Source organism: Mesorhizobium sp. P2_E7 (genome assembly GCF_056403855.1).
On record NZ_JBFUER010000001.1, the window covers coordinates 1,507,281 to 1,619,624 of the forward strand.

A 112,344-nucleotide genomic window follows, 5' to 3' on the forward strand; every position below is an offset into this window, starting at 1 on the left:
AGGCAGCCATGCCAAAAATCACTCGTCCGCAACCTTGATCGTCGGTGTCGACCTCTCGAACTGCGGCAGCCCATCGTCGATCGTGTAGTAATCGCCCTTATCGCCGACGAAGATGTGGCATTCGCCCTCGAGCCTTGTCGGGGCATCGAACGATCCGGCGAGAACCGAGACATACGCGTCCTGGCCAGGCTTCCAGAACAGCACCGAGCCACATGTCTTGCAAAAGCCGCGCCTGGCGAAAGAAGACGCTTCGTACCAGGTGATGTTCTCAGTCCCCGTTATGGTGATGTCGCCATCGGCGACGTTGGTTGCGGCATAAAAATGCCCGCTTTGCTTGCGGCACTGCGAGCAGTGGCAATAGATCACGCCGCGCAACGGCCCTTGCGTCTGGAAACGCACCGCCCCGCACAGGCAAGACCCCCTGCTGATATCACTCATCCCTGCCCTCCACTGCCATCGTTCACGGCTTCGACGCTACCAGAGAGGATTTCAGTTTTGCGAAAGCCGGGCACCAGCAAATGCGACATGAGATGGGCGTGTTCGCGCTTCTCCCACTGCAGCCTGAAGTAGAATTGTCGCGTTCCCTAGCGGCACATTAAGGAAACTTTAGCGCCGGCGCATTTATGGTCGTTGCCAAGCGAAGGTCGCGATTGGGGACGCGTCCTTCGTAAGATGGATCCGAAATACGGCTGGTTCTCCCCCGGTCGGCAACATCTCGCACGCGCAAGTCTGCGATGGTTCCCAGGGGTAGTGAACAGAACATGCAGCCGGCAGCAGCCCAGACCGACCGAAACAGCGACATTGCAACAGCCGTTGTGACGACCATGCGCCAGCTCGGCGTGCTTGGCCTGCCGCGCAATTACGAAATCTTCTATGAAGCGCTGAAGGGCACCAATCGCGAACTCGGCCTTGCCGTCGTCGCGCTCGGCAATCGGCCGACACAGGACGATCTCGATCGCATCGGTCGAGCCTTCTTTGCCCAGCATCATGGTCCCGGCATTGTCGAGCAGGCGCGCGACGTGCTGGCCAGGGAACTCGAGGAAATCGCCTTGCTGCTGCGCAGCGAACGCAGCCATATCGAGAAATACGGCAAGATCCTCGACGAGACGTCGAGCGGGCTGGCCAATCGCAGCCTGCTTTCACAGGATCTCTTGCAGAAGGTCGCCAGCGCCATGGCGATCGCCACCAATTCGACCCTCGACCATGGCAAGCAGGTTGCCACCACGCTCAGCGACAAGACGGCGGAACTGGAAAGCGTCAAGTCGAAACTCGAAGAGTACAAGCGGCTCGCCGACACCGATCCCTTGACCCATATCTGGAACCGGCGCGCCTTCGACAAGGAAATCACCAGGATCTATACCTCCAACAAGGGCATCCTGTTCAACGCATTGATCCTTGCCGACATCGACCATTTCAAGGATGTCAACGACCGCTACGGCCATCCGGTTGGTGACAAGATCATCCAGATCGTCGCCGAGATCTTCCAGACCAGCATCCGCGAAGACATGTTCGTTGCCCGCACCGGCGGCGAGGAATTCGCATTGATCATCGAGGGCGCCAGCGAGGATACCACTTACGAGATCGCCGAACGCATCCGCGTGCTGATCGAACAGACGCCGTTCACCAGCAGCCACACCGGCATCAATTACGGCACGGTGACCGTTTCCATGGGCATCTGCATGGCCTCAGAGGCCGAAAGCCCGGAGGATCTCTACACCAAGGCGGACCGGGCGCTCTACCGCTCCAAGGTCGGCGGGCGCAACCGCGTCACCCGGCATTCGACGATGGCCGGCCGAGCCGGCAAGAACTGGCTGCTCTACAAGAAAGACTGACGCTTCGGTGCCCAGCCAATTCGCGGGCACAGGCAAATTTATCGAATATCGTCTCTTTCCATATGAATTTTCGTGGACTATATTTTCCATGGAAAGAGAGAGGCCATGTCGACGACACAACCCAAAATAGCCGCCAAGACGGCCGAAAACGCGGTTCTGACCAAGGCAACACTGCGCGCGGCCGAGCTCCTGGATATTACCTCCAGGATGCTGGCGTCGATCATCGGCGTCTCGGAAGCCACGGTTTCGCGCATGCGCAGGCAGGAATTCCTGCTGGAGCGCGGCACCAAGCCGTTCGAGCTTGCGGTGCTGTTCGTGCGGCTGTTCCGTTCGCTCGACGCCATTGTCGGCGGTGACGAGACGATAGCCCGGGCATGGCTGAAGAACGCCAACACGGCGTTCGATGGCAGCCCGCTTGAAAAGATCCTCACCATCACCGGGCTTGTCGATGTCATTGCCTATCTGGACTCCCGACGCGCTCTCGTCTGAGCGGCTCGACGGCAAATACTGGCGCATGGTCGAGGCGCAGCACCGGGTCTCGACGCTGAAGGTTGTCGACACGCTGGACGAACAGGCCCTGCTCGAGGATCTGATCGAGGAGACCAAGCCGCAGATCCCCCTTGAATGCCGGCATCTCCACTACCTCCTCGCGACGCCCTTCCGCTACGGCTCGGTCTATCCCTACGGCTCGCGCTTCCGCCGCGCCGGCCGCACCCTTGGCGTCTATTACGCGGCGGAGACGATCATGACCGCAGTCGCTGAAATGGCCTTCTACCGCTTGCTGTTCTTCGCCGATTCGCCCGACACGCCGTGGCCGCACGACGCCGCCGAATACACCGCCTTCGCCGCTGCGATCCACACCGACAAAGCCGTCGACCTGACGCGGCCGCCGCTCGATCGCGATGAGGCTCAGTGGACGCATCCGACCGATTATGCCGCCTGTCAGGCGATTGCCGACGTCGCGCGCGAAGCCGGGATGGAGGCGATCCGCTACCGTTCGGCGCGCGATCCGAAGGGCACCAATGTAGCGCTGCTGACATGCCGTGGGTTTGCCAAGGCCAAGCCGCTGGAGCCGCACACCTGGCGCATCCGGCTCGGCTCATTCGGCGTCCAGGCGATCTGCGAATTTCCGGAAAGGCGAATCGAGTTCTCCAGAACCGCTTTCGCCAATGATCCCCGGCTGAATGGACTGCGCTGGGAACGGGGCGCTAAACCGCCTCCCCGCTAAGCGAGGATGTTCACGGCACGCGCCGCCACCAGCGCGATCGTCAGCAGCGAGATCATCGCCTCCGCCATCATCAGCAGCTTGGCACGCTGGCTGAGCGGCAAGGTGTCGGTCGGCGAGAACGCCGTCGCATTGGTGAAAGCCAGGAACACATAGTCGATGAAGCCCGGCAGCCAGCCATGGGTTTCGCGGTCGGGCAGCGTCATTTGCGGAAACAGGAAGTCGGCCTGCGCGCGCTTGACCAGACCGCAGGTCGGCGGTCCGCCCCGGTCGGTGCTCCAAAACCACAGAGCGAAGACGATGACATTGGTGACCCAGATGTTCAGCGCATCGACAAGCAGCGTCGTTCCGGCGCCCGCATGGCCTTCGAGCAGCGCCTTGACCAGCAGGACCAGTGCCCCGCAGTTCATGATGCTGATGACGCAGGTCGTGACCAGCGCCGTCCGGCGGATGTAAACGCGAAACCGGCCGATCGCATACCAATGCTCGTGGTCGACGGCCTTCTGCGTCGCCATCTGTGTCCAGGCGGTCGCGATCGACAGCGGCACAAGCAGCGTCGCCTCGATCACGGGCGCCAGCCAACGCGGCCCGAACGACAGGTCGTTGATGACCAGAAGCTGCAGGCAGATGATGACGAGGACCGCGGCGCGCGCCAACCAGAAGTCAAGCGCGCGGTGATGAATGATGGCGTGCTCGTGGCGCATGGTGCTGGCGACCGGATGCAGAGGGCTCGGAGCTTCCGCGTTCCGCCTCAATCTTGGTCTTGCAATGGTCGCGCGCGGACACATTTTCGTCAGTTCGGATGTGATGACAACCCGTCATGCATCGTCACAAAACGAAAAAAGCGCCGGATTTCTCCGGCGCTTCGACCAAGTCAGCCAGCAATCGGGTTCAGCCGTTCACGGCCTGCTTGTGCTGAACCGGATGGCTCTTCTTGAGCAAATCGGAGACCAGGAAAGCCAGCTCGATGGCCTGATCAGCATTGAGGCGCGGGTCGCAATGGGTGTGGTAGCGGTCCTGCAATTCCTCGGCGGTGATGGCGCGGGCGCCGCCGGTGCATTCGGTGACGTTCTTGCCGGTCATCTCGACATGGATGCCGCCGGGATGAGTGCCCTCAGCGCGATGCACCTCGAAGAAGGTCTGTACTTCCTTGAGGATGCGGTCGAACGGCCGCGTCTTGTAGCCGGCCGCCTCGATGGTGTTGCCGTGCATCGGGTCGGATGACCACACGACGCTGCGGCCTTCCTTCTGCACAGCGCGCACCAGCTTCGGCAGATAGTCGGCGACCTTGTCGGAGCCGAAGCGGGCGATCAGCGTCAGCCGGCCCGGCTCATTCTCCGGATTGAGCAGGTCGATCAATTCCAGCAAGCCGTCTGGCGTCAGCGACGGACCGCATTTGAGGCCGAGCGGGTTCTTGATGCCGCGGCAATATTCGACATGCGCATGGTCGGGCTGGCGGGTGCGGTCGCCGATCCAGATCATGTGGCCCGACGTGGCGTACCAGTCGCCAGAGGTCGAATCGACACGGGTCAGCGCCTCTTCATAGCCGAGCAGCAGCGCCTCGTGGCTGGTGTAGAAATCGGTCTCGCGCAGCGCGTAGTTGGTCTCCGAGGTGATGCCGACGGCCTTCATGAAGTCCATAGTCTCTGTGATGCGGTTGGCAAGCGACTCGTATTTTTCACCCTGCGGGCTGTCGGAGACGAAGCCGAGCATCCAGCGATGCACATTCTCCAGGCTGGCGTAGCCGCCCTGAGCGAAGGCGCGCAACAGGTTGAGCGTCGCCGCCGACTGGCGGTAGGCCATCTCCTGGCGAGCCGGGTCGGGAATGCGCGACTTGGCGTCGAACTCGATGCCATTGATGATGTCACCGCGATAGCTCGGCAGCGTCACCTCGCCCTTGGTCTCGTTGTCGGACGAGCGCGGCTTGGCGAACTGGCCGGCGACGCGGCCGACCTTCACCACCGGCTGCGCGCCGGCAAAGGTAAGCACCACCGACATTTGCAGGAAAACGCGGAAGAAGTCGCGGATATTGTCCGCGCCATGCTCGGCGAAACTCTCGGCGCAATCGCCACCCTGGAGCAGGAAGGCCTCGCCGTTTGCCACGGCCGCGAGCTGCTTCTTCAGCTTGCGTGCTTCGCCGGCAAAAACCAGCGGCGGAAAGGTGGCGAGCTGGGCTTCCGTGTTCTTCAGCGCGGCAAGGTCCGGATAGGCAGGGACCTGCTTGATCGGCTTTGCTCTCCAAGAATTCGGCGACCATTTCGTCATCGCTGCACCCAAACGCTCTTTCCAGCGGGGCTTTGCCCGCCATTCCCGCCCCATATGGGGTTCGCGGCTCCATACACGAAGCCGATTTCCTATTCTAGACCGGAATTCAAGCGCTGGCGAATGGTGGGGAACGCTATGCCGCGACCCCACGCTGGCATCTTACGCTCCCGACGACTGTACAATATCACTGGCCCTTGGACCGATCTTCACCGAGCTCACCTTCGCCGATCCTTGTTCGCCGCGCATAATTCGCCATGGAGCCCCTATGACCGTATCAGCCTATCTTGACCGCGTGCGCCGCGACCAGGGCCTGTTGACGATCGAAGATGTGGTCGGCCTGTCCGAGCGCGCCAACGTGATCTACGACCCCTACTCCACGCTGATTTCCGCTCGGGCCGTCATCGGCCACGGCAACGTCTTCTTTCCCGGCGTCTATCTGTTCTGCACCAACGGTGGCGCGCTGGAGATCGGCGATGCCAACAGTTTTCACGCCGACACGCTGTTCGAAGCATCGTCTGGCGTAGTCCGCGTTGGCTCACGCAACCAGTTTGGCGAAGGTGGCTTTACCGCCAAGGCCAACAGGCCGGGAGCCTTGATCGAAATCGGCGATGAAGGCCGCTACCTCAATGGCGCAGCGGTGTTCGGCGAGACGATGCTCGGTTCGGGCAGCCAGCTTCTCGGCGCAATCACCGTCGACAGCTGCCGGCTGGAGCCGGGCGGCAGTTTTCGCGAGCCAGACCCCGACCGCCGGGCCGGATTGCTGAAAGGCGCCGGCGCCGCTCGCGGCATCACGGTTCCTGCCGGGCAAGTCATCGTTGGCGCTGGTACTTTCTCGGCATCCGACCTGCAGCCGCAGTCAAACTTCCATCCGAAAGCCTAGGCGGCCTTCTCCACCAGCCGCGCCAACTGGGTCATGACGACAGCCGAACCTGCCAGCCGCTTCTCAGCCGTCGGCCAGTCGCGGGCAAAGACAACGCTGTGGTCCGGCCGGATCTTGGCCAGCGAACCTTGCTCACCGATGAACTTGACCAGCCCGACCGGGTTGGAGAATTCGCGCTTGCGGAAGTGGATGACGACACCCTTTGGCCCGGCATCGAGCTTCTCGACATTGGCCTTACGGCAGAGCGCCTTGATGAAGACGATCTTGAGCAGATGTTTTACTTCCTCCGGCAGCGGCCCGAAACGGTCGATCAGTTCGGCGCCGAAGGCGTCGATTTCATCGGTATTTTCGAGGTCGCCCAAGCGGCGATAAAGCGCCAGCCTGAGCTGCAGATCCGGCACATAGCTTTCCGGGATCATGACAGCCGTGCCGACGGCGATCTGCGGCGACCAGCCGCCGTCCTGGACCTCGCCGGAATCCTTCACTTCGGCGACAGCCTCTTCCAGCATCTGCTGGTAGAGTTCGAAGCCGACCTCCTTGATATGGCCGGATTGCTCTTCGCCCAGCAGATTGCCGGCGCCCCTGATGTCGAGGTCGTGGCTGGCGAGCTGGAAGCCGGCGCCGAGCGTGTCCAGCGACTGCAGCACCTTCAGCCGGCGCTCGGCAGTGTCGGTGAGCTTGCGGTTGGCCGGCAACGTGAACAGCGCGTATGCCCGCACCTTGGAGCGGCCGACTCGGCCGCGCAGCTGATAAAGCTGCGACAGGCCGAACATGTCGGCGCGATGGATGATCAGCGTGTTGGCGGTCGGGATGTCGAGCCCGGATTCGACGATCGTGGTCGACAAAAGCACGTCGTACTGGCCGTCGTAGAAGGCGTTCATGATGTCGTCGAGCTCGCCGGGCGGCATCTGGCCATGGGCCACCGCGACTTTCAGCTCCGGCACGGATTCCTTCAGGAAATCATGGATTTCGGCGAGATCGCTGATGCGCGGCACGACATAGAAGGAATGGCCGCCGCGATAGCGCTCGCGCAGCAGCGTTTCGCGGATCACCAACGGATCGAAGGGCGAGATGAAGGTGCGCACTGCCATGCGGTCGACCGGCGGCGTGGCGATCAGCGACAGTTCGCGCACGCCGGTCAAGGCAAGCTGCAAGGTGCGCGGGATCGGCGTCGCCGACAACGTCAGCACATGGACGTCGGTCTTGAGGTCCTTCAGCCGCTCCTTGTGCTTGACGCCAAAGTGCTGCTCCTCGTCGATGATCAAGAGGCCGAGATTCTTGAACGAGATCGCGGATCCCAGCAGCGCATGGGTGCCGATGACGATGTCGACCTGGCCCTCGGCGATGCCTTTCTTGGTTTCCGCCAGTTCCTTGGCGCCGACCAGACGTGAGGCTTGGGCGACGCGGATCGGCAGGCCGGAGAAGCGCTGCGAAAACGTCTTGAAATGCTGGCGCGACAACAGCGTTGTCGGCACCACGACCGCAACCTGGAAGCCCTCCATGGCCGCGATGAAAGCGGCGCGCAGCGCCACTTCCGTCTTGCCGAAGCCGACATCGCCGCAGATCAGTCGGTCCATCGGCTTGCCGGCGCCGAGATCGTCCATGACGGAATCGATCGCGCCCTGCTGGTCGTCGGTCTCCTCATAGGGGAAGCGCGCGGAGAACTCGCCATAGAGCCCTTCCGCCGGCACCATGGTGGGGGCGGAACGCATTTGACGTTCGGCGGCGATACGGATCAGCTGCCCCGCCATGTCGAGCAGGCGTTTCTTCAGCCGTGCCTTGCGCGACTGCCAGGCACCGCCGCCGAGCTTGTCCAGCGACGCTTCGGCCGAATCCGAACCGTAGCGCGACAGAAGCTCGATGTTTTCCACCGGCAGGAACAGCCGGTCGTCGCCGGCATAGTGGATTTCCAGGCAGTCATGCGGCGCGCCGACCGCCTCGATGGTGCGCAGGCCGATGAAGCGGCCAATGCCGTGGTCGGAATGGACGACGATGTCGCCGGCCGAAAGCGACGACGCCTCGGCGATGAAGTCGGACGCGCGCTTCTTGCGTTTTGAGCGCCGGATCAGCCGGTCGCCCAAAATGTCCTGTTCGGCGACGACGACTAGCTGTTCGGTCTCGAAGCCGGATTCCAGCGGCAGCACGGCAAGCGCTGCCTGCCCCGGCTCGAGCTTTTCCGCCTCGGAGAGCGTCGCCACCGGCACGAGATTGCCGAGATGATGTTCGGCGAGAATCTGGCCGAGCCGGTCGAGCGAGCCTTCAGTCCAGCCGGCGACGATGACGCGGCGGCGCGCCGCGCGCTCGCTGGCAATATGCTTCACCACGACATCGAAGACGTTGGCGTTAGGGTCGGCGCGTTCCTCGGCAAAGCTGCGGCCATGGCGCGAGCCGCCATGAAAGACTTTTTTGGCGCCGACGTCCGGCGCATCGAAAGCGGTGAAGTCGATGGCTTCGCGCGGCCCGAGCGAAGCCACGAGGTTTTCCGGCGAGAGGTAGAGCAGGTCCGGCGCCACCGGCTTGTAGGGCACGGCGTCCTTCAAGGCGGCGTCAGCTTGTTTGCGGCGCGCTTCATAGTGGTCGAGGATCAGCGTGTGGCGCTCGGCCAGCGCCTCATGCGCCAGATGGTCGAAGATGACAGGCGCATCCGGCAGATAGTCGAACACCGTCTCCAGCCGCTCGTAGAACAGCGGCAGCCAATGTTCCATGCCGGCGAAGCGCCGGCCTTCGCTCACCGCCGCGTAAAGCCCGTCATCGCGCTGCGGCGCGCCAAAGGCCTCGATGTAGGAGCGGCGAAAGCGGCTGATGGTTTCCGGGGTCAGCGCCACTTCGCTCATCGCCTGCAGCGCCATCGACTTGCGCTGGCCGGTGGTGCGCTGCGTGGCGGCATCGAAGACGCGGATCGATTCCAGCGTGTCGCCGAAGAAATCGAGCCGCAGCGCCTCCGTCCAGCCGGGCGCGTAAAGGTCGAGGATGCCGCCGCGCACCGCGAATTCGCCGACGCCGCGCACCGTCGGCACCCGTTCGAAGCCGGAAATCTCCAGCCGCGACACCAGCGCATTCATGTCGATCTGGTTGCCGGGCCTGGCGTGGAACGTCTGCGCTTCGACCAGATCAGCCGGAGGAATGCGCTGCAGCAGTGCATTGGCGGTCGTCAGGATGACGGCGCGATGCGGCTTTTTGGCCAGCGCTATCATTGCGGTGAGCGCATCGAGCCGCTTGGCTGCGGCATCCGAGCCCGGCGAGACGCGGTCGTAGGGCAGACAATCCCAGGCCGGCAATTCCAGCACCGGCAGGCCGGGCGAGGCAAAGGTCAGTGCCTCGGTGATCGCCGGCAGGCGCTGGCCGTCGCGCCCCACGAACAGCACCGGCTTGTCCGGCGCGATCTCATGGATCGCCTGCACCAGCGCAAAGGCTTCGTAGCCGTCGGCGACGCCGTCGACGATGAACTGGCCGGCGCGGCCTTTCGGCAGACCGATTTTTGGGATGAGACTCATGGTTGCACGGTCTTGGTTGTCGCAATTCCGGAGGGAAACCGCTTCGCACTTTTCCTGGAATTGCTTGTGTTCAGAATGTCATGGTCCGGCGCGATGCCAGGATCTTTTGCAGGACGGCACAGTCGATATCCCCGGGAACCGGGCGTTCGCCGGTGACCATGGGCAGGAATTCGGTGTCGGGAATGTCGAGGAGCCTTTCATATTGGTCGATTTCGTCGCCGGTCAAGGCGCCGATCTCGTTGTCGGCAAAGGTGCCGAGGATCAGGTCCATCTCGCGCATACCGCGATGCCAGGAGCGGAACAACAGCTTGCGACGCCTGATATCCAGCCCCTCGCTTGATCGTTTCGTCCCGGTCATCGTGCCGCATCCTCGCTTGGTGCGGCGCATATAGCGTGGATAGAGGGCGGTGTCAGCCTTGCAACAACCGAGTGAGCGTCTAAACATCCCGGGTGTGAAGAACACTCCTGACAACGTTGGTGCTAGCACCCCACTCTGGCCTGCCGGCCATCTCCCCCTCAAGGGGGGAGATTGGACATCATTTCGGCTTTCGCCAATCTCCAACGCTGCAAGATTGGCGGTGCGGCCAAGACTGCTAATCTCCCCCCTTGAGGGGGAGATGTCCGGCAGGACAGAGGGGGGTAGGACTGGGCGTCCACATCGCGCGGTCTCTTGCGAATGAGACCTTCCCTCCTCGATCCCCTATTCGTCCCCATCACTTCGCTTGCCGGCGTCGGGCCGAAGGTTGGCGCGCTGATCGAGAAGGTGGTGGCAGCCGATCTCGGCGATCGGCCCGCTCGTGCCGGCGACCTGTTGTTCGTGCTGCCGCACACCGTCATCGACCGCCGCAACCGTCCCGGCATCGCGCTGGCACCAGCCGGCGCCATCGTCACGCTCGACGTGCGCATCGACCGCCACCAGCCGCCGCCGCGCGGCAACCGGTCGGTGCCCTACCGCGTCTATGCCCATGACGACACCGGCGAGATCGGGCTGACCTTCTTTCACGCCCATACCGCCTACCTCGAAAAGGCGATGCCGGTGGGCGAACATGTCATCGTGTCCGGCCGCATGGAGTGGTTCAATGGCCGCCCGACCATGGTCCACCCTGACCATATCGCGCTGGTCAGCGAGGCGGAGACCCTGCCGCTGGTTGAGCCGGTCTATCCGCTCACCGCCGGCCTGTCAGGCAAGGTGCTGCGCCGCGCCATCGGCCAGGCACTCGGCCGCTTGCCGGAACTGCCGGAATGGCAGGACGCTGCCTTTATGCGCAAGCAGACGTTCCCCGCATTCGCCGATGCGCTCGCCCGCATCCACTATCCCGCGGACCCGATCGACGTCGCCATCGAAGGATCGGCATGGCGACGCCTTGCCTATGACGAGCTTTTGGCCGGCCAGGTGTCGCTCGCCCTGGTACGGGCAAAAGTGCGCCGCCTGTCGGGCCGACCGCTGATCGGCGACGGCCGAATCGTCGAGAAGTTGCGCGCGGCCCTGCCCTACAAGCTCACCCCTTCACAGGAATTCGCACTCGCCGAAATCAACGCCGATCTCGCCGACCCCGAACGCATGCTGCGCCTGCTGCAGGGCGATGTCGGCTCCGGCAAGACGGTGGTGGCGCTGCTTGCCATGGCGCGCGCCGTCGAGGCCGGCGGACAGGCAGCGCTGATGGCGCCGACCGAAATCCTGGCGCGCCAGCATCTGGCAACGATCACGCCGCTGGCCGAACAGGCCGGCCTGCGTGTCGCCATCCTGACCGGCCGGGAGAAGGGCCGCGAGCGCACCGAAACGCTGGCAGGTCTTGCCAGCGGCGACATCGACATCGTCGTCGGCACCCATGCGCTGTTTCAGGAAACGGTGACCTATCACGACCTCGTCTTTGCCGTCGTCGACGAGCAACACCGCTTCGGTGTCCACCAGCGGCTTGCCATCACCGCCAAGGGCGACGCGCCCGACATGCTGGTGATGACGGCGACTCCGATCCCGCGCACTCTGGTGCTGACCGCTTTCGGCGACATGGACGTCTCCAAGCTGACGGAAAAACCGGTCGGCCGCCAGCCGATCCGTACCGTCACTTTGCCGCTGGAGCGGCTGGACGAACTGGTCGGCCGCATGCTCGACGCCGTCGCCGACGGCCAGAAGATCTACTGGATCTGCCCGCTGGTCGAGGAATCCGAAGAGATCAAGCTGATGTCGGCCGAGGACCGATTTGCCTCGCTGCAACCTTTGTTCGGCGACCGCATCGGCCTCGTCCATGGCCGCATGAAGGGCGCCGAAAAGGACGAGGCGATGCGCGCCTTCAAGGTCGGCGAGACCCGCATCCTGATCGCCACCACGGTGATCGAAGTCGGCGTCGACGTGCCGGATGCCACGATCATGGTCATCGAGCACGCCGAGCGTTTTGGTCTGGCGCAACTACACCAGTTGCGCGGCCGCGTCGGGCGCGGCGACAAGCCCTCCTCTTGCGTATTGCTCTACAAGGACCCGCTCGGCGAGACGGCCAAACGCCGGCTGTCGGTGATGCGCGAGACCGAGGACGGTTTCCTGATCGCCGAGGAGGATCTGAAACTGCGCGGCGAAGGCGAGTTGTTGGGCACCCGCCAATCCGGCACGCCGGGCTTCCAGGTGGCGCGCATCGAGGCGCATGCCGACCTTCTGGAAGCTGCTCGCGACGATGCGCGGTTGATCCTGTCGCGCGACCCGGAACTGCAGTCGGAGCGTGGCGACGCGCTGCGCCTGTTGCTCTATTTGTTCGGCCGCGACGAGGCTGTCCGGCTTTTGCGCGCCGGCTGAGCCAGGACGCCAAGCGGCGGATTGGCGAGATCTCCTTCGATCGGCTCACCGTTCACCGTCACCATTTTCGGCTTGACCTCGGGCGCTACCAGCCCGGCCGAAACGATCAGCCTGGCGCCGTCCTCGATCGTCATGTCGAGCAACACGATATCGGATTTCAGCACATACATCAGGAAACCGGTGGTCGGATTCGGCGTGCACGGCATGAACACCGCGATCATCGGATCGCCCTCCTGGTCGAGCTTCCGGTTGATCTCGGTTTCCTTCTCGCTGGCGACGAAGACCAGCGACCAGACGCCCTTGCGCGGATATTCGACCAGCCCGACCTGGCGGAACATGTCGCCCTTGTTCGACAGCACCGTCTGGAAAATCTGCTTCAGCGAACCGTAGATGCCGCGCACCAGCGGCATGCGGCCAAGCAGCCGCTCGCCGAAATTGACGATAGCGCGGCCGACAATGTTGGCGGTCATGAAGCCGATCAGCGTGATCAGGATGAGCGCCACGATCAGGCCGAAACCGGGAACCGGAAACGGCAGGTAGGTGTCGGGGCTGTAGCGCGCCGGAATGTAGGGTTTTACCCATGAATCGACCCAGCCGATAAACGACCAGGCGATATAGGCAGTGATCGCCAGCGGCGCGCAGACAATGAAGCCTGTGAGGAAATAATTCCTCAGCCGGGTCATGCCGGAAGTTCTGGGAGCATCGGACATGGTTCACCGGGGCGCGGGTTGCAGCGCAACATTAGTGAACCGCAAGGCGCTTTGGAACTGCGAAGTTTTTAAAGACCGCCAATGAGCGGCGCCCTACTCCACCGTCACCGATTTCGCCAGATTGCGCGGCTGGTCGACGTCGGTGCCCATGAACACGGCGGCGTAATAGGCCAGCATCTGTATCGGCAGTGCGTAGATGATCGGCGAGATGATCTCCGGCACGTCGGGCAGGATGATCGTCTCCATCGTCTTGACGCTCACCTGGGCCGCGCCCTTGGCATCGGTGATCAGGATGATCTTGCCGCCGCGCGCCGCCACTTCCTGCATGTTCGACACGGTCTTTTCGAAGATGCGGTCATGCGGCGCAATGACGATAACCGGCATGTTCTCGTCGATCAGCGCGATCGGACCGTGCTTCAGCTCGCCCGCGGCGTAACCCTCCGCATGGATGTACGAGATTTCCTTGAGTTTCAGCGCGCCTTCCATGGCCAGCGGGAAATTGGTATCGCGGCCGAGATAGAGCACGTCCTTGTAGCGCGAGATTTCGCGCGCGATGCGCTCGATCTGCTCTTCGAGCTTCAGCACCTGGTTGGCGTAGCGCGGCGCCTCCGAAAGCGCACGCACCAGCGTCTTTTCCTCATCCTTCGAGATCGTGCCGCGCGCCACGCCGGCGCGCACCGCAAGCGAAGCCAGCACCGAAAGCTGGCAGGTGAAAGCCTTGGTCGAGGCAACGCCGATCTCCGGGCCGGCGAGCGTCGGCAGGACGACATCGGATTCGCGCGCCATGGTCGATTCGCGCACATTGACGATGGCGCCGATCTTCATCCCGGCCTTGCGGCAATACCGCAGCGACGCCAGCGTGTCGGCGGTTTCGCCCGACTGCGAGATGAAGAAGGCGGCGTCCTTGTCCGACAGCGGCATTTCGCGGTATCGGAATTCCGAGGCAACATCGATGTCGACCGGCAGCCGCGCATAGCGCTCGAACCAGTATTTGCTGATCAGCCCGGCGAGATAGGCGGTGCCGCAGGCCGAGATCGCCAGCCGGCCGATCTTGGCGAAGTCGAAGGGCAGGTCCAGCGGCTTTGACACGCCGGAGACGAAATCGACATAATGCGCCAGCGTGTGCGAGATCACTTCGGGCTGCTCATGGATTTCCTTTTCCATGAAGTGGCGGCGGTTGCCCTTGTCGACCATAAAGCTGGTCGACAGCGATTGCTGGCGCTTGCGGTCGACTTTTTTGCCATCGATGTCGAAAATGGTGACGCCGCCGCGGCGCACCACCGCCCAGTCGCCGTCTTCGAGATAGGTGATGGAATTGGTGAACGGGGCGAGCGCGATGGCGTCGGAGCCCAAAAACATCTCGCCTTCGCCATGACCGACGGCGAGCGGCGGGCCATTGCGGGCGCCGACGATAAGGTCTTCGTCACCGGTGAACATGATCGCCAGCGCAAAGGCGCCTTCGAGCCGCTTCAGCGCCTGGTGCGCCGCCTCGACCGGCCTCAGGCCTTTGGCGAGTTCGCGCGCCACCAGATGCGCGACGACCTCGGTGTCGGTCTGCGACGAGAAGGCGTAGCCGTCGCGGATCAGCTCGTCGCGCAGTTCGGCGAAATTCTCGATGATGCCGTTGTGGACGATGGCAACGCCGTCGGAAAAATGCGGATGCGCGTTGGTCTCGTTGGGCACGCCATGCGTTGCCCAGCGCGTGTGGCCGATGCCGATGGTGCCGTCGAGCGGCTCGTCCTTCAGCCGGCGTTCGAGGTTGATCAGCTTGCCTTCGGCGCGGCGGCGGCCGAGACGGCCATGCTCGACGGTGGCGACGCCGGCCGAGTCATAGCCGCGATACTCCAGCCGCTTCAGCGCATCGACAATGAGCGGCGCGACCTGTTGCTGGCCGACAATTCCGACGATACCGCACATGCGCCTGCCCCCGATTCCCGATGGAAAACCAGCGCTATCTAGGGATTGCCGGCCCGCCGCGAAAGTCACTTTGCGTTTCGTCCGATGTAACGGACGCTTCTCAACCCGATGCACCATGACAGGCCGCTCTTGCAATCCGGTTACTGCAATTGCTCGATTTTTCAGCCGTCTGGTTCTCGTTTTCGCAATATCTGGCTAAGGTCCGGCCATGATGAGCCAAGCCACCGTCACACTCTGGCGTCCTGTCGGACCGAAGGAACTGGAACTGATCGAGGCGTCGGGGATGCGCAAATTCCCGCCGCGCCTGCCCGATCAGCCGATTTTCTATCCGGTTCTAACCGAGGCCTACGCGACGCAGATCGCCCGCGACTGGAACGTGCCGGCGAGCGGCTCGGGTTTCGTCACCCGCTTCGACGTGCGGAAAAGCTTCCTCGACCGTTACAAGGTCGAACATGCCGGCAGCAGGGCGCATCTTGAATACTGGATTCCGGCTGAAGACCTCGCCGATTTCAACAAGGCGATCGTCGGCATGATCGAGGTGACGGCCAGCTTTGGCGAGGCTGCTATCGACTAATCGCCAGGGTCCTAATGGTCAGCGGACTTCTTCTTCGCCGCCGCAGCCGAAGCGAACCGCTCGCGCAGCTCTTTGCCTTTGCCAGGAATGGTCTTCTGGCGGGCGCGGCCGAAGGCCAGCGCCTCGTCGGGCACGCTTTCGGTGATCACGCTGCCCGAGGCGATATAGCCGCCCTTGCCGATGGTGACCGGCGCCACCAGCGACGAGTTCGAGCCGATGAAAGCGCCCTCGCCAATGTCGGTGAAGAACTTTGAGTAGCCGTCATAGTTGCAAGTGATGGTGCCGGCACCGATATTGGCGCCCGCACCCACACGGGCATCGCCGATATAGGTCAGGTGGTTGACCTTCGCGCCTTCCTCGACAACCGCCTGCTTGACCTCGCAGAAATTGCCGACCTTGGCCTTCTGCCTAAGATCGGCACCTGGCCGCAGCCGCGCAAACGGCCCGACATCGCAGTTGGAGGCAATGGTGGCGCCTTCGATGTGGCTGAAAGCGTGAATCTTGGCGGCAGTGGCGATTTTCACGCCCGGTCCGAACCAGACATTGGGTTCGATGGTCGTATCGGCGCCAATCTCGGTGTCGTGCGAGAAATACACGGTTTCCGGCGCAATCAGCGTGACGCCCGACAGCATGGCCTCGCGCCGCTTGCGCGTCTGCCAGATCGCTTCCGCCTCCGCGAGTTCAGCCCGGTTGTTGATGCCGAGCGCGCTCTCGAAGCTGGCTTCGGTGGCGACGACATCGAGGCCTTGCGCACTGGCGATCTCGACAATGTCGGTCAGATAATACTCGCCCTTGGCATTCTTGTTGCCGACTGCATCGAGCAGCTTCAGCGCATGAGCGCCGGCCACCGCCATCATGCCGGCATTGCAGAAACCGATCTTTTTCTCCTCGGCGCTGCAGTCCTTCTCCTCGCGAATGGCGGTGAGCTTGCCGCCCTTTTCGATCAGCCGACCGTAGCCGGTCGGGTTGGGCGGACGAAACCCGACAACCACGACGGCAGCCCCGTCGGCCAGCTTTTGCCGCGCATTGGTCAGCGCTTCGGCATCGATCAGCGGCGTGTCGCCGAACATCACGAGAACATCGTCATAACCCTTTGATATTGCTTCGCGCGCGGCCAGCACGGCATGCGCTGTGCCAAGCCGTTTCTCCTGCACGAAAGTCTCGGCCTTCGGCGCGAATTTCGCCGCCGCCTTGCGCATTTCGTCGGCGCCATGGCCGATAACCAGCGCCTGGCTGCCGGCACCGGCGGCTTCCGCCGCCTTCACCACATGCGCAACCATTGGCAGCCCGGCAATCTGGTGCAGCACCTTGGGCAGCGCGCTCTTCATGCGCGTGCCTTCGCCGGCGGCGAGGATGACGGACAGGCAGGATCTCTGGCTCATGGAAGGACAACCGTATGGAAAGGGATCAGGATTCGCAGAGTGGTAGCATCTGGCGCCATGCTGCACCAATGCGGTTAAATTCCGGTGAGATGGATGGAGGACGAGCAACTGACTTTTAATCAGTAGGTCATGGGCTCGCATCCATTGCGCTCATCATCCCGACACCGGCCGTATCAAGATACCGGCACTCGACAAGCTCTTGTGACGGCGAGAGCGGCTAGTGCCGGACACAGTCTCCATAGTACGGCGGCGCGGGGCTTGCCTCGCTGCGTGGTGAGACCCGCTTGTAGATCAGGCGCAATACCAGACCGATGTACCCGACCTGTAGGATAATCAGGGCGGGCAAAGTCCAGCCGAACGCACTCCAGATGGAACCGGTCACTAGGTAAGCCCAGATCGCCACGCCGAGCGCGTCGCAAACATGCCCACCAGAAATTGCGGAAAGTACATAGCCTGCTCAGCACCCAACGTTCTGGCGAAGTAGAAGGCTTTCACACCAGCCCTAATGGCTCGCCGCATTAATTTGAATCAAATCCGACTGAAAATCTTTCCTTTTCATTCAGGCGTGCGAAACATAAGGACGCGCATAACATCGATTGCCCGTTCTGGTAGGTTCCGGCCCCCGTCCATTGTGCTGTAGGGGGCACCGAGGCGGCATCAGCCGCCTCGGTCGACGCGGGCTTGGAGCACATCCCAACAATGCTGCCCCCGCAGTCTGCGTCGACCACCACAGTGCAAGCGTCGTGCCGGCAAAATCCGACCTATTACGAGGCACACCCGGCCTCAGGCGTTTCATACGGGCGCGTTTCGTTTTGGCCGTTGTCCCACCGTGGGAAAGTGCCCGCGCGTCCTGCGCCAACCCTTCGAGGCGATGCATCATCATCCTCGCAACCGAATGCCAGAGGAGGAACCTGGTTCAGGCCGCAAATGCGCTCGATGCGGTTCTAGAGGCGCGACCACGCGCCAACCTCGTACCTGCCGACTACAACGCTTTGATTTGCAACGACTTCGAACACGAAGATTGGCTCGGCATCAGACAAAAATCACCCAAGCCGTCCCAGCACCGGGAAATTCTCCAGCAGCCAGTAGGACACCGTCTGCACGCCGCCGGTGAGGAAGAACACTCCGGCGACGACCAGCAGCGCGCCGATCGCCTTTTCGACGCGGCCGAGATGGACGCGGAATTTGCCGAGGAAGCGCATGAAGGCGCCGGAAAACAATGCGGCGATCAGGAACGGTATGCCGAGGCCGAGCGAATAGGCGGCGAGCAGCAGTGCGCCCTCGCCCACCGTCTCGCGGCCGCCGGCCAGCGTCAGGATCGGCCCGAGCACCGGGCCGATGCACGGCGTCCAGCCGAAGGCGAAGGCCAGTCCCATGACATAGGCGGCGACCATGCTGGCCGGCTTGCCCTGCGACTGGAAGCGCGCCTCGCGCGACAGCAGCGGGATGCGCAGGATGCCGAGGAAATTCAGCCCCATCAGGATGATCAGCACACCGGCGGCCATCGCCAGCTGCTCCTGCCAGACACGCAGCCAATGACCAATGGTCGAGGCGCCGGCGCCGAGCGCCACGAACACCGTGGAGAAGCCGAGCACGAAGGCGAGCGAGGAATAGATGAGCGCGCCGCGCGCGCCGGCCTTCGCGGTGACGCCGGCATCGTCACCGCGAAAATCGTCGACCGACACGCCGGCCATGTAGCAGAGATAGGGTGGCACCAGCGGCAGCACGCAAGGCGACAGGAACGAAATCGCCCCTGCTCCGACCGCGCTGACATAGCCGATGTCCAATGCCATCCCGAAACTCCAGATTCGCTGGCGCCGATATAGCGACGCAAAACCATGTACGCCAATCACCATCGTGTGGCATTTGGCTACAGGTACGGCCCCGCTGGAGGAATTGTTACCGGCAGATCGTCAGATGACCAGGCCAGGGAAGAAACGCCCCTCGCCAAGCGTTCACAGAGCGAAGCCGCGATTTCTGCGCGCTTCTTCGGATAGCCCAGGGAGATTTCCATGAAAACGATCACTGTTGGCCTGGCCGCGCTTTTGCTCAGCACCGCCGCATCCTTTGCCGCCGAAGCGTGGAAGGAAGCCGAAGTCAACGGCACCAAGATCTATACCGACGCCAATGGCATGACGCTCTACACCTATGACAAGGACGAGAAGGGCAAGACCAATTGCTACGACAAATGCGCCACCAACTGGCCGCCGCTGAAGGCCGAAGCCGGCGCCAAGGCCGATGACGAATGGACCATCGTCGACCGCACCGACGGCACCAAGATGTGGGCCTATGACGGCAAGCCGGTCTACACCTTCATCAAGGACAAGAAGGCTGGTGACGTCACCGGTGACGGCGTCGGCGAGGTCTGGCACATCGTCAAGGCCGACTGATCTTTCGAGCAGCTACTCCGCCCGATCGGCGGGACCCAGCTGGCTGCCGGCTCGAAGCGACCCGGCGGCCAGTTTTCGTTTTTGCGGCGCCTTGCAAGAACGGACCGGCGCGCAATCCCGAGTCGTTTGCGCAAGACTTGGCGCCCAAACCGCATGTCCTCGAATTCTGTGATTTTCTCCATACACTCTAAGAGTGTATTGCTGCGGACGTGTCGGCAATTTGGCCGCCTCCCCTTGACCGGATGCAAAAGCGCGGCCATGTGAGCGGCAAATAGAACGAGATTTCGTCGCGCGCAGCGGAATCCTTCTGCCGCACCACAGCTGATATGAGAACTCATGGACGTCGTCGTCGTCGAATCGCCGGCCAAGGCAAAGACAATCAACAAATACCTCGGCAAGAACTATAAGGTTCTGGCCTCGTTCGGCCACGTCCGCGATCTGCCGGCCAAGGATGGCTCGGTGCGTCCGGACGAGGATTTCGCCATGTCCTGGGCGGTCGACACCGCATCGGGCAAGCGCCTCGCCGACATCGCCAAGGCGGTCAAGGACGCCGACGGCCTGATCCTCGCCACCGACCCGGATCGCGAGGGCGAAGCCATTTCCTGGCATGTGCTGGAAGTGCTGAAGCAGAAGCGCGCGCTGAAAGACAAGCCGGTCAGCCGCGTCGTCTTCAACGCCATCACCAAATCGTCGGTGCTGGAAGCGATGGCCAATCCGCGCCAGATCGACGGGCCGCTGGTCGATGCCTATCTCGCCCGCCGGGCGCTCGACTATCTCGTCGGCTTCACGCTGTCGCCCGTGTTGTGGCGCAAATTGCCCGGCGCCCGTTCGGCCGGCCGTGTCCAGTCGGTGGCGCTGCGCCTGGTCTGCGACCGCGAATCCGAAATCGAACGCTTCATCCGCGAGGAATACTGGCAGATCGCCGCCCTCCTCGGCACACCGCGCAACGAGACGTTCGAAGCGCGGCTGACCGCCTTCGAGCGCAAGAAGCTGCAAAAGCTCGATATCGCCAACAAGGCGCAGGCCGACGACATCAAGGGCATGCTCGAAGGTGCGACCTTCAAGGCGCTGTCGGTGGAAGCGAAGCCAACCCGGCGCAATCCCGGCCCGCCCTTCACCACCTCGACGCTGCAGCAGGCGGCATCCTCCGGCCTCGGCTTTTCGGCCACGCGCACCATGCAGGTGGCGCAGCGCCTCTATGAAGGCATGGAGATCGGCGGCGAGACCACCGGCCTGATTACCTACATGCGAACCGACGGCGTGCAGATGGCGCCGGAGGCGATCGATGCCGCACGTGACGCCATCGCCAAGGAATTCGGCGCAAGATATCTGCCGGAAAGGCCGCGTCAGTACACGACCAAGGCCAAGAACGCCCAGGAAGCGCACGAAGCGATCCGCCCGACCGATTTCATGCGCACGCCGGCATCGGTCAGGCAGTATCTCGATTCTGACCAGCTGCGGCTTTACGAGCTGATCTGGAAGCGCGCCATCGCCAGCCAGATGCAGTCGGCCGAAATCGAACGCACCACGGTCGAGATCGAGGCGGTCAACGGCGCCCGCACGGCGGAACTTCGCGCCGTCGGTTCGGTCGTGCGCTTCGACGGCTTCATCGCCGCCTACACCGACCAGAAGGACGATGACGCGGAAGACGAGGAAAACCGCCGTCTGCCCGAGATCCGCGCCGGCGAGCAGCTGGCCCGCCAGGCCATCAACGCCACCCAGCACACCACAGAGCCGCCGCCGCGCTATTCCGAGGCGACGCTGATCAAGAAGCTGGAAGAGCTCGGCATCGGCCGTCCTTCGACCTACACCGCGATCCTGAAGACGCTGGAAGACCGCGACTACGTCACCATCGACAAGCGCCGGCTGGTGCCGCAGGCCAAGGGCCGGCTGCTGTCGGCGTTCCTCGAAAGCTTCTTCGAGCGCTATGTCGAATATGATTTCACGGCCTCGCTTGAGGAAAAGCTCGACGAGATCTCCGACGGCAAGCTCGCCTGGAAAGACGTGCTGCGCGACTTCTGGAAGGATTTTTCCGGCGCCGTCGCCGACATCAAGGAATTGCGCGTCACCGACGTGCTCGACGCGCTGAACGAGGAACTGGCGCCGCTGGTGTTTCCCGCGCGTGAAGACGGCTCCAACCCGCGCATCTGCCCGAAATGCGGCACCGGCAATCTGTCGCTGAAGCTTGGCAAGTTCGGCGCCTTTGTCGGCTGCTCGAACTATCCGGAATGCTCCTTCACCCGCCAGCTCGGCGACGCCGCCAACCCGAATGGCGAGAATGGCGGCGGCGAGGACGGCACCAAGGTGCTGGGCAAGGACCCTTACACGGCAGAGGAAATCACGCTGCGCTCAGGCCGCTTCGGCCCCTACATCCAGCGCGGCGACGGCAAGGAAGCCAAGCGCTCCAGCCTACCCAAGGGCTGGACACCCGACTCGATCGACCATGAGAAGGCGCTGGCTCTGCTGTCGCTGCCGCGCGATGTCGGCAAGCATCCCGAGAGCGGCAAGATGATCTCGGCCGGGCTCGGCCGCTATGGTCCGTTCGTGCTGCATGACGGCACCTATGCCAATGTCGAGAGCATCGAGGACGTGTTCTCGATCGGCCTCAACCGCGCTGTCTCGGTGATCGCCGAGAAGCAGCTGAAGGGTAAGGGCGGCCGCAATGGCGGCACCGCCGCAGCGCTCAAGGAGCTCGGTGACCATCCCGATGGCGGCGGCAAGATCGTCGTGCGCGACGGCAAATACGGCCCCTACGTCAACTACGGCAAGGTCAATGCGACCCTGCCCAAGGGCAAGGATCCGCAGTCGGTGACCGTCGAGGACGCGCTGGCGCTGATCGCCGAGAAGGAAGCCAAGGGCGGTGGCGGCAAGAAGCCATTCCGCAAGGCGGCAGCGGCCAAGGCGCCTGCAGCCAAGAAAACCACAGCCAAGAAGTCGGCGACCAAGAAGCCGGCGGCGAAGAAAAAGGGATAGCAGCGTGGCGCGCAGGATCACCGGTAGAAGCCACGGCGATCCGCGCACCGCCGACACCAGGGCCAAGGTCAAGGATGACTACCGGCCCTCGCGTGACGAAATCCTGCGCTACATCGCCGAAAATCCCGACCGCGCGGGAAAGCGCGACATCGCCAAGGCGTTCGCGCTGCGCGGCGACGACCGCATCTGGTTGAAGGACATTCTGCGCGACCTGCAGGACGAAGGCGTGCTGACCAAGGAGCGCAAGCGGCTGGCCCGTGTCGGCGCCTTGCCGCATGTCGCCGTCCTCGACATTTTCGGCCGCGACGGCGATGGCATTTTGCTGGCGCATCCGGCAGAGGCCGTCGGCACAGGCGAACCGCCCGTCGTGTCGATCCGCGTCTCGCGCGGCGGCAATGGCCCGCAGCCGGGCATTGGCGACCGCGTGCTGGCCAAGACCTTCCCGACCGATGAACCGACCGGACCCGCCTATACGGGTCGCGTGATGAAGATTTTCGAGAAGCGGACCGATGCCGTGCTCGGCGTCTTCCGCATCCTCAAGGACGGCACTTTCCGCATCGAGCCGGTCGAACGGCGCCAGCCCGAGCTGATCGTCGACAAGGAATTCCAGAACGGCGCCAAAAACGGCGACCTGGTCGAGGTCGAGCCGGCGCGGGCCTCCCGCTACGGCCTGCCGCGCGCCAAAGTGCTGGCGGTGCTGGGCTCGCTGACCGGCGAAAAGGCGATCTCGATGATCGCCATCCACGCGCACGACATTCCGCACATCTTCCCGGCCGACGTCATCGCCGAATCCGAAGCCGTCAAGCCGGCGACCATGGATCACCGCGAGGACTGGCGCGACCTGCCGCTGGTCACCATCGATCCGGCCGACGCCAAGGACCATGACGACGCCGTCTTCGCCACGCCCGATCTCGACGAGAAGAACCCCGGCGGCGTGATCGCCACGGTGGCGATTGCCGATGTCGCGGCCTATGTCCGCTATGGCACCGCACTCGACCGCGAGGCGCTGAAGCGCGGCAATTCGGTCTATTTCCCCGACCGCGTCGTACCGATGCTGCCCGAACGCATCTCCAACGATCTCTGTTCGCTGCGCGAAGGCCAGGATCGGCCGGCGCTGGCCGTGCGCATGACCTTCTCGGCCGATGGTCGCAAGCTCCGCCACACCTTCCACCGGGTCATGATGAAGTCGGCGGCCAAGCTCGCCTACCCGCAGGCTCAGGCCGCCATAGACGGCGTGACCGACGACAAGACCGGACCGATCCTCGACAAGGTGCTGAAGCCGCTGTGGGATGCCTACGCCATCCTCAAGCGCGGCCGCGACGGCCGCCAGCCGCTGGAACTCGATCTGCCGGAGCGCAAGATCCTGCTCAAGCCGGACGGCACGGTCGATCGCGTCATCGTTCCGGAACGGCTCGATGCCCACAAGCTGATCGAAGAATTCATGATCCAGGCCAATGTCGCCGCAGCGGAGACGCTCGAGGCGAAGAAGCAGGCGCTGGTCTACCGCGTCCATGATGCGCCGTCGCTGGCCAAGCAGGAATCGCTGCGCGAGTTCCTGCAGTCGCTCGGCCTGTCGCTAGCGCGCGGTGCGCAGATGCGGCCCGCCCAGTTCAACGGCATTCTCGATCGCGTGCGCGGCGCCGACAATGAGGCGCTGGTCAACGAAGTGGTGCTTCGTTCGCAGAGTCAGGCAGAATACTCGCCCAAGAACATCGGCCATTTCGGCCTCAACCTGAAGCGCTACGCGCATTTCACCTCGCCAATCCGCCGCTACGCCGATCTGATCGTGCATCGCGGACTGATTGCCGCACTCGGGCTTGGCCCAGGCGGGTTGACGCAGGATGAGGAGGCGCGGCTGGAAGACGTGGCGGTGCTGATCTCCGGCACCGAGCGCCGCGCCATGGCGGCGGAGCGCGACACGGTCGACCGGCTGATTGCCGCCTATCTCGCCGAGCGCATCGATGACCGGTTTGACGCGCGCATCTCCGGCGTCACCAAATCAGGACTATTTGTCCAATTGCCGCAGTTTGGCGCGGATGGTTTCATTCCGGTGTCAAGTCTGAACGGCGATTACTATATATACGACGAAACCGCGCGATCACTGTTCGGAGAGCGCACAGGCAAGGGTTATCAGCTTGCCGACCGCGTCGAGGTTCGCCTGATCGAGGTGGCGCCGATGGCCGGCGCGATGCGTTTCGAAATGCTGACCGACCCGAAGCCCCTGCCCGGCTCCAAGAGGTCGTTTCACAAGGCAAAAGGCCGCGCCCGCGCGTCGCAATCGCGCCCGGGGTCGCGCGGCAGGAGACGATAATGGCAGGCGAACTGGGTATCCCGGAACAGGTTTTCGGCGGCGAACATCATTCGGGCCGGGTCGCCCGCCCGCTGTGGACGGCGATGAAGCGCGGTGCGCTTGGCCGCTGCCCGCATTGCGGCGAAGGCAAACTGTTTACCGGCTTCACCAAGAGCGTCGACAAATGCAGCGTCTGCGGCGAGGAGCTTTACCACCATCGCGCCGACGACCTGCCGGCCTATCTCGTCATCGTCATTGTCGGCCACATCGTGCTCGGCGCCTTCATGGCTGTCGAGGCGACCTCGGTCCTCTCCATGTGGCAGCACATCGCCATCTGGGTGCCGCTGACCATCGTGCTGTCGGTCGCGTTGCTGCAACCGGTTAAGGGCGCCGTCATCGGACTGCAATGGGCGCTCTATATGCACGGCTTCGGCGGCGAAAAGGACGGGACCGAGTCACGTCCCGGAACCTGACCCGGATCGGGCAATGCCGCCTGGCGCAACATGCCGACCGTGAAAGGCCACTTTCGTTTGCCAGAAGTTTCCGCTAGGTCCTGCGTCATGGAAGGTATGACCAAGGCGGAAGTCAGCAGGATGGACCGTGGCGCGGCCGCCCATAGCGGCCAGCCCATACGTCCTCGCGATGCCGCCACCTTGATCCTGCTCGACCGCAAGGGCGACGAGATTCTGGTGCTGATGGGCCGGCGTCATGCCGGCCACGCTTTCATGCCCGGCAAATTCGTCTTCCCCGGCGGCCGCACCGATCCGGCCGACAGCCGCATCGCCGTCGCCACCCCGCTTTATCCTGAGGAAGAAACCAAACTCACCGCCAGTGTCGGCCGCATCAGCCCGTCGCGGGCCCGCGCCATAGCGCTCTCGGCCATCCGCGAGACCTATGAGGAAGCCGGCCTGCTCATCGGCAAGAAAGGCGCCTTCGCAACCGACAAGCGCGACTGGCAGGGCTTTGTCGAGCATGGCGTGCAACCTTCGCTGGCGCCGCTTCGCTTCATCGCCCGCGCCATTACCCCGCCCAATCGGGTGCGTCGTTTCGACACCCGCTTCTTCAGCGCCTGGCGCAGCGATGTCGCCGTCGAGCTGCCGGGCGGCGGTCCGACCAATGAGCTGGAAGAACTGGTCTGGTTGCCGTTGGCCAAGGCCAGAGAGGCCGATATTCCCGACATCACCCGGACGGTCCTGCAGGACCTGGAAAAGCGGCTTGCCGACGATCCGCGCCTGCGACCCGGCGGGGCCGTTCCGTTCTATCGGCTTGTCCGCAACCGCTTCGTTCGCGAAGTTCTTTAGCCCCGAAATTTTCTAGCATCGAGTATTCAGGCATCCCATGACGGTCGATACCCAAGAAGAGGGCGACGAACGCGTACACTGGCTACCGATGGTGGCTGCGATCTCGTCCATCAGCGTCGTCGGCATCGCCATCGGCCTCGGCATGCCGCTGCTCAGCGTCATTCTGGAGACACGCGGCCATTCGGCTTCGATGATCGGCCTCAACACCGCGGTCGCCGGCCTCGCCTCGATCGCCGGCGCCCCGCTGGCCACCCCGCTGGCGATGCGCTTCGGCGTCGCCTGGACCATGATCGCCATGATTATCGCCGGTGCGCTGGCCTTTGTCGGTTTCCATTTCGCGCCGGATTTCTGGATGTGGTTCCCGCTGCGCATCGTGCTGCACATTGCGCTCACGGTGCTGTTCATCCTGTCCGAGTTCTGGATCAGCACATCGGCGCCGCCGCGCCGGCGTGGCCTGGTGCTCGGCATCTACGCCACCGTGCTGTCGCTCGGTTTTGCCGCCGGGCCGTGGATCTTCGCCCATATCGGCAGCACCGGGTTCAGGCCGTTCGGCGTCATCATCGTCCTGGTGGCGCTGGCCGCGATACCGGTGCTGGCGGCGCGCAACGAAAGCCCGACCATTGTGGTCGACGGCGAGACAAGCCACTTCCTGCGCTACATCTGGCTTGTGCCGACCGCGACCGCCGCAGTCCTGGTGTTCGGCGCCGTCGAAACCGGCGGCTTTGCGCTATTCCCGGTCTATGGCAGTCGCATCGGCTATTCCGAAGCGGATGCGGCCCTGCTGCTCACCATGATCGGCCTCGGCAACGTGCTCCTGCAGATCCCGATCGGCATGATCAGCGACCGGGTCAGCGACCGCCGCTATCTGCTTTTGGCCTGCGCCACCGTTGGGCTTGCCGGCACCATCTTCATGCCGTTCTTCGCCCAGAATTGGCACCTGATGGCGGCCCTTCTGTTCGTCTGGGGCGGTGTCGTCGCCGCCATGTACACGATCGGCCTTGCCCATCTCGGCTCCCAGCTTTCCGGCCATGAGCTGGCGTCGGCCAACGCCGCCTTCGTGCTGTGCTACGGCGTCGGCATGGTGTTGGGACCACAGGCGATCGGCATCGGCATGGATGCTTTCGGCCCCTCCGGCTTCGGCTGGTCGCTCGGCCTGTTCTTCGGCGCCTACATAGCCCTGGTCAGCGTCAGGCTGATCCGCAAGCTCCTGTTGTAGCCGCGGCGGCAAGCGCCTTTCCACACCGCAAAGACACGGCTGCTGACAGAACCGTGTCAGCAGGCCTCAGCTAAAAGGGTGTCCCAAAACACCCGAGTTTGAGGATACGGCGATGATCGACAGCGGCTTTGAAACCACATCTCTGCGCATGACGCTTCTGCTGCTTGTCAGCTTCCAGGCCCCGGCAGCCGATGTCGATCGCATCATGGACGCCGTGGTCGCGATCGCCCCGCTCGCCATGGGCAAATACGATCGCAACGCCTATCAAACGGCGCACGGCATCGAACGCTACCGGCCGCTTGAAGGTGCCGCCGCCGGCGCCGAAACCGAATTGCGCCGCCGCCCCGGCACGGTCGAGGTCTCGTTCGAACTGCCCGATGACCAGGTGCTCGCCGCCCGCGTCGTCGAGGCTATTTTCCAGGCACATTCCTACCAGGAGCCGGTGATCCGCATCCAGCCGATCCTTGCCAGCCGCTCCAAGGGCCTGGACGACCGCGCCAATCCGAATCGCTGGTGGAACACAACCGGCGACTGGAAGAAAGCGGCGGCGCCGATAGCGCAAAGCGCGTGATTTCAAGCCAAAGGGCGGCTTGACTGAGTCACAGCGAGCGCGCCGGGCTTGACTTTCCGGGCACGTTCTTTATGTGTCGCGCCAAGTTTCCCGCGTCCGGGTGTTTTCCCCCGCTCCAGCGGCCAAAACCCCACGAACATAACGGACTGATACAATGGCCAAAGCCGCAAACATCAAGATCAAGCTTCTGTCGACCGCCGACACCGGTTTCTTCTACGTGACCAGCAAGAACAGCCGTACCAAGACGGACAAGCTGTCCTTCCGCAAGTACGACCCGGTCGCCAAGAAGCATGTCGAGTTCAAGGAAACCAAGATCAAGTAATCTGGTTTTCTACACGCCTTTAAAACGCCGTCCTTCGGGGCGGCGTTTTTGTTTTGCAGGCTCCGAACAGCCAGAATCCTCCGCAGCCTGATGCGGAGGGTTCAAGCGATTTTTGGCAAAAAGGGGGCCGGTCGGCGTATGGCAGCGGTACGAGGAGGCCACTATGTGCCAGCGCCGGCCGGCCGACCCCACGGACCCAGGAGATGCGGCGGACCTGAGCATCATGGGGTATTCGTCGGAGCGATGCGGCTGTCTACCCTCGTGCCCGCATCGCCTTTGATCTTGCAGTGCACATTTGCGCAACAATGGTTGAAAATCAATAGTTTCTTAACCAAGCCTCCCGAATCGCTTGGATTAAGGTAAATTCCTAACCCTGTTCGATTGACTGCATAATCGGTGGTCTAGCCTACGCCGCCTTGGCGACGACGCGGTTGCGGCCTCCGCTTTTGGCCTCGTAGAGCGCCACGTCGGCGCGCTTCATCAGCGCCGCGACAGTGTCCGCGCCATTCAGCACCGACGACACGCCGACGCTGACCGTGACTTCGATCGTCTTGCCTTCTTGACCGATGGCAAACGGCAGTTGGGCGATTTCGGCGCGAATGCGCTCCGCAACCTTTTCCGCCACCGCTGCGTCCGTGTCCGGCATCACCACCACGAATTCCTCGCCGCCGAAGCGGCAGGCAAGGTCGATACCCCTGACATTTTTGCGTAGCCGCCGGGCGAATTCACGCAGCACGTCGTCGCCGCCGTCATGGCCATGCGCGTCATTGATGGTCTTGAAGCGGTCGAGATCGGTGATCATCACCGACAAGGGCCGCCTCCGCGCCACGGCACGGTCGAACAGCGTCTGCAGATGACTGTCGAGGTAGCGGCGGTTGTGCAGCCCGGTCAGCCCGTCGGTCACCGCCATCTCGATGGTCTGGGTGACGCTGGCCCGGAGCTGGTCGTTGTAACGCTTGCGGCGCACCTGCGTGCGCAGCCGCGCCATCAGTTCCTGCTGATCGATCGGCCGCATCAGATAGTCGTTGATGCCGAGTTCGAGGCCGCGGATGATGCGACCCTCCTCGCCTTCTTCGGCAAGCAGGATGATCGGCAGGAAGCGGGTGCGATCGAGCGAGCGCAATTGCGAACAGAGCCGCAGCGGATCGAAATCGGCAAAACTGGTCGAGATCAGCACGCACTCATACGGCGCCTCGGCAGCCTGGAAGAAACCGGACTGCGGATCGGTGGCAATATCGAGTTCGGCGCTGCTCCGCAGCATTTTCTGGATACGCTCGAAGGAGGATTTGCGCTCGTCGATCAACAGCACCTTCGGCGTCGCGTACTCGGACGTGAAGCTGCGGCTCAACAGCGCCTCAATGCCGATGTTGCGGGTGGTCGAGGCGCGCAGGCGCAACTCGTCGGTCAGCGACTTCAGCCTGACCAGGCTCTTGACCCGCGTCATCAGCTGCAAATCATTGACCGGCTTGGTCAGGAAATCGTCGGCGCCGGCCTGAAGGCCGCGCACCCGGTCGGCAACCTGGTCGAGCGCGGTGATCATGACCACGGGGATGTGTGACGTCGCCGGATCGCTCTTCAGCCGCCTGCAGACTTCGAACCCGTCCATGTCGGGCATCATCACGTCGAGCAGCACGACGTCGACCTTGCCGTTTTCGCAGGTCTCGATCGCGTCCGGCCCGTTGGACGCCGTCAGCACCTCGAAATATTCGGCCAGCAGCCGAACCTCCAACAGCCGGACATTGGCAGGGATGTCGTCGACGACGAGGATCCGCGCAGTCATTTCACAAGGCTCCGGCTCGAACGGGTATGCACATCAGGCATCGCCCAGATAGGATTTGATGGTTTCGATGAAACGCGGCACCGAGATCGGCTTGGAGATGTATGCCTCGCAGCCCCCTTGGCGAATGCGTTCCTCGTCGCCCTTCATGGCGAAGGCGGTGACGGCAATCACCGGAATGGAATGGAGGTCGTCGTCCTCCTTCAGCCATTTCGTCACTTCCAGGCCTGATACTTCCGGCAGCTGGATATCCATCAGGATCAGGTCCGGCCGGTGCTGGCGCGCCAGATCGAGCGCCTCGAGGCCGTTGCGCGTGCGCACCGTCTCGTAACCGCTGGCTTCGATGAGGTCCCGAAAGAGCTTCATATTCAGCTCATTGTCCTCGACGATCATCACCTTCTTAGGCATCGATTTCCCGTCCCGGCCGGCTTCTGCCCGAAGCCTGCCGTCATGCGTCCTTGTGGGAGCACACCAAACCCTCCTTCACTGTACGGCAATATGATTGACGAAACGGAAACCCGCAGCTGTAAAAGCCACTCGGATTCCACCTCGAAAACCACATTGGATTGGGGCGGTGGCTTGCCGCAAGCGACGCTAGCGATTACTGCGGAAAAGAGACTCATCTCCGCAAACCAGAAGGTAATGATGGCAAACGCAGCGTCAATGCGCGAGGAGGCGGAAACCATTGCCGTGAAGGCACTGGGCTTCGTCGCCGCCGACCCCGAACTCCTGCCGCGCTTCCTAGCCATCACCGGCATCGAGGCATCCGCCATCAGACGCGCCGCAGCCGAACCGGGATTCCTTGCCGGCGTCCTGCAGTTCATCCTGGCCCACGAGCCGACCTTGCTGCGCTTTGCCGAGGAAACCGGCACCCCGCCGGCCTCAGTCGGCAAAGCGTTGCGCGCGCTGCCGCTGGGCGGCGACGACCATGAGCATTCGATATGAGCGACGATCCCGAGACAGCACGCCAGATCGCCGAACTTGCAGCCGACGACCGGCCTCTGCTGATCCTCGACGTCGACGATGTCGTCCTCGAATTCATCCGGCCGTTTCCGCATTTCCTGAAATCGCGCGGCTTTGGGCTGACGCTGGCCTCCTTCCGCCTCACCGGCAACATCGCCGAAACGGCGAGCGGCCGGCTGATCGAACAGCCGGAGGTGACGGCACTGCTAGGCGATTTCTTCGACACGCAGGCCGACTGGCAGAGCGTCACCGACGGCGCCGAACAGGCGCTTGCCAGTCTCGGCGACCGCGCCGAAATCGTCCTTTTGACCGGCAATGCCGCACCGCCATCGCGCGGCGCGCCGCGCCCATCTCGATGCCCTCGGGCTGCCCTATCCGCTGTTGACCACCGAAATGGCCAAGGGACCGGCGGTAGCGAAATTGCGCGGCAGCAAGGGCCGGCCAGTGGCCTTTGTCGACGACCAGCCGTCGAACCTCATCTCAGCGCGCAATTCCGTCGCCGATGCGCACCTGTTCCATCTGATGGCCGACAATTCGCTGCGCGCCTTCCTGCCGCCGGTGCCGGACGACATCGTCTCGGTCGAAGACTGGCGCGACGCCGCGCCGAAGATCGCAAGCGCGCTCGGGCTTTGAGTAAACGCTCCTGAGTACCCTCAGGGCTTCGTTGCTGTCCCAGGGATGGCACCCGGATCGGCGTTGTCTTCCACGACCGGATCGGGCCCCTTCAGCATGGCGCCGTTGACCGACACCGAGCCGTCGTGCCTGGCGTTGATCATCCATTCGATACGGCCGTCCGGCAGCGTCTTGGCAAATCCCTTGATGGCCAGCGCCCCGGTGAAAGCCTGCGACGCCTGCGGGTCCGTCTTCGCCGCCTCCTGCAAGGCCGCGACGATCTTGTCGTAGCCGGTTACGTCGATGGTCACGTTGGCATCGGGCTTCTCACCACCGGGAAACGTCATGTCGCCCTCCAGCGCGATTTCCGCACCGCCACCCTTGACCGTGCTGTGGCCAATGACGACCTTGGGGCCGTTCGCCAGGAAATCTTTCTTAAGGCCCTCCCCGAATTCCTCCGACAGCGGTGGGTTCTGGTTGAGGTCGAATGCTTCGATCGCCTTCTTGGCCATTGTGTCGAGATCGATATTGGCGCCGCCGAAATTGAGATCGACGTCGGTCGGCAAAAGCGCGACACCCCATGCCGGAACAAGGTATTGCGGTATCGACAGCCCCGATGCCTTGATCCCGTAGCTGATCGTCCCGCTGCGGGCGACGCCGTCCATACCGAAAGCAACAGCCACATTGGCCGCGCCGAAACTGCCGACCGGGCTGCCGACGCCGAAATCCTTGAAACTGTAAGCCCCATCGATCCGCTCCCACACCGGCAGCGCGGCCAGGAGGCGCGATTTGAGTTCGGCCTGGTTGGCCTTCAGCTTCGTCTCGTCCTCGTTGTCTACGGCGAAGGCCAACAGGTCCAGAATGGGCTTCGTCCGCAGACCCGTGCCTTTTGCGTCTACCGATAATTCCGGCGACTTGACCGTCAGCGAGATTTGCTGCCCGCCGTTTGGGTTGTCCATCGTGATCGACTCGGCAAAGTCGGTGATCTTTTGAGCCATGTTGAAATCGACACCGCCATTTGCGCCTTTGGTACCGCTCATTGTGGCGGTTCCAGCACCAGAACTCATCTCCGTGCGCTGCCTGGCGTCCTGAGACGTCATCGTCATGCCTTCCAGTGACGACGTGGCGCTGCTGAAAGTCGCCAGTTCAGTATCGTAGACACCGACGAACTTCCCGCCCTTGATAGACATCTTCATGCTTTGCAGGCCCTGGGGGCCGTTGAATTCCATCGACCCTTCCGGCGCCAGATTGCCTGAGACATCCCACGCGCCATCACTGCGTGGTTTGGCCAACAGCGCATAAGGGGTGAGATCGAGCTTCAGACCATCCTGTTTTGCCAGGAGTTCCACGAGCGGCTTGAAATCGAATGCGAGCTTGTATGCGTCGCCTTCGACCGAGATTTTCAAAAATCCGATCTCGAACGGCTTCTTGCTGAAATAGTGCGCCAGATTGTCGGTGAGCCGCTTGGCGCCCTGGCTGTCGACCGTCTGGCCAAACGCCGGCGCACTGCATGCAAGAAGCAAAACAAATGGCAAAACGCGCTTCATATCGATCCTCCACTCTATTGCGGCCGTCAAAGCCGTTTCTGCCACTGGTAGGGAAATACCATCACAGCCGCAAGACAAGACCTTGCTGCATTGCCGGCTACAGCACCAGCCGCATCAGCGGCCGGCCGGCCTTGCGTTCGACAAGCCGCTCGAAGCCCGCTTTCTCGAACACGCGCGAGGAGCCGACGAACAGCCCGATCGAACGCGAATCGCGCGACACATCGATCGGACAGGCCTCGACCAGCCGTGCTCTGTTCTGGCGGGCAAAGGCGATACCACCCTCGACCAGGCGATGGCTGATGCCCCTGCCGCGCGCACTGGCGCGAATGAAGAAGCAGGAGATCGCCCAGACGCTCGCGTCGGCGGCGTCTGCCGGATCGACCGGCGCCGAGCCCCTACCCCGATTGTTCCATTCGGGCACGTCTGCGCGCGGACCGATCTGCATCCAGCCCACCGCCACGCCGTCCTCGAACGCCAAAAGCCCTGGCGGCGGCCCGGCCTCTATGCGCGCCTTGATAAGATCCTTGTTGCGCTGCTTGTCGCTGGCGCGCCGCGTCGCCGGCGCCAGCCGGAAATAGGTGCACCAGCAACCGTAGCAGGCGCCCTGCTTGCCGAAGAGGTCCTCGAAATCCGCCCATAGGTCGGGCGCCAGCGGCGCTATGGTCGTGCTCATGAGTTCTCTCCCGGCTAACCGCTTGTGGCGGCTTCCGTCCTGACGTACCATTGCATTTGTTCTCTTTATGTTCGCAGCGATGGCGACCCCTGTCAACAATCCCGATCACGGTTTTTGCCGCGACTGCCTGACCTTTCAGCGCAGCGATGTCAGACGCTGCGAGCACTGCGGCAGCCCCCGGCTCGCCCGTCATCCCGAGCTTTACCGGCTGCATCTGGCCCATATCGACTGCGACGCTTTCTATGCGGCGATCGAAAAGCGCGACAATCCGGCGCTGAAGGACAAGCCGCTGATCATCGGCGGCGGCAAGCGCGGCGTCGTCTCCACCGCCTGCTACATCGCCCGCATCAAGGGCGTGCGCTCGGCAATGCCGATGTTCAAGGCGCTCGAAGCCTGTCCGGAGGCGGTCGTCATCCCGCCCAACATGGAAAAATATGTCCGCGTCGGCCGCGAGGTGCGCGCGCTGATGCAGGCGCTGACGCCGCTGGTCGAACCGCTCTCCATCGACGAGGCATTTTTGGATCTTGCCGGAACCGAGCGCCTGCACGGCATGCCGCCGGCCGTGGTGCTGGCGCGCTTTGCACTGACCGTCGAAAAGGAGATTGGCATCACCGTTTCCGCCGGCCTCTCCTACTGCAAGTTCCTGGCCAAGGTTGCCTCCGATTTCCGCAAGCCGCGTGGCTTTTCGGTGATCGGCGAGGCCGAGGCGCTGGGTTTCCTGGCCGAGCAGCCGGTGACGCTGATCTGGGGTGTCGGCAAGGCTTTTGCCGCAACGCTCGAACGCGACGGCATCCGCACCATCGCCCAGCTGCAGCGCATGGAGCGCGCCGATCTGATGCGCCGCTATGGCGTGATGGGCACCCGGCTCTACCATCTGTCGCGCGGCCAGGATGACCGCCGTGTCGACCCCGACCAGGATGCAAAAAGCGTCTCGGCCGAAACCACTTTCGACACCGACATTGCCGAAATGGCCGAGCTGGTTCCGGTGCTGCGGGGACTGTCGGAAAAGGTTTCGGCCAGGCTGAAGAAGTCAGGCATTGCCGGGCGCACCGTGGTGCTCAAGCTGAAGACGCAGGATTTCAAGCTGCGCACCCGCAACCGCCAGCTCGGCGACCCGACAAGGCTGGCCGACCGGATTTTCCAAACCGGGCTCGACCTGCTGCGCAAGGAAGCGGACGGCACGAAATACCGGCTGCTCGGCATCGGCGTCAGCGATCTCTCAGACGACGAGAAGGCCGATCCGCCCGATCTCGTCGACGTCGGCTCTCGCAAGCGCGCCATGGCCGAAAGCGCCATCGACACGCTGCGCGACAAGTTCGGCAAGAAGGCGGTGGAAACCGGCTACACCTTCGGCAAAGGCCGCAACGCCAACCCGCCCGAGCCGATCGAAGAGTAATACGGCTTAAATGCGCCGCAGATCGATGCGGCTCGTCACCACGCTCTTGCCCGTTTTCGGATCGACGTCGGTAACGGTCAGGCGCATTCCGTCGCCGCTGGTTTTCTCGACCGTCAGGCGCGCCTTGCGATCGCCATTGACCTCCTTCGCCCAGCTGATGCCGAGATTGATCGCATTGCCAGAGCGGCTGCCGGCGAGCCGTGCAGGCCCGGTGCGCGATCCGACATAGACGCCGGTGTATTTCGCCCCGCTGGCCTTCAGATCCGCGCTGATGGCACGCGTCACCACGACAAGACCGCGGCAGTTGCCGTCAAGCGACAATGAGGTCGACGTCGCATCGGAATTGAAGGTGCAGGAGACGTTTACCGTCGGTGCGTCGGTGGTGACCTTGACTGTCCCCTTGCCGGCGAAATTCCCGTCCAGGGAACTCAGAAAACTGGCCTCGTCGGCATGGGCTGCGCCGCTTGCAGTCATCAGGCAACCGGCTAGCAGAAATCGCGCCAATGATTTCATCGTAACCTCTCCCCCGTTGATATCCAAAGACAGTACGTCCAGGAATTTGGCAGACACCGGGAGTCAACGCCTGCCGCGGCGTCGGGTTCCTTCCAGCATGGAACTGTTCTGCACCGCGGCTGGCCCCGTCGATGCATCGCCCAGCACGGCACGAGTGGAGGTTTCAGGTGCGGTTGAGATCGATCCTGCTTGTCACCACCGTCTTGCCGGTCTTGGGATCGACGTCGGTCACAGTCAGGCGCATGGCGTCGGCGCCGATCTTTTCCACGATCATCTGGGCGTCGCGATCGCCGTTGACGATCTTTGCCCAGCGGATGTCGAGGTTGATGGCATCGCCGGTGCGGCTGTCGCTGAGCGCCGCCGGTCCGCTTTTCGAGCCGACATAGGTGCCGCTGTAGGTCGCTCCGCTGATCGTCAGGTCGGCGCGGATTTCGCGTGTCATGATCATCATGGCGCGGCAGGTGCCGTCCAGCGAGAGCGAGGTGTCAGTCGTATCCGACGTGAAGGTGCAGGAAATGTTCATGACAGGCGAATTCGTCCTGATCCTGACAGTTCCTTTGCCGGCAAATTTTCCCTGCAGCGAGCGCAGGAAGCTCGCTTCGTCGGCATGTGCCGTCGTCGCCGATAACAGGCAGGCGGCAATCAGCAAGCCGACGACTGATTTCATACAGAATCCCCCTCTCGCGATCACCAGGCGGCAACTCCCCCAAGGGATGGCCGAAAGTGTGGACTCGAAACGAGCGCCCGCCGGCAGGTTCCGCCTTAGACGTGACCGTTTTTTTACAGCCGTTTTCTACACCGCCCCGCTGGCCCAGTCGAATGCCTCGACTAACGGTTGCGGCGCGGCCGCCGTCTTGCGACATAGCGCGGATGGCCCCTGCACCCTCGATCCCCAAGGCCGCCTTCTGGATGGCGCTGTCGATCACGTCATTCCTGGCGATGTCGGTCGCCGGCCGCGCCACGACCGCGGAGCTCAACGTCTTCCAGGTGCTCGAACTGCGCTCGGTGATCGGCTTTTTCATCCTGTTGCCGCTGGTGATGATGAGCGGCGGCTTCGCCGCGATGCGCACCGAGCGCCCGCTGGCCCATATCGCCCGCAACGTCATCCACTATACCGGCCAGGCGGCATGGCTCTATGCGCTGACACTGATCCCGCTTGCGGTGCTGATCTCGATCGAATTCACCACGCCGATCTGGACGGCCATCCTTGCCGTAAGCTTCCTTGGCGAAAAACTGTCACGGCCGAGGCTAGCGGCAATCGTGCTCGGCCTGATCGGCGTGGTGGTCATCGTGCGCCCTGGCGTCGGCTCCATGGATCCGGGCCATCTCGTGGTTCTCGGCGCCGCGGTCTGCTTCGGTATTTCGCTGGTGCTGGTGAAATCGCTGACGCGCACGGACAGTGTCGTGCGCATCATCTTCTGGATGCTGGTCATCCAGTCGGCGGTCGGCCTCGTGCCGGCGCTCTATGAATGGCGCAACCCCTCGCTGGCGCTCTGGCCATGGATTGTCGTCATCGCCTTCACCGGCATGTCGTCGCATTTCTGCCTGGCCCGCGCGCTGGTCTATGCCGACGCCACCATCATCTCGCCAATGGATTTCCTGCGCGTGCCGCTGTCGGCGCTCGTCGGCTGGCTGCTCTACAGCGAGCAGATTGACATTTTTACCGCCGGGGGCGCCCTGCTGATCCTGATGGGCAACCTGCTCAACCTGCAACGCAAGGCGCCAAAGCCGGCCGAAGTGGCGGCGTCGTAGCGGCCGGTCAATTCCCCTCATCAGGTATGTTGAGCAGATGTCCGCAGGCCTTACAGTGCACGGCATCCGGTTCGTGCCGCTGCAACCCGCATTGCGGACAGGGAAAGAACACTTTTGTCGGGCGGAAAAGCGCCTGCGCCAGCCTGACGAACAGCGATATGCCGATGATCATGGTGGCGATCGCCGTCAGCTTGCCCGCAACGCCCGGCAGCACGATGTCGCCGAAGCCGGTCGTGGTCACCGTGGCGACGGTGAAATAGAGCGCGTCGACATAGTTTTCGAAACCGGCCCCGCTGCGAAAGAAGAAGGTGTAGACGAAGCCGGTAATGATGAAGAGGAAGGTCAAGAGGTTGATCACCGCCTGGCTCGCCTCGCGCCATGGCTTCAGGCCACGCATCTCGAAATGCCGCCACAGCGAGCCGCTGCGCGACAGCGACCACAGTCGCAGGATGCGCAGGAACGCCAGGTTTGCCAGCGCCGTCGGCATCAGCAGCGTCAACAGGATGAAGGCATCAATCCAGAATGTCGGCTGTTTCATCAGCCGCAGCATGTCGGTGCAGGCGAGCAGCCGGGCAATCAGATCGGCTGCGACCAGCACCGCCACGGAGTAATCGAGCCACAGGAAGGACGGCTTGTCCTGGAGCACGGGCGTGGCGATGAAGAAAGCGATGATGGCGAGGTCGATGGTTACGGCCGCCAGTTGGAACCGGAAAGCCGCAGGCGTATGCCCATGATAAAGCTTGCGCAGCCTGTCGCGCAGCCGCGCCACGGCCGAGTTTTGCTGCAATCCGTCCTTGTCCGCTTTCATCTCCAGTGCGTAGCGTCCGCGGCCGAGGACGTCCAGTAGGCGTTGGCTGGCCGGTGAACGTCGTCAGCCTTCCACGACGTTGCCGTCAGGCCCGACAAGGCGCCATGCCGAGGCGGTATCATAGACGAACCGCTCCTCGGCGATCCGGTCGCCGCGCCAGCGCTGCAGGGCCACCTCTTCCAGCCGCCGCACGGTGCCAGCCTTGTCGATCCTGTCGAAGGTCCAGCGGATCGCGACATGGTCGCCATCGACCAGGAATGCCTGAACCGGATGCGTGTGCATCCTCTGGATCCGGTCCAGTGCCGCCTGCTCATGCGCCATCAGCGTTTCCTTGCCCCGCCGCGGGACGCCGAGATTCTCCTGCATGGTCGCATCGTCATGGTAGAAATCGGCGATCGCCTTGACGTGGCTGCCTTCGACCACCTCCTTGAGGAAGGCTTCAACGCGTTCGCGGCTGGGCATGAGTGTGCATTCCTTTGAAGTTCGTGCTCAACGCATGTGGTTCAAAGGAGCTTCACTTCAACCATGCCCGCCACGCTGGCCCTACAGGCCGCGATGTCAGGCCCAGAACAGCGTCACGTCGCGATGCGTTGGCCGACGTCGATGCGATTGCCATCGGGATCCTCGAAGACGAAGGCGCGCAGGCCATAGTCATGATCGCGAAGACCTTTGACGATCCGCAGGCCGTGGGTCTTGCAGGCATCGTGCATGGCATCGACGTCGCCAACCATCATATGCGCGACGTTGAAATGCACGGCGCGGTGATCCTTCTGCAGGGTCAGATGCAACTCGGCATCGTCGCGCTCCAGGATCATGAAGCCGACCGGATTGCCATTCTCGAATGTCTTGGAAAAGCCGAGCACGCCGCAATAGAAGGCGGTGGCCCGTTGCATGTCAGTGACAGGCAACATGGCGGCTATACGGCCGAAACGGATGGCTTTGGCGTCGTTCATCGTAAACCTCGAAGATTGAAACCCGCTCCGCTCGATGGACGGTGCCACCTCAGCGGTTCGGCTTCTGGTTATCGGTTCGATGAGACGGTGCCCACGGGTCGACGCTATAGACTATACCCTTGGCGGTAAACTGGCTTTGCCGAAAATGGCTACACCAACTCCACTTCCACCACACCCGGCACCGCGCGCATCGCAGAGGCCACCTGCGGCGAGATGCGGTAGCGGTTGGGCAATTCGATCTCGACCTCGCCCTGCCCGGCCTCCTTGATCAGCACGAAGCTGACCTGGCCTTCGCCCTTCACGGCCAACTGGCCGGCCAGCATGCCGATGGGGGCCGCATCGCGCACGAAAATGCGCAGCGCCTTCTGGATGCGGCTCGCCTCATCCTCCAGCGACTGCACCGTCTGGATGCGCAGATTGACGCCCTCCGGCCTGTCTTCGGCCGAAACGGTGATCACCACCGAGCGGCCAGGCTCGAGCAGGTCGCGATATTGCGCCAGCCCCTCGGAAAACAGCACGGCTTCATACTGGCCCGACGTGTCGGAAAAGGCGATGACGCCCATCTTGTTGCCAGTGCGGGTCTTGCGCTCCTGCTTGGTTGTGACGGTGCCGGCCAGCCGCCCGGCGGCAGCTCCGCGTTTGACAGCAGCCGAGAACTCGCCCCAGTTCTGCACCCGCATCTTCTGCAGTGCGGCCTTGTATTCATCAAGCGGATGCGCCGAGAGATAGAAGCCGACCACCTGGAATTCGCGGTGCAGCCGGTCGGCGGCAAGCCACGGATCGGTCTGCGGCAGGTTGAGCGCCTGCTGCTGCGCACCCAGCGACGCGCCGAAAATGTCGGCCTGGCCGGAGACGGCGTTCTGCTGCGCCAGCGAGGCCAGCCCCATCATCCGCTCGACACCGGCCATCATCTGGGCGCGGTCGTGACCGAAGCAGTCGAGCGCGCCGGCCATGATCAGGCTTTCGAAGACGCGCTTGCCAACGATCTTCGGGTCGACCCGTTCGCAGAAATCGGCGAGGTTCTTGAACGGCTTTTCACCGCGCATCGCGACAATGTGTTCGACCGCCGCGTCGCCAACGCCCTTCAGCGCGGCAAGAGAATAGTAGATGCGGTTCTCACCGACCTCGAAATTGCGGAAGCTGGTCATCACCGACGGTGCCACCACCTCGATGCCGAGGCGCAGCGCATCCTGACGGAAATCGGCGAGCTTGTCGGTGTTGCCCATGTCGAGCGTCATCGACGCCGCCAGGAATTCGACGGGATAATGCGCCTTGAGATAGGCCGTCTGGTAGGAAACCACGGCGTAAGCCGCGGCGTGCGACTTGTTGAAGCCGTAGTCGGCAAACTTGGCCAAAAGGTCGAAGATGAAGTCGGCCTGCGGCTTGCCGACACCGCGCTCGACAGCACCAGAGACGAAGCGCTCGCGCTGCTTGTCCATCTCGGCGCGGATCTTCTTGCCCATGGCGCGGCGCAGCAGGTCGGCTTCGCCGAGCGAATAGCCCGACAGCTCCTGCGCGATCTGCATGACCTGTTCCTGGTAGACGATGACGCCTTGCGTCTCCTTCACCAGATGGTCGATCTTGGGATGGATCGACGCCATCTCCTCCTCGCCATGCTTTCTGGCGTTGTAGGTCGGGATGTTCTCCATCGGACCGGGGCGGTAGAGCGCCACCAGCGCGATGATGTCCTCGATGCAGTCGGGCCGCATGCCGATCAGCGCCTTGCGCATGCCGGCACTTTCCACCTGGAACACGCCGACCACTTCGCCGCGCGACAGCATGGCGTAGGTGTCGGGATCGTCGAGCGGGATCGTCGCCAGGTCGATCTCGATGCTGCGGCGTCGGATCAGCTTGACCGCCGTCTCCAACACCGTCAGCGTCTTCAGGCCCAGGAAGTCGAACTTCACCAGCCCGGCCTGCTCGACATATTTCATGTTGAACTGGGTGACCGGCATGTCGGAGCGCGGATCGCGGTACATCGGAACCAGTTCCGACAAAGGCCGGTCGCCGATGACGATGCCGGCGGCGTGCGTCGAAGCATGGCGGTAGAGCCCTTCCAGCTTCTGCGCCATATCGAGCAGCGTCTGCACGATCGGCTCTTTCTCCGCCTCCTCGGCAAAGCGCGGCTCGTTGGCAATGGCGTCCGCAAGCTTCACCGGATTGGCCGGGTTTTGCGGCACCATCTTGGACAGCTTGTCGACCTGGCCGTACGGCATCTGCAGCACACGGCCGACGTCGCGCAGCACGGCGCGCGCCTGCAGCGTACCGAAGGTGATGATCTGTCCCACCTGGTCGCGGCCGTATTTCTGCTGGACGTAGCGGATCACCTCTTCGCGCCGGTCCTGGCAGAAGTCGATGTCGAAGTCGGGCATCGACACGCGGTCGGGATTGAGGAAGCGCTCGAACAGCAAGGAGAAGCGTAGCGGGTCGATGTCGGTGATGGTGGTGGAATAGGCAACCAGCGATCCGGCGCCTGAACCGCGGCCCGGCCCGACCGGAATGCCTTGCGCCTTCGCCCATTTGATGAAGTCGGCGACGATCAGGAAGTAGCCGGGGAATTTCATCTTCTCGATGATGGAAAGCTCGAAATCGAGCCGCTCGCGATACTGCTCGACCGTATAGCCGGCAGTGGGCCCATGCGCCGCCAGCCGCGCCTCCAGCCCCTCTTGGGCCTGGCGGCGCAGTTCGTCGGCCTCGGCCTTCAGCGCCACCTCATTGTCGGCGACATCGCCGCCGGTAAAGCGCGGCAGGATCGGGTTGCGGTTCTTGGGATAGTAGGAGCAGCGCAGCGCGATCTCGACGGTGTTGTCGATCGCTTCCGGCAAATCGGCGAACAGCCGTGCCATGTCGGCCTGGCTGCGCAGGAAATTATCCGATGTCAGCCGGCGGCGGTTGTCGGCGGCGACGACCGAACCCTCGGCAATCGCGATCAGCGCGTCATGCGCGTCATAGTCGTCACGGGCGGAAAAGAACGCCTCATTGGTGGCGACCAGCGGCAAATCATGGACATAGGCAAGATCGACTGTCGATTTCTCGATGGCGCGGTCATAGCCGGAGACACGGTCCAGTTCGACATAGAGCCGGTCGCCAAACAGCGCCTTGAGCGCCAGAAGTCTCGCTTCGGCGAGGTCGCGGCGATCTTCCTTCAGCGCCCGGCCGATCGGGCCGCGCGGGCCGCCGCTGAGGCAGATCAGGCCATCGCTATGGCCCTCCAACATCGTGGTCGTCAGATGAACCGCCTCGCCCGGCGGCGTCTCCAGATAGACCTGGCTGACCAGTCTGACCAGATTGGCGTAGCCGGCCTCGGTGGCGGCGATCAGCACCACGGCATGAATATCCGGCCCACTGCGGCGCCGGTCGCGCTGCGCGTCACTGGTCTCGCCGGAAAAAGCGAGATCGATCTGGCAGCCGATGATCGGCTGGATACCCTCCTTCACCGCTTTCTGGGCAAATTCCAGCGCGCCGAACAGATTGTTGGTGTCGGTAATGGCAATGGCCGGGCATTCGTCCTTGACGGCATGACCGACAACGGCGGCGACCTGCAAGGCGCCTTCGAGCAGCGAGTACGCGGAATGCACGCGCAGATGGATGAACGGCCGCGCCGGCCTTTCGGGCCGGCTTGCCCTTTCAATGGCTTCCTTTTTCAACGGATCGCGTGTCGTTGTTGCGTCTGCCACCCGGTCAGGCCCTGCTGGTGTTTGAGAATCTCGGTTTGAGGCTAATCTAGTCGTCCGCCGCACCGACTGCCAGCGAAACGACCCTCCGTCCCCCAAAACTACGATGCTCCACGGCGGCTACCCGTACGCGCCTCGCCAGTGTCTTGCCGGGAAATCCACGCGATCAAGCAGGAACGTATGTCAACCTGATTACGTCCTCATCAACGCGATCGGTGGACACAAGACGCAGCGGTGGCCTCGGCCCGGCGAAGAATGGTTTGCCGTGGCCAAGCACGACGGGGTGGAGGTAGAGCCGGTATTCATCTATCAGACCTAGGTCGGTGAGGCTTCGCGCGAGATCCGGCCCGGAAACGGTAATCTCTCCAGGCAGTTGAGCCTTCAACCCGCGTACCACTTTCTCTAGGTCGCCCTCGACCAAGGTGGCGTTGGGACCGACCGATCTCAGCGAACGCGATACGACCCATTTTGGTTGGCGCCGCCACGCCGCCGCGAAATCGCGTTGCGCCGTGCCCCATTCTGGACGGTCTTCATCCCAGTACCGCATCGTCTCATACATGCGCCGCCCATACACACTGCCGGAGAGGTCGCGTACGTGCCGGATCCAGTGATCGAACAGCGCGGGGCCCGTCTTCATCTCATCATGATCGTGATCGACATAGCCATCCAGGGACTGGTTCATTCCAAAGACGAGCTTCGCCATGTCCAAATCTCCACGTCGAATTCTCAGGCGAACTCCATGATCACTGCATCGACCGCGAGGCTGTCGCCCGGCTTGGCGTTGAGCTTCGACACGACTAGATCACGATCGGCGCGCAGCACGTTTTCCATCTTCATTGCCTCGACCACGGCCAGCGTTTCGCCCGCCTTGACCTCCTGCCCTTCGGCAACCGCAATCGACACGACCAGGCCAGGCATCGGGCAAAGCAGCATCTTGGACGTGTCCGGCGCCACCTTCTCCGGCATCAGCCGTTCCAGCTCCGCCGTGCGCGGCAACATGGCGCGAGCGTTCACCGACATGCCTTTCCAGGCGATGCGCAGGCCGTTCGGCAGCGGCCGGATCTGCGCTGTGACTTTCCGGCCACCGACCGTGCCGCTCCAGATCAGATCGCCCGGCCGCCAGTCGGACGTCACCGTCAGCGCCTTGCCGCCATCGACCGACAGGTCGATTTCCATCGGAATGGAGATCATGCCTTCCATGATCGAAGCCTGGAGGTAATCCTCACCGATCTTCACCACCCAGTCGCGCTTGAGCGCGCCCGAATGCGGCGCCAGCCGCCCACCCAGCCGGTCGAGCCGGTCGCGGCGCAGAAGCTCGACGGCCGTGGCGATCGCCGCCAGCACCGCCCTTTCTTCGGCGTCGGGTACAATCGGCGCGAAGCCGTCCGGATATTCCTCGGCAATGAAGCCCGTCGATATCCGCCCTTCGCGCCAGCGCGGATGCTGCATCAGCGCTGCCAGAAACGGAATGTTGTGCTCGATGCCGTCGACGACGAAACTGTCGAGCGCCTCCGACATGGCATCGATCGCCTCGATACGAGTCGGCGCCCAGGTGCAGAGTTTGGCCACCATCGGGTCATAGAACATCGAAATCTCGGAGCCTTCGGTGACGCCGGTATCGTTGCGGATGACTATGACGCCAAAAGTACCCTCCTCAGGCGGCCGGTAGCGCGTCAACCGGCCGATCGACGGCAGGAAGTTGCGATAGGGATCCTCGGCATAGAGCCGGCTTTCCACCGCCCAACCGTTCAGCTTGACGTCGCTTTGCTTCAAAGCCAGCTTTTCGCCGGCCGCGACGCGGATCATCTGCTCGACCAGATCGATGCCGGTGATGAGTTCCGTCACCGGATGCTCGACCTGCAATCGTGTATTCATTTCAAGGAAATAGAAGTTCTTTTCAGCATCGACGATGAACTCGACGGTGCCGGCGCTCTGATAGTCGACGGCCTTGGCCAGTGCCACGGCCTGCTCGCCCATCGCCTTCCTGGTTTTGGCATCGAGGAACGGCGACGGCGCTTCTTCCGCGACCTTCTGGTTGCGGCGTTGGATCGAGCATTCGCGCTCGCCGAGATAGAGCGCGGTGCCATGCGCGTCGGCCAGCACCTGGATCTCGATATGGCGCGGATCGACGACGAACTTCTCGATGAAGACGCGGTCGTCGCCGAACGAGCTTTTCGCCTCCGAGCGCGCCCGATCAAAACCGTCGCGCACCTCCGACTGGCTCCAGGCGATGCGCATGCCCTTGCCCCCGCCGCCGGCCGAAGCCTTGATCATCACGGGGTAGCCGATCTCGCCGGCGATCTTTTCGGCATGGTCGGCATTTTCGATGACGCCGAGCCAGCCGGGCACTGTGGAAACCTTCGCGGCATTGGCGAACTTCTTCGACTCGATCTTGTCGCCCATCGCCTTGATCGCTTTGGGTTTTGGGCCAATGAAGACGATGCCTTCCGCTTCCAGTGCCTCGCAGAAGGCGGCTCGCTCCGACAGAAAGCCGTAGCCGGGATGGACGGCCTGCGCCCCAGTCTCCTTGCAGGCGGCGATGATCTTTTTCGGCAGGAGATAGCTTTGCGCGGCGGGCGACGGTCCGATATGCACGGCTTCGTCGGCCATTTCGACATGCACGGCGTCGCGATCGGCGTCGGAATAGACCGCGACGGTGGCAATCCCCATCTTGCGCGCCGTCTTGATCACACGGCAAGCGATCTCGCCGCGATTGGCGATCAGGATTTTCGTGAACATCAAAGGCGTTCCCTCGGGTCTTTCTCCCTTCTTATGGGCTTCGGCACGTGGGCTCAAGCATTGCTCGACGGACGGCAGCGTCCAGCTTGCAAAGGAGCGGATAAGCCTGCCGATACGATCCTGCGGGAGCCGAATGGCGTGGCGGCCGAAAATTGAACGAATGATTTTGCGCTATCACATGATTTTGCGTCATCGTTCGTCGTCAAAGCGGGTTGAAACAGCATGAAAATGCTGAAACCTTGGAGCCAAAATCGCATGGGAGGAATTGTCTGATGAAAACGCGCGCCGCTGTCGCTGTTGCCGCCGGAAAGCCGCTGGAGATCATGGAGGTCGAGCTCGACGGACCGCGCGAGGGCGAAGTGCTGGTCGAGATCAAGGCGACCGGCATTTGCCACACCGACGAGTTCACTTTGTCGGGCGCCGATCCCGAAGGCCTGTTCCCGGCGATCCTCGGCCATGAGGGCGCTGGCGTCGTCGTCGATGTCGGCAAGGGCGTCACCTCGGTCAAGAAAGGCGACCACGTCATTCCGCTCTACACGCCCGAATGCCGGCAGTGCCCGTCCTGCCTGTCGCGCAAGACCAACCTCTGCACCGCCATCCGCGCTACGCAGGGCCAGGGACTGATGCCGGATGGCTCGTCGCGCTTCTCGATCGGCAAGGACAAGATCTTTCACTATATGGGCTGCTCGACCTTCTCCAACTTCACCGTGCTGCCCGAGATCGCGGTCGCCAAGGTCAATCCCGACGCCCCCTTCGACAAGATCTGCTACATCGGCTGCGGCGTCACCACCGGCATCGGCGCAGTCATCAACACGGCCAAAGTCGAGCAAGGTGCGACCGCCGTCGTCTTCGGCCTCGGCGGCATCGGCCTCAATGTCATCCAGGGCCTGAAGCTCGCCGGCGCCGACATGATCATCGGTGTTGATCTCAACAACGACAAGAAGGAATGGGGTGAGCGCTTCGGCATGACGCATTTCGTCAATCCCAAGGAGATCGACGGCGACATCGTCCCGCATCTGGTCAACATGACCAAGCGCGGCGCCGACCAGATCGGCGGCGCCGATTACACATTCGACTGCACCGGCAACACCAAGGTGATGCGCCAGGCGCTGGAAGCCTCGCATCGCGGCTGGGGCAAGTCGGTCATCATCGGTGTCGCCGGCGCCGGCCAGGAGATTTCGACCCGGCCATTCCAGCTCGTCACCGGCCGCACCTGGATGGGTACCGCCTTCGGCGGCGCGCGCGGCCGCACCGACGTGCCGAAAATCGTCGACTGGTACATGGACGGCAAGATCCAGATCGACCCGATGATCACTCATCTGCTGAAGCTGGAAGACATCAACAAGGGCTTTGACCTCATGCATGAGGGCAAGTCGATCCGAAGCGTCGTCGTTTACTGAGGAGAAAGCCGCCGACCGAAGGGCCAGCGACTGAAGTTGCACGGGTTCAACAAGGGAGGAAGAAAATGCCGGAAAAACTGCATCCGAAAATCGACAATGGGCTGCCCAAGGAAAGCGCGAGCTTTGCCGGCGGCACGCTGGTCTGCGCCTGCACCAGCAAGCCGGTGAAGGTGAAGGTCAAGGGCCAGATCGCCCACAACCATGCCTGCGGCTGCACCAAATGCTGGAAGCCCGAAGGCGCGGTGTTCTCGGTCGTGGCCGTCGCCGGTACCGGCGACGTCACCGTCACCGAGAACGGCGACAAGCTGAAAGTGGTCGATCCCTCTGCCCTCATCCAGCGCCATGCCTGCACCGGCTGCGGCGTCCACATGCACGGCCCGGTCGAGCGCGACCATCCGTTCAAGGGCCTGTCCTTCATCCATCCCGAGCGTTTTGAGGAAGATGGCTGGTCACCGCCAGGCTTCACGGCTTTCGTCTCGTCGATCATCGAATCCGGTGTCGATCCGAAGCGCATGGACGGCATTCGCTCCCAGTTGAAGTCGATCGGACTCGAACCCTATGACTGCCTCAATCCCGGCCTGATGGACTACATCGCCACCTGGACGGCGAAGAAGTCGGGCGCGTTGCCGGCCTGACGAGCCAAGATTTCTGGCATGGGGCCGGGTAACACGCCGGCCCCATGTTCGTTTGGAGAGACAATGCCCGCACCCGCCATTTATGTCGACGCCGATGCCTGCCCGGTGAAAGCCGAGGTCGAAAAGGTCGCCGAGCGCCACGGCGTCGTCGTCACTTACGTCTCCAATGGCGGGCTTCGTCCCTCCCGCGACCCGATGATCCGCAACGTCGTCGTTTCGAAGGGTGCCGACGCCGCTGACGACTGGATCGTCGACAACGCGAAATCCAACGACATCGTGATCACCGCCGACATTCCGCTTGCCGCTCGCGCGGTGGCGCTCGGCGCCCATGTGCTTGGGCCGACCGGTCGCCCGCTCACGCCCGAAACCATCGGCATGGCGGTGGCCATGCGCGACTTGAAGCAGCATTTGCGCGAGACAGGCGAGAGCAAGGGCTACAATGCCAGCTTTGCACCGCAGGACCGCTCGCGCTTCCTGGGCGAACTCGACCGTATCTTGCGGCGCGCGCTGAAATCCGTCACACCGGAATAGAAACGGCACCCGAGGCCGGCCCATGGCAACAGACATCCCCATCACGAACCCGCTGCACCGGCACAAGCAATTCCTGGTGTCGGCTTGCGTCGGTCTGCCGGCATTGGTTATCGCCCTGATCGCGGGCTTGCCGCTTGCCTATTCCGTCTCGGTCGCTGCCGACGCCTTCTTCGTCGTCTTCATCGCACTCGTCCTCGCCAAGATGCCGCTGCTGTCCGGTCGCTATCTCAGCAAGAATGCGCGCGAGGTCGACCTGCCGGTGCTGGGCATCTTTGCCATCACGCTCGGTGTCGTCAGCATCGCCATCGTCCTTTTGTTCCTGCTGATCAACCACAAGAACCGCGACCCGATCGAGCTGGGTATCGCGATGCTGTCTGTCCCGCTTGGCTGGTTCACCATCCATGCCATGGCCGCGCTTCACTACGCCCACGTCTACTGGATGGACGGCGACGCAATCGATACCGAAACCAAGAAGAAAATGCCGGTCGGCGGCCTCGAGTTTCCCGGCAGCAAACGGCCTGAGGGCTGGGATTTCCTTTATTTCGCGACGGTGATCGGGATGACCGCGCAGACTGCCGACACGGCGATCACGACCTCACACATGCGCCGCGTCGTGCTTGTCCATTCGATCCTGTCGTTCTTCTTCAACACGGTCATCGTCGCTGCCGTCGTCAATCTCGCGGTCAGCCTTGGCAATCCGACCCCACCGTAACAGCGTGCCCGTAATAAAAACGTGATCGCATGAAACATCGCTTTCGATAGCGACGTATTGGGAGGAGAACGACAAGCGCGAGATCGCGCAGCCAGGAGACCAGGAACCATGGAATCCGTTGCCATGAGTCAGCCCAGCATCGGGGCTGATGCCACTACGCCGAAGGTTACGACACTGATCTACCGGCAGTCGCGCTGGACGCGGCTGACGCATTGGTTGTGGGCCATCTCGCTGTTCTTCATGCTGTTGTCCGGCCTGCAGATCTTTAACGCCCGCCCGCAGCTCTACATCGGCAAGCAATCCGGCTTCGGATACAACAACACCGTCTTTGCCATCGGCGCCGAAAACACCGCGACCGGCCCACGCGGCTATACCGAACTCTTCGGCCATCGCTTCGACACCACCGGCGTGCTCGGCTGGTCGGGGCCGGCCGGGCAGCAGAGCTCGCGCGCCTTCCCCTCCTGGGCGACGATCCCGTCCTACTACGACCTCGGCACCGCTCGCGTCGTGCATTTCTTCTTCGCCTGGATATTGACCACCACTTTGGTCGTCTGGCTGGTCGCCAGCCTCATCAACGGCCATTTGCGCCGCGATCTGGCGCCGCGCCTGGATGATCTCAAGCGCCTGCCGCAGGACATTATCGACCACGCCAAACTCAGGTTTCACCACACCCGCGAATACAACACGTTGCAGAAAATGGCTTATGGCGGCGTGCTGTTCGTGCTGTTGCCGCTGATGATCATCACCGGTCTTGCCATGTCGCCAAGCATGAACTCGGTGCTACCCTGGCTCAACGAAGTGCTCGGCGGCAGGCAGACGGCGCGCACCATCCATTTTACGGTGATGGTGCTGCTGGTCGGGTTTTTCATCATCCACATGCTGATGATCCTCGCCGCCGGCCCGATCAACGAACTGCGCTCGATCATCACCGGCTGGTACCGCACCGATCCTCCAACGCATGGCGACACCGAGAGGAGTGCGTAAGATGGCCAAGTTCCAGATCAGCCGCCGCAAATTCCTGACCGGCGCCAGCCTAGGCGTTTCCGGCATCATGCTGTCGGGTTGCGATGCCTTCGACAGCCAGCTCGGCATGGGCGACGGCCTGCGCAGTTTCCTCGAAAACGCCAATGGCCTGACCTATCGCGCTCAGCGCCTGCTTGCCGGCCGCGACGCGCTGGCGCCGGAATTTTCCGAGGCCGACATCCGCCAGCCGCAACGGCCGAATGGCGTCACCGCTCCCGACGACGACACCTACAAAGGCCTGCTTGCCAACAATTTCGCCGACTGGCGGCTGGAGGTGACGGGTCTGGTCGAAAAGCCGCTGTCGCTCAGCCGCGAGCAGCTGCAGAACATGCCGAGCCGCACTCAGATCACCCGTCACGACTGCGTCGAGGGCTGGAGCTGCATCGCCAAATGGACCGGCACACCGCTGTCGCTGGTGCTCGACCAGGCGGTGGTCAAGCCGCAGGCGCGCTACGTCATGTTCCACTGCCTCGACACGATCGACCGCAGCCTCTCCGGCGAGATCAAATATTACGGCACCATCGACCTGATCGATGCCCGCCATCCGCAGACGATCCTGGCCTACGGCGTCAACGGCAAGCCGCTACCGGTCGAAAACGGCGCGCCGCTGCGCGTGCGCGTCGAACGCCAGCTCGGCTACAAGATGCCGAAATACCTCTACAAGATCGAGCTCGTCGACAGCTTTGCCAATGTCGGTGGCGGCCGCGGTGGCTACTGGGAAGACAATGGCTACGATTGGTATGGCGGCATCTGAACGTCACACCGAAAATGCCGGTCGGCCCGCGGAGGACCACGAGCCGACCGGTTACGCCCTGGCCCTGGCCCCGCTCAATAGCCGGCGTAAATCCACTGGCAGTTGTTGTAGGAATCACAGCTGTAGTACCAGTAGCCGTCGCTGCGGGCCGTTTCGCCTGACGTGGCCATGCTTGCAACGGCGTCCGCCTTCTTTGCGTCGGCGCCCAGTTCTTTGGCCATCGCCGCCATCTTGCCGGCGTCGATGAATGTCGGCTTGCCGTCCGTCATCTTGGCGCCCTGCTCGGCCACCGGTCCCGCCTCGGCCAGCATCCTGGCCGCAACCAGCATCGCCTCGCCGTCCTTGTCGGCCTTGGCGATGTTGGCCAACGCGACCGCCGTCTCGACTTTGGTGCGCGCGTCGGCCTGTTTTTCCGGCGTGATCCCGCCGGCGAAAGCCGTCGAGCCAAGGCCGACGGCACATGCAAGAGCAAGCATGTTACGAAGCATTTTCATGTGGTGTTCTCCCCAAGAGTGGACGTCCCCACTCAACGGTAGAGCAGATTCATCGCCGAAGAACCCTGTCGAAACTGACAGGGTGTTGTCCGGCTTGCCAAAAACGAGCGGCGACGCTGGTCGGTCAGGCCACCTTGTCGAGCAGTGGCTTGAGCGCCGGATGGATCTCCGGCGAGGCGTGCTTGATCAGCGTCAGCAGCGCGCGTTCATTGTCGTGCAGCGGGCGGTCGGTGCCAATGCGTTCGGCCAGCCATTTCGCCTCGTCGGCGTCGATCGTTTCGGCGCGACGGGCGAGCGCTTCGGCGGCGCGATTCTTCGATTCCCACTCGGCCTCGATATCACCGGGCGAGCGATAGGCTTCCATGATGCCGGCGAGCCCGCCTGACAGCATTCGGCTGAAAAAGCTGCCGATTTCGGGTTCGGCCTTTTCGAAGAAGCTGTCACGGCGCAAGGCAGCCTCGCGCGTCGGCGCTTCGTAGCCGGCCGAACACATGACGAAATTGGCGATCGCCTTGACGAACAGTTCGTTCCAGGACGGATCATTGTCGCCCGCCGCAGTCTGCTCGTTGATCCTGAACAGCACCTCGGCCTCGGTGCGGGTAACGGCGATGTTGCCGTCGCCGCCATAGGCATAAAGGATGCGGCGCAACAGGTCGACTTCGGCCTTGGCGATCAGTCCGGGAACCAGCGCACCACCGAGCATCAGCGGTCCCTTGCCGTCGACAACCGCGTTGGCGACCTGTTCCAGCGCATAGGCGGACAGCCGACCGGGCGATGATCTCGCCTTTTCCAGCACATGCACCAGGAGCTCCAGCTCGGTGAGACCGTCGACCATGCCGTCGCGCGAGATCGTCTGGATCAGCCAGTCGGCATTGTCCTGCGAGATATACCCGGCCGGTTTCTCCTGGTGGACGATGTAATCGGTGACTGCTTCGACGAAGAAGGGCGGCCATTCCTGGCATTTGTCCGTTGCCGTCGCGTCGAGCGCGAACAACGCCTCGGCCTCGCCACGGGTCACCACGCCATCGGCGAACACCTCGCGGCGCAGCATGACGACGTCTTGCGCCGTGATGCGATCCTTCGCACTCAGCCCCGCCACCGGCGCGCTCCCGATCCGTTCGCCCATTTGTCAGTCCCCATCCGCCGCGCCCAAACGCAATTGCCGGCCAAACTATCAGCAGTGTCTTGAAAAACCGGCAAACGGCGTGGTTAGCGAAGGCTTGCTAACCCCAGAGCGCTGTAAGGTGTATCGAGATTCAGGTCGGGCCGAGACGAAAATGATTGGTCTCCGGGAACCGGAGCGGAGCGTACTCAAGTACGTGAGCACCGGAAGCGCAGGAGGCCAGCGTTTGCAGGCCGGCATCACCTGAATATCGATACACCTTTGATGTCGCAGGCAGGTGACAAGGAGTCGCCGACAAGCTATGGATGGCGCGTCGAGGGCTCAGGGTCTGAGTCCTACCTGTTTGCGGGAGAGAGCAGCGTGAGCTGCCGCCGAAGGGGAAATCGCCCGAAATCTCTCAGGCAAAAGAACCGTAGACGGGAAAGACACTCTGGAAAGTCGGGGCTTGCCCCCCGCGCCGAAGGTGTAAGCGTCGCCGACAGAGTTCCGGTTGCGCGAGTCTCTCAGGCTTCAGACAGAGGGGCACGGACTGGTCGCCAGCAGCGGCCGATTGCGTGCGACTCTGGAGATGACATGACGGGCGACGACACCAAACACCTACCCCTCGAGGATTTGCACACCACCGCCGGCGCGCGCTTCGGCGCCTTTGCCGGCTGGTCGATGCCGCTGACCTATCCGGCCGGCGTGATGAAGGAGCACCTTCACACCCGCGAACATGCCGGCCTGTTCGACATTTCGCATATGAAGCTGTTCGAAGTCAGCGGACCCGGCACTGTGTCCCTGCTCGACCGCGCCTGCCCGGTCGATGCCGGCGCGCTCGACATCTCCCAGTCCAAATACACCTTTTTCCTCAACGAAGCCGGCGGCATCATCGACGACCTGATCGTCACCCGGCTCGGCGACAGCAGGTTCATGGTCGTCGCCAATGCCGGCAATGCTGTCGAGGACGAGAAGCATCTGCGCGCGCTGGCGGCCGATTTCGATGTGAAGGTCGATGCGCTCGACCGCGTCTTCCTGGCGATCCAGGGGCCGGAAGCCTGGGCCGCCCTGTCCCGCGCCGGCATCGAGACCGGCTCGCTTCTGTTCATGCACGGCATCGAGCCGAAGCAGAACTGGTTCATGAGCCGCTCCGGCTATACCGGCGAGGACGGCTTCGAGATCGGCCTGCCGGAAGCGGATGCGCGGGCTCTGGCTGCGAAATTGCTCGAAGACGAGCGCGTGCTGTGGGTCGGCCTTGCCGCCCGCGACTCGCTGCGGCTGGAGGCTGGGCTCTGCCTGCATGGCCAGGACATTACGCCGGAAATCGATCCGGCCAGTGCCGGCCTGATGTGGGCGATTCCCAAGGGTCTACGTGCCAGCGGATCCTTCATCGGCGCTGACGCGCTACGGGCAATCCTGGAGCGTGGCCCGGTGCAAAAGCGCGTCGGCCTGAAGCCGGAGGGCCGCCAGCCGGTGCGCGCCGGCGCTGCCCTGTTCGACGCCGATGGCAATCCGGCCGGCCATGTCACCTCCGGTGGCTTCGGCCCCTCGGCCGGGCATCCCGTCGCCATGGGCTATGCCTCGGCGTCCCTGGCCAAGCCGGGCACGAAACTCTTCGCCGACGTTCGCGGGACAAAAATCCCGATCGATATCAACCCCTTACCCTTCACTCCTCATCGCTACCGCAAAGGATAAATCCCGATGGCAAAAACCTATTTCACCGCAGATCACGAATGGCTGAGCGTCGAGGGCGGCATCGCCACCGTCGGGATCACCGACTATGCGCAGGAACAGCTTGGCGACCTCGTCTTCGTCGAACTTCCGCAAATCGGCACGAAGCTGAGCAAGGGCGATACCGCCGTGGTCGTCGAATCCGTCAAGGCGGCCTCCGACGTCTATGCGCCGGTCGACGGCGAGATCACCGACGCCAATGCCGCGCTGTCCTCGGACCCGTCGCTGGTCAATTCGGCGGCCACCGGCAACGGCTGGCTGTGGAAGATGAAGCTCGCCGACGAAGGTCAACTCGCCGGCCTCATGGATGAGGCCGCCTACAAAGCCCATATCGGCTGATAACAGGACCTGAAAACGATGAGCGCAGCACTTACCCCCTTCTCGGCCCGCCATATCGGTCCGGGCGTTAATGATGTCAGAGCCATGCTTGCCGTGATCGGCGTTCCCTCCGTCGAGACGCTGATCAGCCAGGCCGTGCCACAGTCGATCCGCCTCGACCTGCCGCTGACCCTTCCCGCACCGGCGAGCGAAGCCGAAGCGTTGGCCGAATTGTCGGCGACTATGGCGAAAAACACAGTGCTGAAGAGCTTCATCGGCGCCGGCTATCACGGTGTCCACGTGCCGCCGGTCATCCAGCGCAATCTGTTCGAGAACCCGGCCTGGTATACCGCCTACACGCCCTACCAAGCCGAGATCAGCCAGGGCCGGCTGGAAATGCTGTTCAATTTCCAGACCCTGGTCACCGAACTGACCGGCCTGCCGGTGGCATCGGCCTCGCTGCTCGACGAAGCGACGGCAGTGGCTGAAGCCGTCGGCATCGCGCTGCGCCATCATCGCGACAAGCGCACCAAGGTGGCGCTGGCCGGCACGCCGCACCCGCAGACGCTGGACGTCGTGCGCACCCGCGCCGAGCCGCTCGGCATCGAGATCGACGGCGAGACCATCGACGACAACACCGCTGCTCTGCTCGTCTCCTGGCCCGACACGTTTGGCGTCTATGGCGACCACAAGGCGGCGATCGACAAAGCCCGTGCCACCGGCGCGGTCGTCGTCTTCATCGCCGATCCGCTCGCGCTCACGCTGACCGATGCACCGGCCAGGCTGGGCGCCGACATCGCCGTCGGCCCGATGCAGCGCTTTGGCGTGCCGATGGGCTTTGGCGGCCCGCACGCGGCCTATTGCGCCGTCTCCGACAAATTGACCCGGCTGATGCCCGGCCGCCTCGTCGGCCAGTCCACCGACAGCAAGGGCCGCCCGGGCTATCGTCTCGCCCTGCAGACGCGCGAGCAGCATATCCGCCGCGACAAGGCGACCTCCAACATCTGCACCGCGCAGGCGCTGCTTGCCAACATGGCGACGGCCTACGCGATCTGGCATGGCCCCACCGGCCTGCAGGCTATTGCTGCGCGCATCCATGAGCTCGCCAACCGCCTCGCAGTGGGCCTGAAGGCATCAGGCGTTTCGGTGCTCGGCTCAAGCCGCTTCGACACGGTGACGGCCGAGGTGAAGGGCAAGGCAGCTTCGATCGACGCTGCCGCTGAAAAGGATGGCCGGTTGCTGCGTGTCATCGATGCCGACCGCATCAGCATCGCCTTCGACGAGACCTCGACCGAAGCCGATCTTGAAGCGATCGCCGCCCTGTTCGGCGCCAAGCCAGGCACTGCCGAGACAGGAGCGATGCCTGGCAAGCCGCGCGGCAAGGAGTTTTTGACCCAGCCGGTCTTCCGCGAGAACCACTCCGAGACCGACATGATGCGCTTGCTGCGCCGGCTGGCCGACAAGGATCTGGCGCTCGACCGCACCATGATCCCGCTGGGCTCCTGCACCATGAAGCTCAATGCAGCCGCCGAAATGATGCCGGTCAGCTGGCCGAGCGTCGCCAATCTGCACCCCTTCGCGCCGGCCAGCCATTCGGCCGGCTATCGCGCCATGGTCGGCGAACTTGAGGGATGGCTGTCGGAGATCACCGGTTTCGACGCCGTCAGCCTGCAGCCCAATGCCGGCAGCCAGGGCGAATATGCCGGCCTGCTCGCCATCCGCGCCTATCACCGCGCGCGCGGTGAAGGTCACCGCACCATCTGCCTGATCCCTCAGTCCGCGCATGGCACCAATCCGGCAAGTGCGGCCATGGCCGGCATGAGCGTCGTCGTCGTGCGCTGCCTGGAGGATGGCAATATCGACATGGACGATATGCGGGCCAAGGCCAACGAGCATTCGAAGAATCTGGCCGCACTGATGTTCACCTATCCTTCGACGCACGGCGTCTACGAAGAAGGCGCGCGTCACCTTTGCGCCCTCATCCATGAGCATGGCGGCCAGGTCTATTTCGACGGCGCCAACCTCAACGCGCTGGTTGCCCTGGCGCGGCCCGCCGACATCGGCGCCGACGTGTGCCACATGAACCTGCACAAGACCTTCTGCATCCCGCATGGCGGCGGCGGTCCGGGCGTCGGCCCAATCGGCGTCAAGGCGCATCTGCAGCCCTATCTGCCGGGTCACGTCACTGAAGGCTCAGGCCATGCCGTATCGGCCGCACCGTTCGGCAGCGCCTCGATCCTGCCGATCACCTGGATGTACATTCGCATGATGGGCGCCTCCGGCCTAAAGCAGGCGACCGAGACGGCGATCATCTCGGCCAACTACGTGGCGACACGCCTCGCGCCGCACTTCCCGCTCCTCTACAAGGGCAGGCACGATCGCATCGCGCATGAGTGCATCCTCGACACCCGCGTGCTCAAGGAAAGCGCCGGCATCAGTGTCGACGATATAGCCAAGCGCCTGATCGACTACGGTTTTCACGCGCCGACCATGTCGTTCCCGGTCGCCGGCACGCTGATGGTCGAGCCGACCGAGTCCGAGCCCAAGCGTGAGCTCGACCGGTTCTGCGAGGCGATGATCGCCATCGCCGGCGAGGCAGCAAAAGTGGCGAAGGGTGAATGGCCGCTCGAAGACAACCCGCTGGTCAACGCGCCGCACACGGCGGCCGAAACGCTGGCCGGCCAGTGGACCCACCCCTATTCGCGGCTGGAAGCAGCCTACCCCGCCGGCGACGTCGATACCGCGGCCAAATACTGGCCGCCAGTCTCGCGCATCGACAATGTCGCCGGCGACCGCAACCTCGTCTGCTCCTGCCCGCCGCTGTCGGAATATCTCGGCGCCGCCGAGTAAAGGCTTAGCCGATCATGCCAAACGCAAGGCCGGCTTCTCGGCCTTGCTCGCCTTGTCCAGCATAAGCACGCGGTTTCGTCCCGCGTGCTTGGCCGCGTAGAGCGCTTTGTCGGCCTCGGCCAGGACCTCGTCGAGACTGCTGCCGTCCTCCTCGCCAAAGCCGATGCCGCCGCTGACGCTGCTGCGCAGCGGGCCGCGCGGCGTCGGCACCACTTCCGTGCCGAAGGCGACGCCGATCTTGCTGGCGAGGTCGAGGGCCTTGTCATGCGTCATCCGCGATATGACCAGCGCGAACTCCTCGCCGCCCAGCCGGAAGGCGTCGACGCCGACCCGGTCATATTTCTTGATGATTGCGGCGAAGCGGCACAGGACCCGGTCGCCGACCGGGTGCCCATAGACATCGTTGGTCCGCTTGAAATGATCGAGGTCGAACATGACGACCGACGTGAATGGACCGAAGACGCGCTCGCCATAGAGCGAGTTCAAGGCCCGCCGGTTCATCAGGCCGGTCAACGGATCGGTCATGGTCTCGGCCTTCAGTTCGATCTGCGTCTGCAAATGGTGCAGCGACAGCGTCAGCGCACCGAGCGCCGTCATGCAGGCGACTGCCACGACGGAATTCAACCGCTCGGCCCAATTGTCGGGGGCGACGCCCAGCACCCATTGGCCCTTGACCAGAAGCACCGCGCCGCAAAGCCCGAAGGACAGGCCGCAAACACCGCTCAGGCCCGATACGACCAGCAGGATGCGACGGTCGTGGCCGCCCTTGTGCCAGAACATCACTCCGATCGACACGAGCAGCGCCGTTACCGTCGCATAGGTAAGGATGAAGCCGGCACCGTCGAAACCGAGATAGGTGACGCCGGCGCAGATCGCCATCGCAAGCAGGGCCGGCAGGACGGCGCGACTGTAATTGCGCACGCCGAGATACTGCATGGCCGAGAGCGAAAGGGTGAGGAAACCGAGACTGAGCAGCGCCAGAGCTGCCTGGCAAAGCCAGGGATTGGGCTCCCTTGTGTAGCGCCAGAAGACAATGACATGGGCGACAAGCACCAGGATGCCGCACGCCACCGTCAACACGAAGCGCGCCCGCGGCGCCGTGAACCAGATCGCAAACATGGTAACGCTGAGGCATGTGCCTGACAGCGCAGCCGCCAGCAGGAGCGAGCTAAAATCCAACATGGGTGAACGACAGCCTTCAGGGATCGTCGGTTGCACCGCATCATAGGCGAGCGATCGCTTCGAGATACCGTTTTTGGCAGGGCTTTAAGTGCAAATTTCCGACAGGGTTTACAAACCGTCGATAGATGGCGGCAGATACCGCAAACGACGGTTGCGAAGCCTCAACCCTTGTTGAGCAGCGCCAGATTGGCGTTGACAACGGTCGGGTCGGCCATGCCGGCCCTTGCTTCCATCAGCAGGGCTCTCGCCTTCTTCTTGTTGCCGCGCAGCAGCTGCGAATAGCCCATATTGTTGACGATCTGCGGCTTGCGCCCGGCCACCTTCAACAGCTGGTCGTAGGCGCGGTCGGCGAAGTCGAAACGGCCGAGCTCGTCATACGACGCGGCTAGCCCCATCCAGCCCTCGGCACTGTCGGCCTTCAGCTCTACAGCCTTGCGGAAATGCTGTTCGGCAAGGCCGTAATTGGCGTCGCGGAACTGCGCCTTGCCTTGCGCCAGGTCGGACGTGCTGACGTCCTTTGCCGCCGGTTGGATCGATGTGGTCTTGGTCTTGTCGACGTTCTCGGTCGTACAGCCGCCAACCATCAAGACGGCCGCTAGCGCGGCCATTGCCGTGAAACTTCTGTGACGCATGCCCTGGCCCCAATCGCCCGATTTACCGGGTCATTCTCTGGGGATCATTTGTACAGGAGAGCGATTAAGCTTCGGTGCTGAAATGCGCTGAAAATTTGGTTTCCGGCATACCAGCCATTAACCACCAGGCCGCAACAGCCGCGTTGTCAGGGCTCCATCGCCTTCAGCGCCTCCGGAACCGGATAGCGGCTGCCGTCATAGCGCAGCCGGTAGGTCCGCGTCACCGATTTGCCGGGATGCGACTGGCACTCGCCATTCTTGTCGATCGCGGGTTCGTCGGTATCCGTCCGCTCGACCACGCTGATGTCGCGATAACCGTGATGGCTCGCCCGGCTCATCGCCAGGCTGACCTGGCTGGAATGAAAGGATCCGGCGCAACTGGCATCGCCTTCGCCGCCAAAGCCGGCCACGACCAGGCCGTCGAGCACCAATCGCAGGGCATCGTCGTCCACGGCATAAAGCCGCAGGGCGGTTTCTCTGAAGGGATTGGGCTGCGAATGGTTTGCCCTGTCGATGCTCAGGCCGAAGGCGGTGATCTCGGGCGCCAGCCTATAGCGGCCGGTATCGAATTCGACCTTGCGGATGGCGATGGCATCGTCGGTCACGGGCTGGAGCAGGCGCTGGCGCACCTGCAGGTTGTTCCTGTCGACGACCAGAATCTCCACATCGCCGACATGGCTGTCGCTGGGTTGGGCGCTGTCGATCAGCGGCACCGCAACCAACAGCAGATCGTCATGGGCAGGCCAGATCTTGCAGACCAGGCCTGGCGTATCGTAGTCGTATTGTGGGGATGTCAGGGAGATGCTGGTGTGGGGCTCAAGTGTGAACGAGGCGCCGTCGGCGCTCATTCGGGCCTTGGGATAGGCCTGCTGCACCAGCGCGGCAGCATCGCCGCAGTCGCCGGCTGCAGCCTGGGCAGGCGACAAGCCGGCCGTGGCAAGGCTTAGGAAGACGGTGCACAAGACTATTCGCATTGGCTGATCACTCATTCTCTGGTTTTGCCGAAGCGGCCGCGCAGGCCGGTCCCGCGAAATCCAGGCAGGGCTAATTGAAGTGCGTAACCGCAGGAAGTCGCCTGATGGCTCCGGCGTATCTACGGCGCGGTAGTCATTTTGACGATGATCGGGATGACGGCGATCATCAGCACCACCGGCAGGATGCATACCACCACCGGCACCGACATCTTGGCCGGCAAGGCATGTGCCTTTTCCTCGGCCAGCGACATGCGCTTGTGGCGCATTTCGTCGGAGAACACGCGCAGCGCCCCGGCGAGGCTGGTACCGAGTTCCTTGGACTGCTGCAGGAGCGTGGCGAAGGAGCGCACCTCGTCCAGGCTGAGGCGATCGGCGAGCGCCTTCAAGGCATCGTCGAGGCTGCGGCCAGCCCTCAGTTCCAGCGACACCAGCTGCAGGTTCTGGCTGAGCGACGGATAGGTCTTGGCCAGTTCCTTCGAGACGCGCTCGATGCCGGCTTCCATGCTCATGCCGGCATCTGAGCAGACGATCATCAAATCCATGAAGTCGGGAAAGCCGTTGCGGTATTCGCGCATCTTTTCCCGCACCTTCTGGCTGAGCACCAGGCCGGGCACGAAATAGCCGGCGGCTCCCGACAGGATGATGAAGGCCCAGCGGCTGGTGGTGGTGGAATCGGCGCTCGCCATCCACTGATTGACCAGGAACGCGCCGATCGCCGCGCCCACGAGGCAGGCGAAGCGGATCAGGAAGAATGTGCCGACGGCGCGCGGCTCCATATAACCTGCCTGGATCAGTTTCATGCGCAGCCGGGCGACATTTTCCGGATCGCTCTTGGCGTAGAACTCCTGCGCCCGCTTAACCGCCTTCTCGCGCACGACGCTCTGGCTTTTCTTCGGCGCCGCCTCGACCTGCTCGGGAGCCTTCGTGTCATCGATCTTGAGCCGGCGCTTGAGATCGTTGCGGTCGCCTTTGGCCACCACCAGCGGCCACGCCACCGCGCCACCGCCCACCGCCAGGAGCAAAGCAGCCACCGGCATCATCGACGTCGGCGCCAGCGAGGCGAGGAACTGGATCACCTGTTCCATGTCAGAACCGGAAGTTCGACATCTTGAACATGATGATGTTGCCCAGCATCAGCCATGTCACCGAACCGCCCAGCAGATACCAGGTCTTCGGCACGTCCCAGACGCTTTGATAGAATTGCGGCATCAACACCATGATGGCAGTGAAGAGCAGCGCCGGCACCGCCGTCAGGATATAGGCCGACATACGGCCTTCGGTCGAAATGGCGCGTACCTTGCGGCGCAGCTTGCCGCGTTCGCGGATGGTCGTCGACAGCCCGTCGAGGATCTCGCGCAGATTGCCGCCCGAACTCGTCTGGATCGACACCGCGGTGACGAACAGCGGCAGATCCTCCTGGCCGACCCGGTCGAACAGTGAATTCAATGCCGAAACCAGATCGGAACCATAGGTCACCTCGTCGGAGATAACGCCGAACTCGCTGCCGATCGGATCGGGCATCTCGCGCGACACCATGGAGATCGCCACCGGAACCGGATGCCCGGCCTTGAGGCCGCGCGTGATCAGCTCCAGCGCCTCCGGCAGTTGCACGCCGAACCGCTTGACCCGTCGGCTGCGCATGGTACGCAGCACCAGCACCGGTAGCAGTGCTGCCAGCATCACAAACAACAAGATGGCGAGCAGCAGCGGCAGGCCGTACCAGAGCACGGTGAGCATCAGCGCCAGTGCCACGCCCGTCGTGATGGTCAGGAACCTCGGCAAAGGCATCACCATGCCCGACTGCGTGCGCAAGGCGCGGAAACGATCTGGCGAGAACAGCGACGTGCCGGCTTCCAGGCCGCGCTCCTTGCGCAGCTGGATCAGCACCTGTTCCTGGCTGATCTTGCTTTCCTGCAGCTTCATGCGCCGGTTGATGGCCAGGCGCTTGTCGCTGCGGCCGGCATAAAGCAGATAGCAGCCTTCCGCGATCATGATGCCGGTCAGCGCTGCCGCGGCATAGACGACATAGATTGGGCTGAAATTCTCGAACACGCCGCTACTCCTGCGGCCGGCCGGGTTCGAAATATCTGCCGGGGAATTCGATGCCCATATTGCGCAGATCCTCAAGAAAGCGCGGGCGAATGCCGGTCGCCTCATAGTGGCCGAGGATGGTGCCGTCGGCCTCCATGCCGGTGCGCACGAAGCGGAATATCTCCTGCATCTGGATGACGTCGCCTTCCATGCCGGTCACCTCGGCGACGCTGGTCACCTTGCGCTTGCCGTCGGACAGGCGCGTCAGCTGGACGATAAGGTCGAGCGCGCTGGCGATCTGGCTTCGGATCGACTGCACCGTCATCGGCATGCCCGTCATGCCCAGCATCTGTTCGAGACGTGAAATGGCGTCGCGCGGCGTGTTGGCGTGGATTGTCGCCATCGAACCTTCATGGCCGGTGTTCATCGCCTGCAGCATGTCGAAGGCCTCCTCGCCGCGGCACTCGCCGAGGATGACGCGGTCGGGGCGCATGCGCAGGGCATTCTTGACCAGGTCGCGCTGCTTCAGCTCGCCATGACCTTCGATGTTGGCCGGGCGCGTTTCCATGCGTGCGACATGGGGCTGCTGCAATTGCAGTTCGGCCGCGTCCTCGATGGTGATCAGCCGCTCGTCTTCCGGAATGAAGGCCGACAATGCGTTGAGCATCGTCGTCTTGCCGGTGCCGGTGCCGCCGGAGATGATGGTGGTCTTGCGGGCATGCACGGCGGCGGCCAGCACCTCGGCCATATTCTGGGTGATGGCGCCGAACTCGACCAGCTTGTGCAGGCCGAGCTTGTTTTTGGAAAACTTGCGGATCGACACCAGCGGCCCGTCGACGCCCACCGGCCGGATGGCGGCGTTGAAGCGTGAGCCGTCGAGCATGCGGGCGTCGACCATCGGCTGCGATTCATCGACCCGACGACCGACGGCGGCGACGATCTTGTTGATGATGCGCAACAGATGCGCCTCATCCTTGAATGGGATATGGACCTGCTGCAGCTTGCCGCGTTTTTCGACGAAGCAGTTCTGGTGGCCGTTGATCAGGATATCGTTGATGTCGGGGTCTTTGAGCAGCGGCTCGAGCGGGCCGAGGCCGACCATCTCGTCGACAATGTCGTCGACCAGCGCCTCGAGCTCGACGGTGTTGATCGCCATCCGTTCCTGGCGGGTCTTTTCCGACACGAATTCCTGCACCTGCCGGCGCATCTCTTCCTTGGGCAGGCGCTCCAGCGCGACAAGGTTGATTTCCTCGAGCAGCATACGGTGAATGCGCACGCGGGCATCGAGCACCTTGTTGGCGCTTTTGGCGGGTGTCGCATCCGGTTTCGGCGGCAACGCCTTGCGGATCGTCGGAATGACCACCGCATGATGTGCGACCGGCCCCGCATCGGCCGGCTTCAGCGGACGGACGTCACGGTTCTGCAAGGTCGAGAAGCGGCTGGTCATCCGGCTTTCCTCTTCAGGAGGCCCCTGCCGATGCCGAACAGCGAGCGTGATTTCTCCGGCGTCGCGACTGCTTCCTCCGGCAGAATGATCTTCTTCAGATCGTTGACGACATTGGCGTTCGGGTCGATCTCGTGCAGCGGCACGCCGCGGTCGACCGCTTCGCGCACCAACCGGTAATTGTTGGCGATGCCGCCTACGAAATGCTCGCCGAGGATTGCCTGGACATCCGCCTGCTTGACGCCGTTGTCGAACATCTTCTGCTCGAAACGGTTGACGATGACGTTCGGCTTCACCTCCTTGCCGGCCGTCTCGTAGACCGCCTGGATCAGCCGCTGTGTATGGCGCAGGCACGGCACCGTCATTTCGGCGACGATGTAGAGCTTGTTGGAGCCAAGCAGCACGGTCTCCGTCCACGGAAACCAGGTCCGCGGCATGTCGATGACGACATTGTCGAAATAGGCCGAGACGAGATCGAGCATGCGCACCACGACATCGGTCTTGAACGAGCGCATTTCCGATGGACGCGTCGGCGCCGCCAGCACGCAGAGCCCGCTCGCATGCTTGGACAGCATCACGTCCAGCAGCTGCCGGTCGAGGCGCTCGGGCTGGTTTTCGATTTCGGTGATGTCGAAGCGCGGCTCGAGGTCGAGATATTCGGCGCAGGCTCCCTGCTGGAAATTGAGGTCGACCACGCAGGTCGACGCGCCGCGCGTTACCGAATGATGCAGCTGGAAGGCGGTCTGCAGTGCCAGCGTCGTGGTGCCGACGCCGCCGGCGGCCGGCATGAAGGTGTAGATCTGCGACTCGGTGTTTTCCTCGCGTCCCGGCCCTTGCAGCGCGCGCACGACCGAACGCACCAGATCGGCGGTGGTGATCGGCTTGACCAGGAAGTCGGCAACCTGGAGCTGCACCAGGATGCGGACCGCGGCGGCGTTGAACTCCTGGGTGACGACGACGACCGGAACGCGGCCTTCGAGCCGGCGCATGATGCGCTGCAGCGACTCGATCTCCTCCAGCTTTGCCGCATCCATGTCGACGATGAGCGCGCCGAAATCGGCTTCCTGGACCTCGCCGCGCAGTTCGGAAATGTTCTTCTCGACGGTCGAAAGCTGGATCACCTCCGAGGCCGCGAACGCGGTGCGCGTATCCTGCACAAAGGTCCGGTCACTGGACACCAGCAGGATTTTCTTGGTCTTGATGCCGCTTGCCATTTTGTCAGCCTGTCAGGTCATTCCCGGTCAAATCGCCAGGCAAATCAATCGGTTGTCGCTGTTGGTTGCACGGCCTTGGCTGCCGCCGCCTGATCGGCGGCATTCACCGCGGCGTCACTGCGCTGCGCCGGCACCAGAAGCCTGGTGTTCTGGACGCCATATTTCCAGGGGTCGACCATCTGCATGGCCGTATTGGCAGCCTGCGCGTTGCCGGCGCCCGTCGTCGTCCCCTCGCTGCGGACATAGTCGTCGCTAGTGCAGCCGCTGGCGAGGCCGGCGAGCAGCAGCGCAATGCATGGTTCGACGCGCATGGCTTCAATCCTTCGGCAGGTCGAGGAAGTGCCCGACCGTGGTGACCGGGGCCGACTGGGCCGTGCTGCCGCTGGCCATTGCCATGGCGCGGTTGGCGTCGGACGTTTTCACTTCTTCGGTGTTGTTGAGGAAATAGTCGACATTGCTGGCCGGCTGCGTGCCGTCAGTCGGCTCGAGCAACTTCTTGGACGGATCGACCGGCTTGACCAGATAGGGGGTGACGATGATCACCAGGTCAGTCTCGCGCCGCTGATAGGATTTCGACGAGAACAGAGAGCCGAGCACCGGCAGCTTGCCGAGGCCGGGAAGACGCGACGTGGTGATGTCGTTCTGCGACTGCAGCAGGCCGGCGATCATGAAGCTCTGGCCGTTCTTCAAGTCGACCGATGTCCTGGCGCGGCGCACGATGAAGCCCGGCACCGAGATCGTACCGATATTGTAGGAGGCCGAGGCATCGATCGAGGACACTTCCGGCGCGATGTCGAGGCTGACCAGCCCGTCCTTCAGCACGGTTGGCGTGAAATCCAGGCTGACGCCGTATTTCTTGTAGCTGACGGAGATCTTGCCATTGTCCTCGGAAACCGGGATCGGGAACTCGCCGCCGGCGAGGAAGCTTGCCGTCTGGCCCGACCGGGCGATCAGGTTCGGCTCGGCCAGCCGCCTGGCAAGGCCGCGCTCCTCCAGCGCCTTGATGGCAACGTCGATCGACAGGCCGTTCGACAGCAGCCGGCCGATGATCTCGCCATTGCCCGCCGCCGGCACCGTGCCCGGCTCGATGGTGACGTCGCGCCCGCCAAGGCCGTAAGCGAAATTGGCGCTGTATTTGGCGCCGAGATCCTGTCCGGCCTGGCGGTTGATCTCGACGAAGCGGACGTTGAGCTGAACCTGCTGCGAGGACGAGATGTTGACCGAATTGATCACTTCCTCATTGCCGGAGAAGCGGCTGGCGATCTTGCTCGCCTTCTCTGCGGCGACCGCGTCATCGGCCTCGCCCGACAGCACGACACGGCCGTTGGCCGAGCCGACCTTGATCTTGGCATCCGGCACGCTGGCGCGAATGGTGCTGGCCAGCTGGTCGGTGTCCAAGGTCACCTCGATGTCGACCGTTCCGACAAGCTGCTTGTTCTCGTCGAACAGGGCAACGCCGGTGGTGCCGAGATTGTTGCCCAGCACATAGAAGGACTTGTCGGTCAGCGGGTTGACGTTGGCGATCTCCGGATCGCCGATGACGATCTGGTAGAAGGCGGCACTGGTGATGATCGTTTTCGGCTTGCCCTTGGCTACCTTGATCGACGCATTCTTGGTCGATGACACATAGACGATGTCATTGTCGGCCTTGGCCGGCGCGCTGAGGCCGACCATTGCGGCCGCGGCGAGGCAAGCCGCCATCGCAAGCGCCCGCATTGGGCGCAGCCCTTTCGTCATCCGATATGCATGAAGTCCCGACATCTGTCCCGTCCCTCGCCCGGTCCCCACCGGCAGTTATGGCTGGTCCCGCGCAGGAACCTGGTATTCCTCGACCTGCGTGCCGCGCGTCACGATGATCGTCTTGAATTTCGGCTTCTCAGGCTCCTTCGTCGCGGCGGTGAACAGCGCGCCGGCCGCAGCCTGAACGCCGGACGCGACCGAACCGCCGAAGGATGAAATGGTGGTGACGCCGTCCTTGGCAGTGCCACCATCGGCGGCCGAGCGGAGCGACAGTGACAAGGTGCCGACGGTGCGGGCGAGCGCCACTTTCTGGGCGCCGTCCGTTGTCACCTCGATTGTAACGGAATTGGCGATCTGCGGCGTGGTCTGGCGCTGGTCGGCGCCCTGCCCGACGGTCAGCACCTTGGCGTCGGAGACGACGATCTCGGAGGTGACTGTGGAGCCGGCCGCGCCTTGCGCGTTCTTGGCCACTTCCTGGATTTCGCCTGCATCGCGTGTCAGCACCACGTCGACCCGGTCGCCCGGCATCACGAAGCCGCCGACACCGGCGATCTCGTCGGTGCGGATGGTCACCGCCCGCATGCCGGGCGTCATCATGTTGGACAGCGTCGCGCGGCCATTCGGTCCGGACAATTTGCTGAGCAGCACCGGTTCGTTGATCTCGATCGGCGACAACACCACGCGGCTGCCTTCGGCGAGCAAGGAATTGATGGTGGTGAAGGCGCCCTGCGGCACCGACTCTTCCGACCACGGGATTTCGGTGAGCTGCGCGCGGTCGAGTTCCATGCCGTAACGCAGCGGCGCGTTGGCCACGACGATGGTCTTGAACTCAACTTTTGGGGTCACGGGCGCCGGGATCGATGCCGTCTTTTCCTCGGCATCTGCCTTGGCCTGGCTCTTGACCCAGAAATCCGCGGCAAAGATCGAGATCGCGCCGAAAACGGCGGCGATGCCGATCATCGTTATGGCCTTGCCCCTCACAACTAAACCCCTGACGCATGTGGTCTTTTGTTTGTTGAGGCCCACGTTAGGCCGCTTTGTTAAAGATTCAGGAATCCCGGAGCGTCCGCGCGGACCTATTTCCGCCGGCTTGGTTATCGAAAGGTTTTAGGATAAGAAGGGGTTAAATCCCCGAACGTAACAGGAACTTCCGTCGCTTGGCGCTGAAAAGCGTGGCAGTATCGACGGGTGATTCGCGGCACCGGATTCTATGGCAGGCATGGACGACAACAACGATCTTTTCGGCAATCTGGAAAAGCAGCCCCAACCAACCCGGACGTCGGCGCGCCCGGCCGATCCGCTGGTGCAGGCCACAAAGCGTTCTGCCGCGACCAAGGATGGCAGCGAAGGTTATAGCGCCGCCGACATCGAGGTGCTGGAAGGGCTGGAGCCGGTTCGGCGCCGGCCCGGCATGTATATTGGCGGCACCGACGACAAGGCGATGCACCATCTGTTCGCCGAGGTCATCGACAATTCGATGGACGAGGCGGTCGCCGGCCACGCCACCTTTATCGATGTCGAGCTTTCGGCCGACGGCTTTCTGACCGTTACCGACAATGGCCGCGGCATCCCGGTCGATCCGCATCCGAAATTCAAGAAGCCGGCGCTCGAAGTCATCATGACGACGCTGCATTCGGGCGGCAAATTCGACTCCAAGGTTTATGAGACCTCCGGCGGCCTGCACGGCGTCGGCGTCTCTGTCGTCAATGCGCTGTCGGACCATCTCGAGGTCGAAGTCGCGCGGGGGCGCCAGCTTTACCGCCAAAGATTCTCGCGCGGCGTTCCGGTGAGCGGGCTGGAGCAGCTCGGCGAGGTGCACAACCGACGCGGCACCAAGATCCGCTTCCATCCCGACGAGCAGATCTTTGGCAAGGGCGCCGCCTTCGAGCCGGCGCGGCTCTATCGCATGACGCGCTCGAAAGCCTATCTGTTCGGCGGCGTCGAGATCCGCTGGAGCTGCGACCCATCGCTGATCAAGGAAAAGGACCAGACGCCGGCCAAGGCGGAGTTCCATTTTCCCGGCGGCCTGAAGGACTACCTCAAGGCATCGCTCGGCGACGATTTCCAGGTGACGCGCGAAATCTTCGCCGGCAAGAGCGAGAAGCAGGGCGGCCACGGTTCGCTCGAATGGGCGGTGACCTGGTTCGGCGGCGACGGCTTCATCAATTCCTACTGCAACACCATCCCGACCGGCGAAGGCGGCACGCATGAGGCCGGCTTCCGCAATGTGCTGACACGCGGCTTGCGCGCCTATGCCGACCTCGTCGGCAACAAGCGCGCCTCGATCGTCACCTCCGAAGACGTCATGATCTCGGCGGCAGGCATGCTGTCGGTGTTCATCCGCGAGCCGGAATTCGTCGGCCAGACCAAGGACAGGCTGGCGACGATCGAAGCCATTCGCATTGTCGAGACCGCGATCCGTGACCCGTTCGACCACTGGCTGGCCGACAATCCGCAGGAAGCCTCCAAGCTGCTGGAATGGGTGATTGCGCGCGCCGATGAGCGGGTGCGCCGGCGCCAGGAAAAGGAAGTGTCGCGCAAGACCGCGGTGCGCAAGCTGCGCCTGCCCGGCAAGCTCGCCGACTGCACGCAGAATGCCGCGGCGGGTGCCGAGCTGTTCATCGTCGAGGGCGACTCGGCCGGCGGCTCGGCCAAGCAGGCGCGCGACCGCGCCAGCCAGGCCGTCCTGCCGCTGCGCGGCAAAATCCTCAACGTCGCCAGCGCCGGCAACGACAAGCTGGCCGCCAACCAGCAGATATCCGACCTGATCCAGGCGCTCGGCTGCGGCACACGTTCAAAATACCGCGACGAGGATCTGCGCTACGACCGCGTGATCATCATGACCGACGCCGATGTCGACGGCGCCCACATCGCCTCGCTGCTGATCACCTTCTTCTACCAGGAAATGCCGAACCTGGTGAATGGCGGCCACCTCTATCTGGCGGTGCCGCCACTCTATTCGATCCGGCAAGGCGGCAAGGTCGCCTACGCCCGCGACGACGCGCACAAGGACGAGCTGTTGCGCACCGAGTTCACCGGCCGCGCCAAGGTCGAGATCGGCCGTTTCAAGGGCCTGGGTGAGATGATGGCCTCGCAGCTCAAGGAAACCACCATGGACCCGAGGAAGCGCACGCTGCTCAGGGTCGACGTGATCGATGCCGTGGCTGCGACCAAGGACACGGTCGATGCGCTGATGGGCACCAAGCCCGAGGCGCGCTTCCGCTTCATCCAGGAACGCGCTGAATTCGCCGCGACGGAAGTGCTGGATATCTGATGGACAGCCGGTCTAGCCTGCGCTTCTGATACGGAGACCAGCTTGTGATCTGGGCGCGGCTGAAAAGCTACTTCGAAACCAGTTTGGCTGGCCTGACGCAGCCGACACGCTCTGACTGGATTTTCGCCCTGCGCACCGTTTCGGCCAGCCTGATCGCGCTTCTCGTCGCCTACGCGCTGAAACTCGACCACCCGCAATGGGCCATGATGACGGTTTTCATCGTCGCCCAGCCGGTCGCCGGCATGGTGTTGGCGAAAGGCTTTTACCGGCTGCTCGGCACGCTGGCCGGCGGCCTCGCGGCGATCGGCATCACCTCGGTTTTCGGCACCAATCCGTGGCTGCTGGTGACGGCGCTGTCCGTCTGGATTGGCCTGTGCACGCTGGTTTCGTCGCTGCTGCGCAACCCGGAAGCCTATGGCGCGGCCCTTGCCGGCTATACCGCGATGATCATCGGGCTCCCGGCTTTCGGCCAGCCGCATGTGATCGTCGATCTCGCTGTCGCGCGCTGCGCCGAGATCGTGCTCGGTATCGTCTGTGCCGGTCTGACCAGCCGGCTGATCCTGCCCAAGCTGGCCGCCGACGCCATCATTTCGCGGCTGAAGCGCAGCATCCTCGACCTTGCCACCTATGCAGGCGGCGCCTTTTCCGGCGGCGACCCGGCGACGCTGGCCGGTCTGCACCGCAAGCTGATCGCCGATGCTCAGACGTTGGCCGAGATGCGCACCTATGCACGGCTCGAAGCGCCGAGCTTCGCCAGCCGCGCCCATCCGGTCCGCCGCACCATCGGCCAGCTCCTGTCGGCGCTGTCGGCAGCACGCGCGCTGCATTCGCACGCGGCGCCGAAAAACGCAGCACTCATCCCGGTGCGCTCCGAACTGCAGTCACTGGTCAGCGAACTTGCAGCCGCGCCCGAGGCGCTGGACGACACGTCGCCCTGGGTCACGCGGCTCGACGCGATTGCCGGCAAGGCCCGGCAAATGCCCGACGCCTCGACCGATCAGGGCGATGACAGGGTCGGCACCATAACGCGCCTGACCATCGCCGCCGATTTCGCCGAAGCCTTCAAGCAGGTGCTGCGCGGTCTCGACGCTCTGCGCGCACCGGTGACGCGCCCGGGCCGGGGCAACAGGCAGCAGCCTGCACTGGTGGTGCACCGCGACTACCCCGGCGCCTTGCGCAATGCCATACGCGCGGCCCTCGCCACGCTGGCGGTCGCCGCCTTCTGGCTGACGACGAAATGGTCCGATGCGGCCGGAACCGTCATTCTCGTGGCTGTCGTCTCCAGTCTTTTCGCCGCGCGTCCTGACCCGGTGCAGGTGTCCTGGGGCTTCTTCAGGGGAACGCTGCTGGCTTTGCCCTTTGCCTTCCTTGTCGGCCAGATCGCCCTGCCCGCTCTGCCCGGCTTCGGCTGGTTCGCGCTGTTTGTCGTGCCTATCCTGATACCCACGGCGCTGGGCATGGCCAATCCGCGCACTGTTGGTGTGGCGACCGCCTTTGCCATCAACTTCCTCGCCTTCCTCAGCCCGCATCAGGCGATGACCTATGCTCCAGGCCCGTTCTTTGCCGGCTCGGCATCGGTGCTGGTCGGCATCCTGCTGGCGATCGGCGTCTTCATCGTCGTGCTGCCCGCCGATCCGTGGCTTGCCGCCAACCGCATCGTGCGCGCCATGCGCGAGGACCTGGCCCGGCTTTGCCTGCATGAGCGGGTGCCGCGGCGTTCGGCCTTCGAGAGCCTCGCCTATGACCGCATCAACCAGCTGATGCCATTGCTGCAGAACGCCGGCCGGAAAGGCGATGCCGTTCTCGGTGGCAGCGTTGCCGCCGTCACTCTCGGCCTCGAAATCCTGCGCCTGCGCACCGCGCAGCAGAGCCCGGCCACGCCTTCCGAAACCGCGCTTTCGATCGGCAATTTCCTGCGCGGCCTGGCGCGCGAACTGCTGTTTCGAGCACCCGGCGATCCGCGGACGGCAACCATCGCCGTCGCCCGGCAATATGCAGCCGGCCTCTCAGAGCGCAGCAGCAATGCCGACACGCTGCAGATCGCAGCCTCGCTGCGCATCATCGCCGCCGCGGTCGAGGACTTTCCGGATTTTTTCGCCAAGGATAGGGGCTAGGCAGGACAAAGGGCGTGTTGAGATTCAGGTCAGGCCGAGTCGAAAACAGCTGATACCGAGAGCCGGAGCGGAGCGTACTTTCGGTACGTGAGCACCGGAAGCGCAGGCATCAGCTGTTTGCAGGCCGGCATCACCTGAATATCAGCACGCCTAAGCTGCTGCGATCGCCAGCGCATGCCCGCGCGCGTTTTCGCGCAGCGCGTCGAGATGGATCGACTTGACCAGGCCGGCGAGATCGCCTTCGGCGGACTGGCCGCCGAGTTCCTTCAGCATCAGCCAGCTGACTTCCTGCACGCCGGCGACGCGCTTGCCGTTGGCGACCTCGCGCCAGATCTTGAGCGCCCGCAGGATGATACCATGGGTCGGAGCGGCAAGGCCGGCGCCGCGAAACAGCGCCTGCAGCGCAACATCCTGGCCGCCGGCAAGCAGCGCCCGCACCCGTTGCTCCGGCTGCTGGCTGAGCGCGACCAGGGTCGAGCCGAAAAAGTCGACCTTGCCGTGAGCAATGGTGCGGATGATGAAGCTAGCGGTCAGATCGCCGCGCAGCCGCAGATGCTCGATGAGCGCGCCATGTTCCTCCGTGCGCGTGCCTTCGACCAGCCGCACCGAAGCCTTGACGCAGGCATCGCGCGTGACGCGCTCGGCTCTGGCCGCGCCCATCAGCGCCATCACCAGCGGCGAACACTTCAGCGTTTCGCCGAGCTTGACCAGCAGCATATGCCGGCAGTCGGCGGGCAGCCTGACATCGGTGACCATGGCCTCGCGCAAATGAGCGATATGGCCATGCCGCTCGGCCATGCGGCGAAAGCTGAGCGATGCTATATCGGCGCCGTCATTGGCGAGCAGCGCGGCACACGCTTCCGGTTCGCCGATCTCGGCAATGGCCGCGGCAACCGCCATCGAGACGACCGGCCGGTCGGCGATCAGTTTTTGCGTCGCCTTGTGGCCGGCAGCAACGCGGTCGATCAGATCGGCATCGGTGAGCAGCGGCGAGCGCGCCAACACCAAGGCCGCCACTTCCGGCTGGTCGGCGGCAAGCGCGCTGATGATCTGCAGCGGGGCGTGATGGCTCATCGACAGCGCCTCGGCCATCGCCAGCCGCACCTTCGACGAAGCGTCATCAAGCAGCAGCGTCAGCGCCGCCTCCGCAGCGCAGCGGTCCTCGAAGGGCAGTTCGGCGTTGATATAGGCCCTGGCGAGCGCGCTCGCCGCGGCGGCACGCTCCGATACCTTGGCGGTGTAGATCCATTTCAGGAAATGCGAAACAACAACCATACCGCCTGCTTATGCCCCTTGCCGGCAAGTTTCCGGCCCCAAGAATGACCCTAGGCAGAAAAGGTTTACGAACGGTTCACCATGTTTATTAATGCATGTCGCTCAAAAGTGGTCCGGTTTTGAGAGAACGACATGCATCAAACAAAGACGTTAAAGCGCGTCGCATGAATCAGTTTCAGCGCGACGCGCGTTAACTGGCTTGCGGGTGGCATGGGCAGCGCCTATCAACCGTCAACCAGATGAGGAGGAAACGATGGCCGGGCTTTATCTCGAAGAGTTCGTCGTCGGCCATGTCTTCCGGCACACACTGCGCAAGACCGTCACTGAAAGCGACAACATGCTGTTTTCGGTGATGACGCTGAACCCGCAGCCGCTGCATATCGACTTCGACTTTGCCGCCAAAAGCGAATGGGGCAAGCCGCTGGTCAATTCACTGTTCACGCTCGGCCTGATGATCGGCATCTCCGTCAATGACATCACCGTCGGCACCACGGTTGCCAATCTCGGCATGAAGGAGACGGTGTTTCCGCACCCGGTGTTCCACGGCGACACCATCCGTGTCGAGACCACGGTGCTCTCGGTCAGGGAATCGAAATCGAAACCGGACCGCGGCATCGTCGAGTTCGAGCATCGCGCCTACAATCAGAACGACGTTCTCGTCGCCAAATGCACGCGTCAGGCGATGATGATGAAAAAGGCAGCCTGATGCGCTCGCTGCTGTTTGTGCCCGGCGATTCCGAAAAGAAGCTACAGAAGGGTTTCGACAGCGGCGCCGACGTGGTCATCGTCGATCTTGAGGACTCGGTGGCGCCGCAAAACAAGGTAGCGGCGCGCGGCATCGCGGCACGCTTCATTGCCGGCAACAGGCAGCAGACAAGCTCCGCCATCTATATCCGAGTCAACGATCTCTCGAGCGGATTGACCGACGACGATCTGGCCGCCCTGGTCTCGGCCAAACCCGACGGCATCATGCTGCCAAAATCGAATAGCGGACAGGACGTGCAGCAGCTCTCCGCAAAGCTGCGCGTGCACGAAGCCGAAAACGGATTGCCGGACGGCGGCATAAAAATCCTGCCGATCATCACCGAGACCGCTGCCGGTGTGCTGGCAGCCGCGACCTATGCCGGCGCAAGCGCCCGGCTTGCCGGTCTCACGTGGGGTGCGGAGGATCTGTCGGCGGCGATCGGCGCGCGCGCAGCGCGCGACGAAAACGGCCGCTACACCGATGTCTTCGGCCTTGCCCGCTCCATGACCATTCTCGCCGCCGGCGCGGCCGAAGTCGCGGCGATCGACACGGTCTTCCCCGGCTTTCGTGACATGGCCGCCTTCGAAGCCGAATGCGTCGAGGCAGAGCGCGACGGCTTTACCGGCAAGATGGCGATTCACCCGGCACAGGTGCCGGTCATCAACGCCGCCTTCACGCCATCGGCGGAGGCGGTGGAACGCTCGCAGGCCATTGTCGCGGCCTTCGAGGTGGCCGGAAATCCCGGCGTGGTCGGCATTGACGGCAAGATGTACGACCGGCCGCATCTGCGGCTGGCCGAACGGCTGCTGGCTCGCGCCAGGGCGGCTGGCGTTTCCTCTTAGTCCCGCGCCAGGACGATGACCCGGTCCTCCGGCAGGTAGGCCAGCGCTTGCGACTTCAGCGGGTTGACGGTGACGCCGCCCAGCGCCCGCTCATCGGTCTGCGCGGCGCGGACGCGCCGGTAACCGATGGCGATCTCGCCACGCAACCGCGCCGATTCCGCGATCGTCCAGAAGGTCACCGGCTGGTCGATGGCGACATAGTCGCCGACCGGGCGCATGTAGATTTCGGAGCCCTCTTCGTCGAGCAGGTCATCGAAGATCGCGGCGAGATACTGGTTCTCCGACGCCTGCGCCAGCATCAGGCTGACCAGCCGGTTGCTGACGACGAAATCATCGGCCTTGGTCACCGCCGCCAACTCGCGGTTGCGCACATCGATCATCTCACTGACGATCGAGATATGCGTGCCGGCAACATCTGAAATCTTGCGCAGATGCAGCAGCGTCACCAGCGTGCGCGTATCGGCGGGCTGCGCTGCCATGGTCTCGCTGTAGCCCAGCACGAGCACATGGTCATAGGAAGGTACGTCCAGGCTGGCAAGCTCGGTGCTGCTCGACGTGTCGGTGATGCGGCAGGACACCGCCAGATTGTCGCCGACGACCGGCAGTCCGGCAACTTCCTGCTCGAGGCCGGGCGTATCGGCGGCAATGGTCAGGATCGAGCCCGGCGCGACATAGCGCGACAGTTCATAGGTGATGATCGGACCGCGCCGGTTCCAGCCGAGGATCAGCGTGCGCTCGGGCTTCGCCTCGACAGGCTGATGGCGAAGGATCGCAGTGGTATCGACCTTGGCCGCCGCGCCTCCCAGCTTGATGGCGGCATCGTCCTCGGCGATGATGATAGCGCGCATGTCCTTGCCGATCACCAGCTCCGACGGCGGGTTGAGATTGACGCGGCCGTTTTGGTCGCAGAGCCCGATCAGCGCGCAATGCTCATACGCCATCACCGCCTCGCCGAAGGTCTTGCCGACAAGATCTGACTGTTCGGTCGTGTAGATTTCGCAGCCGTCGAAATCGAGCAGCTCCGAATAGACGCCGCTGAGACCCGACTGCCGGCTCGAATGTACGACGATGCGCGAGATCAGCTGATCGGCCAGCACGAGCTGCACCTCCGCCCCGCCGACGACGCGGGCGACCTCGGCGTTCTTGCCGTCGCGGATCTCGGCGGCGATATTGTAGGGCGCGGTGCGCCGGTTCGGGTCGTTGGCCAGCGCCAGCACCGTCTTGATCACCTGCGAATCCGGATCGTCGCCGTCCGGTGACAGCACGATGACCGAGCGCGACGTCTGCGGGTTGACGATGGCGAGATCATAGAGGTCGGTCGGGTCACCGCTGCGGCAAATGATGCGTGTGTTGCCCAGTTTGTCGACCTTGGCGGCGATCTCGTCCTCCATCGCGACCTTGTCCATATTGGCCATGACGACGATGCGCGGATGGCGGCGGCTGGCATTCGCAATGACGAGTTCAGAGATGACGTCGAAGATCGACGGCGACCAGTTGAGGATGATGGTGTGGTCGCTCTCCAGCACCCGCGAACGGCCCTTGCGCAATTCATCGAGCTTGCTGTCGACGCCGGCGCTGAGCACGCCGATCAGCGCCGACACGACGAAAATGCCGGCAAGCGTGACAAACAGCATGACGAGCCGGAAGGCCCAGCCGGTGTCGCCGCCCATCGTACCGGAATCGAGCGTACGCATCAGCGATTCCCAGAACGCTTCGAAGAAGTTCAGCGGCTCGCCGCCCTCCGGCGCGATGCGGGTCACGGCAAGGAAAGCCGCGGCGGCGATGATGATCAGCAGGGAAGCGACGGCAAGCCAGCCGATCAGCGCGATGGGGCCGGCGGCCATGCTCTTGTCGAACCCGTAGCGCAGCCGGGTTGCCAACGAGTCTCGTTTCTTCATGCCGCCGGCGCCCCCGCAATCCCAAGGTCGGTGCGCAAGCGCATCACCCAAGCCGCCCTCTTACCGTGCGTTTGGACGAACGGCATCGCTTTTCACGTGTGCATCGCCAAGGCATCCACAGAAACGTCGAACCTACCAAACGCGGCTGGCAAGCCGCCGTGAACCGGCTCGCCACGGCTCGCACACCAGTCAGCCGTTCCACGGCCCCGTATAATCGGCATAGAGCTTTGCCGGATCGGGCCGCGGCCGCTCCGGCGCCGGCCCCTGGTAGGAGCCGATATGGACGAAGCCGATGACGCGTTCCTGTGGCGCCAGTCCAAGCAGTGCCCTGCCCTCGGCCACGTCGGAATACCAGTTGCTGATCATGTTGGTGCCGTAGCCCAGCGCATTGGCCGCGATCATCAGGTTCATCGCCGCCATACCGCCGGACAGGAACATTTCCCATTGCGGGATTTTTGGGTTGTCCTTCGGAACCGACACCACGCCGATCACCAGCGGCGCACGCGAAAACCGCGCCAGCTCCTGGTTGCGGCGGTTTTCCGGCAGCGGCCCCTCGCGCTGTTCGGCAAGTGCGGCCAGTTTCCTGCCGATCTCGACGCGCGCTTCGCCGCGATAGAGGATGAAACGCCAGGGCTCCAGCCGGCCGTGATCGGGCACACGGCTTGCAGTTGCGATCATGGTCGCGATATCGGCATCGCTAGGCGCCGGTTCCTTCAATTCAGGGATCGGTGCGGAATTTCGGGTCAGCAGGAAGTCGATGATCGGCGACGCCATGGGGGCCTGGTCTCCTAAAGCACTTGATTTTGAGCTGAAGCGCGCCATCGCGGATCGGGGCGGCTCGGGCATTGGCGCGGACGCGCCGGACGAAAGAGCCTGTTGCCAAGGCGGATCGGACTCTTAAGCCTTGAAATTGCCACCGCCTTGGGCTTCAACGCAAGGCATGTTTGAGGGGACATTGCGCCTTTTGCTGATTTGGCTCGCCGCAGCGCTGTTTGCGCCGGCCTCGATGGCCATGGCACAGAATGCCGACGGCATCTCCAATCTGAAACTCCCCGACATTTCGAGCTATGCATCGCCCAAGAGCGAGAGGTCGCTGGCGCTCAGTGGCGGTGGCGCCATAACGCTGTCGGCGCAGTTGACCGACAAGGGCGCCGATATCACGCGCGGCATCGTCTGGCGTGTGTTCAAACCCGAGGCGGCCAGCGACGGCAAGCTGCCGATGGTGGCGTCCGCGCATGGCGGCACCGCGGTGTTCCAGCTCGAACCCGGCAGCTATCTGGTGCACGCCTCCTACGGACGCGCCGGCGCCACCAAGCGCATTACCGTCGGCAAGGACGCCAAGCGCGAAAGCCTGGTGCTCGATGCCGGCGGCCTCAAGCTCGACGCGGTGCTCTCGGGCGGCGTGCGCATTCCACCCAAAAAGCTGCGCTTTTCCATCTATGAGGGCACCGCCGAGGCGAATGGCGACCGCGCCTTGATCATTCCCGATGTCGAGCCGAACAGCGTCGTGCGGCTCAACGCCGGCGTCTACCATGTCGTCTCCACCTATGGCGCGGTGAATGCCGTCATTCGCTCCGACATCCGGGTCGAGGCCGGCAAGCTGACCGAAGCCACGGTCGAACATCGTGCGGCCGAGATGACCATGAAGCTGGTGCGCGAGACCGGCGGCGAAGCCATCGCCGATACATCCTGGTCGCTGCTCAACGAATCCGGCGACCCGATCAAGGAAGCCGTCGGCGCCTTTGCCTCGATGGTGCTGGCCGAAGGTCAGTACACCATCATCGCCAAGAACCGCGACCGCATCTACCAGAAGGATTTCACCGTCGTCGCCGGCCAGAACCAGGAAATTGAGGTCCTGGCCACCGAGGCGTCGGCCATCGATCCCGAGGAAGGCGCCGACTAAACCGGCCGGTTTTGCCTGCCCAATCGAAGGTGTACCCGTTTCGTCAGGCTGCCTTGCGCAGGCGGCGCGGCAGGAAATGGACGCGACCACGCGGCTGCGCGGCCGGCGCCAGGTCGAAGACACCCCGATGCAAACGCTCGAGCAAGGTCTTGCGGTCGCGCAGCGGCTCCAGTTCGTCCCAGCGCAGCACGTTGCCGACGCGAACGTCGATCGCCTTGCCGGACAGCCGTGCGAATTCGCGGATGAGCATTGAAAGGCGCAGCGTCAGCGATGCCTTGCCGACGAATTTCGCCACCCTTCCCTCGCGCTCGGCCATGTTCATCGGACCGCTGACAAGGTGGAACAGCCGCCCGTTCTGGCCGGAAAAATGCATCGGCACCACCGACGCCTTGGCGTCCTGAACGAGGCGCGCCGGAAACATCTTCCACGGCAGGTCGCGCGCGCGGCCAAAGCCTTTCGGCGCGGTGGCAACGCCGCCGGCCGGAAACACGACGATGGTGACGCCCTCTTTCAACAGCCGCACCGCCTCGTGGCGTACCGCCATGTTGTTCTTCACCGCGTCCTTGGTCTCGGAAAAGTCGATCGGCAGCGAGTACGGTTCCATCTCGCGGATCTTGAGCAGATCCTTGTGGATCATGACCCGGAACGGACGCCCGAGCTGCTCGACCAGCGACAGCACGGCAATGCCGTCGCCGATGCCGAACGGATGGTTGGCGACGATCACCAGCGGCGCGTCAGGCAGCTTCGCCGGCGGCCACTGATCGGCGCTGCGCACCTTGACGTCGATCAGCTCCAGCATGCGGCTGAACACGCGCTCGCCCGTCGGCGCCACCTGGCGGCGCCAGAAGTCGTAGAGCGCAGCATAGCGGTCGCGCCCCGACAGGCCTTCGATGGAATGGATGAACCAGCGCGTCAGCGCCGGCTGGCTCGCATTGGCGTAGGAGAGCTCGGGAAACGGTCTTTCCCGCATTTTCAGCTTGAGCATGGGGGCTCGTTACAGGGTTGGCGTGACAGGCATGTGAAAATGGCGGTGGATCGCTCCACCGCCATTCCCGCAGATATCGATGGGTCAGGCTGCGCGCCGTCTGCGGTCGGGCGAAGTGGCCTCGTCGGACAGCAGCTTGAGCGCATCGGCCAGCTTGAGCGATTCCTGGTCGCGGGAGCCGAGCCGGCGGATGTTGACCGTCTCCTCCTCCGCCTCGCGCTTGCCGCAGACGAGGATCACCGGAACCTTTGCCAGCGAATGCTCGCGGACCTTGTAGTTGATCTTCTCGTTGCGCAGGTCGGCTTCGGCGATAAGCCCCGCCGCCTTCAGCTGTGCGACGACCTTTCGCGCGTAGTCGTCGGCGTCCGACGTAATCGTCGCCACCACCACCTGCAGCGGCGCGAACCACAGCGGGAAATGACCGGAATAATGCTCGGTGAGAATGCCGAGGAAGCGCTCCATCGAGCCGCAGATGGCGCGATGCACCATCACCGGCTGCTTCTTTTCCGAATCCGAACCGATGTAGAAGGCGCCAAAGCGCTCCGGCAGGTTGAAATCGACCTGCGTGGTCCCGCACTGCCATTCGCGGCCGATGGCGTCCTTCAGCACATACTCGAACTTCGGCCCATAGAAAGCGCCCTCGCCCGGATTGATCGAGGTCTTGATGCGGTTGCCCGAGCGCGTCCGGATCGTATCCAGCACGCCGCTCATGATCGCCTCGGCATGATCCCAGGCCTCGTCGGTGCCGACGCGCTTGTCAGGCCGCGTCGACAGCTTCACGCTCACCTCGTCGAAGCCGAAATCGGCATAGGTCGACAGGATCAGGTCATTGATGCGCAGGCACTCGGCGGCAAGCTGATCCTCGGTGCAGAAGATGTGCGCATCGTCCTGCGTGAAGCCGCGCACACGCATCAGCCCGTGCAGCGCCCCGGACGGTTCGTAGCGATGCACATTGCCGAATTCTGCAAGCTTTACGGGCAGATCGCGATAGGATTTCAACCCATGCTTGAATATCTGCACGTGACCCGGACAATTCATCGGCTTCAGCGCGAACACGCGGTCGTCGTCGGTGTCGTCGCCGGCCACCGTCACCTTGAACATGGCGTCGCGGTACCAGCCCCAGTGGCCCGACGTCTCCCACAGGCTCTTGTCCAGAACCTGCGGCGCGTTGACCTCCTGGTAGCCTTGCTCGTCGAGGCGGCGGCGCATGTAGTTGACCAGGTTCTGGAACATCTTCCAGCCCTTGGCGTGCCAGAAGACGACGCCCGGCCCCTCTTCCTGGAAATGGAACAGGTCCATCTCGCGGCCGAGTTTGCGGTGGTCTCGCTTCTCCGCCTCCTCCAGCATCGTCTGGTAGGCATCGAGTCCAGCCTGCTCGGCCCAGGCCGTGCCGTAGATGCGGGTCAGCATCGGATTGTTCGAATCGCCACGCCAATAGGCGCCCGCCACCTTCATCAGCTTGAAGGCGTTGCCGATCTGCCCGGTCGAAGCCATGTGCGGGCCGCGGCAGAGATCGAACCAGTCGCCCTGGGCATAGATCTTGAGATCCTGGTCCTCGGGAATGGCGTCGATCAGTTCGAGCTTGTAGCGCTCGCCCTTGTCGGCGAAGACTTTTTTTGCCTTGTCGCGCGACCAGACTTCCTTGGTGAACGGCTTGTTGCGCGCAATGATCTCGCGCATCTTTTTCTCGATCACCGGGAAATCGTCCGGCGTGAACGGCTCGTTGCGGGCAAAGTCGTAATAGAATCCGTTCTCGATCACCGGCCCGATCGTGACCTGGGTTCCCGGCCACAACTCCTGCACGGCTTCCGCCAGCACGTGTGCCGCGTCGTGGCGGATGAGCTCCAGCGCGCGCGGGTCGGTGCGGGTGATGATCTCGACCTTGCCGGACTTGCCAAGCGGATCGGAAAGGTCGCGCACGGTGCCATCGATGGCATAGGCGACGGCTTTCTTGGCCAGCGACTTCGAGATCGATTCGGCCAGGCCCGCACCGGTCATCGCCGCGTCGTAGTCGCGGACGGAGCCATCGGGAAATGTCAGGGAAACGGAATTCAGCATCAGGTATCTCCTATCCAGTCCCGCAAACGAGCGCGGGTGGTCGTGGTGTGAAGCCGGAAGCATCCGGCAGCGGGCGGGTTTTAGAGGCAGCACGGCGTGAGGTAAAGAGCGGTCATTGGCGCAGCCGTCAGGAAATGGCGCGACAGATGTCGCAGCCCAGTCGCACAGGCTTGCGAATTTCCCGGACGCGGGTTGGAATCCCAGGCATGGAAGACTTAAAACCCAGCCGAACCGCCCTGGGCGTCGCGCGCATGCGGGCCCTCCACCAGTTCTCACGGCAGGCGGGGCTGTTTCGCGACCCCTATGCGAGTGCGATTCTGGGCGATGCTGCACCGACGGCGCAGGACCTGGAGCAGGAAGATGAGCGCAGCCGGCGCATGCGCCTGTTCGTGGCGGCGCGTGCCCGTCTCGCCGAGGACTGGCTGACTGCGGCGGTGCGCAGGGGCGTCCGGCAAGTGGTGGTGCTCGGCGCTGGCCTCGACACGTTTTCGCTGCGCAATCCCTACCCCAACCTTGCCGTCTTCGAAGTAGACCATCCGGCAACGCAGGCCTGGAAACGCAAATGCATCGCCAATGCTGGCCTTGCCGAACCGCCGGCCACCACTTTCGTGCCTGTCGATTTCGAGCGGCAGAGCCTGGCGGACGAACTGGCATTGGCTGGTCTGAAGCCGGCGGAGCCGAGCTTTTTCATCTGGCTTGGGGTCGTGCCATATCTGACACAGGAAGCCATCTTCGGCACCCTGTCCTGGATTGCTGGCATTCCCGGCTCTGAGGTCGTCTTCGACTATAGCGAGCCGGCCGAGAACCGCGATGCGGCGGGACGGGCTGCGCTGTCCTTCCATGCAGCGCGCGTCGCCGCTGTCGGCGAGCCCTGGATCAGCTTCTTCGTCCCCGCCGCACTGGCGCAATCGCTGCGCGAGCTCGGCTTCGATGAGATCGAAGATCTGGAAAGCGGCGACATCGCCGCCCGCTTCTCCAGGGCGCCAAAGGCAGAGGCAAGGAATTCCGGCGGCCACCTTATCCGTGCCCGCCGAAGCGTTTAAGCCAAGGTCACTTCACCAGCTGCGGCAAATCCTTCAGGAAAGCCGCGCGTGTCGCGGGGCCTTTCGGCGTGTCGATCGGCTTGGTGTCGACGACCAGTCGGGCAAAGACGATCCTGCGGTCGCCCTTTTCGGCCCAGCCCACGAACCAGCCGAGAGAACGCTTGTCCTTGCTGTTGCCGAGCCTGGTGCTGCCGGTCTTGCCCTGCACCGTCCAATCACCGGCTTGAAAACTTGGCAAGACGGCCCTGGTCATCTCATGCGCCTTGGCAGAAACCGGCATTTTGTCGGCAAGCAGCTGGCGCAGGAATTCTGTCTGTTCGACCGGCGATATCTCAAGCGAGGAATTGATCCAGGATTGCGTGAGCCCGTTATCCTTGCCGGCATCGCCCGAGACATCCATGTTGCCGTAGTCGAATTTAGATACATAGCCGGCAAACTTCTCGCTCCCCAGCCGGCGCACGATCTCGCGCGAATACCAGACGATCGAGTCGCGCTCCCAGATCGTCGGGTCGACGGTTTTGTGGTCGCGCTTCACCGCCTTGAACTCAGGCTTGTAGTCCCAGCTCGGCGTATGCGCGTCGCTCAGGATGCCGCTGTCGTAACCGATCAGCGCCAGCGGCACCTTGAAGGTCGACGCCGGGCTGACGCGTTGGTCGCAGACGCCGTTCTGATAGAGCGTCTCGCCGCTCGCCGCGTCCTGGATCAGCGTGCATTCGAGATCGCCAAGCGGTGCCGATTGCGCGCGCATCGGAAACCCCAGAAACCAGGCCAGCAGGAACAGGACCGCGGCAATAATGAAGGGATGGGTTTCGATCCGACGCATGTGAGCTCTCCTGGGGAATGACAGAAGGCGCTTAGCGAAGCGTCTTGGCTCGATTTTGACTCAAATGCGCAGTCTTTGTGCAGGCTGACGTTAACCCTACCGGATCGTAAAGAAATGCGGCTTTGGCGATTCGAATCGGCGACCTAGAGTCCCGTCAGGCTTCACCCCGCTTCTTGCCGATCCGCCAATACCGCCAAGGTGTGAACCAGACATAGCGCGGAGCGAGCACCTCCGGCACACCGTCTATGCCATGCGTGCCGAACGGCCCGCAGCGCAGCACGCGGAACAGGCCCATCCAGCCGCCGGCCCACAGACCGTGGCGGGCAATCGCCTCATGCGCGTATTCGGAACAGGTCGGGAGATGCCGGCAGGAATTGCCGACGAAGCCGGACAGCGTCAGCTGGTACAGCCGCACCAGCGACGTGCCGAAAATGCGGCCGGGCGTCTTGCGCCATGGGCCGGGCCAGTTGCGCCCGCGCTGGGTCTGTCCGGCGGCATGCACATGCCGATGTTGGTCGCCCACCGCTGTCTCTTTCCGAACGTGATCCCGAAACCGGCTTCCGGGTCAGCTTGCGTTTCCAGGTCGATAGATGTGGGCTTCGGCTGGCAAACGCAATCCCGTTCACTCACTCGCCTCTTTCTTGGCTTCAGTGTCGCGAGCGGCGAAAGGGGTGCCGCTCCGCGGGAGCCGCCCAGCGGCTGGCTGGCCTTTCCTCAATGCGCGGGGCATGACGCCGCCTGTCGTCACGCCATTGAAACGTCGCGATCCGCATCACATCGCCAAAGATTTCCAGAAACTGGATCATGTCCGTGTCTCCTTTGAGACGGATTAGACGCCCACTGGTCTTCGCCTTCAAACGAGTATAATTTCCGCTTCGGATAACTTTGGGTTATGCGAATGAAGCGCGGACGGCTGCCCCTGACGGCGTTGCGGAGTTTCGAGGCGGCCGGCCGGCAATTGAGTTTCAGCAGGGCGGCCGAGGAGCTGTTCGTCTCGCAGGCAGCGATCAGCCGGCAGATCCGCGAACTCGAGCAGTTCCTGCGCCGGCCCTTGTTCCACCGCCATCACCGCCGCGTCGAACTGACCGAGGCTGGCCAGCGCCTGCTCGACCAGTTGGTCAGGAGTTTCGACGACATCGACAGACTGCTTTCGGACCTGGTGGCTGCCCCTGCGCAGTCGGTGGTCCGCGTCAGCGTCGAACCATCGCTGGCCTCGGTATGGCTGTTGCCGCGGCTCAACCGCTTCACCAAGTTGCGGCCCGACATAGACGTCTCCCTCGAAGTCGATCCAAGGCCGATCGAGTTTCGCAGCGATCAGCCTGAACTCGCCTTGCGCTTCAGCGCGCGCGCCACCACATGGCCGCGGAGCGAGGCCGAATGGCTCGCCTCGACCGTCGATTCACCGGTCCTGTCGCCGGCCTTGCTGGCGTCAGGCCCTGCTCTCGAAAAGCCGCTCGACCTCGCCCGCTACACGCTGTTGCACGAGGAAAACCGTCAAGGCTGGGCGCGCTGGTTCGAGGCAGCCGGCGTGGCCGCCGACGCCATTCCGGCGCGCGGCCCGATGCTGGCGGATGTGTCGCTGTCGAAGCAGGCGGCCCTGCTCGGCCACGGCGTGGCGCTGGGCGACCTTTTGCAGATCGGCGAGGAGATTGCGTCCGGCGCGCTGATCAAGCCGTTCGACATCGACGTCGCATCCGGCGCCTACTGGCTGGTCGCCAGGAGTTTGAAGGACCTGCCGGAACCGGCCAAGGCTTTTGCCGATTGGGTGAGAAGCGAATTTGCCGAAAGCAGACGCGCGCAGGAACACCAGACCTAAGCCGGCGTCCTTCTTAAGCCTTCGGTTTCTATTTCTGCTGCGCGCTGGATGACATCACTCGGGCGTCGAAATTGACCGTCGTCTCGCGCCAAGCCTGGTAGCTATCGGCAAAAGCTGCAAGGCCAGTGAAGGGCGCACAACGGGTAATTGCCCGAACTGCGCTATCATTGAACCTCTTGCCCTGTGGTTCTGTCGCGGGGTTGAGTATCTTTGGCGGTCCGGCGAGCGAGCCATCCGGGTTCAGACTGATTTGGACGCGCGTGATCGCGATCACGGATCCGTCGTCGACTGGGATAGTCCAGCAGTCAGCCAGCTTGTCAGAAAGGTAGGCGGCAGCCTTCTGCTTCGAAGCGCTTTCTGCTCCTGCCGCATAACCGCTCGTCACCAGCGAAACCGCAAGGCCCGAAGCCACCGTCAACCAATGCAAGCGGTTCCTCCATCATGGCCGGCGCGAAACCGGCGCTATGTCACGCGGCTTCTTCGGCGCGTTTCTTCTCGATCTGGCCGATGGCGTCGACGACCGCGTCGAAGGTCAGCATGGTCGAGGCATGGCGCGCCTTGTAGTCGCGCACCGGCTCCAGATATTTCAGATCGGCGAAACGACCTTCTGGCGGCGCCCCGTTTTCCTTGAGCATCTTCAGCATGGTGTCGCGCACAGCCCGCAATTCGTCAGCGCTGGCGCCGATGACATGCTGAGCCATGATCGAGGACGAGGCCTGGCCAAGCGCGCAGGCCTTCACGTCATGGGCGAAATCGGTGACGACGCCATCGTCCATCTTGAGGTCGACAGTCACTGTCGAGCCGCACAATTTGGAATGGGCGCGTGCCGTCGCGTCCGGATCATCGAGCCGGCCGATGCGTGCGATGTTTCCGGCAAAACCCAGAATTTTCGCATTGTAGACGTCGTCAATCATATTTTTCCAATCCGTCGCCGCCAAGCGAACAGCGATTGCCGCTGTGGCGTCTTTCATTCGCTGGGCACGACCATATATAATGCTGGCAGTCGGGTATCGACAAGGCAACGCAAAGCCGCCGTCCTTGCCCATTTCGTTCACGCCGCTTGCGGGCTGGAAACAGGGCGAGTTTTCAGCACCCGAAAGGTCGTGGTCCGTTCAACTCGTTCCTCCTGAGAGAGGAACTACGGGAGACGCCTTTATGGATGCCGTCATCAAGAAAATCATGCCCCCCTCCGACTATCTGGACAAGCCGGTCACCGACAGACCGAGCGAGGCCGAGGTCGAGGCCGCCGTGCGCACGCTGTTGCGCTGGACCGGCGACAATCCGAACCGCGAGGGTCTGATCGACACGCCCAAGCGTGTCACCAAGGCCTTCCTCGAAATGTTCAACGGCTATGACATGTGCCCGGCCGAAGAACTTGGCCGCACTTTCGAGGAAGTCGCCGGCTATGACGATCTCGTCATCGTCAGGGACATCCAATTCCATTCACATTGCGAGCATCATATGGTGCCGATCATCGGCAAGGCGCATGTCGGCTATCTGCCGGACGGCAAAGTCGTCGGCCTGTCCAAGATTGCCCGCGTCGTTGATATTTTCGCCCATCGCCTGCAGACGCAGGAGGCCATGACTGCGCAGATCGCCGGCGTCATCCAGGACGTGCTCAATCCGCGCGGCGTCGCCGTCATGATCGAGGCCGAGCATATGTGCATGGCCATGCGCGGCATCCGCAAGCAGGGCTCCACCACGCTGACCTCGACCTTCACCGGCGTGTTCAAGGACACGCCCGAAGAACAGGTCCGTTTCGTCACCATGGTGCGCGGCCTCGGGGTGTAAGCCCCTTGCCGGCATCGCTAGATCAAGGACCGGCGATGTCGGCACTAACATTTCCCAAGGCTCCATCGGACAAGAAGGCGCTGGAAGAAGGCGCGGTGTTCTCACCGCGCTTTGACGCCAGCGGTCTCGTCACGGTCGTCGTTACCGATGCCGAAGACGGTATGCTCTTGATGGTCGCGCATATGAATGCCGAGGCGCTGGCGCTGACGCTGGAGACCGGCATCGCCCACTACTGGTCGCGCTCGCGCAACGCACTTTGGAAAAAGGGCGAAACCTCGGGCAATTTTCAGCACGTCGTCGAGATGCGAACCGACTGCGACCAGGACGCCTTGTGGCTTCGCGTGAAAGTGTTGGGCCACGACGCAACCTGTCACACAGGCCGGCGTTCATGCTTTTATCGGACGGTGGGGATCAACGACGGCAAGGCAACGCTTGCCGACGATGGCAGCACGCCGCTGTTCGATGCGGAAGAAACGTACCGGAAGCCTGCGTGAACCATTCAACAGTCGCAAACCACTCATATTCACTATTTTCAAACGTCCGTCCTGTAGAACGGACTTGGGACATGGGAGATCATGATGCTCGAATGGGCGTCATTGCGTAGCAGACCAGACGTGCGGGAGGCCAATGGCCCCTCATCGTCCGGCGGTGTGCCTGACCCGCAACCTGCGGGCAAGACAGGCATTTCGCTGGCGCTTGGCGGCGGCTGCGCCCGCGGCTGGGCGCATATCGGCGTGCTGCGCGCACTCGATGAAGCCGGCATCGAAGTCTCGATGATCGCCGGCACCTCGATCGGCGCGCTGGTAGGCGGCTGCTACCTCGCCGGCAAGCTCGACGAGCTCGAGGAATTCGCCCGCAGCCTGACCAAGCGCCGCATCTTCGGCCTGCTCGACCTCAATCTGCGCGGCAGCGGCCTGTTCGGCGGCATGAAGCTCGATGCACGCTTGCGCGAACATATGGCCGGCATCCGGTTCGAGGACCTGACAAAGCCCTTCGTGGCCGTTGGCGCCGAAATCCGCACTGGCCATGAAATCTGGCTGTCGAACGGCTCGCTGATCACCGCCATGCGCGCCTCCTATGCGCTGCCCGGCGTGTTCGAACCGGTGAATTGCAACGGCCGCGTACTGGTCGACGGCGCGCTGGTCAATCCGGTGCCGGTTTCGGTCTGCCGTGCCTACGAGCAGCCGCTGGTCGTCGCGGTCAACCTTCACTACGATCTGTTCGGCCGCGCCGCCGTCATCAAGCACAGCGCCGGCGAACTGCTCATTGAGAAGGACGCGCCGCGGCCCGGCCAGGCCGACCCCGACCATCAGGCGCACCAGACGCGCCTCGGCATCACTGGCGTCATGGTCGAAGCCTTCAACATCATCCAGGACCGGATTTCGCGCGCGAGGCTGGCCGGCGATCCGCCCGACATGTCGCTGCAGCCCAAGCTCAGCCATATCGGCCTGACCGAATTCCACCGCGCCGACGAGGCCATCAGCCTCGGCTACCAGGCGACGATGGCGCAGATCAGCGAGTTGAAGCGGCTGCAGACGGTTCTCGCCTAAGCCAATCCGGCGACATCAGGCCTTTGCCGCATCGGTGATGCGAAACTGCACCGTGCGGTTACCGTTCCAGTAATTGCCCGACAGCGAGCCGGCGACATGGATCGTCTTGCCGAAGAGACAACGAACCGAGACAAATGCACTAATTTGACTGTGTGTCGCTGCATACGGAAAGTCGCCGAAGGAGCTCGGCTGTCTGTGCACAGACAAGGGTATTGGCGATGCCATGCCGGGAGGCCGTTTCGAGTAAGTTGGCAGCGCCCACCACATTGTGGTTTCGAGTCGTCTCCAACAGCGCGATGTCCAGCAAAAATGGCGCCAAGGCTCGCTGTTCAGACAGATCGAGCTTCTGGAACGTCGACTGCCAAGGCGTATCCACGACGCGGATCGCGCTGAAAAGCTCTTCAATCAAAATCGCCGGCGCGAGCTCGCCGACAATGCTGGACGGCGGCGCATTGCCAGGGCGCAACGACAGCGCACAAAGCATGCCCATGACGTAGGCTGTGTGATATGAGGCGGCGATTGCGTACTTGGTTCTCTCGTTGCCCTCGAGGTGGCCGAACTTCTCCGGAACTCCGTTGCCAGCGGGTAGAAACCCAAATCGATCTTCAAGTTCCGCCAACACACGCAACCCGAACGCGGCCGCAGGAGACCAAGGTGCTGCGACAAGAGGCCAGATCATCAGCGTTTCCGCAGCGAGATCAAAGTCTTCGACAAGAAGACTTCGCGCAAGTAACCCTTCCGATTCCCCAATAATTTGCAATCGATCGCGAGGCAATTGGCGATTGGCATATCCGAAATCTGTGAAATACATGAAGGTGTGAGTGTAGGCGTAAGCATCCTCGCGGCTGCCCCACAATAGGTCGAGGGAGTTGTTCATCACAGAGTTCACAGCGATAAGATCGAACTCTGGACCCGGGGGCGTCTGGCTCCACAATGATCGAAGCCACAGTCCTTCCAGTACGCGATGGGGTACTACTTCCCTGCCCCGATGTGCCAAGGCTTCAGCGCTCAAGGCCAGCAGGCAATCGAAGCGTGCGTCTTTAAGTCCGAGTTGGGTAAGCAAGATGTGCGGCATCCCCAACTGAAAGCAAATAGTCGGGTACAGTGCGATTGCAAATGCCGTGCGATCCGCCCTCGCCAGTAGCGCCAGGTCACGCAAAAGCTCATCGACTTGGCTGTCCAGCCGCGCCGACCCTGTGACTGCGCGAGCCGCGTACAGAAACATCGCGGTTTCGGCAAGCGGCTTGTCGGGACCGAAGCTGTCTTCGAGCGCCGCCTCGTCACGGTAGCCGTCTGAACCGAGAGCGCCAATTGCCCGCTTCGCAATCTTTAACGCGAGCGACAACCGGCGCTCCAGATCATCCCGACTCAACATGGAATATCCGGACGTTTACTCACATGCTTCGCAGCAGAAGTCGCGGCGAGAGAGCATGCCCTGTGCCAGATTCGAAGTTCCGACCTCAGCCGATAACCTCTGCGGCGATTCCACGCCCACTGAGTTTCTTTTCCAGGCCGTCATTTATTGGGCCGATGTTAAAACAGGCAAGAATGTTGTAGTGACCAAAGCGGACCCCATAGTCCCCACTGCTAGATGCAGCAATGCTGGCCCCGTGCTCAGCTACAAATTTTCCCAACGCGCCGAAGTCGATAGCCTTGGAAGAAATAAACTTTGATACAATTTCTTCATGTCTGATTACAGGCATTTCTAACCTCCATCAAAACAAACAAATAGATCAGCATTCGCGTCCAAAATTCTACGCTCGCGAACCGAGAGAGTCTAGGGGCTCCAACATGTTCTGTCATTTTTACTTCTTAATCGATGCCTTGAATCGTAGTTAACAACCACGATTACAAACAGGCGGTAGATGACAACTGTCTGTACTACTAATGCGTGTCACCAAAATTTGTAGGCGGACACGTCAGGCCTTGGCCGCATCGGTGATGCGGAACTGCACCGTGCGGTTGCCGTTCCAGTAATTGCCCGACAACGAGCCGGCGACATGGATCGTCTTGCCGCGGTTCTTGAACAGGAATTCGCCGAGCGCGGTATCGACCGCGCGAAAGGCGATCGCCTGGATGCGGCCGCCGCTATCGGACTGCAAATCGGCGCGGATGTGGTTGGTGCCGACTGCCCGCGCGTCGGCCAGCCGGTGGCGCGGCAGCGCGAACACCGGTGCGACATGGCCGGCGCCGAACGGACCGGCCTTTTCCAGTGCATCGAGCAGGGCAAGCGTAGCGCCTTCGGCGGCGAGCGCACCGTCAATGGCCAGGCTTTCCTCGTCCTGCAGCCGGAACACTTCGGCCGCCGCGCGCTCCTCGAAAAAGGCCCGGAGTTCACCGAGCTTGGTGCGTTCGACCGTGATGCCGGCCGCCATGCCATGGCCGCCGCCCTTGACGATCAGCCCGGCATCGGCCGCCTCGCGCACCAGCCGTCCGAGGTCGAAGCCTGATACCGAACGGCCCGAGCCGGTGCCGATGCCGTTGGCGTTGAAGGCGATAGCGAAGGCCGGCCGGTGCGCATGATCCTTCAGCCGCGAGGCGATCAGGCCGACAATGCCTGGATGCCAGCTGGTGCTGGCGGTGACGATGATGGCCGGGCCATTGCCGCCGGCAAGCTCGGCATCGGCCTCGGCGCGCGCCGCGGCCAGCATCTCCAGCTCCATCTGCTGGCGTTCCTGGTTGAGCCGGTCGAGCGTCTCGGCAATCGTGCCTGCCTCGACCGGATCGTCGGTGGCAAGCAGCCGGCTGCCCAGCGCTGCATCGCCGATGCGGCCGCCGGCATTGATGCGCGGCCCGATCAGATAGGCGAGATGAAATGTGCCGATCGGCTCGCCGATGCGCGACACCCGCGCCAGTGCGGCCAGCCCCTCATTCTTCTGCTGGCGCGCCATTTGCAGGCCCTTGACCACGAAGGCGCGGTTGACGCCGATCAGCGGCACCACATCGCAGACGGTCGCCAGCGCGGCGAGATCAAGCAGCGACAGCAGGTCCGGCTGCGCGGCTTCGGGCCTGCGGCTGCGCAAAACCCTCGCTGTCTGCACCAGAGCGAGGAAGACGACGCCGGCAGCGCACAGATGGCCTTGCCCCGACAGATCATCCTCGCGATTGGGATTGACGACCGCGATCGCCTCCGGCAGCGCACCACCGACCTGATGGTGGTCGAGCACCACGACATCGGCGCCTGCGGCTTTGGCCGCGTCGATGGAAACGGCGCTGTTGGTGCCGCAATCGACGGTGACGATCAGCGTCGCGCCACGCGAGACCAGCTCGCGCATCGCCTCCGGATTGGGGCCATAGCCCTCGAAGATGCGGTCCGGAATGTAGATCTCCGACGGCACCGAGAAATGCGTCAGGAAGCGCTTGAGCAGCGCGGACGAGGCGGCACCATCGACATCGTAGTCGCCGAAGATCGCCACCTTTTCCTTGGCCATGACTGCGTCGGCGATACGAGCGGCGGCCTTGTCCATGTCGGTCAGCGAGGCCGGGTCGGGCAACAGGTCGCGGATCGTCGGATCGAGGAAGCGCTCGGCCTTGTCGGCGGTGACGCCGCGCCCGGCCAAGACGCGCGCGACAATGTCGGGCACGCCATGTCCCTGCGCGATCGCAAGCGCCGTCATGTCCTGCCGTTCGCTCAACCGGTGTTCCCAGGAAACACCGGTTGCGGACTGCCTGACATCGAGGAAGAGGCGTTTGTCGCCCGTCATATGACGCGTCGTCTGCAGATTGTCATTTCAGGCAATATGCGACGGCTAAACAGGAAAGTCTCAAAACTTTTCCAGATCCTGGTGACGCGCCTTGATCTCGCGCACGGTGCGCGACGAGGAGCGCAGTACGATGGTGTGCGTGGTGATGTAATTGCCGCCGAACTTGACGCCAGCCAGCATGTTGCCGTCGGTGACGCCGGTGGCCGCAAACAGCACATCGCCGCGCGCCATGTCCTCGGCGCGATAGATCCGCTTCGGATCGGCAATGCCCATCTTGGCCGCGCGCGCCGCCTTTTCTGCCGTGTCGAGGATCAGCCGGCCCTGCATCTGGCCGCCGGTGCAACGCAGTGCCGCCGCCGCCAGCACGCCTTCCGGCGCACCCCCGGTGCCGAGATAGATATCGATGCCGGTCTCTTCCGGGTCGGTGGTATGGATGACGCCGGCGACATCGCCGTCGCCAATCAGCCGGATCGCGGCGCCCGTGGCGCGCACCGCTTCGATCAGCCTTTCATGGCGCGGCCGGTCGAGGATGCAGGCGGTGATTTCGGAAATCGCGACGCCCTTGGCCCTGGCCAGGCTGGCGATGTTTTGCGCCGGCGAGGCGTCGATATCGATGACGCCTTCGGCATAGCCCGGACCGATGGCGATCTTGTCCATGTAGACGTCGGGGGCGAACAACAGGCTGCCCTTTTCGGCAATGGCGATGACGGCCAGCGCATTGGGCAGGTTCTTGGCGCAGATCGTCGTGCCTTCGAGCGGATCGAGCGCGATGTCGACCGCCGGTCCCTTCCCGCTGCCGACTTCCTCGCCGATATAGAGCATCGGCGCCTCGTCGCGCTCGCCCTCGCCGATCACCACCGTGCCTTTGATGGCGAGACGATTGAGTTCCTGGCGCATGGCGTCGACTGCGGCCTGGTCGGCGGCTTTTTCGTCGCCGCGCCCGCGCAATCTGGCGGCCGCGACCGCGGCACGCTCGGTGACGCGCACAACTTCCATGGTGAGTATCCGGTCGAGACCGGCGACAATGCTCTGGGCCACATTCATCGGGAGAAATCCTCGTTCGCACGCGCCTCCGCCAAGGGGCTGCTTCTTGTGTCAAAGCTCCATGACAACGGCAAGACTTGGCCGCTCGATTTTTCGAAATCGCAGCAATATCAATCGATTGAAGGAGAAGGATGACTTTCGCTACCCAGCCCGCTCGATGCGGATGACCTGCGGCTTGTCTGTGAGATGGCCGTCCTTGGTGATGCCGTCGACAGCCTTGCGCACGGCGGCTTCGGTCGTCTCGTGCGTGACCAGGATAACCGTCTTCTGCGCATCGGTTTCCGGCCCGGCCGCGTGCTGAACGATCGATTCCAACGAAATATCGTTGTCGGCCATGCGCTTGGCGATCGCGGCAAAGACGCCGATGCGGTCGTGCACGGTCAGGCGGATGAAATAGCCGCCGGCATGGCTGCGCATCTGCGCCTTCTTGTAGGGGCGCAATTCCTTCGCAGGCAGGCCGAACACCGGACCGTGCTGGAAGCCCGGCCGGCTCTTGGCGATGTCGGCGATGTCGCCGACCACGGCGGACGCGGTGGCGTTGCCGCCGGCGCCGGGGCCGGAGAGCAGCAGTTCGCCCAGAATGTCGGTTTCGATGGCGACCGCGTTGGTGACGCCATGCACCTGCGCGATGACCGAGGCCGTCGGCACCATGGTCGGGTGCACGCGCTGCTCGATGCCGCTGTCGGTGCGCTGCGCGACGCCAAGCAGTTTTATCCGGTAGCCGAGGTCGCCGGCAGCGCGGATGTCGGCCTGGCTGATGTTGGAAATGCCTTCCATGTAGATATCGTTGGCGGCGATTTTCGTGCCGAAGGCCAGGCTGGTCAGGATCGACAGTTTGTGCGCGGTGTCATGGCCCTCGATGTCGAAGGTCGGGTCGGCCTCGGCATAGCCCAGCCGCTGCGCGTCCTTCAGGCATTCGTCGAACGAGATGCCCTCCGCTTCCATGCGGGTCAGTATGTAGTTGCAGGTGCCGTTGAGGATGCCGAAGACGCGGGTGACCGAATTGCCGGCCATCGCCTCGCGCATCGTCTTGATGACCGGAATGCCGCCGGCCACCGCCGCCTCGTAGTTGAGCAGCACGCCCTTCTTCTCGGCGATTTCGGCAAGTGCTACGCCGTGCTTGGCTAGCAGCGCCTTGTTGGCAGTGACGACATGGCGACCGGCCTCAAGCGCTGCCTTGACCGACGAGCGCGCCGGCCCTTCATCGCCGCCTATCAGTTCGACAAAGACGTCGATGTCGGCGGTCTGCGCCATCTTGACCGGATCGTCGAACCATTTGGCGGCGGTGAGGTCAACGCCGCGATCGCGCTTGGCATCGCGGGCCGAAACGGCAGTGACGACGACGTCCCGACCGCACTGGCGCGTCAGCTCGGCCGCCTTGTCGCGCAACACGCGCGCCACCGAAGCGCCGACGGTACCGAGACCCGCAATTCCAACACGCAACGCTTCAGCCATATCCGGCGACGCCCCTCAAAACTGCTCAAATAAGATGTGCGGCGACCTTAGAGCAATTCCAGAAAAAGTGTGAAACGGTTTTCCGTCCGGAATTGCGTCAAAAACAATGAGTTAGAGCAGATCGCCGTTTCGGTGAAACGGTGGACTGCTCTAACGATGCGCGGCGAGCGGCACCACATTGTTCGGCTGCTTGGCGCTGGACGCCAGGAAGCGCTTGATGTTGCGCGCCGCCTGCCGGATCCGATGCTCGTTCTCGACCAGCGCGATGCGCACATGATCGTCGCCATGCTCGCCGAAGCCGATGCCCGGCGCGACCGCCACGTCGGCGTGCTCGATCAGGAGCTTGGAGAATTCGAGCGAGCCGAGATGCTTGAACGGCTCCGGGATCGGCGCCCAAGCGAACATCGAGGCCGCGGGTGCGGGAATGGTCCAGCCGGCGCGGCTGAAGGCGTCGACCATAACGTCGCGGCGCTTCAAATAGACCTCGCGCACTTCGGCGATGTCGGCGCCGTCACCGTTCAGCGCATGTGCCGCCGCCACCTGGATCGGCGTGAAGGCGCCGTAATCGAGATAGGACTTCACCCGGGTCAGCGCCGAGATCAGCCGCTCATTGCCGACGGCAAAGCCCATCCGCCAGCCGGGCATGGAGAATGTCTTCGACATCGAGGTGAACTCGACGCAGACATCGATAGCGCCCGGCACCTGCAGCACCGAAGGCGGCGGATTGCCGTCGAAATAGATCTCCGAATAGGCAAGGTCCGACAGGATGATGATGTCATTCTTCTTGGCGAAGGCGACGACGTCCTTGTAGAAATCGAGCGAGGCGACCAGCGCCGTCGGGTTCGACGGATAGTTGAGGATCAGCGCCAGCGGCTTCGGGATCGAATGGCGGACACCGCGTTCGAGCGCCGGAATGAAGCCGTCATCGGGCTCGACCTGCAGCGAACGGATGACGCCACCCGACATGATGAAGCCGAAAGCGTGGATCGGATAGGTCGGGTTGGGGCACAGGATGACGTCGCCGGGCGCGGTGATCGCCTGCGCCATGTTGGCGAAGCCTTCCTTCGAGCCGAGCGTGGCCACCACTTGCGTGTCGGGATTGAGCTTCACGCCGAAGCGGCGCTGATAGTAGGCGGCCTGGGCGCGGCGCAGGCCGGGAATGCCGCGCGAGGAGGAATAGCGATGCGTGCGCGGGTCGCGCACCACTTCGCACAATTTGTCGACGATCGCCTTCGGCGTCGGCAGGTCCGGATTGCCCATGCCAAGGTCGATAATGTCGGCGCCGCGCGAACGGGCACTGGCCTTCAGCCGGTTGACCTGTTCGAACACGTAAGGCGGAAGCCGGCGGACCTTGTGAAATTCTTCCATGTCAGTTCCAGACGATTAGAATTGGCTTTGGCAGAGTTGGCTAAGCGCCTTGGGCAAAGGCGGCTTTCGGCGCGCCATATAGCTCTATTTGCAGGTAGGGTCGAGGGCGGGATCGCATTTGGCCTCGATCTGCTTCAGCGTGTCCTTGCCATGGTTCTTCGCCAGCGAGTTCAGGGCCGCCGGGCTGGTGGAAGGGACACCGCCGCCGCCCTTGCCCGCTTGCGCCTGCTGTTCGCCCTTCAACTGGGCAAGCTTGGCCTGGGTCTCCTCAGGGGTGAGCTGCTTTGCCGCCACCTGCGGCGGGATGTTGAGATTGGGATAGGAACCGGTGTCCTGCGGGCCCTGGGTCAGGCCGGTATTCATCCCGTTGCCGGTGTTGGCGCTCGTGCAGCCGCCTGCTGCCAACAGCCCTGGCGCCAGAAAAGCTGTCGCAACAGCGATGCGGCAAAAGCGGCCTGCCCCCGAAAAAATGGTCTTGCCGGTGTTAATCGTCATATTGTTTTCCTGGCAGCCGGGGTACAGCGCATTGGACCCGGTCAGATGTCCCATGATAATATGTCAAGAAAACGCCTCGGGAGGAACCCCGCGAGCCATGTCCAAAACACCTGATTCGAGCAAAGCGGAAGATGATCAATCTTCGACCGTCGAGCAATATCTGGTGAAAGACCCGGAACGCTTCGCGTTGAACATGGCGCGCATGGTCGAACAGGCCGGCAAGGCGGCCTCCGCCTGGGCCGAGCCGCGCGAAAAGGGCGAGGTGCGCGATCACGTCGCCGAGCCCGTGGTCGACATGGTCAAAACCTTTTCCAAGCTCAGCGAATACTGGCTGGCCGACCCGCAACGCGCGCTGGAAGCGCAGACGCGACTGTTCGCTGGCTACATGACCGTCTGGGGAAACGCGATCCAGCGCATCAGCCCGAACGCCGAGGCGCCGGACGATGCGGTCCAGCCCGAGCGCGGCGACAAGCGCTTCCAGGACCCTGAATGGGGCCGCAACGCGTTCTTCGATTTCCTCAAGCAGGCCTATCTCGTCACCTCGCGCTGGGCGGCTGACCTGGTCGAGCACGCCGAAGGCCTCGACGACCACACCCGCCACAAGGCGAGCTTCTACGTCAAGCAGGTGTCCAACGCCATCTCGCCGTCGAACTTCATCCTGACCAATCCGGAGCTGTTTCGCGAAACTGTCGCCTCGAATGGCGAAAACCTGGTGCGCGGCATGAAGATGCTGGCCGAGGACATCGCCGCCGGCAAGGGCGACCTGAAGCTGAGACAGGCCGACTATTCGCCCTTCGAGATCGGCAAGAACGTCGCCATGTCGCCCGGCAAGGTGGTCGGCCGCAGCGATGTCGCCGAGATCATCCAGTACGATCCGACGACCGAGACCGTGCTCAAGCGCCCGCTGCTGATCTGCCCGCCATGGATCAACAAATACTACATCCTCGATCTCAATCCACAAAAGTCCTTCATCCGCTGGGCGATCGAGCAGGGCCACACCGTCTTCGTCATTTCCTGGATCAATCCCGACGAGCGCCACGGCGCCAAGGGCTGGGAGGCCTATATCAGGGAAGGCCTGCAATACGGCCTCGACACGATCGAGAAGGCGACCGGCGAGAAGGAGGTCAACGCCATCGGCTATTGCGTCGGCGGCACGCTTTTGGCGGCCGCACTCGCGCTCCTGGCGCAGGAAGGCGACGACCGCATCAAGTCGGCGACCTTCTTCACCACGCAGGTCGACTTCACCCATGCCGGCGACCTGAAAGTGTTCGTCGACGAGGACCAGGTGGCGGCGGTCGAGAAATCGATGAACGAGAAGGGCTACCTCGACGGCACCAAGATGGCGACGGCCTTCAACATGCTGCGCTCGGGCGACCTGATCTGGCCCTATGTCATCAACAATTACATGCGCGGCAAGGATCCCCTGCCCTTCGACCTGCTCTACTGGAACGCCGATTCCACCCGCATGGCGGCGGCCAACCATTCCTTCTATCTGCGCAACTGCTATCTCGAGAACAATCTGACGCGCGGCGTGATGGAGCTCGCCGGCCGCATTGTGTCGCTGGCCGACGTCACCATCCCGGTCTACAATCTGGCGTCGAAGGAAGATCACATCGCGCCGGCGCTGTCCGTGTTCCTCGGCTCGCAATACTTCGGCGGCGACGTCGAGTATGTGATGGCCGGCTCCGGCCACATCGCCGGTGTCGTCAATCCGCCGGCAGCCAAGAAGTACCAGTACTGGACCGGCGGCAAGCCGGTGGGCGATTTTGGCCAATGGTTCGCTAATGCAGTGGAGCATCCCGGCTCCTGGTGGACGCACTGGCAGCACTGGATCGAGACCCAGGAAGACACCCTCGTTCCGGCCCGCAAACCGGGCAAGCATATGAAAACCCTGGGAGATGCCCCCGGCACCTATGTCAAGGTGCGAGTGTAACGGACTGTAATGTCTGGTGAGTTGACGGGCCGGCAAAACGAGGCGAAATGGTGTCGTCAACCATCAAGTAGCCTCAATTCGCCTCCAACGAGCGATTAATTCAGAGGCTTGCAGAATTGACACAAGTCTCGTTTCCGGTTTGGGAACACAAGGTTATTGGACGTGAACGCTTCGACGCCGCACCAATAGCAGGCCGACCGGACACCGAGGGGGAATTTAGTTTTGAAATCAGTAGGATCGCGTCTCGCGGGGAGAGAGGGTCGCACCATAGCGGCAGCGCTTTTCTCCGTGCTTCTGGCGTCCTGCACCTCGGCCGGCGACCCGACAATGTCGGTCGGCATGCCCGGCTACAACGCCACCGCTTCTGACATCGCCGCGGCTTCAGGCACCAGCCCCGCGGCGCCAGGCGATTCGACCGTGCAGGTCACATCGACTGCGCAGGTCACATCGACAGGTCCGCAGATGATGATGACGGCGACGGGCGATGCGACGCTGCCCGAGCAGGTCGCCTATGTGCCGATGGCCAAGCCCGGCACCAGCTTCCCGCTCAACGTTCCCGCCGGTTCCGAAACCATCGTCGGCCAGACGCCGCAGGCACTGCAGCAGCCTGCGCAGACCGCGGCCACGACGGACGCCGTGGCACAGAAGATTGCCGCTGCCGATGCCGGCGTGACCGCGCCGAAACCGACCGCCGCAGCCCCTGCGACCAACGAGGTCTATGTGACGGCCGCCGCTCCTCAGCAGGTCGATGCGCCGAAGAAGGGCTTTCTCGCTTCGCTGTTCAGCACGGCACCAGCCTCGGCTGCACCCGCTCCGCTGATCAACTCCCGCTCGGGCGAACAGCCTGCGGTTGCGGCTCAGCCCAAGGCAGCGCCGGCAAAGCCGATCGTCACGCTGGCCTCGGCCAGTTCGGCCGACAAGCCGGTGCAGCTGGCCTCGCTCGGTGACGACAGCAGCAACCACATCACCGGCAGCGATGCGCTACCCGGCGTGCGCCAGACGGCGCTGTTCGAGATCAAGCGCAAATCCGGCATCGACGACGAAAGCGATGTCGATTTGAACGAGGACGAAGGCTCGGGTGGCAGCTATCAGGTGGCGTCGGCCGCCGGCCTCGCCCGGCTGGCGCCCAACGGCCTCTTGAAGCAGAACGAAAGCGTCGACGTCGCCTGCCTGAAGCCATCGCTGGTGCGCGTGCTGAAGACGATCGAAGGCCACTACGGCCGCAAGATGATGGTCACCTCCGGCTACCGCGACCCGGCCCGCAACCGCCGCGCCAACGGCGCCAAGAACTCGCTGCACATGTATTGCGCCGCCGCCGACATCCAGGTTCCCGGCGTCTCCAAATGGGAGCTGGCGAGCTACATCAGGACCATGCCCGGCCGCGGCGGCGTCGGCACCTACTGCCACACCGAATCCGTCCACGTCGACGTCGGCCCCGAGCGCGACTGGAACTGGCGCTGCCGCCGGCGGGGGTAACCCTCTCCAAACGGCAGACGGACTGTCGGCAGCTCGTCGTTTCCTTCCGGCCAGCTATCAACAACATTGTTCCTTCCGGCTATCAACAACGTTCGAGATTGGCCGAGGCACCCGCGACTTCGTCATCCTAGGGCGGAGCAGCCGCGAAGCGGCGTCGCGGAGACCCTGGGATCCATTCCGTGACCCTGGCCGTGGAGTGCAGCGGTGCAGAAACTGCACCGTAGCGGCGCTCAGACGTCGCGGCATGGATCCTCGGGTCTGCGCCGCGTCGCTACGCTCCTTGCTCCGCCCGTGGATGACGACCGTGAGGAACGCTTCGGCTAATCTCCAAAGACATGCAATTTCCGCGCGACTACAGACCCGCCTGCCTTATCGAAACGGCAGTTTTCGCCCCTCCTGAAAAAAGTTGTTGCATCTGGCGGCTGATGGGTTGCCGGTTGGCAACAACGCAATTATAAGCCGCTTCGTCTGAGCGCGCCCATCGTCTAGCGGTTAGGACACCGCCCTTTCACGGCGGTAACAGGGGTTCGATTCCCCTTGGGCGTACCAGATATTTCGCTGACTTGACTATGGTTTGATGTCTGTGGACCCGATCAGGGACCCGAAATGCACCTCCGCGTCGGCGCAGGTGTGGCCTTAAGTCGCAAACTATTGGCTTCAAAAACCGGGCTTCGGGCTTCATTGACGGTGCGACCAGCACCATATGGTGATCCAAAGCCCTCCAAATCGAGAGAAGCTCGCCCGACGGGTCGCACTGCGGCTGTCAGCCAGCAATGGCTATGAACCAAGGAACCTGAAAACCATCATGCCCGAAAAAGTCAGACTAACTCCGAGAGACGTTCCCCTCATTCAGCTCGGCGTCCATCAGTGCCGCTTCCCGGTGAGCGAAGACCCGTCAGTACCTGGCGGCTACCGTTTTTGTGCCGGGGCAACTTCGCCGGATCGTGTCTACTGCGATCACCACCACACCATTGTGACCGCCGTGGACCCTCGTCGAGCCCGTCCGGGTCTCCAAATCCCCCAACGGCGCGCCGCCTAGGTTACGAGGCCCCAAGCCAGCCCCTGCCCCCGCCGCAGACCAAGCGGGGGGCGGGTGCAGTAGGTTACCAGCGCGAACTGAGCGGTGTCCGCGTTGCGAGCTCTGCGACTTCCTGTTGCAGCTCTGCAAGCAGGTCGCGGGCAAAGCGGGAGGCAGTCTCGACGAGAATGGTGCGCACGCCATTGGACAGGAGCCGCTCCAACATTGCGGAAAAACCAGGACGCGCTGTAATCCCGTCGGCACCGCTCACCGCCGCGTCGCAATAGCCCTAGACGATCTCATAGCCGTTTGAACCGGCAAACGCCCCGATCGCCTGGCGCGCCTCTCGCTGTCTTTGTCGGCCCCAACGTTGGCGGCGGACGAGGTGCGAAGATAGGCCACTGCCCGGAAATCAATCGGAAAGTGCCGACACTAAGGTAGCGCCCCAACGTCCGCCATTTCTGTGCTATAATGCACCGCCGCGCTTCCCTTACTGGATTGACCCGCGAGGAGGATCAAGCATGTCCGACCGCGCCGACGTAGGTCCTCTGCAACCGGGCGACCGAGCGCCCAATTTCGTACTCGACGCGATTACTCGCGAGGGCAAGGTAGCTATCGACGATTTCCGCGGCGAGAAGCCAGTGCTGGTTGGGCTGTATCGAGGTCTGCATTGTCCGTTTTGCAGGCGTCATATCGCGACGGTTTCGCTGCTCACACCAGCCCTTAACGCAAAGGGCATCGAAAGCCTCACGGTGGTGAACACGCCCATCGAGCGGGCGCGCCTTTATCTCCGGTACCATCCCATGGTTGGTTTGCTTGCTGCATCCGATCCGGAGCGCGTTTCGCACCGCGCCTTTGGATTGCCCAATATGCAAATAACTGAGGGCGAGAGCGCATGGCCGCAAAAGGTCTCAGTGAACGATCTGAAGGCGATGCGGCTCAACGTGCCGGGCGAAATGCCTGAGCCGATGGATCCGTTTGCCACGCTCGAGTATCTGAACAAAAAAGACAATTACGATATTACTGAAGCGGACCAGGAAATGATGGCGACCGGCGTGGGCCAGCTCACCGGCCAGTTCCTGCTCGACCGCAACGGCGTCGTTCGCTGGACGTTCTCCGAGGTTTTCGATGGCGGCTTGGGCGCCCACCCGAACTCTGAGGCGATGATGTCGGTCGCGTCGCATATTGGTCAGTAGCGGCGCAGAGCGCTGAGCGAATGCACGGATAGCAGGTGTTATGCATGCTGTTGATCTCTGCCTTGTCAACGACAAGGCCCAGCAGGCACTGGCGGCTCCGATCAGTTCGGAACCAGTGGCGACGCCTCTTCGCACCGATAAACCCTGCACTGGCCGTCACTGGCCGGCACATACCTGGCCTTCGGCACGGCAGGAGCATCACACTCATTGCCGAATTGGCGGACATAGCGGTCATAGGTGTTTGGTCCGGTGGACAGCACAGCGGCATGCTGACTCTGGATCAGCGCCTGGGTCTGCGCGCACGTCATTTTGCGCGTGTCAGGCCGGGCGTCGGCGAAATTTGTAGCGGCAATGACGATCGCTGCCGAGCAAAACACAATCTGGCGTATGGGCATGTGGCATCCTGGCGAAAAAATCGTGCCGCCAAACTCGCACCTTGTGACCCGGTTCTGCAACCGTCGGCCTGTCACGATGCAGCGATTGAGGCCGCAGTCGCCTGCCCGCGCAACCACTCCCACGTCCCCCGCACATCGACATCCCGAAGCCGATCCGGTGTGGAAATTGCGTACCATCCGCGACCGGCGTCCAAGACCTGCTCGAATGGCTGCACGAGCGCCCCTGAAGCAAGCGCCGGCACCGCCAAAAACAGGCTGCCCAGCGCCACGCCCTGGCCGTGCTCGGCGGCGGCGAGCGCCAAGTCGCTGTCGCTGAAATTGCTGCCGTGCCAGGTGCCGTTCGGCTCCACGCCGGCGCTGCGCAGCCAGTCCGCCCAGCCGGTCGGGCGCTCGTCATGGATGAGCGGAACGCCGAGCAGGCCGGCGGGTGTGTGGAGCGTGCTCGCCAGATCCCTCGTCGCGACGGGAGACAGAAAATCCCTGGCGATCAGCAGGCTTTCGCAGCCTTCCGGAGGCGCATCGGCGTAGACGATGGCGAGGTCGAGTTCCATGGTTTCGAAATCGACAGGCGCGCCGCTGGTGTCGAGCCACGGTTCGCAGGCCGGCACCGCCGCGCGCAACGCCGGCAGGCGACTGAGCAGCCAGCGTCGGCTGAAATCGCGCGGCGCGTAGATCACGACGCTGCCGGGCTTCCGGTACGGCTCCAGCCGCCGGTACCCCTCCTCCAGCAGGTCGAGGCAGCGGCGCACGGTGCGCTGATAGTCGCGGCCGGCATCCGTCAGCCGCACTTCGCGGCCGAAGCGCATGAACAGCGGCTGGCCGATATGGCCCTCGAGCAGGCGCATCTGGTGGCTGATCGCCGACTGGGAGAGGCCAAGTTCCTCGGCGGCGCGGCTGAAGCTTTCCAGGCGCGATGCCGCTTCGAACCCCTTCAGGAACTGCGTCGGCGGAATGTGCCGGAACTTCACCACTCATGAATTCCATTCACTGAAAGCAGGAACGCTTCTCAGTTGTACGGCTGCTTTTGCCGATTAACAATGAGTTCGATACATGAATGGAGAGTTTGATGAACGCCATCGAATGGCCGGCGCAGCAGTTGAAGTTTCGCCGGCCCGCGGAGTTCGAGCCGCATGCCAAGACATGGATGGCCTGGCCGCACAGGCACGACATGTATGGCGACACGCTCCCTGCCATGCAAAAGGCCTACACTGATGTCGCCAATTCCATCGCCGAGTTCGAGCCGATCACCATGGTGGCGCATCCCGACCATGCCGATGGCGCCCGCGCCCAGCTTGGCAACGGCATCGAGGTGATCGAAATCCCGATCGACGATTGCTGGATCCGCGATTCCGGCCCGACCTTCCTGAAATTGGCCGATGGCGGCCTGGCCGGCGTCTCCTGGCGCTTCAACGCCTGGGGCCGAAAGCATGAGCCCTATGATCAGGACAATGCGCTGGCCGAGCGGCTGCTGGTACGCGAGAATGCATCCATCCTGCGCTCCTTCCTGCATTGCGAGGGAGGCTCGCTGACGACCGACGGTCAAGGCACGCTGATCGCCACCGAAACCAGCCTGCTCCACTCCAACCGCAATCCCGGTATCTCGAAGGCCTGGGTGGAGAAGGAATTGTTGCGCCTGCTCGGCCTGGAAAAGGTGGTGTGGCTTCCCGGCGATCCGCTGGATCTTGAGACCGACGGCCATGTCGATGGCATGTGCTGTTTCGTCAAGCCCGGCGTGGTGATGTTCGAATTCAATCCCGATCCGTCCGACCTGCACGGCCGCATCCTTGCCGACAATCTTGCCGCCCTTGCCGGCCAGACCGACGCGCGCGGCCGCAGTTTCGAAGTCATCCCCATCCCCGAGGCCTATGATGTCGAGGCGACCAGCGCCGTCTTCGCCCGCTCCTACATCAATTTCGCACTCGCCAATGGCGGCGTCGTTATGCCGGATTTCGGGCGCCCCTCGGGCGTAGAAGCCGTGGCAGCAGTGGCCCGCGCCTTCCCGGACCGCCGCATCGTTACCGTCGATGTCGGCGCCGTCGTGCCGGCGGGCGGTGCCATCCACTGCATCACCCAGGAACAACCGCTGTAGCGGGCCGGCAATGAGGACATCATGGACACGACGTCACGCCATTATTGCCACAGCGGGGTTGGCGCTCATGCCTGAGATTGCGATCAAGGCTGCCAGGGCCGAAGACTGGATGGCCACCGCGCCGTCCGAGAGCGAGCCGCATGCCAGGACCTGGATGGCCTGGCCGAGCACGCCGGCGGTTTATGGCGGAGCTGGCGCCTATTATGAAAGCGTGCAGGAAACACTGGGCCGGCTGGCCGCGGCGATCGCCGAGAACGAGCCTGTGGCCATGGCCGCTGCAGCATCCGAACATGAGCTGGCGGCAAGGCTGTGCGGTCCAAAGGTCGAACTCGTCGATATCGAGACCGACGACATGTGGATGCGCGATTCCGGCCCGGTGTTCGTGCGTGCCGAGGATGGCACTATTGCCGCCGTGGACTTCCGCTTCAACGGCTGGGGTGACAAGCAGGCGCATGCCAGCGATGCCGGAATCGTCGGCAAGGTTGCTGAGCATCTCGGCGTGATCCGCCATATTGCCGCGATCCGCGGCGAAGGCGGCGGCATAGAATATGACGGCGACGGAACCTTGCTTTTGGCCGAAAGCTGCTGGGTCAACGACAACCGCAATCCAGGTGTCTCCCGCACCGATATCGAACGGCATCTGAGGAGCATACTCGATGTCGAGACGGTGATTTGGATCCCGGGCGTGCGCGGCCTCGACATCACCGATGGCCACATCGACGGCTCGCTGCGCTTCGTCAAACCGGGCCTGCTCGTCGCCAGCAGTGTGGCCGGCGACACCTCCGAATGGGGCCGCTCCCACGCCGAAGCGCTAGCCATCCTGGCCAAATCCAGGGACGCGCGCGGGCGCAGCTTCGAGGTGGTTTCCATCCCTGCCGCCACCGACGTGCGCTCAACCAGCGACGATTTCCTGACCAGCTACGCCAACTACTACATCGGCAACGGCGCGCTCTACACGCCGCAATTCGGCGACAGCAAGGCCGATGCTTTTGCCAGGGAAACACTTGGCCGGCTGCACCCGGACCGCCGCATCGTCCAGCTCGACATGGACCGCATCTACGAAAATGGCGGCGGCATCCATTGCGTCACCCAACAGCAGCCCTTGTGAGGTGAACCATGCGCCAGTTGATCGCCGCCGCAGTCCAGATCGCCTGCACCGATGAGGTCGAGAGCAACCTCGACAGGCTGGAGCGTCATGTCCGCGAAGCCGCACGGCGCGGCGCCGGGCTCGTCGTGCTGCAGGAGTTGTTCGAAGGCGTCTATTTCTGCATGGACGAGGATATCAGGCACAATGTCCGTGCCCTCCCCCTCGATGGCCACAAGACCATCGCCCGGATGGCGGCGCTGGCGCGTGAAACCGGTGTCGTCCTGCCGGTTTCGCTGTTCGAGCGCGACGGGTCGCGACTGTACAACACGCTGATCATGATCGACGCCGACGGCAAGGTGCTTGGCCACTACCGCAAGAGCCATATTCCGAACAGTCCGGGCTATTCCGAAAAGCTTTACTTCGCCGATGGCGACACCGGCTTCCGCGTCTTCGAAACCGCCGCCGGCAAGATCGGCGCCGGCATCTGCTGGGACCAGTGGTTTCCCGAGGCAGCCCGCGCCATGGTGCTGATGGGCGCCGAGGTGCTGATCTACCCGACGGCCATCGGCTCGGAGCCATCCTGGCGCGGCTGGGATTCCCGCGACCATTGGCAGCGCGTCATGCAGGGTCATGCCGGCGCCAATTTGACCCCGGTCATCGCCGCCAACCGGGTCGGCGTCGAGACCGGTGAAGCCAACGAGATCGTCTTCTACGGCTCGTCCTTCATCGCCGATCACACCGGCGCCAAGCTCGCGGAAGCCGACCGCGTCGCCGACAGCGTGATCACGGCGGCACTCGACCTCGACGAGATCGCGCAGGCAAGGCGCAGCTGGGGCGTGTTCCGCGACCGGCGCCCCGATCTCTACGGCGTGCTGCTGGAGCCGACGCCGGAACGCCTGCTTGCCAGAAATGCAGCCTGACTGAACGGCCCGCTCGGGCCACCCAAGGGAGGACATGATGAAACATTGGCTCGCGCTTGCCGCGGCATGCCTTTTTGCGACCTCGGCCCAGGCCGAGGAAAAGATCCTGCATCTCTATTCCTGGGAGTCCTATTTCGGGCCCGGCACCATCGAAAAGTTCGAGGCCGAGAGCGGGATCAAGGTCACCTACGACATGTTCGATTCCAACGACATCGTCGAAACCAAGCTGCTCACTGGCGGTTCGGGCTACGACCTCGTCACCATCAACCTCGCGCCGCATCTGCAACGCGAATTGCCGGTCGGCGTCTGGTCGGCGCTGGACAAGAGCCGCCTTTCCAATCTCGGCAATATCGACCCGGCCGTCGGCGCTCGCCTCGACGAGGTCGACAAGGGCGGCGCGCATGGCGTGCCGTGGATGTGGGGAACGACCGGCGTCGGCTACAACATCGAAAAAATCCACGCGATCATGCCCGATGCACCGGTCGACTCGCTGCGCATGCTTTTCGACCCGGAAATCGCCGCCAAATTCGCTCCGTGCGGCATCACCATGCTCGACGACGCCGAGCAGGTGCTCGGCCTGGCGCTGATCTATCTCGGGCTGGACCCGGACACCACCAACCCCGACGAATTGCAGAAGGCGGTGGACGTGGTCGCGAAGGTCCGCCCCTACGTCAGGAAATTCCACAGCTCCAGCTACATCAACGACCTCGCCGAAGGCGATGCCTGCCTGTCGCTCGGCTTCTCCGGCGACATGCACATAGCCGACATCAGGGCCAAGGAGGCGAAGCGGCCGTTCACCATCACCTATCGCCTGTCGAAGGAAGGCAATCTGGTGTGGGCCGACATATTGGCGATCCCGAGCGACGCCCCGCATCCGGAAGGCGCGCTCGCCTTCATCGATTTTGTCTTGAGTCCTGAGATTGCCGCCTCCGCCGCCACGGATACCGGCTTCTCGACCGCGAACAAGGCGGCGCTCCCGCTGCTCGACGAGACATTGCGCGCCGACCCCAATCTCTATCCTTCTGAAGAAGCCCAGAAGCGCCTGCATCTGCCAAAGGCCCTCGACCAGAAGTCGCTCAGGATGTGGTCCAAAGCCTGGGACCGCGCCAAGGGGCTGGAATAGGAAACGACGAACAAGCATTCCTCCCGAGATGCATCCGCCCTAAGTTTGGCAACGCCGTCTTTACCGGCCAGGGTCCAGCCGTCATTGTGCCTTCATCGATGACGGCGGATTGTGGCGGGCGCCACGGGTGGGATCGGCAGGATGCTGGCTTGGGAGACATCGCAGGCGGACCGGCGGCAGACGCAGAGCGGCGGCTGGAATGGTCTGCAAGCCTGCTTTGCTCTCCTCGCCTTGGCGGTCGTATTGATGCAGCGGGCAGAAGCCGGCGAGAAAATCTCGCATGTGCTTGATCACACCAGCATGGCCCCCGCCTATGCCGGCGGATCGGATCTCATCACCGCCTATACGACGGGGATGGCGCGCAGCCGGCTGAACCTTGCGGGACGCGCCAGCCAGACCGGCCTGGCAGTCCCGCTCGAGCCATGGTCCTTGCGAGCGGAATTCCGGGCGCGGACATGGCGCGCGGCGGACGGCAGCCTGCTGCAGGGTTTTGCAGGCACTGGCGGCTTCCGGGTGACCGTCGGAAATTGCCTTGCCCGCTTTTGCGCCGCCAGCGAATGCAGCGATGTCGGTTGGCCGCTCTACAGCTGCAGCGACGGCCGCAAACGAAAGATGTCGGCCACCGACTTTGTGACGGCAAGTTTCGATGGCGTCTCCTACCGGCGGTTGAGCGCCGCCAAGGAGTAACGCCGCAGGCACTGCGAAAAATCCTCACCCCTGGTCGTGCGCAACCTGCGGCCAGCGCTGCAAGGCGGCATGGCCACCTTCGGTCAGCGCATAGACCCCACGCTCGGCCCGAGCGAACCAGCCATAGACATTGTCCAGAAGGATGCTGGCCGCCCGTGGCGAAATCGCCTTCAGATCGCGCGGGCGCTTCGGGCCGTCGGTCATGGCGGCGGCGCAGGCCAGCGCATCCTGCCGGTAAGCGGTCATAACAGGCGCGCGCGATCCGCCGCCGACCACCGGATCGCCGCGCCGGCGCCGGTGTTCTTCCATCAGCCGCGATCGGCGCTTCGGGTCGCGGCGCGGCGGCAAGGCCGCCGGGCTGAGCAGCAGTTCGACCTCGCCCTTGGCGCTGACGGCCAACAGCCCGAACCCGAGCCGCCGGCAAAGCGCGCGAAAACGGCGATCGTGCTCGCGGCCCTTGCCGCGCGCCGACATCCGCGCCGCCAGCCACACCTCGTCGCAAGCCGCGGCGCGATCGACGCCTTGCAGGACCAGTTCGAGATTGAACTGCAGTTTCAGTTCGCAGATGACCACCACCGGTGGCTCGCCGTCGCGCAGCGCCACGATATCGCAATTGCCGATTTCACCCTTGACCGTGAATTCCAGGCTCTCGAGAAACCGCTTCACCGCGACGTAGAGAGACGTTTCCTGCATGGCGCAGGCATAGCCGATTCGAGCCCTGACGGCATCGGGATCGCCGAAAGGCCGATCTCGCGCTAAACCGCCTCGAACGCCACCGTCTGCAAAAGCCCGCCGCCAGGCAGGTTTTCCAGCGTGATGGTTCCACCATAGCGTTCGACGATTTCCTTGGCGATGGCCAAGCCAAGACCGGCCCCGGGGATGGATTGCCAGCGGGCGGGATTGACGCGGAAGAATGGCTCGAACGCCTTGTTCAGCAGCTCCGATGGAATGCCGGGGCCATGATCGGCGATTGCCAGGACGGCGCGGCCGTCGGCAGCGGCGAGCGAGACGCTGCAACCTTTGCCATGCGTGGCGGCGTTGACGATCAGATTGCGCAAGGCGCGGCGCAGGCCCAGCGCCCCTGCCCGAACCGAGACCTTGTCGAGGCGGTCGGCCGAAACCTGATGCCCCAGCGATCGCATCTCGGCCGCAATGTCACGCACCAGCCGTTCCAGATCGACCGGTTCGACCGCGTCCTGGTTGACCTCCTCGCGCACCAGCCGGATGGCGCTGTCGGCGATGCGGTCGAGTTCGTCGAGGTCGTGCAGCCATTTTTCGCGGTCGTCGTCGAGGAATTCGGCGCGCAGCCGCATGCGCGTCATCGGCGTTCTGAGATCATGGCCGGCGGCGGCGACCAGCCGCATGCGGCTTTCCATCGCGGTCTTCAGTCGGGCTGAAAGCTGGTTCAGCGCATGCGCGGTCGCCTTGACCTCGGCCGAGCCCACTTCCGGCACCGACGCCAGCACGCCGTCCGAGCCGATCTTGGAGACAGCGGCCTCCAGCATTTCCAACGGCCGGATCAACACCGAGGTGAAATAGACGGACACCGCCGTGGCGCCGGCGACGATCAGCGAGATCCAGCCTGCCAGAACCAGCCATTCACGCCTTGGCGGCTTGACGTGCGGCACCTCCATGATCGCCCAGCGGCCGTCGGGCAACTGCACCGATGCGAGCTGGCCGGGTTCGTCCGCCTTCTCGCTGACGATAGCCCGGAGATCGAACCCCCGGCGGCGCAGTATGTCGTTGAGCATCGCCGTTTCGGCACGGGCGACCTTGCCGCCGGCCGGATGATCGGTGAGCTGCACGTTCAGCACGTCAGGGACGGGACCCGGCTGCAGCCGCGCCACGAGTTCCATCTGCTGCGCAATCCAGGGCACGGTCAGTTCCGGCGGCGGCCCGCCGCCGCGCACGCTGATCACGGCGGCGGTGGCCAGGCCGACCACGCCGACGATCGAAGCAACCAGCAACAGAATGAGCCGCCGGCGCAGCGAGTTCATATCTCGGCCTCCACGGCCTCGACGCGCGCGGTCAACTGGTAGCCGCCATTGCGCACCGTCTTGAACAGCGGACCGTCGCCCGTGTCGCCAAACTTGCGACGCAGCCGGCTCATCAGCACGTCGACGGAACGATCAAGAGGTTCGCGCTCGCGCCCTTGTGTGAGGTCGAGCAACTGGTCGCGCGACAACAGCCGGCCGGGCCGGTCGAGAAACACCTGCAGCAGGTCGAATTCGGCGCCGGTGAGATCGACAAGGGCACCTTCTGCGTCGGTCACTTTGCGGATGTCCGGCTCCAGCGTGTAGCTGGCGAAGCGGTAGATGCGCGCACGGGGTGCGGCAAACTCCTCTGGTGCGGCGCGCCGCAGCACGGCACGGATGCGGGCGGAGAGCTCGCGCGGGTTGAACGGCTTGCCGATATAATCGTCGGCGCCGAGTTCCAGGCCGATGATGCGGTCGACATCCTCCTTCAGCGCCGTCAGCAGGATGATCGGGATATGCGGTTTGCGGTCGCGCAACCCCCGGCAGATATCGAGTCCGGAGCCATCGGGCAGCATGACGTCGAGCACGAGCAGGTCGAATTGGCCGGCGCCGAGCTTCTGTTCGCATTCGCGCCGGTCCGCCGCCATCGACACGCGGAACCCCTGGCCGTCGAGATAGCGCCCGAGCAGCGTCCTGATCTCGCGGTCGTCGTCGACGACAAGTATGTGGGGTTGCGATTGCATTGCCTGCGATGTGCCCTTTGCCGATTTACCGCGCCGATTATAGGCAAGCCGCCGGCGCACAGCAGATAAAATTGCAACCGAATGTTGCCGGCAATCCGGCAGAAACATTCCGAAACAAATCTCCCTTTGCTGGAAACCTTCGGCAACACACCGAAGCAAAGCGGAAAAAGAGGCCCCCTATCCTGCTGCCATCCGATGCATGTGGGAAAGGATTACGTCATGCAAAGCAGACTTCTGGCGCTCGGCCTGTTCTCGGCGGTCGCCATTCATCCCGCCCTCGCGCAGCAGGCCGGCCCCGTGCCCGGCGAGCAGCCGCAAATCCTGGCGCTGCAGGACGACCCGGACCAAGGTACCCCGGATCAAGGCTCTCCGGATCAAGGTCCCTGGCCGCACCGGCCGGCATGGCATGGTCCGGAAGGCTTCGGCCCGCATCGCATCGGCCCGCCGCCACAATTTGTGCTCGCGGCCCGGCTCGCTACGCTCGAGACCCGCATCGGGGTGCGCAGCGAACAGCTCGACGCCTGGCGCGACTATACCAGCGCGCTGCAGGCGGTGCTGGCGCCGCCCGGTCCGGATCATGGCCCCGGTGGTTCCGGCAATCGTGGTCCTGGAGCCGCGGATGGCTCCGGCGGCAAGGCGGATCAAGGTCCCCGCGACCCCTTCGCCTTCCAGGAAAGGCTGGCCGACGATGTTACCGAGCGCGCGGTCGCAGCCACCAAATTGAAGGACGCCATTTCAGTGCTTCGCACCAAACTGACGCCCGAACAGCTTGAAATCCTTGCCTCGGCGGAACCCCACGAACCACCCCCCGGTCCCTGGGGACATCCGCCGCACGCAGCCGGCCCCGGAGGTCTGCCTGGCCATGACAGACACGCTCCCGATGCCCTACCCCGGACTGATGAGCAACTCTGACCGGCTGCGCCGGCCGGCCCGCTGACACCCGTTCTCGGGCCGGCCGGTTTGTTTTCCCCAAATGGGCGGCCGGCTCGTCCCGGCCGCCATCAAGCAACGAAAGCACGACAATGTGGGAAGCCCTGATGATGCTGCGGCTGATCGCAGCCTTTGGCCCAGTCGGCGGATCGCTCGGTTCGACCGGCCATGACGCTAGGACCATGCAGCCGGCCCTGCCGGCGGATACGCTCAAGGGTGCGATCCGGCTAAGCTTTGCCGCATGGCGCCTGTCGCTGCCGTTTTCGCCCCAGTCGAGCGCCGTCCTT

General features: G+C 63.3%; 103 protein-coding genes, 1 tRNA gene, 1 pseudogene and 1 riboswitch (1 of these 106 cut by a window edge). Of the genes and pseudogenes, 49 read left to right on the forward strand and 56 right to left on the reverse strand.

All coding sequences use genetic code 11. The features are described 5' to 3' along the window. Nucleotides 1–18 precede the first annotated feature (18 nt). A complete protein-coding gene (locus AC1DYC_RS07730; RefSeq protein ID WP_477405189.1) occupies nt 19–438 on the reverse strand; it encodes a GFA family protein in 420 nt (139 codons plus the stop codon). Between the two features lie 323 nt (nt 439–761). On the opposite strand from AC1DYC_RS07730, the gene AC1DYC_RS07735 reads away from it, so the two are divergent. The 3 genes from AC1DYC_RS07735 (at nt 762) to AC1DYC_RS07745 (ending at nt 3,060) form a co-directional block, all read left to right on the forward strand. Further along, the gene (locus AC1DYC_RS07735; protein ID WP_477405191.1) at nt 762–1,832 is read left to right on the forward strand and encodes a GGDEF domain-containing protein; all 1,071 of its coding nucleotides are present in this window, start codon (nt 762–764) and stop codon (nt 1,830–1,832) included. A gap of 105 nt (nt 1,833–1,937) precedes the next feature. Then, a complete protein-coding gene (locus AC1DYC_RS07740) occupies nt 1,938–2,321 on the forward strand; it encodes an antitoxin Xre/MbcA/ParS toxin-binding domain-containing protein (RefSeq protein WP_477306444.1) in 384 nt (127 codons plus the stop codon). Next, nucleotides 2,281–3,060, forward strand: coding sequence for an RES family NAD+ phosphorylase (locus AC1DYC_RS07745; RefSeq protein WP_477405193.1), 780 nt, complete (start codon nt 2,281–2,283; stop codon nt 3,058–3,060). The genes AC1DYC_RS07740 and AC1DYC_RS07745 overlap by 41 nt, the downstream gene beginning before the upstream one ends. Here the strand turns inward: AC1DYC_RS07745 and AC1DYC_RS07750 are convergent. Both AC1DYC_RS07750 and AC1DYC_RS07755 read right to left on the reverse strand, forming a co-directional pair. Further along, the gene (locus tag AC1DYC_RS07750; RefSeq protein WP_477405195.1) at nt 3,057–3,761 is read right to left on the reverse strand and encodes a hypothetical protein; all 705 of its coding nucleotides are present in this window, start codon (nt 3,759–3,761) and stop codon (nt 3,057–3,059) included. The two genes, AC1DYC_RS07745 and AC1DYC_RS07750, sit on opposite strands and share 4 nt — an antisense overlap. 187 nt (nt 3,762–3,948) lie before the next feature. Continuing rightward, a complete protein-coding gene (locus AC1DYC_RS07755) occupies nt 3,949–5,322 on the reverse strand; it encodes a class II 3-deoxy-7-phosphoheptulonate synthase (RefSeq protein WP_477405197.1) in 1,374 nt (457 codons plus the stop codon). A gap of 265 nt (nt 5,323–5,587) precedes the next feature. Between AC1DYC_RS07755 and AC1DYC_RS07760 the strand changes: the two genes are divergently transcribed. Next, nucleotides 5,588–6,202, forward strand: a complete 615-nt coding sequence (locus AC1DYC_RS07760; protein WP_477405199.1) for an AraC family transcriptional regulator — start codon at nt 5,588–5,590, stop codon at nt 6,200–6,202. On the opposite strand, the gene mfd is transcribed toward AC1DYC_RS07760, so the two are convergent. Both mfd and AC1DYC_RS07770 read right to left on the reverse strand, forming a co-directional pair. Next, nucleotides 6,199–9,696 (reverse strand): transcription-repair coupling factor, encoded by a 3,498-nt coding sequence (gene mfd / locus AC1DYC_RS07765; RefSeq protein WP_477405201.1) that lies wholly within the window; start codon nt 9,694–9,696, stop codon nt 6,199–6,201. The genes AC1DYC_RS07760 and mfd overlap by 4 nt on opposite strands. A 70-nt stretch (nt 9,697–9,766) precedes the next feature. Next, nucleotides 9,767–10,054: an FAD assembly factor SdhE gene (locus AC1DYC_RS07770; protein WP_142864970.1), complete on the reverse strand. Its 288-nt coding sequence runs from the start codon at nt 10,052–10,054 to the stop codon at nt 9,767–9,769. A gap of 318 nt (nt 10,055–10,372) precedes the next feature. Between AC1DYC_RS07770 and recG the strand changes: the two genes are divergently transcribed. After that, complete coding sequence (recG, locus tag AC1DYC_RS07775) at nt 10,373–12,481, forward strand: ATP-dependent DNA helicase RecG (RefSeq protein ID WP_477405203.1); 2,109 nt, start codon at nt 10,373–10,375, stop codon at nt 12,479–12,481. Here recG and AC1DYC_RS07780 read toward each other — a convergent pair. Then, complete coding sequence (locus tag AC1DYC_RS07780; protein ID WP_477405204.1) at nt 12,433–13,191, reverse strand: DUF502 domain-containing protein; 759 nt, start codon at nt 13,189–13,191, stop codon at nt 12,433–12,435. The two genes, recG and AC1DYC_RS07780, sit on opposite strands and share 49 nt — an antisense overlap. 93 nt (nt 13,192–13,284) lie before the next feature. Continuing rightward, a complete protein-coding gene (glmS, locus tag AC1DYC_RS07785) occupies nt 13,285–15,108 on the reverse strand; it encodes a glutamine--fructose-6-phosphate transaminase (isomerizing) (protein WP_477405206.1) in 1,824 nt (607 codons plus the stop codon). 208 nt (nt 15,109–15,316) lie between these two features. Here glmS and AC1DYC_RS07790 point away from each other — a divergent pair, with 208 nt between their 5' ends. Then, nucleotides 15,317–15,682, forward strand: coding sequence for an ADP-ribosylation/crystallin J1 (locus AC1DYC_RS07790; RefSeq protein WP_477405208.1), 366 nt, complete (start codon nt 15,317–15,319; stop codon nt 15,680–15,682). An 11-nt stretch (nt 15,683–15,693) separates the two neighbouring features. On the opposite strand, the gene glmU is transcribed toward AC1DYC_RS07790, so the two are convergent. Beyond that, nucleotides 15,694–17,064 (reverse strand): bifunctional UDP-N-acetylglucosamine diphosphorylase/glucosamine-1-phosphate N-acetyltransferase GlmU, encoded by a 1,371-nt coding sequence (gene glmU / locus AC1DYC_RS07795; RefSeq protein ID WP_477405210.1) that lies wholly within the window; start codon nt 17,062–17,064, stop codon nt 15,694–15,696. A 1,043-nt stretch (nt 17,065–18,107) separates the two neighbouring features. Continuing rightward, entirely contained in the window at nt 18,108–18,857 is a 750-nt protein-coding gene (locus AC1DYC_RS07800) for a cytochrome c biogenesis CcdA family protein (protein WP_477405212.1), read from the reverse strand. 219 nt (nt 18,858–19,076) lie between these two features. On the opposite strand from AC1DYC_RS07800, the gene AC1DYC_RS07805 reads away from it, so the two are divergent. From AC1DYC_RS07805 to rpmG, 8 genes are all read left to right on the forward strand, one after another. Continuing rightward, nucleotides 19,077–19,454 carry a COG4315 family predicted lipoprotein gene (locus AC1DYC_RS07805; protein ID WP_454574111.1) on the forward strand — a complete coding sequence of 126 codons (378 nt, stop codon included), beginning with the start codon at nt 19,077–19,079 and terminating at the stop codon, nt 19,452–19,454. Nucleotides 19,455–19,790: 336 nt separating this feature from the next. Then, nucleotides 19,791–22,427 (forward strand): type I DNA topoisomerase, encoded by a 2,637-nt coding sequence (topA, locus tag AC1DYC_RS07810; RefSeq protein ID WP_477405214.1) that lies wholly within the window; start codon nt 19,791–19,793, stop codon nt 22,425–22,427. Between the two features lie 4 nt (nt 22,428–22,431). After that, nucleotides 22,432–24,738, forward strand: coding sequence for a ribonuclease R (gene rnr, locus AC1DYC_RS07815; RefSeq protein ID WP_477405216.1), 2,307 nt, complete (start codon nt 22,432–22,434; stop codon nt 24,736–24,738). Next, complete coding sequence (locus AC1DYC_RS07820) at nt 24,738–25,190, forward strand: DUF983 domain-containing protein (protein WP_477405218.1); 453 nt, start codon at nt 24,738–24,740, stop codon at nt 25,188–25,190. The genes rnr and AC1DYC_RS07820 overlap by 1 nt, the downstream gene beginning before the upstream one ends. An 87-nt stretch (nt 25,191–25,277) precedes the next feature. Then, nucleotides 25,278–26,018: an NUDIX hydrolase gene (locus AC1DYC_RS07825; protein ID WP_477405220.1), complete on the forward strand. Its 741-nt coding sequence runs from the start codon at nt 25,278–25,280 to the stop codon at nt 26,016–26,018. 37 nt (nt 26,019–26,055) lie between these two features. Further along, on the forward strand, nt 26,056–27,234 hold the full coding sequence (locus AC1DYC_RS07830; RefSeq protein WP_477405222.1) for an MFS transporter: 1,179 nt from the start codon (nt 26,056–26,058) through the stop codon (nt 27,232–27,234). Between the two features lie 112 nt (nt 27,235–27,346). Beyond that, a complete protein-coding gene (locus AC1DYC_RS07835) occupies nt 27,347–27,805 on the forward strand; it encodes a YqfO family protein (RefSeq protein ID WP_477309282.1) in 459 nt (152 codons plus the stop codon). A gap of 154 nt (nt 27,806–27,959) precedes the next feature. Next, nucleotides 27,960–28,127, forward strand: coding sequence for a 50S ribosomal protein L33 (rpmG, locus tag AC1DYC_RS07840; protein WP_006201775.1), 168 nt, complete (start codon nt 27,960–27,962; stop codon nt 28,125–28,127). Nucleotides 28,128–28,533: 406 nt separating this feature from the next. Here the strand turns inward: rpmG and AC1DYC_RS07845 are convergent, their stop codons facing one another. Together AC1DYC_RS07845 and AC1DYC_RS07850 are read right to left on the reverse strand one after the other, a co-directional pair. Beyond that, a complete protein-coding gene (locus tag AC1DYC_RS07845; protein WP_477405224.1) occupies nt 28,534–29,907 on the reverse strand; it encodes a PleD family two-component system response regulator in 1,374 nt (457 codons plus the stop codon). 33 nt (nt 29,908–29,940) lie between these two features. Beyond that, complete coding sequence (locus tag AC1DYC_RS07850) at nt 29,941–30,312, reverse strand: response regulator (protein ID WP_023667574.1); 372 nt, start codon at nt 30,310–30,312, stop codon at nt 29,941–29,943. 237 nt (nt 30,313–30,549) lie between these two features. Here AC1DYC_RS07850 and AC1DYC_RS07855 point away from each other — a divergent pair, with 237 nt between their 5' ends. Together AC1DYC_RS07855 and AC1DYC_RS07860 are read left to right on the forward strand one after the other, a co-directional pair. Next, nucleotides 30,550–30,849: a DUF3572 domain-containing protein gene (locus AC1DYC_RS07855; RefSeq protein ID WP_023691161.1), complete on the forward strand. Its 300-nt coding sequence runs from the start codon at nt 30,550–30,552 to the stop codon at nt 30,847–30,849. Then, nucleotides 30,846–31,500: pseudogene (locus AC1DYC_RS07860) on the forward strand (hypothetical protein). Before AC1DYC_RS07855 ends, AC1DYC_RS07860 begins: the two are co-directional and overlap by 4 nt. Nucleotides 31,501–31,520: 20 nt before the next feature. Here AC1DYC_RS07860 and AC1DYC_RS07865 read toward each other — a convergent pair. Continuing rightward, nucleotides 31,521–33,026, reverse strand: a complete 1,506-nt coding sequence (locus AC1DYC_RS07865; protein ID WP_477405225.1) for a hypothetical protein — start codon at nt 33,024–33,026, stop codon at nt 31,521–31,523. Nucleotides 33,027–33,123: 97 nt separating this feature from the next. Then, entirely contained in the window at nt 33,124–33,699 is a 576-nt protein-coding gene (locus AC1DYC_RS07870; protein WP_477405227.1) for a GNAT family N-acetyltransferase, read from the reverse strand. A gap of 67 nt (nt 33,700–33,766) precedes the next feature. On the opposite strand from AC1DYC_RS07870, the gene AC1DYC_RS07875 reads away from it, so the two are divergent. Next, nucleotides 33,767–35,095 (forward strand): DNA polymerase IV, encoded by a 1,329-nt coding sequence (locus tag AC1DYC_RS07875; RefSeq protein WP_477405229.1) that lies wholly within the window; start codon nt 33,767–33,769, stop codon nt 35,093–35,095. A gap of 6 nt (nt 35,096–35,101) precedes the next feature. Here AC1DYC_RS07875 and AC1DYC_RS07880 read toward each other — a convergent pair whose 3' ends face one another. Next, entirely contained in the window at nt 35,102–35,608 is a 507-nt protein-coding gene (locus AC1DYC_RS07880; protein WP_477405231.1) for a hypothetical protein, read from the reverse strand. A gap of 163 nt (nt 35,609–35,771) precedes the next feature. Beyond that, complete coding sequence (locus AC1DYC_RS07885; RefSeq protein WP_477405233.1) at nt 35,772–36,275, reverse strand: hypothetical protein; 504 nt, start codon at nt 36,273–36,275, stop codon at nt 35,772–35,774. A gap of 203 nt (nt 36,276–36,478) precedes the next feature. On the opposite strand from AC1DYC_RS07885, the gene AC1DYC_RS07890 reads away from it, so the two are divergent. Beyond that, nucleotides 36,479–37,360, forward strand: a complete 882-nt coding sequence (locus tag AC1DYC_RS07890) for a DMT family transporter (protein WP_477405235.1) — start codon at nt 36,479–36,481, stop codon at nt 37,358–37,360. A 7-nt stretch (nt 37,361–37,367) separates the two neighbouring features. On the opposite strand, the gene AC1DYC_RS07895 is transcribed toward AC1DYC_RS07890, so the two are convergent. The 6 genes from AC1DYC_RS07895 to AC1DYC_RS07920 all read right to left on the reverse strand — a co-directional run bounded on the left by AC1DYC_RS07895 (nt 37,368) and on the right by AC1DYC_RS07920 (nt 45,534). Beyond that, nucleotides 37,368–38,168, reverse strand: a complete 801-nt coding sequence (locus AC1DYC_RS07895; protein ID WP_477405237.1) for a potassium channel family protein — start codon at nt 38,166–38,168, stop codon at nt 37,368–37,370. A gap of 63 nt (nt 38,169–38,231) precedes the next feature. Continuing rightward, the gene (locus tag AC1DYC_RS07900) at nt 38,232–38,630 is read right to left on the reverse strand and encodes a nuclear transport factor 2 family protein (RefSeq protein ID WP_477405239.1); all 399 of its coding nucleotides are present in this window, start codon (nt 38,628–38,630) and stop codon (nt 38,232–38,234) included. Nucleotides 38,631–38,743: 113 nt separating this feature from the next. Continuing rightward, nucleotides 38,744–39,121, reverse strand: coding sequence for a glyoxalase superfamily protein (locus AC1DYC_RS07905; RefSeq protein WP_477405241.1), 378 nt, complete (start codon nt 39,119–39,121; stop codon nt 38,744–38,746). A gap of 149 nt (nt 39,122–39,270) precedes the next feature. Further along, a complete protein-coding gene (dnaE, locus tag AC1DYC_RS07910; protein WP_477408203.1) occupies nt 39,271–42,768 on the reverse strand; it encodes a DNA polymerase III subunit alpha in 3,498 nt (1,165 codons plus the stop codon). A gap of 193 nt (nt 42,769–42,961) precedes the next feature. After that, a complete protein-coding gene (locus AC1DYC_RS07915; protein ID WP_477405242.1) occupies nt 42,962–43,498 on the reverse strand; it encodes a dihydrofolate reductase family protein in 537 nt (178 codons plus the stop codon). A 23-nt stretch (nt 43,499–43,521) separates the two neighbouring features. After that, complete coding sequence (locus AC1DYC_RS07920; protein ID WP_477405244.1) at nt 43,522–45,534, reverse strand: acetyl-CoA carboxylase biotin carboxylase subunit; 2,013 nt, start codon at nt 45,532–45,534, stop codon at nt 43,522–43,524. 272 nt (nt 45,535–45,806) lie between these two features. Here AC1DYC_RS07920 and AC1DYC_RS07925 point away from each other — a divergent pair, with 272 nt between their 5' ends. The 6 genes from AC1DYC_RS07925 (at nt 45,807) to AC1DYC_RS07950 (ending at nt 50,589) form a co-directional block, all read left to right on the forward strand. After that, the gene (locus AC1DYC_RS07925) at nt 45,807–46,934 is read left to right on the forward strand and encodes an S-(hydroxymethyl)glutathione dehydrogenase/class III alcohol dehydrogenase (protein ID WP_477405246.1); all 1,128 of its coding nucleotides are present in this window, start codon (nt 45,807–45,809) and stop codon (nt 46,932–46,934) included. A gap of 65 nt (nt 46,935–46,999) precedes the next feature. Beyond that, nucleotides 47,000–47,569 carry an S-(hydroxymethyl)glutathione synthase gene (gene gfa, locus AC1DYC_RS07930; protein WP_454574132.1) on the forward strand — a complete coding sequence of 190 codons (570 nt, stop codon included), beginning with the start codon at nt 47,000–47,002 and terminating at the stop codon, nt 47,567–47,569. Between the two features lie 63 nt (nt 47,570–47,632). Then, a complete protein-coding gene (locus AC1DYC_RS07935) occupies nt 47,633–48,100 on the forward strand; it encodes a YaiI/YqxD family protein (protein ID WP_477405248.1) in 468 nt (155 codons plus the stop codon). Nucleotides 48,101–48,122: 22 nt separating this feature from the next. Further along, the gene (locus AC1DYC_RS07940; protein ID WP_477405250.1) at nt 48,123–48,812 is read left to right on the forward strand and encodes a DUF1345 domain-containing protein; all 690 of its coding nucleotides are present in this window, start codon (nt 48,123–48,125) and stop codon (nt 48,810–48,812) included. A 123-nt stretch (nt 48,813–48,935) separates the two neighbouring features. Beyond that, nucleotides 48,936–49,796 (forward strand): cytochrome b/b6 domain-containing protein, encoded by an 861-nt coding sequence (locus AC1DYC_RS07945; protein WP_477405252.1) that lies wholly within the window; start codon nt 48,936–48,938, stop codon nt 49,794–49,796. 1 nt (nt 49,797) lies between these two features. After that, on the forward strand, nt 49,798–50,589 hold the full coding sequence (locus tag AC1DYC_RS07950) for a molybdopterin-binding protein (protein WP_477405254.1): 792 nt from the start codon (nt 49,798–49,800) through the stop codon (nt 50,587–50,589). A gap of 74 nt (nt 50,590–50,663) precedes the next feature. Here the strand turns inward: AC1DYC_RS07950 and AC1DYC_RS07955 are convergent, their stop codons facing one another. Both AC1DYC_RS07955 and AC1DYC_RS07960 read right to left on the reverse strand, forming a co-directional pair. Continuing rightward, on the reverse strand, nt 50,664–51,083 hold the full coding sequence (locus AC1DYC_RS07955) for a hypothetical protein (RefSeq protein ID WP_477405256.1): 420 nt from the start codon (nt 51,081–51,083) through the stop codon (nt 50,664–50,666). 124 nt (nt 51,084–51,207) lie between these two features. Further along, nucleotides 51,208–52,209: a hypothetical protein gene (locus tag AC1DYC_RS07960; RefSeq protein ID WP_477405258.1), complete on the reverse strand. Its 1,002-nt coding sequence runs from the start codon at nt 52,207–52,209 to the stop codon at nt 51,208–51,210. Nucleotides 52,210–52,542: 333 nt separating this feature from the next. Further along, nucleotides 52,543–52,629, forward strand: a riboswitch (glycine riboswitch). Between the two features lie 150 nt (nt 52,630–52,779). Here AC1DYC_RS07960 and gcvT point away from each other — a divergent pair. From gcvT to gcvP, 3 genes are read left to right on the forward strand one after another with little or no spacing between them, the layout of a single operon-like run. Further along, nucleotides 52,780–53,880, forward strand: a complete 1,101-nt coding sequence (gene gcvT / locus AC1DYC_RS07965; RefSeq protein ID WP_477405260.1) for a glycine cleavage system aminomethyltransferase GcvT — start codon at nt 52,780–52,782, stop codon at nt 53,878–53,880. A gap of 6 nt (nt 53,881–53,886) precedes the next feature. Beyond that, entirely contained in the window at nt 53,887–54,255 is a 369-nt protein-coding gene (gene gcvH / locus AC1DYC_RS07970) for a glycine cleavage system protein GcvH (RefSeq protein WP_477405262.1), read from the forward strand. A gap of 18 nt (nt 54,256–54,273) precedes the next feature. Then, complete coding sequence (gcvP, locus tag AC1DYC_RS07975; RefSeq protein WP_477405264.1) at nt 54,274–57,084, forward strand: aminomethyl-transferring glycine dehydrogenase; 2,811 nt, start codon at nt 54,274–54,276, stop codon at nt 57,082–57,084. Between the two features lie 12 nt (nt 57,085–57,096). Here the strand turns inward: gcvP and AC1DYC_RS07980 are convergent, their stop codons facing one another. From AC1DYC_RS07980 to cpaB, 10 genes are all read right to left on the reverse strand, one after another. Beyond that, nucleotides 57,097–58,266 (reverse strand): GGDEF domain-containing protein, encoded by a 1,170-nt coding sequence (locus tag AC1DYC_RS07980; protein WP_477405266.1) that lies wholly within the window; start codon nt 58,264–58,266, stop codon nt 57,097–57,099. Between the two features lie 161 nt (nt 58,267–58,427). Beyond that, nucleotides 58,428–58,898, reverse strand: coding sequence for a hypothetical protein (locus tag AC1DYC_RS07985; protein ID WP_477405268.1), 471 nt, complete (start codon nt 58,896–58,898; stop codon nt 58,428–58,430). Between the two features lie 146 nt (nt 58,899–59,044). Continuing rightward, complete coding sequence (locus AC1DYC_RS07990) at nt 59,045–59,872, reverse strand: PA3715 family protein (RefSeq protein WP_477405269.1); 828 nt, start codon at nt 59,870–59,872, stop codon at nt 59,045–59,047. A 119-nt stretch (nt 59,873–59,991) separates the two neighbouring features. Beyond that, nucleotides 59,992–60,957, reverse strand: a complete 966-nt coding sequence (locus tag AC1DYC_RS07995; RefSeq protein WP_477405271.1) for a type II secretion system F family protein — start codon at nt 60,955–60,957, stop codon at nt 59,992–59,994. Between the two features lies 1 nt (nt 60,958). Then, the gene (locus tag AC1DYC_RS08000; protein WP_477308380.1) at nt 60,959–61,924 is read right to left on the reverse strand and encodes a type II secretion system F family protein; all 966 of its coding nucleotides are present in this window, start codon (nt 61,922–61,924) and stop codon (nt 60,959–60,961) included. Nucleotides 61,925–61,928: 4 nt separating this feature from the next. Beyond that, on the reverse strand, nt 61,929–63,350 hold the full coding sequence (locus tag AC1DYC_RS08005) for a CpaF family protein (protein WP_477308378.1): 1,422 nt from the start codon (nt 63,348–63,350) through the stop codon (nt 61,929–61,931). Next, complete coding sequence (locus tag AC1DYC_RS08010) at nt 63,347–64,561, reverse strand: CpaE/TadZ family protein (protein WP_477405273.1); 1,215 nt, start codon at nt 64,559–64,561, stop codon at nt 63,347–63,349. Before AC1DYC_RS08010 ends, AC1DYC_RS08005 begins: the two co-directional genes overlap by 4 nt. Nucleotides 64,562–64,605: 44 nt before the next feature. Then, the gene (locus tag AC1DYC_RS08015; RefSeq protein WP_477401412.1) at nt 64,606–64,872 is read right to left on the reverse strand and encodes a hypothetical protein; all 267 of its coding nucleotides are present in this window, start codon (nt 64,870–64,872) and stop codon (nt 64,606–64,608) included. 4 nt (nt 64,873–64,876) lie between these two features. After that, nucleotides 64,877–66,277 carry a type II and III secretion system protein family protein gene (locus tag AC1DYC_RS08020; RefSeq protein ID WP_477405275.1) on the reverse strand — a complete coding sequence of 467 codons (1,401 nt, stop codon included), beginning with the start codon at nt 66,275–66,277 and terminating at the stop codon, nt 64,877–64,879. A 78-nt stretch (nt 66,278–66,355) separates the two neighbouring features. Continuing rightward, nucleotides 66,356–67,282: a Flp pilus assembly protein CpaB gene (gene cpaB / locus AC1DYC_RS08025; RefSeq protein ID WP_477405277.1), complete on the reverse strand. Its 927-nt coding sequence runs from the start codon at nt 67,280–67,282 to the stop codon at nt 66,356–66,358. 238 nt (nt 67,283–67,520) lie between these two features. Here cpaB and parE point away from each other — a divergent pair, with 238 nt between their 5' ends. Both parE and AC1DYC_RS08035 read left to right on the forward strand, forming a co-directional pair. Next, entirely contained in the window at nt 67,521–69,575 is a 2,055-nt protein-coding gene (parE, locus tag AC1DYC_RS08030; RefSeq protein ID WP_477405279.1) for a DNA topoisomerase IV subunit B, read from the forward strand. A gap of 44 nt (nt 69,576–69,619) precedes the next feature. Then, nucleotides 69,620–71,689, forward strand: coding sequence for an FUSC family protein (locus AC1DYC_RS08035; RefSeq protein WP_477405281.1), 2,070 nt, complete (start codon nt 69,620–69,622; stop codon nt 71,687–71,689). Between the two features lie 150 nt (nt 71,690–71,839). On the opposite strand, the gene AC1DYC_RS08040 is transcribed toward AC1DYC_RS08035, so the two are convergent. Continuing rightward, complete coding sequence (locus AC1DYC_RS08040; protein WP_477405283.1) at nt 71,840–72,964, reverse strand: DUF2336 domain-containing protein; 1,125 nt, start codon at nt 72,962–72,964, stop codon at nt 71,840–71,842. 253 nt (nt 72,965–73,217) lie between these two features. Here AC1DYC_RS08040 and AC1DYC_RS08045 point away from each other — a divergent pair, with 253 nt between their 5' ends. Both AC1DYC_RS08045 and AC1DYC_RS08050 read left to right on the forward strand, forming a co-directional pair. After that, nucleotides 73,218–73,670 (forward strand): MaoC family dehydratase, encoded by a 453-nt coding sequence (locus AC1DYC_RS08045; RefSeq protein WP_477238491.1) that lies wholly within the window; start codon nt 73,218–73,220, stop codon nt 73,668–73,670. Next, complete coding sequence (locus AC1DYC_RS08050; protein WP_477405285.1) at nt 73,670–74,551, forward strand: HpcH/HpaI aldolase/citrate lyase family protein; 882 nt, start codon at nt 73,670–73,672, stop codon at nt 74,549–74,551. Before AC1DYC_RS08045 ends, AC1DYC_RS08050 begins: the two co-directional genes overlap by 1 nt. On the opposite strand, the gene AC1DYC_RS08055 is transcribed toward AC1DYC_RS08050, so the two are convergent. Together AC1DYC_RS08055 and AC1DYC_RS08060 are read right to left on the reverse strand one after the other, a co-directional pair. Continuing rightward, entirely contained in the window at nt 74,548–76,449 is a 1,902-nt protein-coding gene (locus AC1DYC_RS08055; protein WP_477405287.1) for a CASTOR/POLLUX-related putative ion channel, read from the reverse strand. The genes AC1DYC_RS08050 and AC1DYC_RS08055 overlap by 4 nt on opposite strands. Nucleotides 76,450–76,638: 189 nt before the next feature. Next, nucleotides 76,639–77,223, reverse strand: a complete 585-nt coding sequence (locus AC1DYC_RS08060; RefSeq protein WP_477405289.1) for a nitroreductase family protein — start codon at nt 77,221–77,223, stop codon at nt 76,639–76,641. A 166-nt stretch (nt 77,224–77,389) separates the two neighbouring features. On the opposite strand from AC1DYC_RS08060, the gene AC1DYC_RS08065 reads away from it, so the two are divergent. Continuing rightward, nucleotides 77,390–78,352 carry a hypothetical protein gene (locus AC1DYC_RS08065; protein WP_477308356.1) on the forward strand — a complete coding sequence of 321 codons (963 nt, stop codon included), beginning with the start codon at nt 77,390–77,392 and terminating at the stop codon, nt 78,350–78,352. Between the two features lie 43 nt (nt 78,353–78,395). On the opposite strand, the gene AC1DYC_RS08070 is transcribed toward AC1DYC_RS08065, so the two are convergent. Next, nucleotides 78,396–79,337, reverse strand: coding sequence for a lysophospholipid acyltransferase family protein (locus AC1DYC_RS08070; RefSeq protein WP_477405291.1), 942 nt, complete (start codon nt 79,335–79,337; stop codon nt 78,396–78,398). Between the two features lie 84 nt (nt 79,338–79,421). Beyond that, nucleotides 79,422–81,395 carry a threonine--tRNA ligase gene (gene thrS / locus AC1DYC_RS08075; RefSeq protein WP_477405293.1) on the reverse strand — a complete coding sequence of 658 codons (1,974 nt, stop codon included), beginning with the start codon at nt 81,393–81,395 and terminating at the stop codon, nt 79,422–79,424. Nucleotides 81,396–81,601: 206 nt separating this feature from the next. Here thrS and AC1DYC_RS08080 point away from each other — a divergent pair, with 206 nt between their 5' ends. Continuing rightward, nucleotides 81,602–82,438 (forward strand): SAM-dependent methyltransferase, encoded by an 837-nt coding sequence (locus AC1DYC_RS08080; protein ID WP_477405295.1) that lies wholly within the window; start codon nt 81,602–81,604, stop codon nt 82,436–82,438. Between the two features lie 7 nt (nt 82,439–82,445). On the opposite strand, the gene blaOXA is transcribed toward AC1DYC_RS08080, so the two are convergent. The 3 genes from blaOXA to AC1DYC_RS08095 all read right to left on the reverse strand — a co-directional run bounded on the left by blaOXA (nt 82,446) and on the right by AC1DYC_RS08095 (nt 84,067). Beyond that, nucleotides 82,446–83,261, reverse strand: coding sequence for a class D beta-lactamase (gene blaOXA / locus AC1DYC_RS08085; protein ID WP_477405297.1), 816 nt, complete (start codon nt 83,259–83,261; stop codon nt 82,446–82,448). Between the two features lie 154 nt (nt 83,262–83,415). Beyond that, entirely contained in the window at nt 83,416–83,784 is a 369-nt protein-coding gene (yidD, locus tag AC1DYC_RS08090) for a membrane protein insertion efficiency factor YidD (protein WP_477405299.1), read from the reverse strand. Between the two features lie 124 nt (nt 83,785–83,908). After that, on the reverse strand, nt 83,909–84,067 hold the full coding sequence (locus tag AC1DYC_RS08095) for a hypothetical protein (RefSeq protein ID WP_477405301.1): 159 nt from the start codon (nt 84,065–84,067) through the stop codon (nt 83,909–83,911). Between the two features lie 92 nt (nt 84,068–84,159). On the opposite strand from AC1DYC_RS08095, the gene AC1DYC_RS08100 reads away from it, so the two are divergent. Beyond that, complete coding sequence (locus tag AC1DYC_RS08100) at nt 84,160–85,077, forward strand: LysR substrate-binding domain-containing protein (protein WP_477405303.1); 918 nt, start codon at nt 84,160–84,162, stop codon at nt 85,075–85,077. Nucleotides 85,078–85,105: 28 nt separating this feature from the next. Here the strand turns inward: AC1DYC_RS08100 and AC1DYC_RS08105 are convergent, their stop codons facing one another. Both AC1DYC_RS08105 and AC1DYC_RS08110 read right to left on the reverse strand, forming a co-directional pair. Beyond that, nucleotides 85,106–85,504, reverse strand: coding sequence for a hypothetical protein (locus AC1DYC_RS08105; RefSeq protein ID WP_477405305.1), 399 nt, complete (start codon nt 85,502–85,504; stop codon nt 85,106–85,108). Nucleotides 85,505–85,544: 40 nt separating this feature from the next. Beyond that, a complete protein-coding gene (locus tag AC1DYC_RS08110) occupies nt 85,545–85,991 on the reverse strand; it encodes an iron-sulfur cluster assembly scaffold protein (protein ID WP_112564670.1) in 447 nt (148 codons plus the stop codon). 241 nt (nt 85,992–86,232) lie between these two features. Here AC1DYC_RS08110 and folE point away from each other — a divergent pair, with 241 nt between their 5' ends. The 3 genes from folE to AC1DYC_RS08125 all read left to right on the forward strand — a co-directional run bounded on the left by folE (nt 86,233) and on the right by AC1DYC_RS08125 (nt 88,418). Then, complete coding sequence (gene folE, locus AC1DYC_RS08115; RefSeq protein WP_454574164.1) at nt 86,233–86,868, forward strand: GTP cyclohydrolase I FolE; 636 nt, start codon at nt 86,233–86,235, stop codon at nt 86,866–86,868. A 35-nt stretch (nt 86,869–86,903) separates the two neighbouring features. Continuing rightward, the gene (gene hisI / locus AC1DYC_RS08120) at nt 86,904–87,362 is read left to right on the forward strand and encodes a phosphoribosyl-AMP cyclohydrolase (RefSeq protein WP_477405307.1); all 459 of its coding nucleotides are present in this window, start codon (nt 86,904–86,906) and stop codon (nt 87,360–87,362) included. A gap of 84 nt (nt 87,363–87,446) precedes the next feature. Next, a complete protein-coding gene (locus AC1DYC_RS08125; RefSeq protein ID WP_477408205.1) occupies nt 87,447–88,418 on the forward strand; it encodes a patatin family protein in 972 nt (323 codons plus the stop codon). Nucleotides 88,419–88,557: 139 nt separating this feature from the next. Here AC1DYC_RS08125 and AC1DYC_RS08130 read toward each other — a convergent pair whose 3' ends face one another. The 7 genes from AC1DYC_RS08130 to AC1DYC_RS08160 all read right to left on the reverse strand — a co-directional run bounded on the left by AC1DYC_RS08130 (nt 88,558) and on the right by AC1DYC_RS08160 (nt 96,484). Further along, nucleotides 88,558–89,793 carry a DUF6895 family protein gene (locus AC1DYC_RS08130; RefSeq protein ID WP_477405309.1) on the reverse strand — a complete coding sequence of 412 codons (1,236 nt, stop codon included), beginning with the start codon at nt 89,791–89,793 and terminating at the stop codon, nt 88,558–88,560. Between the two features lie 85 nt (nt 89,794–89,878). Beyond that, nucleotides 89,879–90,121 carry a hypothetical protein gene (locus AC1DYC_RS08135; RefSeq protein ID WP_477405311.1) on the reverse strand — a complete coding sequence of 81 codons (243 nt, stop codon included), beginning with the start codon at nt 90,119–90,121 and terminating at the stop codon, nt 89,879–89,881. 216 nt (nt 90,122–90,337) lie between these two features. Continuing rightward, nucleotides 90,338–92,122: a single-stranded-DNA-specific exonuclease RecJ gene (gene recJ / locus AC1DYC_RS08140; RefSeq protein ID WP_477405313.1), complete on the reverse strand. Its 1,785-nt coding sequence runs from the start codon at nt 92,120–92,122 to the stop codon at nt 90,338–90,340. 60 nt (nt 92,123–92,182) lie between these two features. After that, a complete protein-coding gene (glpX, locus tag AC1DYC_RS08145) occupies nt 92,183–93,166 on the reverse strand; it encodes a class II fructose-bisphosphatase (RefSeq protein WP_477405315.1) in 984 nt (327 codons plus the stop codon). Nucleotides 93,167–93,307: 141 nt separating this feature from the next. Further along, on the reverse strand, nt 93,308–94,621 hold the full coding sequence (locus tag AC1DYC_RS08150; protein WP_477308325.1) for a homoserine dehydrogenase: 1,314 nt from the start codon (nt 94,619–94,621) through the stop codon (nt 93,308–93,310). A gap of 150 nt (nt 94,622–94,771) precedes the next feature. Further along, on the reverse strand, nt 94,772–95,989 hold the full coding sequence (locus AC1DYC_RS08155; RefSeq protein ID WP_023681615.1) for an LL-diaminopimelate aminotransferase: 1,218 nt from the start codon (nt 95,987–95,989) through the stop codon (nt 94,772–94,774). Between the two features lie 84 nt (nt 95,990–96,073). Then, nucleotides 96,074–96,484 (reverse strand): hypothetical protein, encoded by a 411-nt coding sequence (locus AC1DYC_RS08160; RefSeq protein ID WP_477401423.1) that lies wholly within the window; start codon nt 96,482–96,484, stop codon nt 96,074–96,076. 97 nt (nt 96,485–96,581) lie between these two features. On the opposite strand from AC1DYC_RS08160, the gene phaC reads away from it, so the two are divergent. The 4 genes from phaC to AC1DYC_RS08180 all read left to right on the forward strand — a co-directional run bounded on the left by phaC (nt 96,582) and on the right by AC1DYC_RS08180 (nt 100,932). After that, nucleotides 96,582–98,417 (forward strand): class I poly(R)-hydroxyalkanoic acid synthase, encoded by a 1,836-nt coding sequence (phaC, locus tag AC1DYC_RS08165; RefSeq protein ID WP_477405317.1) that lies wholly within the window; start codon nt 96,582–96,584, stop codon nt 98,415–98,417. 327 nt (nt 98,418–98,744) lie between these two features. Then, entirely contained in the window at nt 98,745–99,893 is a 1,149-nt protein-coding gene (locus tag AC1DYC_RS08170) for a YcbK family protein (RefSeq protein WP_477408207.1), read from the forward strand. A gap of 474 nt (nt 99,894–100,367) precedes the next feature. Beyond that, a tRNA-Glu gene (locus AC1DYC_RS08175) sits at nt 100,368–100,442 on the forward strand. Nucleotides 100,443–100,596: 154 nt separating this feature from the next. Next, entirely contained in the window at nt 100,597–100,932 is a 336-nt protein-coding gene (locus AC1DYC_RS08180; RefSeq protein WP_477405319.1) for a GcrA family cell cycle regulator, read from the forward strand. Between the two features lie 64 nt (nt 100,933–100,996). Here AC1DYC_RS08180 and AC1DYC_RS08185 read toward each other — a convergent pair whose 3' ends face one another. Continuing rightward, entirely contained in the window at nt 100,997–101,137 is a 141-nt protein-coding gene (locus AC1DYC_RS08185; protein WP_477405321.1) for a hypothetical protein, read from the reverse strand. A gap of 295 nt (nt 101,138–101,432) precedes the next feature. Between AC1DYC_RS08185 and AC1DYC_RS08190 the strand changes: the two genes are divergently transcribed. Next, entirely contained in the window at nt 101,433–102,107 is a 675-nt protein-coding gene (locus AC1DYC_RS08190) for a peroxiredoxin-like family protein (RefSeq protein ID WP_477405323.1), read from the forward strand. Between the two features lie 101 nt (nt 102,108–102,208). On the opposite strand, the gene AC1DYC_RS08195 is transcribed toward AC1DYC_RS08190, so the two are convergent. Together AC1DYC_RS08195 and AC1DYC_RS08200 are read right to left on the reverse strand one after the other, a co-directional pair. After that, the gene (locus tag AC1DYC_RS08195; protein WP_477308313.1) at nt 102,209–102,502 is read right to left on the reverse strand and encodes a hypothetical protein; all 294 of its coding nucleotides are present in this window, start codon (nt 102,500–102,502) and stop codon (nt 102,209–102,211) included. 71 nt (nt 102,503–102,573) lie between these two features. After that, entirely contained in the window at nt 102,574–103,473 is a 900-nt protein-coding gene (locus AC1DYC_RS08200; RefSeq protein WP_477405325.1) for a LysR substrate-binding domain-containing protein, read from the reverse strand. Between the two features lie 95 nt (nt 103,474–103,568). On the opposite strand from AC1DYC_RS08200, the gene AC1DYC_RS08205 reads away from it, so the two are divergent. The 5 genes from AC1DYC_RS08205 to AC1DYC_RS08225 all read left to right on the forward strand — a co-directional run bounded on the left by AC1DYC_RS08205 (nt 103,569) and on the right by AC1DYC_RS08225 (nt 108,408). Beyond that, complete coding sequence (locus AC1DYC_RS08205; RefSeq protein WP_477405327.1) at nt 103,569–104,591, forward strand: agmatine deiminase family protein; 1,023 nt, start codon at nt 103,569–103,571, stop codon at nt 104,589–104,591. 67 nt (nt 104,592–104,658) lie between these two features. Then, a complete protein-coding gene (locus AC1DYC_RS08210; RefSeq protein ID WP_477405329.1) occupies nt 104,659–105,699 on the forward strand; it encodes an agmatine deiminase family protein in 1,041 nt (346 codons plus the stop codon). 8 nt (nt 105,700–105,707) lie between these two features. After that, entirely contained in the window at nt 105,708–106,598 is an 891-nt protein-coding gene (gene aguB / locus AC1DYC_RS08215; RefSeq protein ID WP_477405331.1) for an N-carbamoylputrescine amidase, read from the forward strand. A 37-nt stretch (nt 106,599–106,635) separates the two neighbouring features. Then, complete coding sequence (locus AC1DYC_RS08220; RefSeq protein WP_477405333.1) at nt 106,636–107,721, forward strand: extracellular solute-binding protein; 1,086 nt, start codon at nt 106,636–106,638, stop codon at nt 107,719–107,721. A gap of 246 nt (nt 107,722–107,967) precedes the next feature. Further along, complete coding sequence (locus AC1DYC_RS08225) at nt 107,968–108,408, forward strand: hypothetical protein (protein WP_477405335.1); 441 nt, start codon at nt 107,968–107,970, stop codon at nt 108,406–108,408. Nucleotides 108,409–108,432: 24 nt separating this feature from the next. Here AC1DYC_RS08225 and AC1DYC_RS08230 read toward each other — a convergent pair whose 3' ends face one another. The 3 genes from AC1DYC_RS08230 to AC1DYC_RS08240 all read right to left on the reverse strand — a co-directional run bounded on the left by AC1DYC_RS08230 (nt 108,433) and on the right by AC1DYC_RS08240 (nt 111,127). After that, nucleotides 108,433–109,101, reverse strand: coding sequence for a DUF2161 domain-containing phosphodiesterase (locus AC1DYC_RS08230; protein WP_477405337.1), 669 nt, complete (start codon nt 109,099–109,101; stop codon nt 108,433–108,435). A 62-nt stretch (nt 109,102–109,163) separates the two neighbouring features. Beyond that, nucleotides 109,164–110,405, reverse strand: a complete 1,242-nt coding sequence (locus AC1DYC_RS08235) for a sensor histidine kinase (protein WP_477405339.1) — start codon at nt 110,403–110,405, stop codon at nt 109,164–109,166. Then, the gene (locus AC1DYC_RS08240) at nt 110,402–111,127 is read right to left on the reverse strand and encodes a response regulator (RefSeq protein WP_477308295.1); all 726 of its coding nucleotides are present in this window, start codon (nt 111,125–111,127) and stop codon (nt 110,402–110,404) included. Before AC1DYC_RS08240 ends, AC1DYC_RS08235 begins: the two co-directional genes overlap by 4 nt. Nucleotides 111,128–111,346: 219 nt before the next feature. Here AC1DYC_RS08240 and AC1DYC_RS08245 point away from each other — a divergent pair, with 219 nt between their 5' ends. Further along, nucleotides 111,347–112,039: a hypothetical protein gene (locus tag AC1DYC_RS08245; protein ID WP_477405341.1), complete on the forward strand. Its 693-nt coding sequence runs from the start codon at nt 111,347–111,349 to the stop codon at nt 112,037–112,039. Nucleotides 112,040–112,164: 125 nt separating this feature from the next. Further along, nucleotides 112,165–112,344, forward strand: partial view of a hypothetical protein gene (locus AC1DYC_RS08250; protein WP_477405343.1) — the 5' portion only. Its footprint extends 21 nt past the window's final position; 180 of the gene's 201 nt are visible here — the first part of the coding sequence; it begins with the start codon at nt 112,165–112,167; its stop codon lies beyond the right edge, outside the window.

Excerpts from the sequence above, each read along its gene's own strand:
- AC1DYC_RS07730 (WP_477405189.1), bottom strand. The coding sequence starts at position 438 with ATGAGTGATATCAGCAGGGGGTCTTGCCTGTGCGGGGCGGTGCGTTTC.
- AC1DYC_RS07735 (WP_477405191.1), top strand. The coding sequence starts at position 762 with ATGCAGCCGGCAGCAGCCCAGACCGACCGAAACAGCGACATTGCAACA.
- AC1DYC_RS07740 (WP_477306444.1), top strand. The coding sequence starts at position 1,938 with ATGTCGACGACACAACCCAAAATAGCCGCCAAGACGGCCGAAAACGCG.
- AC1DYC_RS07745 (WP_477405193.1), top strand. The coding sequence starts at position 2,281 with ATGTCATTGCCTATCTGGACTCCCGACGCGCTCTCGTCTGAGCGGCTC.
- AC1DYC_RS07750 (WP_477405195.1), bottom strand. The coding sequence starts at position 3,761 with ATGCGCCACGAGCACGCCATCATTCATCACCGCGCGCTTGACTTCTGG.
- AC1DYC_RS07755 (WP_477405197.1), bottom strand. The coding sequence starts at position 5,322 with ATGACGAAATGGTCGCCGAATTCTTGGAGAGCAAAGCCGATCAAGCAG.
- AC1DYC_RS07760 (WP_477405199.1), top strand. The coding sequence starts at position 5,588 with ATGACCGTATCAGCCTATCTTGACCGCGTGCGCCGCGACCAGGGCCTG.
- mfd (WP_477405201.1), bottom strand. The coding sequence starts at position 9,696 with ATGAGTCTCATCCCAAAAATCGGTCTGCCGAAAGGCCGCGCCGGCCAG.
- AC1DYC_RS07770 (WP_142864970.1), bottom strand. The coding sequence starts at position 10,054 with ATGACCGGGACGAAACGATCAAGCGAGGGGCTGGATATCAGGCGTCGC.
- recG (WP_477405203.1), top strand. The coding sequence starts at position 10,373 with ATGAGACCTTCCCTCCTCGATCCCCTATTCGTCCCCATCACTTCGCTT.
- AC1DYC_RS07780 (WP_477405204.1), bottom strand. The coding sequence starts at position 13,191 with ATGTCCGATGCTCCCAGAACTTCCGGCATGACCCGGCTGAGGAATTAT.
- glmS (WP_477405206.1), bottom strand. The coding sequence starts at position 15,108 with ATGTGCGGTATCGTCGGAATTGTCGGCCAGCAACAGGTCGCGCCGCTC.
- AC1DYC_RS07790 (WP_477405208.1), top strand. The coding sequence starts at position 15,317 with ATGATGAGCCAAGCCACCGTCACACTCTGGCGTCCTGTCGGACCGAAG.
- glmU (WP_477405210.1), bottom strand. The coding sequence starts at position 17,064 with ATGAGCCAGAGATCCTGCCTGTCCGTCATCCTCGCCGCCGGCGAAGGC.
- AC1DYC_RS07800 (WP_477405212.1), bottom strand. The coding sequence starts at position 18,857 with ATGGCATTGGACATCGGCTATGTCAGCGCGGTCGGAGCAGGGGCGATT.
- AC1DYC_RS07805 (WP_454574111.1), top strand. The coding sequence starts at position 19,077 with ATGAAAACGATCACTGTTGGCCTGGCCGCGCTTTTGCTCAGCACCGCC.
- topA (WP_477405214.1), top strand. The coding sequence starts at position 19,791 with ATGGACGTCGTCGTCGTCGAATCGCCGGCCAAGGCAAAGACAATCAAC.
- AC1DYC_RS07820 (WP_477405218.1), top strand. The coding sequence starts at position 24,738 with ATGGCAGGCGAACTGGGTATCCCGGAACAGGTTTTCGGCGGCGAACAT.
- AC1DYC_RS07825 (WP_477405220.1), top strand. The coding sequence starts at position 25,278 with ATGGAAGGTATGACCAAGGCGGAAGTCAGCAGGATGGACCGTGGCGCG.
- AC1DYC_RS07830 (WP_477405222.1), top strand. The coding sequence starts at position 26,056 with ATGACGGTCGATACCCAAGAAGAGGGCGACGAACGCGTACACTGGCTA.
- AC1DYC_RS07835 (WP_477309282.1), top strand. The coding sequence starts at position 27,347 with ATGATCGACAGCGGCTTTGAAACCACATCTCTGCGCATGACGCTTCTG.
- rpmG (WP_006201775.1), top strand. The coding sequence starts at position 27,960 with ATGGCCAAAGCCGCAAACATCAAGATCAAGCTTCTGTCGACCGCCGAC.
- AC1DYC_RS07845 (WP_477405224.1), bottom strand. The coding sequence starts at position 29,907 with ATGACTGCGCGGATCCTCGTCGTCGACGACATCCCTGCCAATGTCCGG.
- AC1DYC_RS07850 (WP_023667574.1), bottom strand. The coding sequence starts at position 30,312 with ATGCCTAAGAAGGTGATGATCGTCGAGGACAATGAGCTGAATATGAAG.
- AC1DYC_RS07855 (WP_023691161.1), top strand. The coding sequence starts at position 30,550 with ATGGCAAACGCAGCGTCAATGCGCGAGGAGGCGGAAACCATTGCCGTG.
- AC1DYC_RS07865 (WP_477405225.1), bottom strand. The coding sequence starts at position 33,026 with ATGAAGCGCGTTTTGCCATTTGTTTTGCTTCTTGCATGCAGTGCGCCG.
- AC1DYC_RS07870 (WP_477405227.1), bottom strand. The coding sequence starts at position 33,699 with ATGAGCACGACCATAGCGCCGCTGGCGCCCGACCTATGGGCGGATTTC.
- AC1DYC_RS07875 (WP_477405229.1), top strand. The coding sequence starts at position 33,767 with ATGTTCGCAGCGATGGCGACCCCTGTCAACAATCCCGATCACGGTTTT.
- AC1DYC_RS07880 (WP_477405231.1), bottom strand. The coding sequence starts at position 35,608 with ATGAAATCATTGGCGCGATTTCTGCTAGCCGGTTGCCTGATGACTGCA.
- AC1DYC_RS07885 (WP_477405233.1), bottom strand. The coding sequence starts at position 36,275 with ATGAAATCAGTCGTCGGCTTGCTGATTGCCGCCTGCCTGTTATCGGCG.
- AC1DYC_RS07890 (WP_477405235.1), top strand. The coding sequence starts at position 36,479 with ATGGCCCCTGCACCCTCGATCCCCAAGGCCGCCTTCTGGATGGCGCTG.
- AC1DYC_RS07895 (WP_477405237.1), bottom strand. The coding sequence starts at position 38,168 with ATGAAAGCGGACAAGGACGGATTGCAGCAAAACTCGGCCGTGGCGCGG.
- AC1DYC_RS07900 (WP_477405239.1), bottom strand. The coding sequence starts at position 38,630 with ATGCCCAGCCGCGAACGCGTTGAAGCCTTCCTCAAGGAGGTGGTCGAA.
- AC1DYC_RS07905 (WP_477405241.1), bottom strand. The coding sequence starts at position 39,121 with ATGAACGACGCCAAAGCCATCCGTTTCGGCCGTATAGCCGCCATGTTG.
- AC1DYC_RS07915 (WP_477405242.1), bottom strand. The coding sequence starts at position 43,498 with ATGGCGAAGCTCGTCTTTGGAATGAACCAGTCCCTGGATGGCTATGTC.
- AC1DYC_RS07920 (WP_477405244.1), bottom strand. The coding sequence starts at position 45,534 with ATGTTCACGAAAATCCTGATCGCCAATCGCGGCGAGATCGCTTGCCGT.
- AC1DYC_RS07925 (WP_477405246.1), top strand. The coding sequence starts at position 45,807 with ATGAAAACGCGCGCCGCTGTCGCTGTTGCCGCCGGAAAGCCGCTGGAG.
- gfa (WP_454574132.1), top strand. The coding sequence starts at position 47,000 with ATGCCGGAAAAACTGCATCCGAAAATCGACAATGGGCTGCCCAAGGAA.
- AC1DYC_RS07935 (WP_477405248.1), top strand. The coding sequence starts at position 47,633 with ATGCCCGCACCCGCCATTTATGTCGACGCCGATGCCTGCCCGGTGAAA.
- AC1DYC_RS07940 (WP_477405250.1), top strand. The coding sequence starts at position 48,123 with ATGGCAACAGACATCCCCATCACGAACCCGCTGCACCGGCACAAGCAA.
- AC1DYC_RS07945 (WP_477405252.1), top strand. The coding sequence starts at position 48,936 with ATGAGTCAGCCCAGCATCGGGGCTGATGCCACTACGCCGAAGGTTACG.
- AC1DYC_RS07950 (WP_477405254.1), top strand. The coding sequence starts at position 49,798 with ATGGCCAAGTTCCAGATCAGCCGCCGCAAATTCCTGACCGGCGCCAGC.
- AC1DYC_RS07955 (WP_477405256.1), bottom strand. The coding sequence starts at position 51,083 with ATGAAAATGCTTCGTAACATGCTTGCTCTTGCATGTGCCGTCGGCCTT.
- AC1DYC_RS07960 (WP_477405258.1), bottom strand. The coding sequence starts at position 52,209 with ATGGGCGAACGGATCGGGAGCGCGCCGGTGGCGGGGCTGAGTGCGAAG.
- gcvT (WP_477405260.1), top strand. The coding sequence starts at position 52,780 with ATGACGGGCGACGACACCAAACACCTACCCCTCGAGGATTTGCACACC.
- gcvH (WP_477405262.1), top strand. The coding sequence starts at position 53,887 with ATGGCAAAAACCTATTTCACCGCAGATCACGAATGGCTGAGCGTCGAG.
- gcvP (WP_477405264.1), top strand. The coding sequence starts at position 54,274 with ATGAGCGCAGCACTTACCCCCTTCTCGGCCCGCCATATCGGTCCGGGC.
- AC1DYC_RS07980 (WP_477405266.1), bottom strand. The coding sequence starts at position 58,266 with ATGTTGGATTTTAGCTCGCTCCTGCTGGCGGCTGCGCTGTCAGGCACA.
- AC1DYC_RS07985 (WP_477405268.1), bottom strand. The coding sequence starts at position 58,898 with ATGCGTCACAGAAGTTTCACGGCAATGGCCGCGCTAGCGGCCGTCTTG.
- AC1DYC_RS07990 (WP_477405269.1), bottom strand. The coding sequence starts at position 59,872 with ATGCGAATAGTCTTGTGCACCGTCTTCCTAAGCCTTGCCACGGCCGGC.
- AC1DYC_RS07995 (WP_477405271.1), bottom strand. The coding sequence starts at position 60,957 with ATGGAACAGGTGATCCAGTTCCTCGCCTCGCTGGCGCCGACGTCGATG.
- AC1DYC_RS08005 (WP_477308378.1), bottom strand. The coding sequence starts at position 63,350 with ATGACCAGCCGCTTCTCGACCTTGCAGAACCGTGACGTCCGTCCGCTG.
- AC1DYC_RS08010 (WP_477405273.1), bottom strand. The coding sequence starts at position 64,561 with ATGGCAAGCGGCATCAAGACCAAGAAAATCCTGCTGGTGTCCAGTGAC.
- AC1DYC_RS08015 (WP_477401412.1), bottom strand. The coding sequence starts at position 64,872 with ATGCGCGTCGAACCATGCATTGCGCTGCTGCTCGCCGGCCTCGCCAGC.
- AC1DYC_RS08020 (WP_477405275.1), bottom strand. The coding sequence starts at position 66,277 with ATGCGGGCGCTTGCGATGGCGGCTTGCCTCGCCGCGGCCGCAATGGTC.
- parE (WP_477405279.1), top strand. The coding sequence starts at position 67,521 with ATGGACGACAACAACGATCTTTTCGGCAATCTGGAAAAGCAGCCCCAA.
- AC1DYC_RS08040 (WP_477405283.1), bottom strand. The coding sequence starts at position 72,964 with ATGGTTGTTGTTTCGCATTTCCTGAAATGGATCTACACCGCCAAGGTA.
- AC1DYC_RS08045 (WP_477238491.1), top strand. The coding sequence starts at position 73,218 with ATGGCCGGGCTTTATCTCGAAGAGTTCGTCGTCGGCCATGTCTTCCGG.
- AC1DYC_RS08050 (WP_477405285.1), top strand. The coding sequence starts at position 73,670 with ATGCGCTCGCTGCTGTTTGTGCCCGGCGATTCCGAAAAGAAGCTACAG.
- AC1DYC_RS08055 (WP_477405287.1), bottom strand. The coding sequence starts at position 76,449 with ATGAAGAAACGAGACTCGTTGGCAACCCGGCTGCGCTACGGGTTCGAC.
- AC1DYC_RS08060 (WP_477405289.1), bottom strand. The coding sequence starts at position 77,223 with ATGGCGTCGCCGATCATCGACTTCCTGCTGACCCGAAATTCCGCACCG.
- AC1DYC_RS08065 (WP_477308356.1), top strand. The coding sequence starts at position 77,390 with ATGTTTGAGGGGACATTGCGCCTTTTGCTGATTTGGCTCGCCGCAGCG.
- AC1DYC_RS08070 (WP_477405291.1), bottom strand. The coding sequence starts at position 79,337 with ATGCTCAAGCTGAAAATGCGGGAAAGACCGTTTCCCGAGCTCTCCTAC.
- thrS (WP_477405293.1), bottom strand. The coding sequence starts at position 81,395 with ATGCTGAATTCCGTTTCCCTGACATTTCCCGATGGCTCCGTCCGCGAC.
- AC1DYC_RS08080 (WP_477405295.1), top strand. The coding sequence starts at position 81,602 with ATGGAAGACTTAAAACCCAGCCGAACCGCCCTGGGCGTCGCGCGCATG.
- blaOXA (WP_477405297.1), bottom strand. The coding sequence starts at position 83,261 with ATGCGTCGGATCGAAACCCATCCCTTCATTATTGCCGCGGTCCTGTTC.
- AC1DYC_RS08095 (WP_477405301.1), bottom strand. The coding sequence starts at position 84,067 with ATGATCCAGTTTCTGGAAATCTTTGGCGATGTGATGCGGATCGCGACG.
- AC1DYC_RS08100 (WP_477405303.1), top strand. The coding sequence starts at position 84,160 with ATGAAGCGCGGACGGCTGCCCCTGACGGCGTTGCGGAGTTTCGAGGCG.
- AC1DYC_RS08110 (WP_112564670.1), bottom strand. The coding sequence starts at position 85,991 with ATGATTGACGACGTCTACAATGCGAAAATTCTGGGTTTTGCCGGAAAC.
- folE (WP_454574164.1), top strand. The coding sequence starts at position 86,233 with ATGGATGCCGTCATCAAGAAAATCATGCCCCCCTCCGACTATCTGGAC.
- hisI (WP_477405307.1), top strand. The coding sequence starts at position 86,904 with ATGTCGGCACTAACATTTCCCAAGGCTCCATCGGACAAGAAGGCGCTG.
- AC1DYC_RS08125 (WP_477408205.1), top strand. The coding sequence starts at position 87,447 with ATGCTCGAATGGGCGTCATTGCGTAGCAGACCAGACGTGCGGGAGGCC.
- AC1DYC_RS08130 (WP_477405309.1), bottom strand. The coding sequence starts at position 89,793 with ATGTTGAGTCGGGATGATCTGGAGCGCCGGTTGTCGCTCGCGTTAAAG.
- AC1DYC_RS08135 (WP_477405311.1), bottom strand. The coding sequence starts at position 90,121 with ATGCCTGTAATCAGACATGAAGAAATTGTATCAAAGTTTATTTCTTCC.
- recJ (WP_477405313.1), bottom strand. The coding sequence starts at position 92,122 with ATGACGGGCGACAAACGCCTCTTCCTCGATGTCAGGCAGTCCGCAACC.
- glpX (WP_477405315.1), bottom strand. The coding sequence starts at position 93,166 with ATGAATGTGGCCCAGAGCATTGTCGCCGGTCTCGACCGGATACTCACC.
- AC1DYC_RS08150 (WP_477308325.1), bottom strand. The coding sequence starts at position 94,621 with ATGGCTGAAGCGTTGCGTGTTGGAATTGCGGGTCTCGGTACCGTCGGC.
- AC1DYC_RS08155 (WP_023681615.1), bottom strand. The coding sequence starts at position 95,989 with ATGGAAGAATTTCACAAGGTCCGCCGGCTTCCGCCTTACGTGTTCGAA.
- AC1DYC_RS08160 (WP_477401423.1), bottom strand. The coding sequence starts at position 96,484 with ATGACGATTAACACCGGCAAGACCATTTTTTCGGGGGCAGGCCGCTTT.
- phaC (WP_477405317.1), top strand. The coding sequence starts at position 96,582 with ATGTCCAAAACACCTGATTCGAGCAAAGCGGAAGATGATCAATCTTCG.
- AC1DYC_RS08170 (WP_477408207.1), top strand. The coding sequence starts at position 98,745 with ATGTCGGTCGGCATGCCCGGCTACAACGCCACCGCTTCTGACATCGCC.
- AC1DYC_RS08180 (WP_477405319.1), top strand. The coding sequence starts at position 100,597 with ATGGTGATCCAAAGCCCTCCAAATCGAGAGAAGCTCGCCCGACGGGTC.
- AC1DYC_RS08185 (WP_477405321.1), bottom strand. The coding sequence starts at position 101,137 with ATGTTGGAGCGGCTCCTGTCCAATGGCGTGCGCACCATTCTCGTCGAG.
- AC1DYC_RS08190 (WP_477405323.1), top strand. The coding sequence starts at position 101,433 with ATGTCCGACCGCGCCGACGTAGGTCCTCTGCAACCGGGCGACCGAGCG.
- AC1DYC_RS08195 (WP_477308313.1), bottom strand. The coding sequence starts at position 102,502 with ATGCCCATACGCCAGATTGTGTTTTGCTCGGCAGCGATCGTCATTGCC.
- AC1DYC_RS08205 (WP_477405327.1), top strand. The coding sequence starts at position 103,569 with ATGAACGCCATCGAATGGCCGGCGCAGCAGTTGAAGTTTCGCCGGCCC.
- AC1DYC_RS08210 (WP_477405329.1), top strand. The coding sequence starts at position 104,659 with ATGCCTGAGATTGCGATCAAGGCTGCCAGGGCCGAAGACTGGATGGCC.
- aguB (WP_477405331.1), top strand. The coding sequence starts at position 105,708 with ATGCGCCAGTTGATCGCCGCCGCAGTCCAGATCGCCTGCACCGATGAG.
- AC1DYC_RS08220 (WP_477405333.1), top strand. The coding sequence starts at position 106,636 with ATGAAACATTGGCTCGCGCTTGCCGCGGCATGCCTTTTTGCGACCTCG.
- AC1DYC_RS08225 (WP_477405335.1), top strand. The coding sequence starts at position 107,968 with ATGCAGCGGGCAGAAGCCGGCGAGAAAATCTCGCATGTGCTTGATCAC.
- AC1DYC_RS08230 (WP_477405337.1), bottom strand. The coding sequence starts at position 109,101 with ATGCAGGAAACGTCTCTCTACGTCGCGGTGAAGCGGTTTCTCGAGAGC.
- AC1DYC_RS08235 (WP_477405339.1), bottom strand. The coding sequence starts at position 110,405 with ATGAACTCGCTGCGCCGGCGGCTCATTCTGTTGCTGGTTGCTTCGATC.
- AC1DYC_RS08240 (WP_477308295.1), bottom strand. The coding sequence starts at position 111,127 with ATGCAATCGCAACCCCACATACTTGTCGTCGACGACGACCGCGAGATC.
- AC1DYC_RS08245 (WP_477405341.1), top strand. The coding sequence starts at position 111,347 with ATGCAAAGCAGACTTCTGGCGCTCGGCCTGTTCTCGGCGGTCGCCATT.